This window comes from Streptomyces lasalocidi, from assembly GCF_005280215.1.
Classification (GTDB): domain Bacteria; phylum Actinomycetota; class Actinomycetes; order Streptomycetales; family Streptomycetaceae; genus Streptomyces; species Streptomyces longwoodensis.
In genome coordinates this window covers 173,015-288,357 of sequence record NZ_SZNQ01000003.1, presented here as the reverse complement: position 1 = coordinate 288,357, position 115,343 = coordinate 173,015, and the positions used below count along the sequence as shown (strand labels likewise).

The following is a 115,343-nucleotide window of genomic DNA, read 5'->3' as shown; positions in this document are numbered from 1 at the left end:
GCTGGAGTCGACACCGAGGAACGCTACGCACTGGTCGACGCGGGCGATGGCCAAGGAAGTGGGCCTGTCCCAGTCGACCGTGTCGCGGATCTGGCGTGCCTTCGGGCTGCAGCCCCACCGCTCGGAGACCTTCAAGTTGTCGACGGACCCGTACTTCGTCGACAAGGTGCACGATGTCGTGGGCCTGTATCTGGACCCGCCCGAGCGGGCGCTGGTGTTCTGCGTGGACGAGAAGACGCAGATCCAGGCCCTGGACCGCTCCCAGCCGGTACTGCCGATGATGCCCGGGGTTCCTCAGCGGGTCACCCACGACTACGTCCGGGCCGGCACCACCACCTTGTTCGCGGCACTCGAGGTCGCCACTGGGAAAGTGATCGGATCCCTGCACCGCCGGCACCGGGCCGAGGAGTTCAAGAAGTTCCTGCTCAAGCTTGACCAGGAGATCCCGGCAGATCTTCAGGTGCACCTGATCCTCGACAACTACGCCACCCACAAGACGCCGGCCGTCAAGACCTGGCTGATCGCCCACCCTCGATTCCATCTGCACTTCACGCCCACCGGCTCGTCCTGGCTCAACCTCGTGGAGCGGTGGTTCGCAGAACTGACGAACAAGCAGATACGCCGAGGGACCCACAAGAGCGTCCAGGCCCTTGAGTTGCTGGCTCCGTCGATACCGAGTGCCGGCAGAGGTCGGCCTCGGGTGGAGGACCGTCGGGTGATCAACGGGATGGTCTACAAGATCCGCACCGGTATCTCCTGGCGTGACCTGCCGGAACGTTACGGACCGTGGAAGACCGTCTACACCCGCTTCCGCCGCTACGCCCTCGACGGCGTCTTCGCGCGAGCCCTTCAACAGATCCAAGCCCGTGCGGACGCGGCGGGCGGGCGGGTCCAGATACAGGCCCACGACGCCGTGGACCTTATCCACGAAATACGGGTCCGTCGACAAGCTTGAAGGTCTGCGAGCGGTGGGGCTGCAACCCGAAGGCCCGCCAGATCCGAGACACGGTCGACTGGGACAGGCCCACTGCCTTGGCCATCGCCCGCGCCGACCAGCGCGTAGCGTTCCTCCGGGCCGACTCCAGCGTCCGCTTCACCACTGCGGCAACCTGCTCGTCGCTCACCGAGCGGGGACCGCCGGATCTGGGCAGGTCGCCCAGACCGGCGATCCGATGCTCGTTGAAACGCGCCCGCCAGCGGCCCACAGACTGCCCCGTCATGCCCACCAAAGCACCGACATCCCTGTTCGACATGCCGTCCGCGCAGGCCAGGATGATTTGGCACCGCGCCGCCCAGGACTGAGGCGTCGAGCGACGCCTCACCCGCCCCTCCAGCGCAGCTCGCTCCTCCACCGACAGCACCAACTGGGCCTTCGGCCGCCCCGTACGAGCCATACCGCAAGCCTAGAGATATGTATGGAACTTTTGACTCAGAAGACAAGAAGGTCACTCCTGGCACGCACCCTAGTGGCCGCCGCCGACCGAAGATCAACCTATGTGAGCTGCTGGGCTGGCCGGGCTGCCCGCCATGCCGGACGGTACCGCGACCGCTCAACGCTGCCTCACGGCTGGTTTGGTCCCACTGCTCGAACGAGAGGGCAGAACCAACCGGGCCGGCAACTGCGGCGCTACGGCTGAAACCAGGACGGCACCCTTGCTGAGCCCTGGACCCGTCCCAATGCATCTGCGGGACTGGAACGAGGCCGGCGGCTGGCAGCGCCTGCACGAGGTTCTGTTGGCTGAGCTCGATCTGCTTGGCCGAACCGGCGCGCGCCACATCCGGCCGCCGGTCAGGCCGAGGCGTCAGGCGAGTGGGGCGTCGTCTAGCGCCTTCGCAAGGTCGCCGAGTGCCGGTGCCGTAGGGGGCGAAGACACCGGCCGCAACGCTGTCACCGAAGCGGGTGGAGTTGTCCCGCTCCGCATCCTCCACCGCCACTTCCAAGAAGGACAGCCCCCTGGCATCGTAGACGCCGGTAGCGGCACCGCGCAGGGTCAACGCGGCACCAGCTTGCGAGGTGGCGCCACCGGCAGTCGGCGCCAATCGGTCAGTGGCGGGCTGCGCCATGCTCTAGAAGCATCTGCCGCACCTCTACGCGTGCAGCCGGCGCCGGGGGACGCCCTCCCCAGCGGAGGTGCCTCGGTCGTGTGAGGCGCCGTGGCCGCACTGCCGTATCCAGCAGGATCAGCTGCTGCGGTCGGAGTCGGCGGCTTCCCGACGACGGCGGTGTGCCCGCCATGCCGCACGAGCCCCGAACGCTGCAGCGACCAGCTGCAAAACCGCCGTCCCCAGGCCAATGATCTGTCCCACGCTGTACATCTCGCTCCTCCGGATTGGCACACGCGTCCACGGCTTGCAGGAGAAGCGTCCCGACCAGAACATTGATGCACGAGAGACAAGATCCACTTTCCGGTTCTTGCCGCCTCCCGGCAACAAAGTCGGCAATATACGGACCGGAGAGGAGTTGTTGCGGGGGATGCAAGAACCACGGCGCGGGCGCCCGTTAAGCGCCCTGAATCCTAACTTGAGCCCGGAGATGACGGTCTGGGCGACACGACTGCGCGAGTTCTACAAGAGCCTGGGGCTGACCCTGCTGGCCTTGGAGAACCTACTCGGCATCGACGCCACCACCCTCTCTCGCTACCTCAACGGGCAGCGGCTACCCGAGATCACCTTTCTGAAGGCTCTCGACAAAGCGATCGAAAAGCAGACGGGAGCGCGCCTTAGGCCTGAGGTGATGGCGGCCGTACGCGGCGAGTACCTCGCCGCTTGTCTAGTGCACGAGCCGCAGCGCCACGAGGTGTACGTGCTGCGTGACGAACTGGATGAGGCCCGGTCCCGGCTGGTGGCGGCCGAACAGACCGTCGTCGAACTGCAGGAGCAGATCACCAGCGAGCAGCGTCGCCGCCAAGAGCTGACGTCCGGTCTGCGTGAGTTGGAGGAGGTAGCGGCCAGCGGCCTCCGTGATGCCGAGGCGCTTCGACGCGAGCGGGATATGGCCTTGGTCGAGCGCAACCTGCTGGACGAACTCTTGCAAGACCACCTGATGGAACTTAGGCTGGCCAGCCGCGACCGCGTCATCAGCTTGCAGCTGGAGAAGGAGGTGACCCGGGCGCTGACCGTAGCTGAGCAGGCTCTCGAAGACGTGCTCGCGGAGGTAAACGAAGCGATCGGGCAACAGTCCTCCACGGAGGCTGAGTCCGGTCAGGCGAAGACGCGGTGGTGGAAACGGACACCGTCCGCCGATCTCGCCAGGCTTCGCGAGCAGACAGCGCTGGCAGCCCAGGTGCACATCCCTGAGCTCGTGAAGCAGTTGAACAAATGGAACTCGCAGGATCCCGTCGATCTGTCCATCCCCTCGGTAGGCAGCTATTCCAGTTCGGAGACTGCGCAGTTGGCCTCCGTGATCGACTCCTTGCTGCGTGAATCCGTCCGGTTGGCCGGTGAGCAGGCCCTGCTGCGGGGCAACGTCAACGCGATGTTCACCAACCTCTCGCGCCGCTCCCAAGGCCTCATTCAGCGCCAGCTCTCGCTCATCTCCGAGCTGGAGTCGCGCGAGGCCGACCCGGACCAGCTGTCCTCGCTGTTCAAGCTCGACCACCTCGCGACCCGCATGCGTCGTAACGGTGAGAACCTCCTCGTCCTCGCGGGTGAGGAGCCCGGCCGCCGGTGGATCCGGCCTGTCCCGCTGCTCGACGTGCTCCGCGCCGCCGCGTCCGAGGTGGAGCAGTACGAGCGCATCGAGCTGTTCGCTGTTCCTACCATTGAGATCGCCAGCCGCGTCGTCAACGACCTTGTCCACCTGCTCGCCGAGCTGATGGAGAACGCCACTTCGTTCTCCGCACCCCACACCAAGGTCAAGGTCACCGGTCACGCCCTGCCCGACGGCCGCGTCCTGATCGAAATTCACGACGCCGGCATCGGCCTCTCGACCGAGGACCTTCTCGAGATCAACGAACGGCTTGCCTCGCTGCCCACGATGGATGTCTCGGTCGCTCGCCGTATGGGCCTCTTCGTGGTCGGCCGGCTCTCCCTACGGCACGGCATCCGCATCCAGCTTCGCCCGTCCGAATCCGGCGGTACGACCGCGCTGGTCATGCTCCCCATGGACGTCGTACACCCAAAGACCATCACCGACGGCCCGCCCAGGACCTGACATGGTGTTCCGGACGCCCCGCAAACTCGGACTCGTCAGCCTTACTGAGCTTTTCGTTAGTTCTGTGGGTGCAGGCGGTGTGAGCATGATGGTGTGTCTTCCAAGCCGCAAGATGCTGTTGCCGATGTCTCCGTTCTGCCGTTGACGCGCCCCAGTTGGCCGAGGCCCGGCGCATGCGCGCGGCCGAGTTGTTCGAGCAGGGACGTCCTTCATCCGAGGTTGCCCGGGCAGTGGGGATGCATCCCGAGAGTGTGCGCCGGTGGAAACGCCTGTGGGAGCAGGGTGGGGTTCAGGCATTGCGGCGGCGTTCGGCTACCGGTCGCCCGCCGAAGCTGGACGACGCCCAGGTCGAAGCGGTTCGTACTGCGCTGGAGCAGGGCGCCCAGGCGCACGGGTTCGAGGCGGACCTGTGGACGCTGGATCGGGTCGGCGTAGTGGTTGAGCGGGTGACCGGGGTGACGTTGGCCCGGGCCTCGGTATGGCGTCTGCTGACCGGGCGGCTGGGGTGGAGTTTGCAGCGGCCCAGGCGCCAGGCCGTCGAGCGGGACGAGTCCGAGATCGCCCGATGGGTCGCCCACGATTGGCCGCGCATCAAAAAGGGCGGTGAGGAAACGTGCCTGGGTCGTGTTCTTCGACGAATCAGGTGTATCGCTGCTGTCCGAGGTGCGTCGCAGGTACGCACCTCGCGGTCGTACTCCGCTCTTGCGGCACCGGCTGAACTGGAAACGAGCCGGGATGGCGGCCGCGCTGGGCTACCACGCCGCCGACCCCGAACGGGTCGGCGGTACTTGTCGTGGTCGTAGCCGCGGCGGACGAAGAGCATGTCGGGCCGCCTGCGCGGTCTGCCGACCACGCCGGCAACGGCCGGGATCTTGTCGAGCAGGGGCAGGAGTTCGGTGACGTCGTTGCGGTTGCCGCCGGCCAGCGACACCGCGAGCGGGATGCCCTGGCCGTCGGTGAGGATGTGGTGCTTGCTTCCCGGGCGGGCGCGGTCGACCGGGCTGGGTCCGCAGGCCCCGGCGTGCGACCCGGACGTGGGAGGAGTCGATCACCGCCCTTGACCAGTCCGACTGGTTCTTCGAGCGCAGCTTGTTCAGCAGCAGTTACTGATCGCTTCAGCATGAAGTTCGTTGTGGTGCTTGGCAGTTGAGTGGTGTGTCGGCAGTATCTGTTGGGTGTCTGCTGATCTTGTCCCTGATGACCTGTGGGAGCGTGTGGCTCCGCTACTGCCTGCTCGTCCGGCGAGGCGGTATCGGTATTCCGGGCGGTTGCCGGCGGACGACCGGGCTGCGCTGCGGGGCATCGTTTACGTGCTGTGCAAGAGTGTGAGCTGGCGAGATGTTCCGGCTGACCAGGTCGGCTGCAGCGGCGTGACGGCCTGGCGCCGCCTGCGGGACTGGACCGAAGCGGGCGTCTGGCCACACCTGCACGAGGTGCTCCTGGCCGAGTTGCGGGCGGCGGGCTTGCTGGACATGGATGACGCGGCGATCGACGGCTCGCACGTCAGGGCCCTCAAAGGGGGGCTGACACCGGACCTTCGCCGGTCGACCGGGCCCGGCCCGGCAGCAAGCACCACCTGATCGTCGACCGGCGCGGCACACCCTTGGCTGTCTCACTGACCAGCGGAAATCGCCACGACGTGACACAGATGATGCTCCTGCTGGACGCGATACCCCGCATCCGCGGCGCTCGAGGCCGGCCTCGCCATCGGCCACGTCGACTGTTTGCCGACCGAGGCTACGACTACGACAAGTACCGGCGACTGATCCGGGCCCGCGGCATCACCCCCAAGATCGCCCGCAAGGGTCTCGCCCACGGTTCCGGCCTGGGCAAGACCCGCTGGGTGGTCGATCGAACCTTCGCCTGGCTCCACCAGTTCAAACGACTCCGCATCCGCTACGAGATACGCGCTGACCTCCACCTCGGACTACTCCAACTCGCCTGCAGCATTCTCTGCTTGAGGCGACTCAGAACCTCATTTTGAAACAATCAGTTAACCCATCGCCCGAGGTCCTCGCCTTGGCGCACGACGGCGCCCGCCTCGGTGGGCAGCGCCTCACCGGCGTCCGGATGCATCCTCACCAGGTGGAGGCACCGCTGCCACGTCACCGGGCACGACGGGCACCAGGAGGCGTCGATCTCCTCGAGCTGCTCGCGCCGCTCGTCCGACAGCGCCCCGGCCCACGACTCCACCGGCAGCCCCCTCGGCACGCCGCTGATCGATCTCCGCAGCCTTTCGGGCGGCGGCCCGCGCATGTCTCAGGAAGATGCCCACCTTCGCGTCCTGGAAGGTGGTGTCCAGCGGGGCCAGGAGGTGCCCGTGTTCGGCCGCCCACCCGCGCGCGGCGGCCAGGCCCTCCTCCCACGCGTCGTCGTAGTGCGACCAGATCATGGCGAGCTTCTCCAGGGGCGCGACGCGGTCCTCGTCCAGTCGGCGGCGGGCGTGGAACCTCCGGGCGTCGGCGGTCCACTGCCCCAGCGGGAACCCGGCGAGCGAGGCTGGCCACCTCGCCTTCTGCCTCCTGGTTGTCGGCGGCGGACATGCGGAACGTGAACGGGACCTTCAGGTCGTTGAGCTCGCGGGCGGATATGACGGCGGTTTCCACGCCGGGCCGCCAGTGCTCGTGTTCGCAGGGTGCACCTGTCGCGGAAGCCAGTGAGCTGGTTCGACGTTACATCAGCGGCGTACGTTTACGGTGATGTGCCATCCGGCGCCTCCGGCTGCGGCTGTTGCCACAGCGCCGGCGAGCAGGGGTGGGGCGCCAAGGACCCAGATGATGACGGCACTAGAGATGCCGATGATGCAGACGGTCAGCTGGGCCCAGTGCAGAGCGCGACTGGGGTGTGTGCGGGGGGTTGGACCTCGTGTGCTGTCCTGTGATGTCGGCCCGTCAGGTGTCGCGGTCATGGGTTTCCTTTGTGGTTCTGACGGCGGTGATGATGGTTGCTGCTGTTGCCCCTGAGCCTGGTCGCTACTGGCTTGCAAGCTGTGGATGGTGGTGCGTCCGGACGGCTATGAGGGCGGCGCGAGGCCTTGGGACGGCTCCGTGTACAGGGGCGGCTTGGTGTAAGTGAAGGCGAATGCGGTGTGATTGCAGACCTGTAGCTGCCTTCTCGCGGGTTCAGATGCCGCTGTTGGTTGGGGCGGCGGGACGGCTGGAGCCCCACGCTTTCCCCTCATCAGATGTTTGGGAGGGTGCGTGGGCGTCCAGGGGTTCTTGCTTAGGGACGGCCTGTCGCACGCGGTGTTCGGCTGTGCTGCGTCGTCCATGGGAGTCGCTACGCGCGTGAGTCGTGCCGGTGGGAGCGCTCGGGGGTTGGTGGCTTGGGATCTCCTGGCGGGTGGTGTAGCCGTAGACGAGAAGAACGTCCAAGGTGAAGATGCGTCGAAGACGGCGCCGCAGCGCGGCCTCCAGCACTGAATGCCAGGTCGGGGACTGCAGGGTGGTTGCGGTCTCGTGGTCCCCGACGAACAGGGAGATGTCCAGTTGGTTACGCTGCAGGCGGGTCCGCAGCACTGTTGCGGCACGCAGAGCGCGTAATTTTCTGCGGCTGAGCTCACCCGAACGGTTGGCCAAGAGGTCTTCCCACGCCTCACGGACTCGGTCATTGACCCTCGGACAGTCCGCGCAAGTGACCTGGCCCATCAAAACGTCGGACAGCTTGACGCGGAACGTGGCAGTGCACTGCAGACATGCAACGGTCCAGGGGCGGTTGAAACCGCGATATGGTTCTTGAGCCTCAAGATCCGCCTTGCGTAAGAGCCGCATGGCGGTTCCCTGGGAGACCTCACCGTCGGAACTGTCTGCGACGAGGGCCTGCAGATCCTCCACCTCCCGCTTGCTTGCCAAGCGGATACTGTCGGCCTGCTGTTGCGCCCGCATCCACGCCTCGACCCATAAGGAGTGACGGCGCTCCGGCAGCCCGCACCCCACCAGGAAGGCTGTCAGGCACGCCACCGTGCCCGGCACCTGCTTGCGCTCGGCAATCCGGTTGGCTGTACTGCGGGAAAGCTGCATGCCAGCTGCCCGCGCCTTGCGTTCCATCGCCCGATATGAAGGTGCGCCGCCCGCCATGCGCAGTTCACCGAGGGCCGCACAGAGCTCTGGGAAGTTGCGGACATGATGCGGTTGCGGGGCACCCGTGGGCGCGGTTCGGCCGGCTCGCTGGCTGAGATGAGCACTGAACCACAGCCGTTCGATCTCATCGATGTCAAGCCTGCAGGCGTCCGCGAAAGCGCGTGCGACCTCTACTTTCGGTACGCGGGTTCCGGATGCTGCCCGTTGTAGGGTTGTGGCACTGTAAGTGCGGGTGCGTGCGGAAAGCTCGGGATAGGATAGCCCGCACGCCTTGCGTCCGTCTCGCAGGGCCGTTGCCAGCCTTCCCAGTGGGCTCAGCGGTTCGGGTACCGGTCGCTCTGGGCGCGCCATTACACTTCACTTTCTGTGGCATTGCGATACATGAACGGTGCTCCTGTCTCTTCAGCCGTAGGTACCGACCTCGGCTGCCTCATGGCTCCAACCGACTAACGCCGTGCGGTAGTTGGCGCTACCGAGCGGGCGCACAGCATCCTGCCACCCATGCGTGGAGGGCCGCATGTGCCTGAGGGTTGATGCTGGGACGACTCGTGCAAAAAGAAACCCCGCACACGGCATGAGACAAGTTGCATCAATCGTTGACCAGCTACTTTGATGACCATGATCATTTGAACAGCCTATCTCATGGTCTGGTTAATTCATTTTGGCTCGCCCGTGCTTGTATGCCTTGGTGGATGCTGGCAATCTCACACATGGCCGCTGCCGAGAGTGGCGGTGCCCTGTCTCTATGGCTCCAACCGCAGTGAACAGGGACTTTCGACCGTGAGCGTTGGCGCGCTGCATGGTTGTGAAAGAGTCGGCTACTAAGCTAGCCGACTCTTTTGCTTTTATGGCACTGGATGATGTGCTTTTACTGACAGAAATTGATCGAATGGTGTGACTCTCTGCATTCGCTGAGGCGGTGCACGCCATCCTTCCTGGCGTCGAGGCGCAGCGAGGCCTCCCGACGCAGCACAAGCAGCCGCTCTCGGCGGCGCATCGGGGCGCGTGCCCCATATCCGGGGTGGCCACCAGGTGTCGTTGGAGTCGGCTGGGTGGTGCTGGTGTGACTGGCACGAAGCTTTCGCGTGCTTGTCGTCAGGTCTCGACGCGGCCGGCTGCCGTTACTGGGCGGTGCGCCGGTGCGACACCCTCTACCCGCAGGCGATCACCGCGCGGGGACTATCGCCAGGCGGTGCCCGTCGTCGCCACCCTGGAGCAGCTCCAGGAGCACGGCGGCGGTGTGGCGGCGGCTGGGACGGGCCGGGGACAAGTCCGTGTGTGGCCCGTCTCGCTTCGACGACATCGCCCGCGAGGAACGTCGCTGGAGTCGCGGGACGGCTCCGAGCCGGACCGGGTCGGGCCGACGCACCTGACCCGGTACGCCACGGGCCCGGGGGGATGCGCTCTGCGACTGCCGCCGACGTCTCGGATCGGAGCGGGGGAGGGGTAGGGCATGGCTGTCCTACTCCTTAAGTGTCATGCCAGATGTGGGAGGAAGATCCCGGCGGGTCCGGATACGGCCAAGTTCCGGCGATGGCGGCCTCGTTGCGGACAGGGCCGCCATCGTTGAGGGCTCTAGCCAACCGTCAGTGACAATACGTCCTGAAATGCAAAACATGACCATCACAAACATGACCATCACAAAACATAGTGAAATACCAAAGAGGCGCTTGCCTCTAGCGACTATAGTGCGTTAGATTCGCGTTAGATTTGGAGTGTGAGGGTGGAGGTGGATGTGGGGGTCATCGATCCGGTGGCGGCTGTGCTGGATCGGATTTCGTTTGACGGTCCGGTGCCGCCCTTGCCGGATCCGGTGGAACGGGTCAGGCTGCGGGAAGCGTTCGGCTGGACGGTGACGCAGATGGGTCGGGCCAACGATGTGCGCCGTGAGACGGTGTGGACGTGGGAGTCGGATCCGCCGCGTACGCCGCGTGGTGAGAAGGGGCAGCGGTACGCCAGGATCCTCGCCTACTTCGCCGCCGAACTCGCTCGCGTCGGTGCAGACGGTGGCTCCGCCACCTCGGAACCCGAGCCCGCGGACGAGCCTGAGTCAGCGCCGGATGTGCTCGCCCCGGAGGTGACTTCTCGTGAGCTCGATTTCGACATCGAGGACCCTCCCGAGCTCTCCTGGCCGGACACCGATCCTGCCCCTGCCCGCGGGGAGATGGCGGTAGCCGCTTTCGATGAGCCCGGCTCTTGGATCGATCTGCCCGAGGGGGTCACCCGGCTGTGCATTCGCTGCGGGCACCCGACGTCCAGCGTGGTGGACGGCCGACCCCGCCATGTGTACCTCCAGGCCATGGCCGCCATGGGCATGCCGCGCTGCGACACCCCGCCCATTACGCAGGCCGAGCCCGCCTCCGCCCCGCGGACCGAGACGGCGCCCACGTCCGCCGTGACCACCCTCGCCCCAGCTCCCGCGGCCCCGGCGGCCACCGCCCCGCCCCCCGCGGCTACCGCTCCGGCCCCGGTGCTCCCGGCCGCTGTCCCACCTGTCGTTCGTCCGCCGGCCGCGCCGCGTCGACCGGCCGCCGCCTCGTCCTCCCGCCGTGCGAACCGTGCGGCGAAGAAGCCGACTCTGAAGCCGGTGCCGCCGGAGTTCACCGACGGTCCGCTGGCCGTCCTTGGCATCACGGACGGTGCGCTGACCGTGCACCTCGCCGACGGCCGCACGGTCCCGTGCCCGGCCAGGTCCCTGCAGGCTCTGGCCGCGTGGGCGTTGGACAAGCGGAAGATTCGTCTGGGTGCGGCCAGGGTGCACGACAACGGTTTCGACCAGGACCCGCTGATCATCCTCACCGAGAGTGCGGTTGCACACTTCGGCCTGCCCGCCAGCCTTGCGGACCAGGAGAACCTCCGCCTGCCCGCCGACCACGAGGCCCTCAAGAGCGTCACCAAGGCCGGATGGGAACTCACCAAGGCCGGGTTCGGTCCGTGGCCGCGGATCTTCAAGCGCCTCGACGGCAAGCGTCATTGCGTCCAGCTGTTCCTCACCCCTTGGGGCGCCTTGGAGGACCGTGTCTGGGGCCCAGCTGGTGAGCTGCCCGCGGGTGACCTTGCGCGCATGCTCGGCACCTATGCCCGCCTGCTCATCACCCCGCGCGGTACGGTCGCCGTCACCGGCGAGGAGCTCATGACTTCGCTGCGCCCGCCCACGAAGGCGGAGTGGAGCCAGGACGAGGGGAGGTACGTGTCGGTGAAGGTGCCCCACACCCTCCACACTCTCGTCGATCCGGCCCCGCCCGAGGCTCCCGACGAGCATCCCGTCGTCGCCGCCGACTACCCGGAGGAAGGCTCCCGGCCCGCAAGCGAGGCCCTCGATGAGGAAGCGTGTATCTGGGTTCGCCCCGCGGACCTGATAACCGACGTGGAGCGGGCGTTTACGCACGTTGTGGCTCTGGATGTGCAGGTGGCTTTCCTGGCGGCGTGCCGGCGGCTGCACGTCGGCACCGGCCCGGCCGTCCACTACCCCCGCAATCCCGACTTCGACCCCGCTCTGCCCGGCTCCTGGTACGTCGACCTCTCCCATGTCGAGACCGACCCGCGCCTGCCCAGCCCGTTCACCTCCAGCGGCGAACGGCCCGACGGTCCCGGCTGGTACGCCACCCCCACCGTCGCCTACGCCGTCGAACTCGGCGCCGACGTCGGCCCCATGGAGGCGTGGGTCCGGGAGACCCACAGCCCTTACCTGCAGCCGTGGTACGAGACGCTGCGTGATGCCTACCTGACCGTGATGGCCGACCTCGGCGTCACCACGGACCTCGACGACGAAGCGTTCCTTGCGGCCATGGCCGGCTACAAGGACGGCGACCCGCTGCTGGTGACGCTGGCGGGCGCGATCAAGGCCACTGCCAAGGCGGGTATCGGCAAGCTGCGCCAGCGCCCGAACTTGGGCGTCGATCACGTCTTCGGAGACCCGTGGCCGGCGTTGAAGCGTCTGACGTGGCGGCCCGACATCCGTGCCATGATCCTGTCGAAGGCGCGGACCAACATGCACCGCAAGATGCACAACCTCGCCACCGTCGCGGGCCGTTACCCGCTTGCGGTCAACAACGACTGCGTCGTCTACGCCGCCCACGGCCCCTCGCCCCTGCCCCTTCTCCTGGGCCCGGACGGTGAGCCGGTCCGCGGCGGGTTCCGTCTCGGTGTCAACCCCGGCTCCGTCAAGCACCAGGGCTCCCAGACCATCGACTGGGCGCTGGACCTGCTCGCGGGCGGAGTGAACATCGCCAACGAGATCAAGGACGCCTCGCTCGTCCCCGTCGCCTGACACAATAGGGAAGTTGACTGACCGTGGGACTGATCGAAGACCGCCTGGACGAGGCCGCGCAGACGGCCTACTCCCAGCCGATCCCCAAATCCCTCGGCGCGCGGATGCGGTTCCTGCTCAAGCAGGAGAAGGGCGTCAGCCGCGCGGAGGCCGCCCGGGCGGTCGCTGAGAAGATCGGCAAGTCCCAGCGCACCGTGGAGCGCTACCGCGACGACAAGATCAAGACTGCGAAGCCCGAGACTGCCGCCCTCATCGAAGCCGAGGTCAAAAAGCTGTGGCAGCCGATCGTCAAGGCGAAGAAGCTCCAGGCCGCGATCACCACCGGCGGGATCAAGGTCGACGTCCGGGCCAAGTTCGGGTTCACGTCCCCCAGGGGCACTACCAACGACCCCCGTTACCGCCGCCTCACCCGCCGCCTGGACGCAGCCACCGCCGCCGCCCTCTTCGAGGCAAAGACGGCCGGCGCCTCCGAGGAAGACCTCGCCCAGATCGTCGCCGACGGACTGCGCGAGGACTACTTCACCGACGGCGGCACACGCGCCACCTCCCTCCAGCAGGTCGAGCTGACCGGCATCGACCACATCCGCTTCGACATCACCTGACCACTGACCACCGACCGTCCCCGGCTGAAAGGACCGGCCACCTTGTGACCGCCACCATCACCACCCCGCCGCCCAAGATCAGGCTGCGCCCGCACCAGTCCAAGGCCGTCCACGCCGCGCACACCGCGCTGCGCCAGGCCGCCCGGACTTCTGTGGTGATGGCGTGTGGTACCGGCAAGACGTACGTGGCCGCGCGTACCGCCGCCCGCGTCGCCCCCCAGGGCACCCGGCTGGTGCTGCTGCCCACCCTGGAACTGCTCGCCCAGACCGTCGACGACTGGCGCACCGCCGGCATGAGCGGCCCGGTCCTGGCCATGTGCTCCAAGCGCCCCAACGTTGCGGGTGAGCCGGTCGCGTTCACCACCGACCCGGCCGTCCTCGCCGCTATCGTCCGTCAACACCCGGTCGGTCTGACGGTGTTCGCCACCTACCATTCCCTGCACCGCGTCCAGGACGCCCACCACCGCTTCGCCCTACCCGCGTGGTCGCTGATCACCATCGATGAAGCCCACAGGACCAGTGGTGACCTGGGGAAACGCTGGGCGGCCGTCCACGACGACCAACTGATCCCCGCGCACAAGCGGCTCTACCTCACTGCCACCCCCCGCATCTGGTCGGCCGGCGGGCCCGATGACGACGAGGGCGACGCGCTCGTCGCCTCCATGGACAACCCCAATTTGTACGGCGACACCTGCTTTCGCCTCCCGTTGGCCGAGGCCATCGACCTTGATCTTCTGGCCGATTACCGCGTCGTCGTCATGGAAGTCCATGAGGCGACCATCCGCACCCGGCTCGGGATCCCCGACCAGGCCAGCGAGGCCGAACTTCGCCGGGCTGCGCTGCAGATCGCGGTCCTGCGCGCCATGGCCGAGCTCGACCTGCGCCGCGTTGTCTCCTTCCACCATCGCGTCGCCGACGCCCACGCCTTCGCCGCCACCTTCCCCGAGACGGCTGCCCTCCTCTACGCGATCGATGAGACGGGCACCAGTTGCCCCGACCCGGGTGAACTGTGGGCGGCCGGACTCGACAGCACCATGGACCCCGCCCAGCGCCGCGAGCTCCTCGACCGCTTCGACGGCCGCCCCGGCCAGCTCCTCGAGCCTGCCCACCGCACCGTGATCGCGAACGCCCGCCTTCTCGGCGAGGGCGTCAACATTCCCTCGATCGACACGGTGGTCTTCGCTGACCCCAAGGAGTCGATCGTCGACACGGTTCAGGCCGTGGGCCGAGCGCTGCGCCAAAAGCCGGGCCAGGGCAAGAAGGCCACTCTGATTGTCCCCGTCTATGTCGCCCCTGGCGAGGACGCCGATGACCTCATGGGCTCCACCGTGTACCGGCCGCTCTGGCGGGTCCTGCAAGCCTTGCGTGCGCACGACGACCGCATCACCGACCGTCTCGCCGTTCCTCAGCAGCCTGCCCACCCGGCCGCGGACGAGGAGGGCGAGGAGACCGGCGTGCCGGTGGATGTCGTCTTCGACCGCCCTTTCGCCGCCGACATCATCGCCCAGGCGTTCCGGCTGCGCGTCCTGCACCCCCGCGAAGCGTCCTTGCGGCGCGGCCTGGAAGCCGCCACGGCCTACCAGCAGACTCACGGGCACCTCGATGTCCCGCGGCTGTACGACGACGAGAACGGCTTCGCACTGGGCCGCTGGATCAACCGCATGCGCAAGGCGTACGCGGCCGGCACCCTCAAGCCCGCCCACATCAAGGCCCTCGAACACCTCGGCATCATCTGGAACCTGCACACCCAGGCCGCCGAACGCGGACTGCTCCACGCCCGCAACTGGGCCGCCCGCCACGGCCATCTCGCCGCCCCCACCGGCGAGATGGCCGGCGACTTCGCCTTGGGCCGCTGGCTCACCAACCGCCGGGCAGCCGCCCGCACCCGCGCGGACAAAGGACTCGATCCCGACCCCACCGACACCGCGCTCAGTGAGATCGACCCGTACTGGAACCCGCCGTGGTCGATTACCTGGCAGCGTCTGTACTACGCCGCTCGTGCCTACGCCGATGCGAGCATCGTCCTCGATGACCTCCCCGCTGACTTCGTCACCGATGACGACGAACCCCTCGGCGCATGGGTCCGAGCCCAGAGCACCGGCTACAGCAGGCTCCACCCCGACCAGCTCCGGCTCGTGCGCGAGTTGGGCATCACCCTGATCGAGCCCGCCGAGGACGGAGCGCCGAAGCCCGCCGGGCGGGCCGCCCGTCAGCAGCGGCAGCTCGAGCAGGGCCTGGCGGCCGTCGCCGCCTTCCGCGACCGCGAAGGCCACATCAATATCCGCCAACGCGACACCGTCATCCTCGCCGGCGCCGAGTACAAAGTCGGCCAGTGGCTCAGAAATCTGCGCAAGCGCTGGGACACCCTGCCCCCGGAACACCTCCGGGCCGTCACCGAGGCCGGCATCACCCGCCACCCCCAACCGGCCGCCAAGCTCGCCGTCACCCCCACCCCCGGCACCTGAACGAAGACCCGCGCCGTCGGTTCGCCCACACAGCTCCGAAAGGTACACACCCCCCGTGCTCAACTCACCGGAGAACCACCGCAGCCGGGCGGACGACGTTTGTGCGGACGCGTCGCTCATCGCGGCCGAGGACGGCCTTATCCGCTACATCCGGCAGCACGCCGAACTCGCCGAACGCAGCGGCTACACGATCCCCGCGGACTGGAGCCACCACAGCCAGTACCACCTGCTGCTGGCCCTGGGCCGCCGTCACACCCCCGCCCCCCGCCCCAAGGGCCTGACCGGCATGCCCGCCCGGCTCTGCTACAGCAACGCAGCCCAGTACGCCCGAAACCACCACGACCAAGGCCTCCTGTACGCCGAGGGGTTCGCCCGCACCCTCGACGTCTACCTGCCCCACGCCTGGACTGTCCGGCCGGACGGCACCGTGATCGATCCGACCTGGGACGACGAACCAGGCCGGGCATACATCGGCATCACGGTCGCCGACCCCGCGCTCTGGCCTTACGACGGCGGGGGAATCCTCCAGGATTTCCGCCGCCTCATGCCCCTGCTCCGCGACGGCTTCCGGCCAAGCGCGCTCGCCGACCTCGGACGGCCACTGGCCGACGCTCTCCCACACGAGTAGCTCCCGCGGGCCACCGCGGCGCGCGAACCGGCCGCGGCGCGACCCGCCGCGGGGCGCCGGGCGCAGCGTTGTCCGACCCCGGTGACAGGATGGCGTCAGCAAGCGTCGTTGCCGCCCAGGCGGCCGCGGCACCCCGAACATCACGGAGCACCGCCCATGAACCGCAGTGAGCTGACCGCCGCCCTCGCCGAGCGCGCCGAGGTGACCCGCAAGGACGCCGACGCTGTGCTGGCCGCCCTCGCCGAGATCGTCGGCGACGTCGTCGCCCAGGGCGATGAGAAGGTCACCATCCCCGGCTTCCTGACCTTCGAGCGCACCCATCGTGCCGCCCGTACGGCCCGCAATCCCCAGACGGGCGAGCCTTTGGAGATCGCAGCTGGATACAGCGTGAAGGTCTCGGCGGGCTCCAAGCTCAAGGAAGCCGCGAAGGGCAAGTAGCCCGTCCCCCTCGTGCCGTGACCCATTCCGGGACCGCGACCTGGCTTCACCAGGTCGCACTCCATCAGACGATCACTGCGTGGAGCCCGGATAGTTGCGGCGCCGACGGGGTAGAACGGACGCCGGGTGCCCTCCGATTTCAGAGGGCTCCAACTCCAGACCAGCCGGGATTCCTCGGCAAGATCGAAGGACACGCAGTATGGCCAGCGGCACCGTGAAGTGGTTCAACTCGGAGAAGGGCTTCGGCTTCATCGCCCAGGACGGCGGCGGCCAGGACGTCTTCGCCCACTACTCCAACATCGCCGGCAGCGGCTACCGTGAGCTGGCGGAGGGCGACGCGGTCACCTTCGATGTGACCCAGGGACAGAAGGGCCCCCAGGCCGAGAACATCGTCCGGAGCTGACGGCCGTACGCGCCGCCCCGCCCGCGAAGATCACTGTGTAGAGTGGCATCACCGACGCGGGGTGGAGCAGCTCGGTAGCTCGCTGGGCTCATAACCCAGAGGTCGCAGGTTCAAATCCTGTCCCCGCTACTGACCGAAGGGCCCGGATCCGTCCGGGCCCTTCGCCACATCCCAGACCGCCCCACGGCGGCGGCACCCTGCCCTTCCTCGAGCAAAGGCACCGCTCCTTCACCCTCACCATGACGCGGACGAGATGAGGGGGTGGTGCCGCGATCCGCGGCGTAATCAAAATACATCCTGAAAATTGAACAAGCAACAGTCAACGGGATGCTCGCGTGTACGTCACGATCTGACGCGTAGGCAGGTCACAATGGGCGTGGTCTCGACGGCATCTGGCTACCGGGGGAGCGTCTTTGTCCATCGACCGCCTGCAGCCCATCGGTCCCGCAGTGCTGGCCGCCCGTACACCCCGCGTTCCGATTCCGCCCTCTCGCGCCGACACCGCGACCGAGAGGACCCCCCTGGCACTGATGGACGTTGATGCTTTCCGCACCACGCTTCAACGTGCCGTTGCCCAGAACACGCCAGCCGCCGCGGTCGCGACCGAAGCCGCCCGCCGAATTGCCCGGGGGCACCTCGACGTCGCCGCCTGGCGGACCGTGCTGCTCGAGACAGTCGGAACCGACATCTGGGCGCCCGTCCGGCAAGCCGCCATCACCGCCGTCGCCGCCAGCCCGGCCCTGGCACCGAGCATCATCTCCATGCACGCCCAACTGCTGCGCACCCCCTCCGCGACCGTCCATGAGGGACAGGGGGATGACGGCCAGCCGTTCTTCGTCGCACAGGCCACCTTCGCCCCGGCCGGTCGCGACATCACCGGCAGCGCTCAGCGGGCCCGCACCCGCGAGGCAGCGCGGCAGCAGGCCATGACCACCCTCATCGCCGCGCTCGCCGACCTGCCCGACCCGCTCGCCGACGCCGCGGTGCCCGACTGGACCTGGGACACGCCCGCCGCCCAGCCCTCAGCAGCAGCCCCGGCAGGGGCAGCCAATCCCGTGTCGGTTCTGAACGAATTCCACCAGGCCGGCCACATCACCCGGCCCGACTACCGGCCCCCCGCACCCACGCCCACCGGCTTCACGGCCACGGTCGCCGCCGTCCACCGCGGCCAGCAACTCACCGGCGAAGGAACCGGCCAAACCAAACGGCAGGCCCGGGCCGAAGCAGCCGACCGGCTCCTCAAGGCTCTCCAGACCGCCCTCGGCACCGACGCCGAGCCCCCGGCCGCGACCGAACCGGCGGCGGCCACACCCGTCCAACCCGCGCTCCCCATGCCGCCCGCGCCGACAGAGAAACAGGAGCCGCCGCACGCCCTCCCCGCCGGCCCGGCCGACCTGTTCGCCGCCCACTGCCTTCTCGAGCAGGCCCTCGCCGACGGCGCCGCCCTGACCCTGCTGCCCTCACGCCATCCCGGCCGGACCGCATGGATGCTGTTCCAGCCCGACGGCACACCCCTGCACGCCCCCGGCCAACTGCCGCCGCTGCAGCCGGTCACCCGCGACCTCGTCCTCGCGGGCGCCGGCGGCATCATGCCTCGCCGCGCCACCGTCACCGGCCTCGCCGTCCCCGTCGGCCTCGCCCTGCCCGCACTGCTCACCCCCCGAGCAGGCGAACACCCCTCCGTCACGGGATGGCGAGCCGCCCTTCGCCTGGCTGTGGCATGCGTGGCCCAGCAGCGCGTCTACCCCGCCCTGACCGCCGACGGCCAGGGCTGCTGGCGGATCGGTCCGATCACCGATCCGTTGCGCACGGCCGTCACCGCGGCCGCCGCCCGGATGGCCCCCGAGGGACATTGCCTTCTCGCCGGCCACAGTCCCCTGCGCGTCCCGGCGCCCGAGAACGCCCTCTGGCCCCTGCTCGACGCCGTCGGCGACGCGATGATCCGAACCCCAGGGACCGCTTCCCTCCTGGGACCCGGCCCGTTCACCAGCACCCCGGCACCCGACACCGACCCCAGCGCAGAGCTGTGGGCCTGGGCCGACGCCATCGAGGACGCCGCCGACCCCTGCCCCGCTCCCCGCCTCATGCTGCGCATCAAAGAGCCCGAGGCAGGCGAGCATGCCCCCACCGCCCAAGCTGTCCTGCACGTGGCCGCCGACGACCAGGACGACCCCGTGTCGGCGGGCAGCATCTGGGACGGCCACCCCACCCACCCCGCTCTGACGCCCGCCGTACTGGCTGGGGTGCGCCGCGCGCTGCGCCGCGGCGCCCGCCACTTCCCGCCGCTCGGCGACCTCGCCGCCCAGGAACGCCCCCGCCGCCTCACCCTGTCCGCCGAGGACCTGGCCCACCTTCACGACCACGCCGCCGCCCCGCTCGCCACGGCCGGCATCACCGTCCACTGGCCGCCCGCGCTTCTCGGCGCGCTCACCGCCACCGCGGTCATCGGCCGCCGCCACGGCGACGACGACGAGTTCACCGCCGGCAGCGGCTTCCTGGCCCTGGACCGCCTGGTGGACTGCCGCTGGCACATCAGCCTCGACGGCGAGCCGCTGACCGAGGACGAGATGACCGCCCTCGCCGACGCCGCGTGGCCGCTGATCCGCATGCGCGGGCGCTGGCTGCTCATCGACCCCGACACCGCCCGCCGCGCCCGCCATCGCGAACTGGCGCCCCTGCCCTCGCTCGACGCGCTCGCCGCCGCCCTGTCCGGAACCCTCACCCTCGACGGCGAAACCCTTGACGTCCGGCCCGCCGGCACCCTCGCTACCCTCGTCGACGCCCTGCGTCAGGCCCCCGACGACCCCCGCCCTGTACCACCGCCGGCCAGCCTGAACGCGAACCTGCGCCACTACCAGCAGCGGGCCCTGACCTGGCTCGCCCACACCCTCGACCTGGGCTTCGGCGCGCTCCTCGCCGACGACATGGGGCTGGGCAAGACGCTGACGACCATCGCCTTGCACCTCCACCGCGCCGAAACGGCCGGCGAAGCCGCCGGCCCGACCCTCGTGGTCTGCCCGGCCTCCCTCATCACGAACTGGCAGCGCGAGATCGCCCGCTTCGCCCCGGACACCACCGCCCTCCGGTACCACGGCACCGGCCGCACCCTCGACACCGATGCGCTCGACCACACCACGGTCGTCATCACCACCTACGGCACCCTGCGCCGCGACCCCGCCCTCACCGCCACCCAGTGGGGCATGGTCGTGGCCGACGAGGCCCAACACATCAAGAACCCGGCCTCCGCCACAGCCAAGGCACTACGCGACGTCCCCGCCCGGGCCCGACTCGCGGTCACCGGCACACCCGTCGAGAACAACCTGACGGAACTGTGGGCCATCCTCGACTGGACCAACCCCGGCCTGTTCGGCACCCGTTCCGCCTTCCGCGCCCGCTACGGCGCCGTCGAGAAAGACCCGGGCGCCCCCGCCGCCGCAGGGCTTGCCCGGCTTGTCGCCCCGTTCATGCTGCGCCGGCGCAAGAGCGACCCCGGCATCGCCCCCGAGCTGCCCGGCAAGGTCCACCACCACCGCATCGTCGCGCTCACCGACGAGCAGACCGGCCTGTACGAGGCGATCGTCCGCGACACCATGCAGAAGATCACCACCAGCCGCGGGATCGCACGCCGCGGCCTGGTCCTGAAGTTGCTCCAGGCCCTGCGCCAGATCTGCAACACCCCCACCCTCTACCTGAAGGAGCCCCTGGACGACGCCGAGCCGGCCGGCCTCGCCCGTCGCTCGGGCAAGCTCGCAGCCCTGGACAAGCTCACGGCGACCCTCGCCGACCGGGGTGAAGCCGCGCTCGTCTTCACCGGCTATGTCCAAATGGGCCGCATCCTCGAGCACCACCTGCGCCTCCGCGGCCGCTCCGTCCGCTTCCTCCACGGCGGCACCCCTCCGGCCCGCCGCCAAGAGCTCGTCGACGCCTTCCAGTACGACCCCGACCCAGCCCCGGTGTTCATCCTGTCCGTCAAGGCGGCCGGCACCGGACTGACCCTCACTCGGGCCGAGCACGTCATCCACTACGACCGGCCCTGGAACCCCGCCGTGGAGGATCAGGCCACCGACCGCGCCCACCGCATCGGACAGCACCGCACCGTCCAGGTCCATCACCTGATCACCGAGGGCACCGTCGAGGACCACATCAACGAACTCCTCGCCCGCAAGCGGGCCCTGACCGACGCCGTCCTCACCTCCGGCGAAGGCGCCCTCACCGAACTCGACGACACCGAGCTGACCGCCCTCGTCACCCTGGGAACCCGATGACCGGCACCGCCCGATCCCTCGCGCCGCTGGCCGGCGCGTGGAAGCAGGCCTTTCACCTCGCCACCAACGGCTCCGGTTCCTACGGCAAGGGCCTCAACCTCGCGCGCAAAGGCGCCGTCGCCCAGATCCAGACTCAGCCGGGCCGAATCAGCGCCCCCGTCGCCGCGAAGAAGGCCACCCACCAGGCCGCGATCCACGTCCCCGAGCTGACCGCGACCCAATGGGACACGCTGGCGGCCAAGCTCGCCGACGACCCCCAGGCCGTTGCCGACCTCGTCGCCAACCGAATCCCCGCCACGATCGCCGACTCCGGGCACGCCGGCGGCATCTCCATCGCCCCGCCGGCCGACGGCATCACCTTCTCCTGCTCCTGCCCCACCGGCCGCACCCACCGCGTCTGCGACCACAGCGCAGCCCTCGGCCACGCCGTCGCCGAACGCCTCGCCGCCACCCCCTCCCTGCTGCTCGGCGCACGCGGCATGACCGCCCGCGCCCTCGCCGCCCACGTACGCGGCCTCGTCGACGGCGCCGACCCCGGCCCCCTCCCCGCAGACACCAACGGCACCGTGCGCGCCACCCAGCTCTACGCCCTGGCCGCCCACCGCCCCCCACAGCCCCCGCCGGACCTCAACCTCGATGCCGTCACCACCCTCACCTGGAGCGACGCACCGCTGCCCGGGCCCCGAGCCCAGGACCTGATGTGGATGACCACCGATGCCGCCGCCCGCGCTCGCGTCCTCCTGGCCGACACCGCAACCGCGCCCCACGACAAGCTGGCCGACATCATGCGGATCCTCGCCAGCCCCGACGGCGCGGACCATTTGAAGGCCGCCCAGCACACCACCGGCATCCCGGAGGCCACCCTGCGGGCGATGATGATCGGCTACCGCCACGGCGGCCCCGCCGGCGCCTACGCCACCCTCGCCCCCACCCCGGCAACCACGGACGTCCTCGAACGGGCACGAGAGACCGTCCACGCCTCTCGCGCTGGCGGCCTCGGAACCATCACCATCGACGGCAGCACGCTCACCGATACGACCGCCGGAGTCCAGATCCGCCCCGGCCCCGACGGCCGCTGGTACCCCTTCACCCTCTGGCGCGCCAACGAGTGGCGCCCCGCACCCGGAGCCTGCGACGATCCCGCCGAGGCCTTCCGCGCCGCACGGCGCGCCCGCGCCGCACGACCACTCAGGCGATAGCTGGCGACGTCCGACTTCCCCCGCTTCACGGTGCCCGCTAGGGAAGAGGCCTGGGGCGTAGAGGTCGCCGTCGTCCGCCCGGCGGGCGCGTCGACACGGGAACCCGGCCAGCCTCGGACAGCAGTTCACCAGCCCTTTACGGCAAAGATCACGCCAGCCTGGCCCAACGCCGAATGCCACGAAACCGCGGGGGCGATACTCGGTCTGCCGCCTGAGCACACATGATCACGGCCTGAGCGGGGGAGATACCGCGCTGGATGAATGAGGGGGGAGCCAGTGGCCGCGACGGAACGCGACCTGCACGAGCAACACCGGGCCATGACCTCGGACCTGGCCGCGCGGCACGCCCGTGTCAAAGAACTTGATGTCGACGACCTTGAGTTCGACGGCCAGTACACCGCAATGGTGCAAGGAGCCGAGGAACTCCTCGCGTTCGAACAGATGCTCCCGATGCGGCTGGCCGAGCCGCAGCGGCTGCGGAGCGCAAAGATCGTGCGCGGGTCGTGGCGAGGTCAGACCGCAGTGGCCATCGCGCTCATCACCACCGTCCTCGTCCTCGACCGCACTGCCTGGTGGCTTGTGCTGCTCATACCCCACTTGCTGGCCACGCTGCTGGGCTGGTCGATCAAGGTGACCCCGCAGCAGCACAAGCAGCAACGCGGGATCGCCTTCGCTCTGCACGCCCTGTGCGTTCTCGTGATCCTCGTCGCCCTGGGAGTGCTGTCCGCCTGGTGGATCATCGCTGTCCTCATCGGCTGGGCCTTCATCGGCGGAGCCTGTGCAGATGCTCCGCAGCAGGGGGCGAAGAAGTGACCGAGGACCTTGACCGCCGCCTGCGGGATACCGACCGCCGCCTCCGCGATCTCGACCAGCGTATCGACGACCTCGATGGCGACCACCAGAGCCTGAAGAGCAAGTTCGGCTATACCGAGGACCTCGATTATGAGCTGCGCGACATCCGCAGCGACATTTCCGGGTGCGACGACAAGATCGACAAGGTCGAAGAGGAGCTGGGCGACCGCATCGACGACACAGAGCAGGCCATCAAACGCCTCACGCAGCACGTGCGGCTGCTTGACGACCAGCTCAAGATGTCCGCAGGAGTGCCCGCTGCGGATCTGGACACCTACACCAAGGACCAGCACGCCCTCGCCCGCACCATGCTGAAGGGCTGGAACGCCCGTAGCCTGCTCCTGGGCGACCACGACCGCCACACCCACCAGGTGCGCGTCGGGCATCACCGGGAGACAGCCGAGAAGCACCGGACAGCGCTCGCAGCAGTCGTCGACGCTGTCGGCGCCTTCACAGCCAGCCGCTACGGCACCACCGGTCATTCCGAGGCCGCGGGCCGGCTCCGCACCGCAATCGCCGACGAGGCAAGACTTCGACAGTCCCTGGCCCGACAGGCTCCACATGCCGAGGAGTCCGCGACCGCGCTGGCGGACGATGCTTCGACCCGCGCGGACAAACAGCCGGCGATGTCGGCCGGCGACCGCGCGGAGAAGCGCCTCACGATGGCCTTGCGCAGCCGCCTGGCCGACGCCGTCAGCAGCCGCGCACTGCTGCCCGCCTGGTTCGTCACCGTCCTGGGAGCAGCACCGCCCGCCCGGGCAACGGACCACTGGCTGGAGACCGCGACCCGCGTCCTGCTCTACCGCCTCACCTACGACATCACCGACCAGGTCGTCGCCCTCGGCCCCGAGCCCTGCGACGCCGACCGGCATCGCCGCAGCTGGTACGAAGGGCTGCGCAAGGACCTGCGGCGCTGGTGAACAGGCCCTGCCCCAACGCCCCGAATGGTGACCATGCTCCGCGACGCCACCCATTCCCAGCTCTCCGGCCACTTCGACCGCTGGATCGGCCCGCTGTGCGGTGTTTGGCCTGATGGCCACGACGACTGGTGCACCCTCCTCGGCACCGCGTACGACCGCTTGCAACCGGTTCTGCAACCCTCCGAGGCCGCCCCCTACCGATGTGTTGCGCGCTTGCTAGCGCGAGCGTCCGCAAGCATCGGAGATGCGGAGGATGCCGACTCCGCCCTGGAAGCCCTCGGTGCCGCAGAGGCGGTCGCCGATCAGGCCCGGCTCACAGATGGCAAGGAGTGACTTGTGGGGCTCCGTCCGGCCGGCGTGGCTGCGGTCAGCCACTGCTGGCAGTGAAACCGGTGACGTCGGCTGGCGGTTGGAAGGTGAGATGCGAGGCGGCGAGGAGAATGGCCAAGACACGGAACGCTCGCGGCGCTCGGTGAGGGGAACAATGTTGGATCTGCAGGCCGGTATGGGCGTCTACCAGTTCGTTCGCGACCGACAGGACGATCTCCGGGACGAACAACACCCGGAGGGCCACGATGCGTACGTCCAGTCCTGGCGCGACGCCCACGAGCTCAGCCAGGACTACGCTACTGCGGTTCACGAGGCACTCATGGCCATGGCCGAACAGTGGGAGGTCCACCCTGACTTCCCCGCCGCAACCCGTGCCGTCCGCGCTGTGCACGGCGCGGACTTCTCAGCGGAGCGGTGATCACGGGCCTTCTTGACTGTTCTGGGGCCGGTGCGGCCCCTAGGCCAGAGCACCGGACCTGGCTCGAAAAGCTCAGCCCCACAGCTTCCGCGTGAACTCCTGCGCCCACTCCACCCGCTCCTGGTGCGGGCCGTCGGGCGTGCAGGAGGAGTTCGGGCGGGCCTGGCACTTCGGGCAGGTGACATCCTCCGCGTCCCAGGTCCGCGCCGCTGAGCCCGCGGTCTCCTGCGGTTCCCGCTCTTCCCTGTGTTGCCGAGGTGGCCGGGCTTTGGCCCGGGCAGGTGGCGCAGCCTCGGGCTGGCGTCTGTCGTGGATGCTCTTCTGCTGCTCGTCGGGGTCACTGCGGTCGTCGCTCTGCAGGACGCGGCGCAGGCGTTCGTCGTGAGGGAGCTGGCGCTTCGCGCTGGGTCCGACGCGATCGTCGTTTTCGCACAGCGTGCCGGGGCCGGCGTGGCATCGCGGGCACTCCATTCGGTACCAGCCGCCGCGTGGCACCTGGTGGTGTAGCCGGGCGGGCACGGTGTTCATCCGAGCCTTATCCGCTTGGCCCTTCCGGCCGGACCGCGGCTGCTCCTGGAGTGGACGCGCGGGGCGGACTTCGTGCTCGGGCGCCTTGGGGGCAGGCTGTGTCGGCTCGGCAGCGTCCTCGACCTCTTGCCGGAACTTCTTCTGTTGCCGAGCCTTCTGTTGTGCGGCTTTCCGCGCGTCCAGTTCCAGCTGCAGCCGCTCATTGTGGCCGTCTTTGCGCGGCTTCCCGCTGTTCGGCCCCTCGACCAGCACGCAGCCCTTGCCCTGCTGCGCCTTGCAGCGCGGACAGCCCCGCTGGATCCAGTACCGCCGCGCGACGTGAAGTTGCTCCTGGGGTCCCCTTGCCGCCCGCTCTTTCCAAGCATCTACGCGCCGCGCTTCGCCGCGGGTCAGCAGTTCTCCGGCCAAGGCGGCGGCCTGGAGAAGCTCCTCGACCTGAGGACGCAAATGGGGCGTGTACGCGTCGTAGTCGCGAAGCCGTCGGAGGGCGCTGCGTGCCCGAGCCGCGGCCCTTCGTGCTTCCCTTTCCGAGTTGGCTTCCGCCTTCACCGCGTACCGCGTGAGGTCGTCCAGGTTCTCGAAGTACGTGCTCGCCCGCTCGTAGACGGCCGCTTCGGCGTCCGTGCGATTCTCAGATGCCGTCGCGTTGACCCGCAGCAAAAGCCTGCGGACCCGCCCAGGTTTCTGTTCGTCCACCGCCCTGTTCAGGTTGTCGAACAGCTTGCGGCGCTCCTCGTCCTTCTCGATCAGCCAGACCCTCGCGTGGCGAACGGCCGCATCGAGCTGCTCTTGAAGCCCTTCGTCGACCCCGGTCAGCTCCTCGATGTCCGTGCACATCTGCTTCACCACGGGCACGGACTCGATCCGGCGTGCGTACACCAGCCGGCGCAGCAGGGCATGGGCGCGTGCCTCCGGCTCCGGTACCTTCCTCGCCTTGCCGGGCGCCCACAGCGATGGACGCGGCGCGGTGCGTGCCTGCACGATCTTCACGATCGCCGGTGTCGACAACCCGCGCTCTGTCATCTCGCACTCGTCCAGAGCGAACCATTCGATCGGCCGGGCGAACGCCTCAGTCCCGATCTGCACGTGGCGCGCGGTGCCCACGCTGTTCAGGCGGATCCGGTGCACGTACCAGCGGCGGATCAGTGTGTCGCGGTCGACGGGCACCATCGTCCCGAGGACCGGCTCGACATCGTCGTCCCACACCGGCGTCACCGCCTGGTCCAGATGCACCCGCAGAGCGCCATGCCGCCAGCGCACATCCACGACGGAACCGATCGGCGCCCCTTCGGTGCGGGTGTACTCGAAGGTCGCCTGCTCCCCGCGGCCGGCGAGCCAGGCCGCAGCCGCCGACCGCACATACAGATGGTCCGCGCTGTCCACGCCGCGGGAGCGACGTCCGCACACGTGCGGAAGCCCGTCCGGATCGGGGTGATGTGCGAAATGACAGGCCCGGTCCGTGTACAGCTTGGTGGTCAGCCGGCCGCCGCAGCCGCCGAGCAGAGTCCCGCACCAGAACGTGTCGTCCGCGTGGACACGGCGGAATACATCCAGCTCGATCGCTTCCATCGGCAGCATCAACGGCTCATCCGAGTCCGCTCCGCCGAGCACCGCCGTCTGAATCCGTCGCCTGTCCTCGCGCACAAACTCCCCCAGCCCCTACCCGCCGACACACCAATCAGATCACCTCTCGGCTCGGCTCAGGCCGTACGCCCGAGCTGCGATGCCTTTGCCGTCCTGACGATCACGCCGTCCGCAGCCTGCTCCCTTCCGCAGCGCGTTCGGCTCGGGCCCGGCGTAGTGCGCCTGCCTCGGGGCCGCGGCCTGGCGGCGGCGCTGCGCGCGTGCTCCGCCGGCGGCTGGCGCTGCCAGGCCGCGCTCGGTCAGCATCAAGCTGATCGCCGCGCTTGACCCGAGCGGATCCCGCCCGTCACGCCGTACGACGGTGCCGGTGCGCCTTCGCCTTCTTCATGCGGGTGGCGCCGTTCCTCTTCGCGGCCTCCCGGCCGCGACCAGGAGCTGGCCCGCGAGGTCGACACCGCTTGGCTCAGCACTCACGCGATCACCGACCCGACCGGGATCCTCGGTGCGGACCGCGGGTAGAGCCTGCTCGATCAGCTCGTCCAGGTCTTGATCTGAGCGGCGACCTCCCGCACTGGGAGCCCGTCCCGGGCCGCGCGGGCCAAGGGGACCACGGTGTCCAGACCGGGGCTCACCGGAAGGCCGTACGCCGAGAGGTAGGCCGCGGTCACCGTGGCCGCGTAGAGAAGGTTGCGCGCCTCCAGACTGGGGTTCCTCGCCAGCTCGCACAGCAGTGCGGCGGCTTTGTGATGGGGCTCGGGATAGACCTCGTGGTCCAGGATCTCCGCCCGGTGACGTGCTTCCGCCGCGACGGGCACGCCGTAGTCGACGACCTGGGGATCCCCCGGGATCTGCTGCGCTACTGCCAGGAGCCAGGCGAGGTCGATGCGCAGATTCACGCGGCGTCCCTCGGCGCGCTCTGTACCGGCCCCTCCGGAAGACCGGGGTAGCGATCCTCGCCGACCTCCGCCTCGAACTGCTCCGCGTACCCGGCCAGGAACGCCGCTGCGCCGGCCATGAAAGCGGCACGCGACTGGTTCACATCAGCCTCGATCAAGTCGGCCACGTATCCCTGCAGGCTGAGGCCGCGGCGCTTGGCCCGGTCCTCGGCGGCCGCCCTGACGGCCTCGTCCAGTCGGATATTCGTCTGCTTCGCCATACCCACCAGCATAGCTAGCCCCTGATACCGACAGCTAGCAGTCGCGAGATCTGCAGGCCGAACACGTCCCGCTGCCCGACGTGCGCGGCCAAGAACCGCACCCACTGCACTCGACGGCGGCCAGCTGATCCGGCATCTCCGTGTCCGCGGCACTTGCTCACCCCGCCCAGCCTGAGTCCGCGCCCGCTCCGGCCCGCGATCCGATTCCCCGATATGGGCGATAAGCAGCCAGTTGGGGCGGTACGTTGAGCAGGAGTCCCCCGGACGCCGCGTCCCCCCGTGCGTTGCGTCCGGGGGCATACCCTGCCGGCTCCGGCCTGATCACCTGCCGCCACCCGCCCCCCTGACATGCAGGCCCTCGGCCGCACGCCTCGCCAAAACCGCTCCTCGCGCTCCGAGAGCCGGCCATCGGCGGGAGGGGCTCCACGCCACGGCCGGGGCACTACCCTCGTGGCCAACGGGAAGGAGGGAGCCGCATGAAGCGCACACGGGCTATCGAACTGGTCGAAGCGATGCTGCACCGGCTCGACGGCCCCCAGGAATGGCCCCTCCACCTGGTCAGGCAAGTGTGGCTGTTCGGCAGCTTCGCGCGCGGTGCCACCGAGCCCCACGACGTCGACGTCGCTGTTCGGTTTGAGCGCGACGAACGAATGAAACAGGCCATCGTCCAGGCCATCTTCTCCGGCGGTAACCCCTACGCGCCGCTGCGCCGCGCGCTCGCCGGGTCGTCCCGCGGGCTGCAGTTCCAGTTCGAGGATGCGGCCCGCGAGCAGCTCGAAGCCGAAGGCACCGTCATGCTCCCGCTGTGGCAACGAAGAGACTCGCTCACCGAAGCTCTCGGCGTGCTCCACGCGATCGCCGAGGACCCCGAAGCCGGCCGGGCCGAGCGCCACGACATGATCGACGCTTTCGAAGGCCTCGACCGGCACATCCCCCGCCCGATCCGGGCACAACTGATCGAGTGGCAGCAGCAAGAGGCCATCACCATCTCCCGTGTGCAGCTTTCAGACGCGCCGGACGACACCGAACTGCTGGCGACCCCGGACATGCGCTGGACCTTCCACCGGTGGAACGACGACAGCCCGCTGCGCCGCGCGGCCCTGGCGGGTCTGGCCCTCATGAACGAACTTAAGGTCGAGCTCGACGACGTCGAGCTGGCCGGTCAGAGGCTGCCCACTCCGCGGCGACTCGCGGGACACCGGAGTGAACCCCGCTGGTGGATCAACTGGAAGTGGCAGGGCTACCAGAGCATCCCGTACTGCGTCGCCCACGGCGACGGCTGGCTGGAGGTAGTACAGCCCACGCGGACGCGCCCGCTGAACGCGCTGGTGATCAAGCCCGGGCCCAAGGCGGCAGTCTTCCGAGCCTGACCCACTCGTTTTCGCGCGACGAGGACCGCCTCGGGCGCCACGTCGTCGTTCTCACGGGACGCCGCCTGGCTCCCCAGCGGGTTGCTGCGCCCCATTGGACTCCTCCACACCGCCAATCGCTCGCTGGACTCGATACCCTTGCGGGTGATGCGCACTCCGATACCGCGCAGCTTGGCGACCCTCCACCATCGGTTTCAGCCCCTCGCTGTCATGGGTGTTACCCGCCGAGACGCCGGGCTTGGACACGTGTGAGCCGCGCGCCGACGGATCTCCTGCAGGGACTGACCAGGTGGGGCGCCGCAGCCACGGTGGTAAAGCCTCCGAACAGCTCGGGCCTGTGCGCCTTTAGCGCGGTAGCGGCGTCAGTGACGGCCGCCCCGTCGGCGTCGTCCTCCACGACGAGGGGCAGTTCGGCGTCGGCCAGATCCGCGCCCGTCGCTCCGCCACACGAGGACGGCACGGCGTGCCGCCGCGCGCTCACGGCGAGCGCCTACGCCTCCCGCTGCACCGCGGCGGCCTCCCGCTCGGCGGTGGCCTGCTCAGGCCGCTGCAGCTCGGACAGGGACGCCTGCTCTACTTCGCGCTGCTACTGCACGAACGCGGTCAGGTCGTCGGCCTTGGTGAAGCCCAGCGGCTCGACGAGCTTGCGAACAGCGGCGCGCTCGCCCTGCTCCTTCTCGCGGGCCAGCTGCCGAGTCAGCGCCTCCTGGTCCAGGCCCTGTCCGGGCGTCGGCGGTGCGGCCGGGTCGGCGGCGGGCGGGGCGGTCGGCAGCTGCACGTTGGACGGATCGGTGGAGTCCGCGCCCAGCATGGGGAAGATGGGGCGCCCGTCGCGCCGGTGTCCGACGGGCGTACGAGGGGCGGGCAGCAGCCTGTCCATGCGGATCCAGTCCTACAGCAGCAGCGCCCCCGCGCCGTCGATCAGTGTAGCCACAGGCGCAGGCACCAGCCCTGTGCTCGCGGCGGGCTACTGGTCCTGCTGTGCAGGGATAGACGCCTCGGCCTGAGCCGCACGCCGTCGGCCACGACTGGCCTTGGAGGGGCTAGCTGGGGCCGGGGAGGCGGCTGTGACGTTGCGGTGCATCTCCTTGCCGCTCTCCAGGATGTCAGCCACGACTTGCTCAAGCATCGCCGTGCGGCGCTCGTCCGGCAGCGTGTCGGCGATGCGCTCCGCGTTGAGGAAGTAGCCGTTCAGGACCGGCTGGTTGAAGTACTGGTTGAGCTGCTGCAGGGCCCGCTCGTAGGTCTGCATGTACGTGCGGCTCAGGTAGGCCGTGAAGGCGGTGCCGACCGCGCCGACCGAACCGACGAACACCCGATCTCCTTGTGCGTTCAGGCGCCATCCAGCGAAGAACGAGAGGTTTAGGATTACGAGTCCGACTGCCATCGCGAAGCGGCTGCTGCGGTACGCCTTCGTGGCCTGATCGGTCGCAATGCCGTGGTACCTGTCCAGCAGAACTCGGTTGAAGTCGACCAGGCTCGGTAGCCCCATGCGTTCCCGGAGCCGGTCGGCCGCTGACTCAAGGGCGTTGCGTTCACGGGCAACCTCCTTCAGCTTGGCTCTCTGCACGAGCCAGTAGGCCCAAACGGCAGCACCGAGCATCGCAGCCACAAGCCCCACCACTACGGGCCAAACCCACGACGGCAGCGGATCGGAGACCTGTGGCTTGGCCCCATCTGAACGGCTGAGTGCGACACCCACGGTGGCGAGCACGCCCCCGATAGTCGCGAACCCCGACACAACGAAGGAGGCCGTCTTCTTGTCGCTGGTGCTGACGCTCTCCTTGGCTTGCGAGTCGGGCCCGAATGGACGTAGAGGTTCAGGTATCACGCGGGATCGCGGTTCACCGTCATCGTCATCCTCCTCGATGAGAAATCCGCGCAGGGGGCCACCTTTCCCACCCACGGATGGAGGTAGCTCAGAGGAGCGACGTTTCCCACCCAGCTCCTTGGGACCCCGTACGACGAACTCATCCGAGTCGTCGGCTGCTCCTGGAGAATGGTTAGGGTCCGGCGTCGACGGGCGTTCGTTCATGGAGCATCCTCCTCAGAACTGCAAGCTCGTCAGATGCTAGCGGCGCAGGTCCCGCCACTTGGTCGTCTCTGCTGACTCTTTCCCCACAACGGGCATCAGCGCGGGCCAGGTTGTCCTGCGCCGGTCGCGCCGGGCGGGGGCCGATGCTCAGGAGCCTGCGGCTGCGCCGGATGCGGACTGGCGGGCTGCCCGTCCTGTGCGCCCGCCTGTCCGGCGTTGGCCGGGTCGATGAGCGGCACCTGCTGCACGGGATCGGTCTTGGACAGGCTCAGGTGCTCGCGGACCACGTCGTTGTCGCCGGTGATGTCGGCGAGGCGGGCGGCCTGGTCGAAGGCCCGCTTCTGGATGCGTTCGATCTCCTCGCGATACCCTCGATGGGGTATCCGGCTTCCTACAGCATGCGCACCGCAATCTTCAGGAAGAACACGTTCGCCTCGTAGCCCTGGGCGACGTCGTTGAGGACGGTCGTCCGGTCGGTGAGGGTGTGCGCTCCCCACACCAGGCGGGCGGGCAGCGACTCACCGACGGGCCACTCCTGCCCGGTCTGGTGCAGGCACTGCGCCAGACGCAGCAGCATCTGGTACTTGTGGTCCTGGGCCAGCCGCATCCCGGCGAGGCCCGCTGGCCGCCCTGGTTGAGGTCGTACACGGTCAGGAACTTGTACGCGGCCAGCCGCCGCAGGTCCTCGGGAACCCACGAGGTGTTCAGCTCAGGGAACGCGTGATGGCCCGGCCTGGCGGGATGGGCCATCTCCTGCTTGTAGTCCAGCCACGACGAGGCGTCGATAAGAAGTACACGCGGGTGCCTCACTGCTCTTCCAGGCGTGCGGGCCCCGCACCCGCAGCCAGCTTCAGTCAAGGTCCCTTCCCCGAAGGGATTGCCGCGATGCGGCGATGTCTCATGCCGTAGGCGTTTGCCGTACCGTTCTTGGACTGTGCCTGCCCGGGGGAGTGCGGTGGGCCGGACCGGGGAGAGGACGGCGTCGGGGTGAACGGGGAAGATACCTGGGGTCAGCGAGCGGTTTGCCGAACCGCTGATCCGGACGAGCTCTTCGTGGAAGGCGCGGCCCAGAACAGGGCCAAGGCCCTCTGCACCGGCTGCCCGGTGCGCACCGAGTGCCTGGCGTATGCCCTCGATCATCGCATCGAGCACGGGATCTGGGGCGGAATGACCGAGCGTGAACGGCGGGCTCTCCTGCGACGGCGCCCCCTGGTCACGTCCTGGAGACGTCTGCTGGACGCCGCCCGGACAGAGCACCAGCGACTTGCCAGTCCGGATGAAGGACAGGTATGGGATGTCATAGGATGAGAGGCCATCGGCCCACCGCTTCCTCTGCCTGCCCCGGGCGCTGCTGAGCTGTGGCTACAGCAGGTCCAACTCCGCGTCGACGTAGCCGAACTGGTCGACCATGTAGGCCAGCGCCTCTCGCAGCAGGCGCTGACGTTCTGCGCGTTCCATGGTCGGCGCTGCGGTGACAGTAACGGCCATCTTTGACCTTGTGCCGCCGTCGTTCGTGCCGAGGGACGTCAGGTCGACGAGTGTGTCCAGGGTCGGCAGGACGCCGTTGGCGGCGGGCTGCTCGCAGGTCATCCGCAGTTCGATGGTGGGCGGGCCGGCCCACGACAGCCCAGCCGAGTCACCGACGGCATCAGGCAGCAGCTCGGCGGCCGTCTCCCATGCGGCGAGCAGCACGGCCTGGACCTCGTCGAAGCCCAGCTGTGTGTCCCAGCCAGAACCGAGGAGCGCGGCCCACGCCTGCGGATTCTCGATCAGGACGTCCGCGCAGGCGACCACATTGGACTCCATCGTGGTGGGCAGAGCGAGCATGACGGAAGCCTTCACGGCCGGCCCGCCGTCCGGCGCGGCGATCGTGCACGTGTACCCCACGGAACGGGCCGAGTTGCCAAAGGGCCCCCCTTCCCAGCGACCGGCGGGCAACTCCGCGCCCCGACGTCGGGACAGCATCGTCACCGCGCCGGCCACCGCGCTGTGCGCAAGCTGCTGTTCGAGCAGCGTACGCCGGGGTTTGCTGACCTCCAGCGCGTCTGGGTCGGCCCACGGCAGGTTCACCAGGGCGCGAAGGCGCAGCGCCGGCGTCTGACCGGCGGTCCCGATCTCGGCCGACCGGCCCTGGTCCAGGCTGAAGCGGGGAAGCGGCTGCCACCGCCACACGCCGCGGCCCGAACACGACAGCCTGCCCCCACCCCACGATCCGCCGTCGAGGTCCACGCTCCGAGCGTCGGCCGGGATCACCCACGGGGTGTCCGAGTCGGCGGGAGGCCGGGGGAGGCCGACGGCCGCGAGCGGGTCCTGACCGCCCAGTGCCCGCCGCCCCGCTTCGACGATCGCCTGCCAGACGGGCTCGGCGACGGCGGCCGGAGGGCGACCGGGCACCAGACACAGCACCCAGCCCGGCTCGCCGTCGAGCTGGTGGCGCAGATCCTGCAAAGCAGCCGGGCCTTGCGCCCACGCTTCTCCGGCCGGCCGTCCGAGCCCCGCGTCGACCAGCTGCTCGTAGGCCGCCCGCATCTCCCGTTCGCGGTCGGCCAGGCCCTGGCCGACCCGCAGCCCGCCGTCCGGCCCGGCTTCAGAGACGGCTTGCCGCACGAGCTCGGTGAGCGCCTGAGCGGTGGGCATGCCAGAGGCGCGGACGCCGGCGGAGAGCAATTGCTGGATCTCGGCCCGCGGCAGCCAGTGCGTACTGTCGCCGTCCCGCCTCGGTACGGCGACTGTGTCCGTGCGCGGAGACCCGGGCTTGCCCACCGGGGCCGGCACGACGAACAACGTGCCAGCGGCTTGCTCGGGGACTTCGATGAACACCACGCGTTCGCCGTCCGCACCGGACCATCCGACGCGGATGCCGCGCGGAGCCGGGGTGATCCATTGACGGATCAGCTTGCGGATCTTGTCCATGTTTACTGCGGCCGGGTCGAAGCCGACGATGTGGTCCAGGACCTCTTCGTCGTACTCAGGTCGGGTAGCGATGCCGATGACGATGATCCCGCCGCCCCCGTTGGCGAACGCCGCGACGTCCTTGGCGAGTTCCTCGACTGCCTTGGGGTCCGCCAGTTGGTACGGAGCCGCCTTGGCGTCGAGCCACTGCATCTCGCGTAGGCCGAGCAGGGAGCCCGGCTCCTGGGCGTCCAGCGCGGCCAGCGCGCTCTTCAGATCCTTCACCACCCCGGCAGTATCCACCGGCGCTTCGGCCGCTTGCCGCCAAGTTTCACAAGATCACCGGCGCTACCGCATCCGATGAGGGAGGTGGCTCACCCCTCCATGTGCTCGAGCACGATGTCAATGGTGAGGGCGAACCGGGGCCGGGTGGTACGGCCGGTGCCTTGCGCCGCCTGAAGGGTGCGCTCGCTGCTGCTGCCGAGCCAGAGGCCCACGACCAGATCGGGCAGGTACTGCTCCATCGTGACCGCGGTGTGCCGGACGGCGGTGTACCCGACGGTGAACTGCTGGGTGGAGGGGCGGGCGGTGGCGCCCTCGATGGCGGCGAGAACTTTTGCCGGGACCACCAGAACGTCACCGTTCCCGCGGATCAGCCAGTACACGGAGCTCGCGCTGTGCTCCAGCAGGTCGTGCAGTTGCCGGCGCTTGACCGTCCAGGAGTCCTCGCGTCCGGCGCGCCCGGGCATCAGCGCGGAGGACTTCTTGACCTGGATGAGGTCTCCCGTGCGCAAGTGGAGATGGCCGGGAACGCATACGTCGACGACGACGCCGATGTCTGCTCCGTTCGCCCGTTCCTCCGTCTTGGTCACGGTGCGGTGGCCGACGCGCAGATGCGGGCCGGCCACGCCGGCCAGCCGGGTGCGGGCGGGCAGGGCGGTGAACTCGGCGGTGAGACCGGCCAACAGTGTCGCGGTCAGGTGTTCCTCCTCCGCGGCCCCGAGGTCGGGCATGGCGCTGGCGAACTCGGCTACCGCCCGGCGGGTGGCGCCCCGCACGAGGTCTTCCAGCTCGTGGTTGGCAAGCCAGGTGGACGACGGCGCAGACAGCGGCCGTGGGAAGTTGGCCCGGCGGGCATCGACCGACGCGGAAAGGACGTTCAGCAGTCGCTCTTCGAGCGGCTTTGTGGTCTGGGTGGCGGCCCGTAGCCCGGCGGCGCGCAGCTGGACGGGAAGGATCACCCTTCGGCTGCACCGGTTGATCGCCTGCTGGACTGTCCGGTGCTTGTCGGCGAGTGCAACGGTGAGCGCCACGTCCAGGCCCTCCAGATGACGTCCCAGGAGCAGCAGCCACTCCAGCGAGCGTGCCCACAACCCCGGCCGCGCCTGCTTCTCCACCATGTGGCGCAGTCCAGCTGCCGCGACCGGGTCGCGCTCCACGGCCAGGAGAGCCAGGTCACGCCACAATTGCGCCAGCCGCTGGTCAACGTGGGCATCGAGACGGTCCAGAAGCCGGGAGGTCCACAGCTCATGCCGGCTGCGCGGACCCTCACGCTGCTGGTGCGCCCGGGCGAGCCCGACGGCGACGGCGCAGGGAACCGGCAGCACGTCGGCAACCGCGGGTGTTGCACAGAGGGCCCAGCGCACCACAGGCGGCGGCCCACCAGGATGGGACCATTCGATCAGCGGTCGATGAGCGCACTCGGCAAGTAGCAGGTTCTCTACCCACTCCCGGTGCTCCCTGGCGATTTCGGCGAAGGCATCCGGATCGCGCCGGGTAAGGCCACCGACATCTCCGGAGCACGCGCTCAGTGCCTGTCGGCAGCAGTCGGAACATTGGGAGACAAAGGAGTAGTGAGCGGGGCAGGAGTCCACCCCGCGACTCTACGGCCCTCGTAACCGCCTTTCTGCACAAGCAAGTCGGTCGGCATAGCACATGCCAGTTCCCTCGCTCCGGACAGTTGACATCCGTTCACGACACGACACGGTGGGGCCGGATGGACCGCGGGTAGGTCCCGGAAGATCTGGGGCTACCGGGGCGGTCCGGTGTCGGCCATGTCCGGTTCTCGTGCTTCACGGGTGCCAGGCCGATGTGCCGGGCAAAGTGGGAGCGGCAGACAATCCCGGCCGGTGTCCCGGCCTGGGTGGCATGTGCCGAGGGCCTTGGGGAGGCAACGTCGTGGCGCTGTTCACTCGGAACACCGACGACAACAGTAACGCGAGCCAGCAGCGGTGGCTCCAACGGCGGGTAGCCAGAGCGGTGTTCGACGGGGCGCAATTCATCGACCGTTACGCGGTGTTGCGGTGGGACACCGACCGCGGCGGCATCGCGTTTGTGCACTCGATGGTCGACGGCAACGCCGCCCCCAAGTCCGTCACCAGCGCCCTGCGCCGCCACCACGGTGCACGCCTGGCCGACAGGTATGCGTGCGTAGTCGTGGCGCAGACCAGCACCCAGGTGAGTCAGCCCTGGGTGCCCGACCTCCAAGCCTACGACGTTGACGGGGGTGACCAGCCATAGTACACAACCTGGGCGGAGTTGGCAGCCCTTCTCGGACAGCCGGCGCCGTACTGGTTCCACGCACTGCGCGACCGCGACGCGATCGCCGCCTGGCGGCCGGGCGCCCCACCGGCGGTGGTGCCCGCGCACGACATCGCCACCCCAGTCACCGCGCTGACGGAGCTCGCTGCGGACGAGCCGGACGGGTCCCCTGCGGCCGAGCTGTGCTGGTACCTCGCTCGTGAAGTCCGCCACCGCGGCCACGCCTCGACCACCCGCTACATCGCCGAACTGCGCAAGAACGCGGCCGATGGCGGCGACGGTGCCCACCTCGTCCTCGGCGCGGTGCCTGCTCCACTGCTGCGCCCCCAGCCCGAACAGCCGACGGAGATGGTCCGCCGCGCCGGCTGGCTGAGCATCACCGAGCGCCGCGACGTCCTCGCCCACCGGGTCGCTGCCTTCGCGCGGCGCTGGGACGGTGGCCGAGACTGGCATACCGGAGCTGTGGTCAGCGTGCAGACGGACGCCTGCGCCACCGCCCGCGAGTGGGCTACGCGCTTGGTCCCGGCGGCTGCCGATCAACCACCGACTGTCTTGGAAAAGGTCCTGCTGGACAATGGCCGCGAGGCCGACAGCGACGTCCTCCTCCACGATCCCGTCGCCGGCGTCCCCGTGCTGCAGCGCGCCCCGGATACTGGCCCCACGAACCTGTTGACCTTCACACTGCAACGTCTGCCGACCCGCTCGCCGCTCGCGGCCCTCATCCTCAGCGCCGGGGTCTGCTGGATTCGTACCGAAGACCAGACCGTGTGGCTGGCACCCGAACGGGACGGCTGGGGCATCGGCTACGGCTACTCGGGCAATGGCTGCCTCGCTCTCGCCCGCCTCGTAGATGTCCTCCTCGATGACATTTCCGCACCTGCTGTACGTCACGACGACCCCGCGGCCCCACGTGCCCTGTTCGAGCTACTCCGTGACGCCCCCGGCACGGCGACCTACACCCGAGCCCAACTGCTCGCAGCCCGGGCCGGATGACAACGTGAGGGCCCTTGCCCACACGCTGAAGCCCGACGGGACAGGATGAGCAGTGCATCGCGCCTTCCCGTCTGGAAGAGCAGGGCGGGCCCTCGTGCTGAACAGCCAAGGAGGGACCCGCCCCGATTCTGCCCGGCCGAAGCAGCCAGATACAGGGCCGCGCCCATGTCGCCGGGATACCTGCGCACGAGGTCGTTGCGCGCTGGCGAAGGATTGTCAGCCGGTCGAACTAAGCTCCGAAGCATGAGCACCCCCGCCCCGGAATTGGAGGCCGTTCAACCCACAAGACTTCCCCGCCGACCTGGTCGCAGGCCAGCGCCAGGTGGCGGATCTATACGCCACCCTCCGTCGCCCACCAGGCGACGCTCCCCTGGTCCCGTGAGCCCCAGTTCGGCTGGCCAGACGAGACGGAGCGGGGAAGGGAACGGTGCGGCCGGCCCGCGTCGCCCGGTTGGACGCCCGACCAGGCCACTGAGGGCGACCGGCTCATGGAGGAGCTGCGCGCCGCCACGGCGCTGGTGCAGTGCCACACGTGGTGGGCGCGCTGCGAACGGGAGGGCATCAAGGGTGCAGACATGGTCGCCGCCCGTCAGGCCCTCAGACACACAAAGGGCGCCGTTGAGCAGGACGACGTCCGTCCAGCCGCTTGAACGGGCTGCGGGCTTGTCCTTTTCGGTTGAATCGCAGAGCAGTCAAGGGGTACAGGGCCCCTATCAGCACGCCCCCTTCAAACGTCCCTCTGTGGCTGTCCGCTCCATTCGCTTCTACCTGGAGCCCCCAGCCCGCGGCGGGCCCCGGCCGCCGCAACGGTTGGCTCTGAGCGGCCCGAGGTACCTGGTGACCGTGGCTAACGAGCTCGTGCACGGTAGGCAGTGAGGCGTCGAGCTCCTGATCGTCGATCATGGTCGTGTGGTGGAAAACGCGTCTCGTGCAGCGATCATCAGCGACCGGAGGATCACGGGCCTGTCGGCCGGCGTGATTGCTGAACTCGTGGCTGACCTAGTCTTCTGAGTCAGAAGTTCCTTATATAACTGTAGGCTTGCGGTATGGCTCGTACGGGGCGGCCGAAGGCCGAGTTGGTGCTGTCGGTAGAGGAGCGGGCGGCGCTGGAGGGGTGGGTGCGGCGTCGCTCAACTCCTCAGTCCTGGGCGGTGCGGTGCCGGATCATCCTGGCCTGCGCAGACGGCATGTCGAACAAGGATGTCGGTGCCTTGGTGGGCATGACGGGGCAGTCGGTGGGCCGCTGGCGGGCGCGTTTCAACGAGCATCGGATCGCCGGCCTGGGTGACCTGCCAAGATCCGGCGGTCCCCGCTCGGTGAGCGACGAGCAGGTCGCCGCAGTAGTGAAGCGGACGCTGGAGTCGACACCGAGGAACGCTACGCACTGGTCGACGCGGGCGATGGCCAAGGAAGTGGGCCTGTCCCAGTCGACCGTGTCGCGGATCTGGCGTGCCTTCGGGCTGCAGCCCCACCGCTCGGAGACCTTCAAGTTGTCGACGGACCCGTACTTCGTCGACAAGGTGCACGATGTCGTGGGCCTGTATCTGGACCCGCCCGAGCGGGCGCTGGTGTTCTGCGTGGACGAGAAGACGCAGATCCAGGCCCTGGACCGCTCCCAGCCGGTACTGCCGATGATGCCCGGGGTTCCTCAGCGGGTCACCCACGACTACGTCCGGGCCGGCACCACCACCTTGTTCGCGGCACTCGAGGTCGCCACTGGGAAAGTGATCGGATCCCTGCACCGCCGGCACCGGGCCGAGGAGTTCAAGAAGTTCCTGCTCAAGCTTGACCAGGAGATCCCGGCAGATCTTCAGGTGCACCTGATCCTCGACAACTACGCCACCCACAAGACGCCGGCCGTCAAGACCTGGCTGATCGCCCACCCTCGATTCCATCTGCACTTCACGCCCACCGGCTCGTCCTGGCTCAACCTCGTGGAGCGGTGGTTCGCAGAACTGACGAACAAGCAGATACGCCGAGGGACCCACAAGAGCGTCCAGGCCCTTGAGAAGGACATCCGCACCTGGATCGCCGCATGGAACACCGACCCCAAACCCTACGTCTGGACCAGGACCGCAGACGAGATCCTCGAACGCCTCGCCAGTTATTTACGCAGAATTCCTGACTCAGAAGACTAGGGTTCGTCTTCAAACGGATCTTGCCCAGAGCAGGAATGACGCGAGACTGACCGCTGCTTCGTAGGAGGTGGCGGTCTTGTCATACCTGGTGGCGATGCCGCGGAAGCCTTTGAGTCGGTTGAAGCAGCGCTCGACGATGTTGCGTCGGCGGTAGATCTGCCGGTTGAACACCGGAGGTCGGCCGCCGCGACGGCCCTGGTTGTGGCGGTGTCGCTGCTGGTCTCGCTTCTCGGGGATGGTGTGTGCGATGCCGCGTCGGCGGAGGTAGGCGCGGAAGCCGCGGGAGCTGTAGGCCTTGTCGGCGACGACCTGATCGGGCCGGCAGCGGGGCCGGCCGAGGCCAGTGCGTGGGACTCGGATGCGCTCGAGGAGGGGGCCTGCGCAGATGCCGTCGTGGCGTTGGCCGGGTGTCAGCAGGATGGCGAGCGGGCGTCCTTTGCCGTCGCAGGCCAGGTGGATCTTTGTGGTCAAGCCTCCTCGGGATCGACCGAGGGCGTGATCGTCTGGTTCGTCCGGCCGGTGCATCCCCCTTTTCGGCCGGTGGCGGCGGCATGCTGGTGGGCGCGGACGATGGTGGAGTCGATCTGGACGAGCGAGTCGATGTCGCCGACGGCGTCCGCACGTGCCTGGATCTGCCGGAGAGCCCGGGTGAACACGCCGTCCAGGGCGTAGCGGCGGAAGCGGGTGTAGCCCGTCTGTCATGAGCCGTAGCGTTCCGGCAGGTCACGCCAGGAGATCCCGGTGCGGATCTTGTAGACCATCCCGTTGATGACCTGCCGGTCCGACACCCGCGGCCGGCCCGTCGCGGCCCGCGGTATCAGTGGAGCGAGCAACTCCCACTCCTGGTCGGTCAGTTCATGGCGGCGTATCACACCACCATGATGCACGACCTGATGATCCTTGAAGACGGGCCCTAGCTCCCCGGGGAGTGGTCCGGGGGCTCGCTCGCGTATCCGCGGGGGTTCGGATGTTCATGCACGCGTGCCCAATCCAACGGCCGCACTGGGAGAGGTTACGGGTTGTCTGACCGGGCGGGCGACCTGCTTCGTCGGTGGCTGCGGCCAGCGTCTTGGTGCTGGCAGTTCGTGCGCCCCGGGTGTGCTGTAGGCAGCCGACCTGCTGCGAAGGCGGCGGGTGCCGGGGCCGGTGGGACCGCAGTGCCCGCCTGCGGGTCGAGGCGGTACTGCGGCGCACCGGCATGGGTTGCCGAAATGTGCCTGCGCGGCGTACACCGCGTAACACAGTCATCAGGACACAGCGTCCCGTGCGGGTGGCGGGGGGAGTGAGCGGTGATGTTCTACGGGCCGCATTTGTTGAAGGAGCTGCCCCCTGCGGTGGGGGTCGGCATGGCGGGGCAGGAGGGCCCGTTCGGGCCGGGCTGGAGCGCAGAGAGCGATGCGAGGGAGGCGGAAGGCCTGGACGCGGCGGTGGACGCCTATGCCGCGTACGTGGCTCATATCGAGGGCTGTGGTGAGTGCAGGCGGGTGCGCTGTGGTGTGGGGCAGGAGCTGGTGGAGGTTTACCTGCGTGAGGTGCGCCGTCGCCGGTAGGGCCTTGTAGGCCTTGTCCCGGTTGCTCTGGAGCGGGGGACAGTGCTGGTGCCGGCCGGAACGGACGCCTGCCGGTCTGGCCGTTGAGGCACTTGTAGACGGTACGAGCGCGGCGGCGCAGGGTCATCTAAGGGATATGACGAGTGGGAGATTTGTTGTATGACGGGCAGGTGTGTGCGGCGCACCCGCTACACTCACCGCATGTGATGTAGCCGACACGCGGCGTGTCTTGCCCGTCGGTTAGGGGGAGCGTGTGTATTTACCGGACTGGGATGTCGAATTCGATCTAGAGTGCGGTATCGAATCGTCAGACCAGGGGGAGATCCGGGATGTTCTGCGGACCATTCCGTGCTCCGGCGATCCGTCCAGCCCTGGACACTGGCCGGACAACCTGCGGGAAGTCAGCGTGCTGCGCCGCCTCGCCGGCGGGCGGAGCGGTTCGGAAGTTGTCGAGCTCCAGCTGCTGCTTAGTGACGGCGACAGTCATCTGCAGGTGGCCAAATTGTCCAGTTATGCGGAAGCGATCAAGGAGTATCGGGCCGCTGCTTCGGTGGCCAAGCCGGGACGCTTCGCGATGCATCTGAGCATAGTTGCAGCCAGCAGGGGAGTGCTGGAAAGCAGCGAGACTGCCCCTCACCGTCAGGGCCGTCAGGCGGTCGTCTACCAGCACTTGGACGACCGGCACGGAAGCCGCGGTAAGACCCAGGCTTTGGAGGAGGTCATCGCGCACGGTGTCGCCGATGAGGCGCACATGGAGTCTGCGTGTACCTCACTGCGGCAAGTCATGCAGGACTTAGCGGACCAGTTTCACCGTCCGTTGCAGAGCGACAGTGTCTCCCTGGCCTCCTTCAACCGAACGCTGGGAACTGACCTGCATCTGCAATTCGAGCGGGTGAAACCGCACGAAGATGATGTGCATTTGGACCTCGGAATCTCCGCGCCCAGCCGTGACGAAGTTGAAGCTGAACGGTGCCACAGCGACGAAGTGCTTCTCAATGCCTGCTCGCCGCCTGGCGCGGGGCGCACAATGACCGCCGGACGCCGGGTCACGCTGGCCATCGACGAGCCCACGCTTCACCAGGACAAGGTCACCGGCTGTGTCGGTGGAGCCCGTGTGGAAGCCGTAGCGCGAGGTAACGCGCTCAAAAGAGACCTAAAGGCCGAACTGAGTGGCAGCGACCAGCTCCAGGTCAGCGCGAACGTCGTCCACACGCGTGCCGAACTTCGTTCCCGGTTGTTAAACACTGCGCTCGCCGAATGGGGGGATGTTCAGGAGAGCGAGCATCAGCTGGCGTGCGGCAATGTGTCCGTGGCTCATCCGTTGCGCAGTCTGTACAGCGTTCTGCGCGCAGGCAAGGAGACGCGCGTTGTCAGCCCGGTGCATGGAGACCTCAACCCGCGCAATGTACTGGTGCGGGACGGCCGCACTTACCTGATCGACTTTGCGTCAGCGCTTCCGGCCGGCCAGACGCTGACAGACTATGCTTGGCTTGAAGTCTGCTCCTTGCGGGAGCTCGAGGGCGCCGACATGACCTGGGGTGACCTGGTCCGTCTCCAGCGGCAGCTTGCAGTTTTGAGCAAGTTGGTCGTCTTCATCGACAGTGAATGCCTGGACAAGATCATCGGCGCAGTGGTCGACACCTGCCAACCCCGCCTCGGCCGGTGTCTGGCCCTGCTGTGGGAGATCAGGCGTGCAGCCCTGGCTGCGGAAGGCATGCACTGCTCACCGCAAGATGCGCAGCGTCATTTGTTCGAGCACCTCACGCTCGCGGCGCTGCGACCGTTGAAGTTCGCGGAGGGGGAGCAAACCCCGCACCGAGTTGCCGTTTGCGCTGCGACGGCCGGCGTGGCTGCCGAAGCACTCGAGGAGAGGCCCTCGTTCCTGTTCGAGGCGTGGGAACCCGGCCAGATCACCACATTCATCCAAGCGCTCGTGGATTGCGGGCAGGCCCACCGGCCCGGCGCCGTCGACTTGCTGATCAGCGCCCGCGAAGTGAGCTGGACGGCAGGAGCAAGAAGGACGCCGGCCGACTCGCACTTGGTGCAGGTTGTTCTCCGGGGCCCTTTGCAGCAACACCTGAGCAAGCAGCGTGATGAGCGTCCACCGATGGCTCCTTTCATCACGCTGACCGGACGCGTTCTGCGTCCGGGTGAGCCGCTCGTACAGCAGGGTGAGGGCGCCCTCGCCATGGGACCCAGCACGGCCCTGGAACTGCTGTGGGCCACACAGCGGTGCGTCGTGGTGGCCGATTGCGGTGCTGGCAAGACGGCAACCCTCCGGGAACTTCAGGCCCGCCTGCTGCGAGGCGGCGTCGAACCACAACACCAGACCGAGGACGATCTGCCGCCGTGCTGGCCCGTTGAGTTGAGTGCCTTGCGAATCAGCGAGTATCTCAGAACCGGGCGCACTCCCCCCGCCCAGACTGCCCAAGGCGTCTCGGAATCGCTCACGGGGCCAAGAGCTGAGCAACTGGTGCGCAACTGTGCCGACCTCGACGACATCGCGGAGCCCGTGGTGGCCTTGATGCTCCGTCTTGGGGCGGTACTGCTGGTTGTGGACGATCTGCATAAGGTCGACCCCAGTGAGAAGCCGTATGTTTTGGCATGGATCAAGCGGTGCAGCGATGAACACCCGGCCGCGCGAATCACACTTTGTCAGCGCGCTGGGGACTACCAGCCCGATGTGCTCCGGTGGCCAGCCGTTGCCTTGCACAAGGTAAGGGCCCATCAAGCACGTGAATACATCGAAGACCGGCTGCGGGAGAAAGACCAAAGCAGCTGGCGCTCACGGGTGAAGGTGCTCTACCAAGCGATCTTCACAGAAGCGGAAGCCGGTGGCCTGCGCGACCTCGCCACCAAGCCGTTGTTCTTGAGCATTATGGTCGACCACTACCTGAAAGAACACACTTTCAGTACGACTAACCCGGGCAAGCTCGTGGAGGAGTACACCAGGGGACTGATCAAGGGTGCGGACGACACCGAGATCGAGCGCCGAATGAAGCTCATGGCCCATCTGGCCGGTGACATGGACGAGCTGGGCGCGGCCATCCGCTACGACGACGCGGTCAAATCACTCGAGCGGCTGAAACCCCCCAACGCTAGAGAGACGCTGGAAGCGCTGCTGCGCACCACCGCGATCGTCACCGACCCGTCCCGTCGATGGGTCACGTTCGCCAACCCGATCATCCACGCCTACTTCGCTGCAACCCTCCTGGCGTTGGACGAAGACGCGGACAAGGTCGCCGACCGCATCCTGCAGTTCCACTGGCGTGAAGCGGCACAGCTGCTCGTGGCGAATCCGCAGACGCCAGAGCACACCGTCAGAAACATCCTGCAGACCGCACTGGAGGCCAACCTTGTCTACGGTGCATGGCTCCTGCAGGCCGCTCCGCCCAACAGATTCAGTGACCTGCGAGAGCGGTTGCTGGCCACCCTCACCACACAGATGGAGGCCGCCGACAGCGGGCAGCCAGCATGGCGGCAGGCTGCCCTTGGCTTGGCGAAGTACGGTACCCCGCATGCTCTGCAGGCGCTGAAAGCGACCGCTATGCGCGGCTGCCAGGCGGCTGGAGCAGCTGAAGCTCTGGACGGCCTGGTGATGATGCACCAGTGGTTCGTACCGGAAGCCGATCAGGTCCTCGCCGACGTGCTCACCTCTTTGCTTGATTCCCAGCCCGATGAGTTGGATGAGGATCTGACCGTACGAGCGGTCCGCTCCATCGCTACTACGCGACTGCACCGGCTTGTCGGATACGTGTGGGACCGAATCCGCGCAGACACGCCATGGCCGATCATGCGCCAGGCCTGGAAGGCACTGGTCAAGATGGAGATCCGACCTAGCGCAGCGCTGCGCCGAACATATGTCGAAGCCTGTGAGCGCAGACTGCCGCAGACCATGGAAGAACTCACGGGCAGTGCTGACGCCACTTCCGTGCACCAGTTGCATCTGGAGCAGCGAGAGATCCTCACCGTTCTGGCTGACGAAGGGGACCTGCCGGCCCTGCTGGGGTACCGCTTCCGTACCGGACTGGCGGACGACGCCAGCTGGCACCAGATGCTGACCACCGCAGCCCAACAACGCGGCCCTGGTGACAGTTTGGCGCGCCTGTTGCATCCCGAGGCCGCCGCCAGCGACTGGCTGCACCTGCTGGACGCGGAGGACGACTCCACGGTACTGCTGGCCTGCCACATGCTGCTCCACCAGGGGCAAAACCTGCCCGTGACGCAGATGCAACAACTGGCTGCCACCGCATCACCCGCACGACTGTTGGCTCTCGCCGGGTTCGTGCACACACTGAACGGCGACGAGATGTCGGCCGTAGATAGCATTGTGGTCTCCTACGCAAGGCGACTGGATGAGGGCTACCTCGAGCCACTGTCCGCGCTTGTGGGCGCCGTGAGCAATCACGACCTGGAAGCGCGACCGAAAGCCGCGCTTCTCATCGACGAAGCCACCCGCAAACCGGGTCTTGAGCCGAGCTTGTGCTGGCCCTGGGCCACCGCATGGCGCGATAGCGTCCCGGACCGTTCAGAGATCGAGCTTTTCGTGCCGCATCTGAACGACAGCGAAATCCTCAAGCTGCTGAGCACCACCGACGTCCTGCTCGACGCGCCGCCCTTTGACCCCGTCCCCCTCAGTGACGATCGCCGCGACCGGCTCGAGCAGTTACAGCCTGCCGATGTGACCAGCCTGGACGCTCACCGCTTCATCATGATGGCGGCCAGCACAGGGCTGCATCGGACACTGAGTTTCGTGCGAGAGGCTGCACAGCAGCCGGCCAACCAGGCGCCGAGCAACATCGTCCTGCACTCACATCCGCTGCACGGTGTGGTGTCCATTGTGCCGGCGGCACACGCAGTCGCGGCTATCGGTTACCTCAGCCTCCTGGCGGCCAAGGAACATTCCTCCGCCGGCCACGTGGCGTTCACAGCGTACAAAGAGCTGACACGCATGATCGCTACTCTGGATGGAGCCGAGCCCAGCCTTAAACGAGCGCGCCTGGTGGGCATGGGCTTCCTCGGTGATTGGATGGAAATCCTCGAATCCCTCGAGCCCGAAGACCCGGTCATGCATCACGCCGCCAGGAACATCGTCATGCACTGGGTGCCCGGCCCGTGCTCACCGCACACGAATGAGAAGAACCACCTCGTGGGCGTGGCCCGCTGGATTAGCGAGAGACTGCAGCACCCAGGCGTCCCGTCACCCACACGGGCGGCACTCGTTCACATCCGCGATAGTGCCGAGACACGGCTGAGGCGCTATGTCCGCTAAGTTCACTCGAGTGCTGCCCGTCTCACAGCAGCCCCATCTCCTTCTTGGCTGCTGCTATCACCCCGCGCCGAGCAGACGACGCGGCCGCCAGCGCAGCGTCCCGGTCAGGTCCGGCGGGGACGTCGTGCACCTGCCGCTGCTGACGCAGCAGGGACTGCCCGGCGTCCACCACACCGTCTGTGGCAAGCAGCCGCATCCTGGTCAGCTGACTGCGCATCTCCCTGTACTCGGCCAGCAACTGCTCGGCGTCTGCACCAGCACTGGCCGCCTGAGCAGCCTTGTCGGAATGACGCCAACTCGCTTCGAGAAACGCGACAAAGGCATCAGTCAGGGCATCCCGCGCCCATCGGTGCCGCTCGCGTCTGCCACCGATCACCGTCGTGATGATCAGTGTCGCCAAGCTCGTCACCGCCGCGGCCCAAGCTGCCCACCCACTCATTTCCATAGGGCGTCCATTCTCCCTGCAACACGTACCGCGTACGGCGAATTACGGAGAATCACCTTGAATGCGCCCGTGCGCTCTAGCCGGGCCCCACTGCCATCCCACACCATGGACCGGCACGGCACCCCGCACCGGTCAACCGACGACGCATCCATCACGCCACCGGCATCGCAGGAGTGACCAGCTATGACGGATTCCGCAGCCACACCGCTCCCAGCGGCCGGCGCAATCGGCCGAACGGTCGACGACCTTCAGCACGCCATAGCTCGACAGCTCGCCAACAACCCACTCCTGACCAGCGAGACCGGCTGGCGTGCCCTGGCTGCGCGCATGGCCCGGCATCACAGGGCCAGCCTGGCACAGATCAACCCCAGCGCCACAGCGGGCACCCGCATTCAAGAGCTCATCGAGGCCTGCAGCACTCAGGCGGAAGCAACCGAAGCCCTCGCCGATGCCCTCGACCACGCGACCGGTGATCCGGACCTCTCCCTCCCGTTACGCGCAGCCGCTGACTGGCTTACGGCCCGCACCCTGCTCTCGGACTCCCAACTCGACCAACTGCGCGACCTCATCGCGGACGTTCCCAGCCGCCAAGCCGCGCTTACCGCCCAGGCATGCCTGCCAGCCCTGTCCGCCGACCTGCCGCGGCACTGCACCCAAACCTGGCCAACCGCCCTACACCTGCTGCGACGGAACATGCTCCCCAGCGGCCTGCCGCCCCTACTGGCCTTCGTGGAACACCTCGCAGCAGCAAGAGAGCGCCACAGAAACGCATTACAAGCCTGGGCGGACGAACTCGCCGCACACTGGGACGTCACCGAAGAGCTCTGGGCCTGCCGTGCAGACGCAGTAAGCTTCCAGCTGCCAGAACTCACCCCGGCGCGGATCATGTTCGTCCTGCTGCCCGACGGGCTACAGAAGGACTACTACACCCTGCGCATGTGGCACCGCTACGGCGCCCAAGCCACACCGGTACTGCGAGACGAAGACACCCAAGCTGTCAGCCACAGTGAGCTCGCCCGAACCGTTGCCCAGCGACTGCGTCAGTGGACGCAGGAAACAAAAGGCACCACCACGGACAACCTGTCCATCGAGTTCTGGCTTCCCTTGTCGCTGATCAACGAGCCTATCTGGGAATGGTGCCGGGACATCCTCGGCCCGGCCCGCAAAGTGCTGATCCGCAGCCTTGACCGCCTGCAGATCCCCACCATCCAATCGGCCTGGCGCGCCCGCTGGGAAAGCCTTATGGAAGGCACCTCAGACAAGGAGGCGGCTCACCCCATCGGCCAGCGCACCCTTGCACGCTCAATCTTGAGCGAACGCGACCCCGCGCCACGAGAGCCCGAGCAGGACCCCGTCATCTTGGAAAGCCCACCCAACGACGGGAAAGGGCGCAGCCAGTTCCTGGCAGCGCTTCGCAGCGGAGCCCCAGCCATCCTGTGGCACCGTCAGAACTGCTCGCCCGCCTTCCATAACGCTGCCCTGCAGCTCATCGGGGCAGGTCCCCTGCACGAACTGCCAGACCGCATCAGCGCACTGCGCGCCGAACACCGTCCCTCAGCCTCCTCGGACGACGCCTTCAACGACATCACGCTCCTGTGGGACGACCCGCATCACACGCTCCCTACCCTGCACGATCTCGTTGCTCCCAGCGAGGCCAGGTCACTGTGACCGCACCACCTACCAGCAACTGGCTCATCACTAGCACACCGCAGGACAACCGCACCCAACTGTTCCATCTGCCGCCAAGGCCGTTCCCTCCACCACAGCTGTTTTCCCAGCCTCCGGACGACTGGCCCCAGCCGGTACCAGTGCCTGCCGTGCCGGCAGCAGCCAGCGCCCTGCGGGCTCTGGAGGCGCTGGATCCGACGCCCCGGATCAACTCACCCACGGCTGCGAACGTCCCCGGCGCCAAGCCGCACCCGCCGGTAAAGCCGCCGGCATGGGACCTGGTCCTCATCGTTGACACGGGCGCCTCCATGGCGGCCTGGTACGAAAGTATCAACGCTTTCGTCGAAAGTGCTTACAAACTTGGCCACTTCGCCGACGTCCCAGTGGTCAGTCTTCACAGCCAGGGCTTCGATCCGAATCGGTCTGTCTTCGACTCCGTCGAGGTAGGGCGTGCCGGCCTCGGAGACCCAGAACGAAAGAAGATCGTCCTTGTCATTACGGATGCAGTGGGCCCGGCCTGGCAGGGTCAGACTCTCAAACGGCACCTTGCTGGCTGGTCCCGTACGCACCCCCTGGCCATCCTTCACGTGCAGCCACATCCCCATTGGGGCCGATCAGCCCTCAAAACTCGGCCCCTCAACCTGCGCTCCGCCGAACTGGGGGGACCGAACACCACCTTCGAGACCCAAGTACCGGACTTCGAATTCTTGGTGCCCGCCGAACCGCTGCCTGATAGTTTTGTCGTCGTTCCGGTCATGGAGATGAGCAAACGCTGGATCGAACAGTGGTGCCGACTGCTCAACTCCAGCAAGTGGGTGAGTCAGCAAGCCGTGGTGTTCCCCGCTACTCCCAGCCCCGACGAGCCGGACACCTTAAGTACGGCGTCGAGTACAGAGCTCACAGCCACTACTCCGCGCATTCCTCAAGCCCGGCGGGAATCAGACCCCCTCGGCGCAGAAGACCTGGTCGTGGAGTTTTTGAAGAAGTCCGTCAGCGACACTGCAAATCTGACCGTTCTTCTGTCCGCTGCACCGCTCAACCGGCACATCATGCAACTTGTCGCCACCCACCTGATGCCTCATACCGGACCGGAGCACCTGGCCGAAATCCTAAGTAGCGGCCTGATCCAAGTCATCGGAACGAAGGACCCAGGCAGCGCACCTTATGATCAGATCGTATTCGACTTCCTGCCAGGCGTCCGAAAACAGCTTCTAGCTCGTCAACGTGACGGCCAAAAAGACTGCTTTGAGGTAGCCCAAATTATAGACAAGCATCTGGCAGCAGTAGTCCCTGCTGTCGAGGGACTCGCGGAACGCATTCGGCAACTCTCACCGCCCGACATCGTGAACATCACCGAAGAGAACCTGCCGTACCTCGAAGTTGAACGAGACATCTTTCAGGCGCGCATCCCACGGGCACGCGCAGATGCCGTCCATCGGATGAGCGAAAATATCGAGCGGTTCAAGAAGCTCACCCACAGTGTCTCGTGACGATCTCCCGCTGGCCCACCCGGCGTAGCGACCAGCTCGCCGAAAGACCGAGGACGCGTACGTTACCGCCGCCGATGATGACGATGAGCTGCGGTCCCTGCCTGTGTACTACAACGGGCCCGCACCAGTCTCTCGACCAGGCGCGCTCCGACCATCAAGTGCCGGTCTCCGCCCGCGTGAGGGATCCCACGCAGCTGGTGGTGAGCGAGCTGGTCACTAACGCCCGCAAGTACGCCACCGGGCCCGTTCTGCTGGAGCTGCGTGTGAGCCTGCGAGCGGTGGACAGTGCAGTGACCGGGTCACTGCCAGCCCTGGATCGCGGGCTCACCCGACCCCGCGCCTACCGCCTCCGCCTCGTCACTCGGCGCTCGCGGATGTCAACGGTCTGGGAGGGGTAGGGACTTAATTGGAATTCAGTGCAGGGGAGGCGCCGTGGTGAGCGAGATTTCGGACAGATTCCGGTACAGCATCACGCACACCCACGTCACGCGGCACGTCGGGGACAACACCCAGACGGCGACGCTGGTCGGTGCGGAGGCGAGGAGCTTGGACCGGTTCGCCGACCGGGCGAACGAACGCAGTGAGCACTGCGAGCACTGCGGCGCCCGCGTGCGGGTCGTACTGCGATCCGCGGCCGACGTGCGGCGGCGCCGTCGTATGCATCGGCTGCTGTGGCCGGTGTGGGCGTTGCTGGCCGCGTTGAGCGCGTGGGGGCTCGTGCAGGTGGTGCGCACCGGGGACGGTCGCGGGTACGACGACCTGTTCGGCCTGTTCGTCACGGCGGCCGGCACTGTCCTGCTCGGGTACAGCACCCTGCGCAGCCTGGTCCTCACCCAGGGCTTCGACACCCCCGCAGTGAACAGGACTGACGACCGCGAGCCCTATGGCGTGCAGCACGGCTGGGCCGCCCCCCGACCGGTGGACAGCCACGACCGCACACGATGACCCAGCGCCTTCCGGCGCCGCCAGGCCCCAAATACACACCGGCGCGAGGAGTAGACCGCGTTCGAGCAGGGGCGCACGATGGGCGGCCTACGGCTATAAGCTGGCGGTCCACAACGGCGAGCTGCGCTTGGCAGTGGGCGAAGCCCTGAAGCTGATCGCTCCGACGTGGCACTGCTCCAACCTCGGGTGCGAAGGCGGCACACTGATCGACATGGGCGAGAGCTGCCGAGCGTGCACGCAGTGCAAGGAACAGCGCTGCGCGGACCGCCTTGCCGGTATGGCACCCGCTGGCGGAGGCAGGGGCGCAGCGGCTGCTGGCGCCAGGACTGCGGCCACGCGTTCCCGGGGCCGTCCCTGCGGACCGGCTCTGCAATCCGTGCCGCGAGGCCCGTGCGGCGGCGATCGCTGCGTTCCTCGCCAGGGAGCACCAGAAGGTACGGCGCCGACGCGAGGGCACAGGAGGAGAAGGTCGAGCGCCAGCGGGCCCGGCGGGCAAGCCGGACGGTCACAGGGAGCGCACAGCGCGGAAAAACACGCCCCCACCACTTCCGCACGCGCCCCTACCGGCAATGACACACCGTTACCAAAGCGCCGCTCGCCGCACCGACCGCCGCCCGCCTGCTCCACGCAGCACATGAACGACGCACAAACCGCCGGCTCACTCACCCGCCATGAGCCTGGGAAATCAGCCCCGCATCCGGTCCGACCAAGAGCCTCGGGAAGGGAGGCATCCCCCAGGGCCGGCGTGTGTTGTCCAACGACGGCGGGGCGGCGCTGTCACTCCTCGGGTGGCAAAGGCGGCGTCATCACCAGCTGTCGGAACCCGACGCTGACCATCCACCCGTCATCTTGAGCGGCGTCACGCGCCAGATGTGAGACCTCAGGCCCGCACCCCAGGCACGCCCTCCGGCCGGAGCGGAGGCCTTTCAGTCGGCTGACGAGCACCCGCGGACTGCCGGGCGAGGAGGCCTGGGTTGCGGCCCGCCGTGGGGTTGGGCCGTATGCAACGCCAGGAGCAGGTGGGCCTGCTCCCTTTTGCCGGGCCTATTGCCCGGCAGCAACGTGCCGCAGAGGACCTGCCGGTGGGCCATGCCGAGCATGAGAGCGCTGCCACTGTCCAGCCGTTCGAGGTCCCTCTGTGCGGCGGCAGACACGGTGATCACCCTCGGAGGCTGCCTTGCCGCTGTTACTACCTTCGGCGTCTCGCCCGATCGAGGGGTGGTCTTCGTGAGACCACCCCCGCACGAATGAAGGCTCACTCCCGCCAATTGACGAAATGATCAGGTCAGGCAGCGTAATCCTGCTGGAGGGCTAGACCATTGGCGGGGGGATCAGTCGGTAGAACTCGCTCTCGTCAGGTGTCGGTATGGGGCGGCTCCGCCCCTCAGGCACTCGCTGCTCCTCTCCTGGGTGCGGACCCTGCCGAAGGGTGCGGTGGCGCGTGCCTGCGCGGACGCGTTCGCGGTCTCGCCTCACCAATTCCGCGAGCTTGGCCGCCCGGGGGTCGCTTGCCCGCTCGGCCGCCTTTGCGTGGCAGTGTCGCAGGTCAAGGCATTCTTTGTGCATTGGCCCCTCCTTGAACTCGACCACACCTATCATCTCGGCGAGCTCCGCCTGGAGTTCGACTGCGGGCGGACAGTGGTGCAGGCCCTGCGGCATACGAGGTTCGGCACCTCCGACACGGATGTCCGTGAGCCGTCGATATACCTCGTGGGCGCTCTGCGGGCGCTCATCGAGATCGACGGTCAACAGCTGGTGCACCAGGGCGCACAGCGCTTCCGGCGTGCTGTCGCCGTCGGGAAAGGCCGGCAATTCGTCCCGCCAGGGACCGGTGTATGGCAGCTGTGCCGTCAGCAGTTCGAACAGCACTGCGCCGACGGAGAAGAGGTCGCTGCGTCCGTCAAGGTCGTTGGCGTGACGTAGTTGCTCCGGTGACGCGTAGTAAGGTGAGAGCGGCGGAACCATGCTGGTCGTCGTGACGACGGTCGGCGGGTGGGTCAGGACGGTGGCAGCCTCCATGAAGCGTGCAATGCCGAAATCCAGCAATGTGACCAGGCCGCTGGACTGGTCGTACATGACGTTGGGCGGCTTGATGTCGCGGTGCACGATCCCGGCGGTGTGCGCGCGGACCAGCGCGGACGAGATCTGCCGGCCGATGTCAGCGACGATCGTCCAGGGCAAGGGCGTGCGGGTCTTGCGCACATGATCGAGGCTGCTGCCCTTGCATAGCTCCATGATCAGCACCGGCACGAAACCGTCGTTCACGGCGATGACGCCGTCATCCAGCACGCTCACGATGTTGGGGTCGGCCATGAGTTTTCCGAGGATGTTCCCCTCACGGGCGAAACGCGCCTCGTGCACGGCGTGGTGCCGGTGCTCCTTCCAGCGGCTGAGGAGGAGTTTGACTGCCACCCTCTCGCCCGTGCGCAGATGAACGCCCAGGCGTACCTCGCCGAACCCTCCCTGGCCGATCTTGTGGTTGCTGATGCTGTAGCCCGACAGAATCATGCGGCCCCCCCGGGTCGAAGCGTCTTACGGCCCCCACCGCAGATCGCTCACATCATGGCTACCCATCAGAAGAGCTGAGATAGAGGGCAATCCTGCTAGTTGCCAACCTGTTACGTAGTACGTGTACATGTCCGGCCTAACGCCGCTTCTGATGGCGTGATCGTTCGTTGAGCAGTGCATGACGGATCTGGTTGAGCGGTTGGTGCCAGACGAGTTGTGGACGGCGTTCCGGCGGGTGGTCCCGCCGACGGAGGTCGTACGTCGGCAGGGCGGCGGCAAACGGAGGGCCGGTGACCGCGAATGCCTCGCAGCGATCATCTTCCTGGCCACCTCGGGCTGCACCTGGCGGCAGTTGCCGCCGGTGTTCGGGCCGGCCTGGCCCACCGTCTACCGGCGCTGCGCCGGGGGAGCCAGGCTCCACCGGGTCGTTCTCGACAAACTTGGTGCGCGGGGCGAGCTGGACTGGTCGCGGTGCGCGATCGATTCGGTTGGCGTCCGGGCGGCAAAAGAGGGCACCTGACCGGACCGAATCCGACCGGCCGTGGCAAGAGCGGAACGAAAATCCACCTCATCACCGACCGGAACGGCGTGCCGCTGTCGCTGGGTATCTCCGGTGCGAACATGCACAACAGCCTTGGCCTGCAGCCTGCGGCGGACCTGCGGCAGCAACGACACTCCTGGTTCGTCGAGGAAAACGATCCAGGCACGTGTGTTCAGCGCCCCTTTTTGATCCGCGGCCACTCGTGCGCGATCCAGTGGGCGATCTCCGACTCGTCCCGCTCCACCGCCCGACGCTGCGGACTCCATCCGAGCCGGCCGGTCAGCAACCGCCACACCGACGCCCGCGACAAGGTCACTCCCGTCACCTGCTCGACGACCAGACCGACCCGCTCCAGCGTCCACAGATCAGCCTCGAAACCATGGGTCTGGGCGCCCTGCTCCAGCGCGGCCCGCACCCGCTCGACCTGGGCATCATCCAGCTTGGGCGGACGACCACTGGCTGGACGCCGACGCAACCGTCGGCGCCGCCTTCCTCCCAGACCCGTCTCCACCGCCGCACACTCTCTTCGCTGACGCCCAACATTCGCGTGATCTCGACACCCGAACGCCTCTGACCGAACAGCTCGGCTGCCCGCACACGCCGGGCCTCGGCCAACTGCGGCCGCGTCAAGGGAGGAACAACTGGCGAAGGCTTGAAAGACACCGCACCAATCGCGACAGGCCCGGAAGGCTGTCCGGGAAGCCGCATCCAGGGAGGGTCAGTCCTTGGCGAAGAGGGTGGGCAGGTACCCCTGGGAGTGGCCCTTGGCGTTGGGGTGGTAGCTCTCGTGTACGGCGATGCGGGTACTGTTCACCCACCAGTCGTCCGAGCAGATCTCGTGGTTGGTGAAGATGCCGCGTACATCACCGAATGCGAATCCGTAGGAAGATGCGCGCTCCGCGATGACCGAGTCGATAGTGTCGGCGGCGCTGTTGATCGCGGACCGGCTCTGGTCGCTGATTTCGAACGAGCACGTGCTGTCGATCTTGTACAGATGAGGGTAACCGAGCACGACGACGCGGGAGTTGGGTGCTCGATTGCGGATCTGGCTGTAGAGCGAGTCGAGGCGGGCGGGCAGCTGGTTCGTGGCGAAGCTCTTGGCGTTGTTTACGGCGGTGAGACATGCGTTAGTGCCTTGTAGGACGCAGGTCTGCATCACGCTGGCGAACCCGGCGTCGTTGCCGCCGGCGCTGACCGTAACAAGCGAGGTTGCGCTGTTGAGCGAGCCTAGCTGGTTGCTGATGACGTCCTGGGTCCTGGCGCCAGAGCAGGCGACGAAAGAGAAGGAGGAGGGGGAATTAGCCTGCGCCCATAGCTGGGGGTATGCGTTCGGGCTGCGATGGCACGAACCGCTTGAGCTGGTGTAGCTGCCGGCTCCCTCGCCGGACGAGTAGGAGTCACCGAGTGCGACGTAGGGGCCGGTGGCGGCCGAGGCGGGGCTTGCCCCGAACATGACACCGAGAGCCAGCAGGATTGCCGAGAAGGTGGCATGCAGCAAGCGTGCAGGTCTCACTATGCCTCCATGATTGGGCCAAATCACCATGTCGCGTGCATGTCAAATCGTAGCTGCACGCGAGACGTCCGCATAGAGACACGATGGAGGATTTATTGAACGCATAGGTGAATATGAGTTATATGGTGTGCTTTTGTGTGCATCTCGCGTAGGCCTGTGCCATGGCGCTTTCTACTTACGAGAGTCAGAGGAGGAGTTGCGAGCGTCGCTGCGCTGGGCAACGTGATGTCACCGGATGGCGAGGCGTTACGGCTGTGGCCGCGTGCTGGCAGTTGGCCGAAGTTCAGAAGGGCAGTGGGATGTGCAGTCCTGGCGAGAGATGGTTGTCCTTTCCTGTGGTGACTGGCACTCGGTCGGTGTCCGGTCGGACGGTTTTGCGCTGGTCACGGGGAACAACCAGCGACGTCAGTGCGCCGTTGAAGGGTGGCGTGACCTGGTCGTCATTTCGGCTGGGTGTCTCCATACGGTCGGCCTCAGGACCGACGGGCGGGTAGTAGCGACCGGAGACCGAACAAACGGGGCATGCGAAATCAATGAGCGTTTTCAGCGCTGCCTCTCCAGGGTGAGGACGGCCTTGGCGATTGACGTCATTCGATTCGGGCTGCATCGCGATCTTCTGAAGATCCCCCAGGACTTGATTCGTGCCATCCCGCGTTCGACGGGCGCTCGGGACGTGGCCAGTGCACGGTTGACCGTCCGTTCTGTCGGGGTCAGCTGCCCGCCGGGTGGGCGTCTGCGCCCGGTGGTGACCCAGGGTCCGGCGCCCGTGTAGGCGCGGTCGGCCAGGATGGGGACGCCCTGGCGTTCGCAGATCCGGATGATCCGATGCGTGCGGGCCGCGGTCAGGTCGTGGAACCGGCCCGGCAAGGCCGGCGAGATCCATAGCACGTCCCCGGACGGATCGGTCACGACCTGCATGTTCACACCGTGGCGGCGGTGCTTGTGCGAGTAGTCGGCCCGGCCATCGCCCACGCGGTCGCACTCGGTGAGCGTTCCGTCGAGCAGGACGTACTCCGGTTCGTGCTCGCGCAGGGCCTTGAGCAGGCCCGGCGCCCGACCAGCGAGAAGGCTGATCACGGCGGTGGTGTAGGCGTGGGCGGTACCCACCGAGATGCCGAAGCCGGCCGCGATCCGGGCCAGGGTGTCGTGCTTGCGCAGGTACACCAGGGCGACGAGCGCACGTTGGTGCGGCGGGAGCTTGCAGCGGCGGTCACCCTCGCGGGTGACGATGAGCATGGTGACCCACTCGACCAACGCATGGGGCAGATCGAGTGCGGCAGGATAGGGAACCAACGAGGCACCTACGCTGATGAGTTGAGACCTCGAACACCTCCCTCAACGGTACGGGTGCCTCGTGCGTTGCGGCCCGCCTCGCCGCCACCCCATCGGTGGCCACTCTGAAACCCTCACTGGTCACGGGCGACTGCTTGTCAGCGCGGTCTCGGTCCTGACCGCCCTCAACAACCGCCGTCTCGGCGAGGTCGTCGCAGTCCGGCGGGGGCCTTGGCCTGGTGACGCCGCATCCGTGTGCGGTTGGAGAATCTGTCGCTGCCATTATCGAGTTCATGGACCGGATGCTCCTGCTCTGCCACTCTCCTTGACTGACACCGGGAGGGAGGCAGGATGTCGGACCAGCAGGGGCAGCGGCGGCAAAGGGCCTTGATGGCGCAGCGGCGACCAGGGCCGCGCCGAGTGCGAGCCCGCCAGCAGGCGCGGCGTTGGTGGAGCCGGATCGACTGGGGTAAGGCGGGAACCATCTTCACGATCACCGTGGGGATTGCGAGCCTGCTGCTCACCGGAATCGCAACGTACTACGGAGCGGCGGTTTCGAAAGGGCAACTTGACCAGTCGCGAGAGGACGCCGACCGGAAGGAGCGCGAACAAGCCATGCGCGTCGCGACTTGGATGGATCACGATGGCGATGGCGTGCGGTACCTCCACCTTATGAACAGGTCACCAGACCCGATTGCTTGGGCGTTCTGGGACATCAAAGTGGACTTAGGGACGTCCAGTTTCGGAAACAGGGTGTTTATCAGAGAAGCGCTGTCTGGACTTGGGCCCTGCTCAGAAATGGTGATCAACTGGACCGCGTTGGAGTACCAGGAGAAGTGGGGTGGCAAGTACCAGAAGGTGCCCGAAACCGACGCCATGCAGATGGCTGTTGCGTTCACCGACCGCAACGGCACAGCGTGGGAGCGATACGGAGGACGCCTGACCGAGATAACAGACTCCCCTCACGTTGGGTCGCTGGAACGTCAACCTAATGAGAAGGTCCGGATCGGAAGGATCTCAGGTAGGCCGTCGCTGAAGCGGGCGGAATCCTGCGGTTATGAGGATGCTCCTGGCGCAGGTGCTACGCAATGAGGACCATCTGATTCGTAGCGGCACCTGTATCGGTCGGCAGCGGTTACACTGAGTTCTTTGAACGGTCACTGATCGGGTGACGGAACGGCGCCCCGCAACGCACGAGACTCCTGTGCTGTTGAGAGAGGTGTTCGACGTCTCAACTCGGCGACTCAGGAGTTTCGTTGGCTCCCTATCCTGCTGCACTTGACCTGCCCACGGCTTGGTCAAGTGGGTAACCATGCTCATCATCACCCATGAGGGTGACCGCCGCTGCAAGCTCCCGCCTCACCAGCGCGTTCTCGTCGCCCTGGTCTGCCTGTGCCGACATGACCCGCGCGCGCAAATCGCCGCCGGCTTCGGCGTCTCGTCGGCACCGCCCACGCCTTCGTCAGCGTCGTTGTGGGCCGCCTCTCCCGCCGGGCGCCCGGCCTGCTGCGGGTCTTGCGGAAGACCGATCCCGAGCACATCCTGCTCTACGGGACGCTTGCCGAATGCGACCGGGTTGGCGACAGCTGGGCCGACTTCTCGCAATAGCACCGCCGTCGGTGAACGTCCAGGTCGCGGCCGATCCCGCGGACAGGCTGCTGTGGATCTCGCCCGCCCTTCCCGGCCACACCCATGACCTGACCACGGCCAGCAGACACCGCATCATCCGGATCTGCGAACGCCAGGGCATTCCCGTTCTCGCCGACCACGCCTACATCGGCGCCGGCTCTTGGGTGACCGCGCCGGTCAGACGGCTCCCGCACCAGGACCTCACTGCGACTCAGCAGATGATTAACCGGGCCCTGTCGGCGGCGCGGGCGCCAGTCGAACGAAGCATGGCGAGACTGAAGTCCTGGCGCATCTTCCGTCGAGCCCGCTACAGCCCCAACCGCATAAGCGTCATCGCCGCCGCCGTCCTCACCCTAGAGAGGCAACGCTGAAAATGCTCATTGAGTGGCTCGGCGGGGACGCACACCAGTGGGACCCATGACAAAGGACCGGGAACGCCCGGGGGCGGGGTGGGCAGCGCACGCGATCGGCCGGCCTTCGCTGTTGTCGCCCAGTGCGGTTCCTCCATCGAGGTTTCCTGCCCGCCGGGCAGGACGCAGATCCGCCCCCAGCGGCCGTTCTTGCCCGGACAGGTGGCTTCGGCAGCAACGGCTCGATCAGGGAACACAGTTCGTCCGACACGATCCACCGCCGCGACTGACGGTTTCTCATGCCCAGACCTACGAGCAGAGGGGCCGTCAGACTCGTGATCAGCAGCTTTTATCAGAGCCAGTAAGGGCACCACTCTGGTTCCAGGCCAAAGTAGGGTGGAGTCCCACGGCACGAACTCGCGTCAGCACAAGGAGACGGAATGCTCGCTAACCTGTCGGCGCTGGCGGCCGGAAGGCGTCATTCGGTCGCCCGGTGCTGGGACGGAAGCGTTCTGACCGTGGGCAATTCCGCAGCCGCTGAATGTCGCGTCGAACGATGGGAAGACGTCGTCGCGGTAGCAGCCGGCAACGTCCATACTGCGACGAACACAGGCAGGTCTCATACGGTGGGACTCCGGTCGGACGGTACGGTGCTGGCAACGGGATGGAACGGCGATGGGCAATGCGATGTCGCCGGATGGCGAAACATCACGGCCGTCGCCTCAGGCTGGCGCCGCACGCTCGGGCTACTCACCAATGGCCGCGTGCTAGCAGCCGGCCGGAGTTCAGAAGGACAATGCGATGTGCAGTCCTGGCGCGAGGTCGTCGCCCTTTCCTGTGGTGACTGGCACTCGGTCGGTGTCCGGTCGGACGGTTCCGCACTGGCCGCCGGGAACAACCGACGGGGGCAGTGTGCCGTTGAAGGGTGGCGTGACCTGGTCGCCATCTCGGCCGGGTACCTCCATACAGTCGGCCTCAGAACCGACGGGCGAGCCGTAGCGACTGGCGACAGGGCGAGCGGAGCGTGCGGGGTCGATGAGTGGGAAGACCTGGTGGCGCTCGATGCCGGCAGCTATCACACTGTCGGGGTTACTGCGTCCGGACGGGTCCTCGCAGCGGGAGACAACAGCAACGGGCAGTGCGAAGTCAGCGGTTGGCGCGACATCGTCGCCGTGGCGGCCGGTTCAACGCACACCCTTGGCCTGCGCGCCAACGGCACAGTCACGGCCACAGGAAACAATACCGACAGGCAGTGCGAGGTCGACGCCTGGGCCAAAGTCCAGCTCTCCAGGCCCCCAGGCCACGCCAAAGCAAACTGACCCGCCCTCGCACCGGACAACAGAAAACTCCATTTCCGATGCCGGGCACATCGGGCCCCCCAGGGTCCTTGCGCTGGGCCGGTCGGGGAGCGGTGGCCTACGTCGTCATGCCCAGCCTGCCCAGCCCAACGAGGCAGCCGTGCGGAAGGACGTGCGGCGCCTTCCAGCCGACGTGAGCAGTGTGAGGTCGGCCGCCAGCCGAGTGGGCACGTCAGGCACGGCACAGTCCCGCCGATGACGGGGTGTTTCGACGATGACACAGGCATCCCAGGTCGGTCTCGGCCTCGCCCCGGTACGCACCGAACATGCGGTTGACGGTCCGCCTGAGCGCATGGACGGTCTGCCAGCCGTGCACCGCGAGCCACGCCAGCACCGTAGCGGTAGAGGTTCCGGAGATGCCCACCGGCCAGCGGGCCTCGTCAGCCAGGTCGAGGGTATCCCCCAGTGCGGTCAGGATCGCCGCCTCACCGTTGTCGATCTTCTTCGGCCGAGCCGATCGGTTCGCAGCGTCGATTTTCCTTGCCACCCTGCGACGGACGCTCAAGCTCCGCACTGTCACTCGATCCAACGAGCAGCGGCCTCGTAGATGGCATCTGGAGCGCTGTTGAACGCAATGGCCGCATCGGGCGCGTGCCGCCGGATCAGGTTGATTACAAGTTCAAGGAGTTCAGCTTGATCGTCTGAGTGCCGCAGACCACCGCCGACGACAATGCACTCCCACGCATGAGTTTCCAGCGCCTCCTTGACGACCACTTCGACGTCGTCACTTCCATCAAGCCCGATCAGGCAAGACTCAACGCCCACGCCATGCTCGGAAAACCCTGCCAGCCCCGCCTCGATCGCCATGGCCACCGGCTCCGGATCCCATGGCCCGGGCACCCGATGCGGATCAAGCCCGATGACGAGAACGCGGGGTGAGGCAGCAGTGGTTTCCATGCCCGGACTCTACACACCACCCCCCACGAATCAGGACGTGATACCCAGGAATCAACGACACGCCATCCGCAGACCGGACTCTCCCGCCGGCCAAAAGGCCCATCAGAGCACAGGCATGCACACAGCGAGACGATGCCCCTGGGGCAACAACTCGACTCGCGCGACTACAATGCGCATGGGGGGGGCACTCATGGACGCGGATCTGTTCCATTCAGATTCCAGTCGTCCATCCGCGCATCACCGTCGTTGAGGAAGCGGTCCGGTCAGGCAGGCTGCCACAACTCGACCCGGTTTCCCTCAGGATCGGTAACCCAACCGAACCGGCCGATACCCTGCATGTCCTGAACGTCCTCGGAGACCTTCGCTCCCACGGCTCGCAACTGCGCGAGCATCGCGTCCAGGTCATGGACCCGGAAGTTGAGCATGTTCTGCTGGGATCGGGACCCGAAGTAACCGGTCTGGGACTCGAACGTCGCGAACACTGTCGGCCCGGCAGCCTGACGCCACACACCATGCTCGTCAGTCACCAGACCCAGGCAGTCGCGGTACCAAGCGTTCAGGGCGATCGGGTCGGCGGCACGCATGAAGTAGCCGCCGATTCCAAGCACATGTTCCATGCCGTCATCCTGCCAGGACAGCGATCCGGCGGGCTCGGCACCACACCATCACCCGCTTCAACCTTCGGGATATCCAAGAGCGCGGTCGGCCTCGTTCCTCTTGTGGTGCAGCTCTCTTGACTCTGGTCGGCGGGCGGGCGGATCGTGGCCATTCGCGTCAACGCTCCACCCCGAAAGGGGGCCATGCATGTCGTTCACCTGGCGCTACGTCGTACGCCCCGACGGCTCCTTCTGCCGCATCGGCAACCTCGACGGCAGCCTCGACAACGTCCCCGACGAAGAACTCGCCCGGCTCCAGTTCGTGCGGGACGAAGACGACCAGTCGGCCCGGCCCTGCTCGCGCTGCGGCACCGAACTGCTGCTGCGCTGGCACGGCCCGTCGGTCAAGGCCTGCCACACCTCGGGTCTGCGCTGCCGGGCCAGCCACTTCCCGATGTCCATGCCGTGCACCGTGAACCCGGGCAGCACCCTTACCGCGCCGGCCTGGCCCTCCTCCTCGGCCACCAGCTCACGCAGCGCGGCGTAGTGCCGCTGCCACTCCGCCGGCCACGCCGGGTTCCAGTCCGCATCCACGGACTCCAGCGCGGCCTTCCACTCCGGATGACCCTCCAGCGCACCCGGCCAGCGCAAATTGCTGAGCCATTGCCCCACCAGCCGGTCCAGCATCGTCGCCGACTGGGGCGCACACAGCGTCCAGTGCTGCTCGTAGTACGACCTGGCGGCCTCCAGGTTCTCCTAGAACCGCTCATCCGCCAGCGACCAGACCATGCCGAGCTTCTCCAGCCGCGCCGCGCGCTGGCCGCTCATCTGCCCCGCCCCGTACGCCCGTCGCTGCTCCGCCACCCACTGCCCAAGGGGGTAGGCGCCCTCCTTGTGCCTGTACGGGACGCGGGTGTGGCAGAGCCGCGAAGCGCAGCAGGAGACGGGATTCTTCCTCGCCTTCCTCGGGCTCCGGGCCGATGCTGACGGACGGCTGCGCGGTGTCCTTCTGGGGCTCCTGCGGGATGATGGCCAGCAGCTCGACGGCCTCTTCGTCGTGCGCGCGCAGACCCGCCAGTACCTTCACCAAGGGGCGGTACGACCCCGAGGTGAACATGTCCTCCGGCCTCTCCCCGGGCTGGAGGAACACCGGCACGATCAGGGAGGTGAGTTCGCCCTGTCCGGGCTGTTGCCGGAGCGCGCGGCCGATGGCCTGGACGATGTCGTGCGGCGCGCCCTTGGGGTCCAGCAGGGCCACACTGTCCACGGAGCGGATGTCGACGCCTTCGCCCAGGACACGGCAGTTGGAGAGCACGGCCCGCCGCGCGGTGGTGCCGAAGCGGCCCAGGACCTCGCGCCGGTGCTCGGGCACGTGCTCCCCGCACAGCCAGTCCGCCCAGATCCGGGCCGGGTAGGTCTCCGGCTCGTTGGCGTGCAGCTTTGCCGCGACCCGCTCGAGGCCTTCCGCGTAGGCCCGGGCTTCGATGGTGCGGTGGTGGAAGGTGAGGCAGGTCTGCAGGTTGTGCTGCGCCATGGTGTGCTGGAGCGCGGCCTGCAGCGCCCCGAGGCGCTGCCCGCGGACTTCCTCAGTGTGCCGGTCCTCGCCCATCAGCCGTTCCGGGGTGACGACCGGGTCTTTCAGCTCCAGGACGATGATCTGGTACCGCGCCAGCAGCCCGCGCGAGACGGCCGAGGCCAGGCTGAGCTTGTACAGGACGAACCTGAAGACCTTCTCGTCGTCCATGGAGGCCGCCACCTCGCGCGGCAGCGGGTTACGCACCCCTTCGGCGACCTCGCGGTCGAGGCGCGCCTCCCAGATCCGCGGCGTGGCCGTCAGGTACAGCCGGCGCTGTAAGGGGATGACGCCCTGGTTGTGGACGTCGGCCCATGCCTTGCCCATCGAGCCCGACGTGCGGTGCGGCCGCCTCGTTGACATCCACGGACACCGCCACCCCGCCCATCATGAAGTCGAACGTGTCCCGCATAAGCAAGTCGGTGGCACCGATCTCCTCGACCAGGGTGTCGAAGAGATCGGCGAGCAGCTCGAGCACAAGGTTGTGCACCAGGGCTTCCTCCGGCGAAATCGCCCCGAACCGGTCGCGCCACACAACGGTATCCATGCCCATGGCCGCAGCCGTGAGGACACCAGCAACCATCGGCACCTGGGCGGGATCGGCCGGCTCGAAGCCCGGCAGCTTGCAGACAACGGCCGGAATCAGATCACTGAACGGATCGAGTTGGTCCTCCTCACCGTCGTCCTGTTGGCCGATGATGTGCGCGGTCAGCACACCCACCAGGAACACCGCTCCGCGGGACACTTCGTCGCGGCCGTAGGTGTCCAACGCAGCCTGGACTCGCTGCTGCGCCCGCCGCCGTTCCTCCTGCGGCGTGCGCTTGTCTAAGATCCGGTACGAGTCCCACGCCGCACGGACCGCCTCATGCACCACTGCACCCTCACTGGTCATGCGCTGACCGTAGTGAGTCGGCGGGCCGCAGTGGCGGTACTCGCGCCAACCGTCCGCCCAGCCCCGGTGCGGCCCGCCGCGTTCCGGCCACGGTGCTGGTCAGACGCCCGGCCCTCGGCATCGCATGCTGGGGTCGGCGTTGGCATCGTGACCACAGCCGTCCACCGGGGGCCAGCCCGGCGGCAGCCGACAGCCACCAGCTGCTACGCGGCTGTGTGATCGCGCCGATGAGAAATGGCGCCGGCAGTCGTCTAAGAGCGCCCGGCAGTAGGTGTGGTGTGGGGGACCTGCCGGTGATCGTCTGATGTGTGTGAGCGCCGGTTCGCCGACGGGTTCGGTTACTGGGACGTCACGGATCGGGGCATGTCTGTGCAGCTTGCGCTTTCCGTTGCGTCAACCCCTACGGTCGCTCCTGTGGCCGGACAGCCGGCCCGGCGAGGAAAGGTGCGGGCATGGCCTTGTCGATTGCGGATGTGGCCCGGATGTCCGGGGTGACATCCCGGACTCTGCGTCACTACGACGAGATCGGATTGCTTGTTCCGGCGTACGTCGGCAGCAACGGCCACCGCTACTACGAACAGGCCGGACTGCTGCGACTGCAGCAGATCCTGCTGATGCGGGAACTGGGCTTAGGGCTGCGCGAGATCGCGGCGGTGCTGGAGCGCCAGATCGACCAGGTGGCCGCGCTGCGCGAGCACCAGCGCAGGCTGCTGGCCGAGCGGGACCGTCTCGACGTGCTCGCCCGCACGGTCGCCTGCACCATCGCCGAACTTGAGCAGGACGAGGAGACAAACGACATGGGAAAGATCAGTAGGCCGGAGAACCTGTTCACTGGCTTCGACACCGCCCGCTACGAGTCGCCCGCCCGCACGCAGTGGTCCGACCAGGCGCAGCAGTCGGCGCAGTTCGCGGCCACGCTCAGCGAGGCGGAGATGGAGCGGCTGCAGGGTGAGGCGACCGCGGCTATGGTCCGCATGGCCGAGTTCATGCAGGCCGCCACCCCGGTGACCGACCCTGCCGTGCAGGCCGAGGTCGACACCCATTACCAGGGCATCTGCCAGATGTGGACCCCGGACGCGGCCGGATTCAAGGCCCTGGGGCAGAACTACGTCGACGACGCGCAGTGGCGCGCGGCCTACGACCAGGTCGCCGCCGGGCTGGCCGAGTACCAGCGGGACGCCATGGTCGCCTACGCCGACGCCCGGCTGAGCTGACCTGTCAACCGGTTGCTGGGGCTGCAGACCCAGCAACGGGGCGCGCCTTCTACCCCTGGAGTACCCGCTGTGATCCCCGCCCACTGGCGCCGCCACTACCGCCGTGAGGACAATGAACTCCTCTGTCAACGGCCATTTCGTTCTCCCCGTAGGCGGCCAGGAGTTCGCCCCGCTGGCGGCCATCGAGTTGTCCCCGGTGGCGGCCAGATAATTCCCCGCCTTCGGGTCGGTCGGGTCAGCTGAAGGGCTTCACTCCTTGTCCGCTGGTGGCCTGGGTGAGCCGGTAGCTGTCACCCTGGGTGACGACGATGTGAGCGTGGTGCATGAGCCGGTCGACCGTGGCGGTGGCCAGGGTCTTGGGCATGATCTCGTCGAAACCGGAGGGGTGGAGGTTGCTGGAGACGGCGACCGAGCGTCGTTCGTAGGCGGCATCGACCAGGCGGTAGAAGCCCTCGGCGGCGTCCGGTGAGACGGGCAGCAGGCCGATGTCGTCGACGATGATCAGATCCGAGCGGATGATCTTCGCGAGGGCTCGGGCGATTGAGTCGTCCGCGCGGTGCCGGCGGACCAGGGCTCCGAGGTCCTCGATGGTGAACCAGGAGACGGTCAGACCGGCCTCGATGGCGGTCTGGCCGAGGGCCTCGGTGAAGTGGCTTTTGCCCGTGCCGGAGGGCCCGCAGATGCAGAAGTTCTCCCGACGGCCGATCCATTCCAGGGACTTGAGGGCGTCCTGGGTGGGTCGGGGGATGGCGGACTTGGTCTCGTCCCAGTCGCCGAAGGTCTTGCCGGTGGGGAAGCCGGCCCGTTTGCGGCGGGTGTGGAGGTTGGCCCGGTCGCGGCCGGCGGCTTCCTCGGCCAGCAGGACGCGGACGACCTCGGCCGGGTCCCAGCGTTGGGCCTTGGCGGTGGGGATCAGGTCGGCCAACACCCGTCGCAGGTGCGGGAGTTTGAGCCGCCGGGTCAGCTCGATGGCCTCGGCGAGCGGGTCGCCGTTGGTGCCGGGAACGGTGCGAAGTGGGGTGGCCATCAGGCGGGATCGCTTTCGTCGTGCTCGGAGACGTCGGAGGCGGGCTGGGTGGGCAGGCCGAAGGAGGACCAGGCGGAGGTGCCGGGCTGCAGGGAGTGTTCCTCGCTGCGGCGGACGGGTTCGGTGTGTTCGCGGGTGGCCTGGTAGTCGACGATGGACAGCAGGTCCTTGTCCGCGAAGCGTGCGGTGACCGCGGCGGTGCCCAGGGCCCGGTCGACCTCGGCCACCGAGTAGAGCTTGGACAGGGCGACGGCCTCGGCCATCTTCGCCTTGATGCGGCGAACCCCGGCCGCCCCCGCTTCGACCAGCCATGACGCTGCCCCAGGACCGAGCTGGAGGAAGGCAGCCTCCTCTGCCGAAGTGGCCTTCGGGGTGCGGTCGTTGTCCTTGTTCTCCCGCAGCGGGTAGTGGGCGTCGTCCAGGACCGGGGTGCCCGGCTGGCCGCGGCGGTGGCGGGCGGCCTCGCGGGCCGAGCCGTCCTCACCGACCGCGGTGACGATCAGCTCGTCGCCGTGGAACCGGGCCCAGACCCGGTTGTCGATCAGCTCGTGCGGAACGGAGTAACGGACCCCTTCGACCGAAATCGTGGACTCCCAGTTCACCCGCCGGGTCGTGCCGAACGCGGCAGTGAACGGCCTCCTGGGCAGCGGGTGCAGCCGCTGTCGTTCCTCAGCGAGCCGCTCGACCGGCTTGCGCCGAGTCGCCCGGTGGGTGCGGGAGTTGACCTCGTCGCAGAACGCCCGGCAGGCCGCCTCCAGTTCACCGAAGGTCTTGTAGTGCTCGCGCAGGTTGACGTCCTTGGGCACCAGGTCGGCCTTCGCGATGCGGACCGTCGCCTCGGAACCGCCCTTCGTCTCGGGGTCCGCGGGCAGGCAGGTGCGTATGGTCGTGCGTAGTGCCGGGCGACCTCGACGATTTCCGGGTTGCGGACGGCGATCCCGGCGACGTGATCGGTGGTGACCGTCTTCTCGTTGTCCGTCAGGACGTAGGCCGGCACTCCGCCGATGCGGCGGAACGTCGCGTCCAGACACGAGGTGACCGTCGGCAGCGTCTTGTCCCAGATCGGGATCACGATCCGGAACCGGGACCAGGCCAGCCAGGCGCACCACAGGATGGTCTTGCGTCCGGCGATGGTCGGTCCGTCGCCGAAGTCGTACTGGATCCACAGCCCCGGCTCGGTCACCCACGGCCTATAGACCCGCCGCCGACCGGCCCTGAACTGGGCTTTCGCCTCGGCAACGGTGCGGCGGGTGGTGCGTTCCCCGCCGGTGAAGCCCATCGCGACGATCCTCTTGTGCACCACGTCCGCTCGGATCTTGCCGTGTGAACGGACCACCAGTTCCTCGATCTTCGGCAGATAGTCGTCGATCGCGCGGGCCCGGTGACGACGCTGGTCCGGGTGCTGGCCGGCGGCCCGCATCTTCACATAGCGGGCCACCGTGTGGTGGTCGACGCCGGTCAGTTCGGCCGCGGCGCGGTAACTGCCCGTGAGGTCGTACGCCTCAAGGATCTCCATGATCTCCCTGCTGTTCTTCACCCGCCCGAGCCTCGCCGAGCGGGATGCGTCCAATGCGAGCGGGGAGATATCTGGCCGTACGTGGGGAATCCCGTGGCCATCAGTGGGGCGGTAAGTGGCCGCCTATGGGGAGCTTGTCATGGCCGCCGTCACGGGAAGCACCGGCTCTCCGTCTCGATGCCGTAGGAGACGTCGGGACCATCCCCGCGGGGTGCGGGGAGCACTGCATGCCGGCCGCCACCGCCGGGCGGATGTTGGGACCATCCCCGCGGGCACGGGGAGCACGGGGCGTCGAACCCCTCGGTCAGGACCATGCAGGGACCATCCCCGCGGGCGCGGGGAGCACCCCTTGGCACCCCACACGGTCACCTCGCCTGGGGGACCATCCCCGCCGGCGGGGAGCACCTGATCACGCTGCCGATCCACTCGCCCCCGTTGGGACCATCCCCGCTGGGGGGAGCACTGTGGGTTCGGGCGGCGGGTCTTCGACGCCAAGGGACCATCCCCGCAGGCGCGGGGAGCACATGATCGACACCACGACCAACGCCGGGTCGGTGGGACCATCCCCGCGGGCGCGGGGAGCACACGGTGGGGTCCCCGGTGGTGACTCGCCACTCGGGACCATCCCCGCGGGCGCGAGGAGCACGGCCCTGGGCTTCGTGGACCTCAACCCGGCGTAGCTGGGACCACCCGCGGGCGTGGGGAGCACTCCGATCGGATCTCCAGGTCGCCCAGCAGGCCGGGACCATTCCCGCGGGCGCGGGAAGCACTGCGGCATCCTCCTCATCCCCAAGGGCACGCGGGGACCATCCCCGTGGGCGCGGGGAGCACACCAACGAGACCATTACCCTCGACCTGACCGCGGGACCATCCCCACGGGCGCGGGGAACACAGGCCGGCTTTCCTCCATTGCGTGCCGTACTCGGGACCACCCCCACGGGCGTGGGGAGCGCTTCACGTCACAGATGACACCGCAAGCTTGCGTGGGACCATCCCCGCGGGCGCACGGAGCACTCCCAGACCTCCTCACCCCGGAGGATTCGGTCGGGACCATCCCCACGTGCGCGGGGCACTTCCGAAGACAGAGTGGCGCAACCTGCCCTCGGGATCATCTCCCGGGCGCGCGGGGAGCACGCGTTGCGCCGGTAGGACTCATTGAGCGTGGCGGGACCGTCCCCGCGGGTGTGGAGAGGAAGACTCGGTGGTGTGCCAGGTGGAGCGGCGGGGGACTTTCCCGCGTGTGCGCGGATTGCCCCACCAAGTCCATACCGAGCACTCATGGGGTCGCCCTTATGGGCGCGGTGGGCAGGTCGTAGGCAATTGGCCACCTGCCCACGGCAATCGTCTCCATGGATTGGGAAAGTTCCCGTCTCGCGCGCGGCGTCGTAGCAGTGTGCGCCCGCCGGTGCGGGGCCGCGAGGTGGCGTACCTGGCCAAGCAAAGGCAAGCAGAGAGCGGTCGTCCCTGCTTACGCGGGGAATCGGTCGATGTCTTCGTGTGCATCTGGCCGATCTCCGCTGGCGCGGAGAAGTTGTCGGGCCGGAAGCGGGGCATCCGGCCGGGGTTGATGCTACTAGCGGACCAGAAGCAGCCCTACTCCGTAGGAGCGGGCCTTGCCCAGCCCTTCGGTGAGAGTGCTCGTGAAGGTAGCCGGGTCGGTGACTGTGAGCTGTCCGCGGACTTCAGCTCGGACGACTTTCAGACCTTTCTTCACTGTAGAGACGAGTGGCGGCAGCATCGTGGTGGAGATGCGTGCGGCGTCGGCGTCTGCGCCAATCCGTTTGATGCCGTTCGGGCCGGTGGCGGGTTCGCCCTGGGCCTGCAATCGCTGGGTGAACCATTCCGACGCCTGGTGCGGGGAGTTGCTTGCTGTGCGGCGTCCCCGTCGTCCCTTCTGCGGGCCGCTTGGGGGCATGACGGCTCGGATGGGGTTGATGAAGGCGCGGAAGGTGTAGGTGTCGCCGGCCTTGATGGCCTGGTCGACTTTGATTAAGTGGGGGGACTCCAGGAGTGCGGAGCGTGGGACGGGTGTCCAGTCGGGGGTGATGCGAGCCTGGGTGATGAGGGTGAGGGTCTGGGTCCGGAGGTTGACGGTCCAGGCGGAGAGCACACCCATCTGGGCGCGGGCGTCGTCTTCACCCTCAGGTACCCAGCCGCGGTGGCCGCTCATGACGAGGCGGTGCATGTCGTGGACGTCGTTCATGGCGCGGATGACGTCGGGGTGGCGGGTGTCGAGGGTGAGGACACTCTGTGTGGCGACGAAGCGGGTGGGTGTGCTCACGGGGTGGGGGTCCATTCGATGGTCGGGGTGGGTTTGATGCGGGTGCGGGTTTCCCAGCGGGTGGCGTGAGTGCGGTGGTCGGGGTGGAAGGTGACCGGTTGGTCGTCGGTGGGGACGGCGCGGGGTGCGCCAGGGTGTGCGTCGATCCAGGCCCAGGGGCGTTGGGTGGTGGCTTCTGGGAGGAGGGGGGTGTGGGTGAGGACGTGTTCAACGGTGCCGGGATGGATGCCGCCGGAGAGGTCGCCGGTGGGGGGGCAGGACTTGCGGCCGAGCCAGAGGAGTCGGCTGGGGTGCTCGAGGTGGTGGGAGATGGTGTCGAGGAGGGAGGTGTCGTGGTGCTGGACGCCGGCGACGAAGGCTGCGTTGGCGAGGTACCAGCGTTCGCTGACGGCGGGGTTGCGCAGGACGGCTTTGGCTGCCGTGATGAGTTGGCCGGTGTCGGGGTCGGGTTCGATGTATTTGGGGGCTCCGTACCAGCCCTCGAGTTGGTGGTGGCCGAAGTGCGGGCCGGTGGCGTCCTCCAGTGCGGTGACTTTGGCGGCCCTGCGGTGGTCGGTGATGAGGTCGCGGGGTCGCAGGGGGTAGGAGCCTCCGCCTGCTACGTGGAAGTCGTGGTAGGGGGTGCCGGGGCAGTCTGCGCGAACGCCGTAGCGGAGTTCGGTGAGGGGGCCGAGGGAGTCTTCGCGGTCGTAGCCGAGGGCGGCGGCGATCAGGCCGATGACGGCTGATTTGGTGGGCCGCATTTGTGTGGCACGGCGTTCGAATGCACCGGATGCGCCCCAGGCTTGCAGGGGAGCGGCGAGGCGGATGAGAAGCGTCGCCGCTTCCCTGCTTGCGCGGGGAGTGATGGTGTTCATGCGGTCAGCTGCTCCAGGGTCGTGGCTTCGGTGGCGGGGAGGTTGCCGTCGGCGGCGAGCTGGTCGATCAGTTCCTGGATGTCGAGGTCGTAGGTGAGGAGCCGCCCGGGGGTGGCGTCGGAGCGCTTGGTGGTGATGAGGCGGTGGTGGTCGAGGAGCCGCTTGGCGCCGGCGAGGGCGGCGGGCCCGTCGGAGGTTTCGTCGATGTGGCGCTGGAAGGCGGCGGCGTAGAAGTAGGGTCGGGCGCCTTCGTGGGCCAGGACGAGGTTGGGCAGGGTGCCGGTGGAGGCGGTGCTGTTGGCCTTGGCGCGCGGGACGGCGTCGACGAAGGCGTGCACGAACTCGGCTTCGGCGGCTTGCGCGGCTGTCTCGGCTTCCTGCTGGGTCATGCCTGAGGCCTGGAGGTTGACGCGGAGTTTGTGCCGGTCGAGTGCGGCGTGGCGGTAGAAGGTGCCGGAGATGAGTGACTGGTATCCGGTCATGCCCGCGCCGGCGTTGTCGGCGGCGTCGAGGAAGTCGAGTGCGTTGTCGCGGCGTTCGAGTTTTGCGTCGTCGGCGGCGGCGTAGAAGTCGTCGATGTGCTCGGCGGGGGCGATGGTGAAGGCCCACGAGTGCTGGGCGGCGCCGTCCACGGTGCGCAGTTCGGCGATCTCTGCGAGGAACCGGCCGAAGACGGTGATGTCGATGGCGTCGCGTGGGGCGAAGGCGGTGAGGATGCCGGCGCGCAGGTCCTTGGGCAGCGGCGGGACCTTTACTTCCTCTTCCTTGCTGTCCTTGGCGGCAGGTTCGGCCGGTGCTTCGGTGTCCTCTCCTGTGGTCTTCTTCCGGGCGTTCTTCTTCGCGTTCTTCTTGGCTTCGTCCTTCGCTGCGGCTTCCGCCTTGGCGGCCGAGTAGTCGGTCAGCCAGGTGTTGAAGGTGTCGGAGTGGGTGTTGAGGTGCTGGGCGATCCGGTCGCCGGCGTCCTCGGGTGCGTAGATGAGCACCTTGGTGAGCTGGGCGGTCGAGTCCTTCTCGCCGAACTTCAGTCCCAGTCCTTCGAGGGCGGCCTTGGCCGCGTAGAGGGCCTGGTCGGCGTCCCAGCCGTGGTTCTTGATGAGGGCGTCGCGGGTGAATAAGGCCCATTCGCGGGTGCGTCGGCCGCTGCTGTAGGAGGCGAGTGGGCCTTCGCCCTGGTTGGCGCGGCGCCGCGAGTGCGTGCGTTCGGCGCGGCGGCGGGCCTGGGCGGAGATGGCGGTTCGTTCGGCGCTGCCGTAGACAAACGCTTTCGGTTGGCCGTTCTCGTCGCGGACGGGGAGGGCGGCGGCGAAGGTTTCCAGGACGTGTAGGGAGAGGTACTGGGGCTTGGAGGTGGTCACGTGGTGGCTCCGTTCGTCGGGGCGGTGGGGCTGGGGGTGCGGCTGCGGCTGCGGCTGTAGAAGGCGTCGCCCCACTTTTCGGGTGTGGGGCGTCCGCGGTCGGTCCACTGGGTGAGGTCGGTGATGAGCTCGGCCCAGGAGGGGGGCGTGGTCGCGCCGGCGCGGATGCGTTCGATGGCGTGCTGGAGGTGGCGCCAGGGGATGTGGCGGGCCGGGAGGATGCGCATCATCAGGCGTTCAGCGCCGGGGTTGGCGGGTCCTCGGGCTCCGTCGTAGCCGATGGAGCGGATTGCGCGGCCCATGTCGCCGTAGCCGTAGTGGGGCTTGACCCGGCCCGCGTGGTAGCGGGCGAAGAGGAAGCCGACCTGACGATAGAGGCCCCGGTCATCTTCGTTGGGAGCGAAGGCGCGAGCTTCGTAGTGGGTGGGGCTGTCGGCGGTCGGAGGCCGGCGAAGGTCGGCCAGTTTGCCGTATTGGTGGGTGTGGACGAGGCTGCCGAGCCAGGCGACGTACTGGACGGGTGCGGCTGCCGCTTTCACGGTTGCGGGTGATGTTGCCTCTGCGTCGGGCGGAGGGCTGGGATGGGGGATGTCGAACAGGGGCAGGGTCATGCGGGTTGCTCCATTCGCAGGTGGGCGGGCGCCTTGCGGGGGTGGTTGAGGATTTCCGCGAGCTTTTCGCGGGCTTCGGTGTTGGCCTGGTATCCCTGGCTGCTGGGAGGCAGGGAGCGGAGCCGGTCGGTGAGGAACGCTTCGGCGTTAACACGGACTTGCGCGGCGTAGGTGGCCAGGGCTTCGGGGACGGGAGTGCCTTCGGCGGTCTCGTCCAGGAGCTCGTGGAAGAGGGGTTCAGTTGCCGCGAAGTGCTCACCGGTGGCTTTGAAGCGGGCCAGCTGGGCCTGCTTGTCGGACGGTTTGGGGTTGGGGTAGGCGATGCGCCAGGCGGCGTAGGCGGCGGCGTCGAGGGCTGCTGCCACGTACGCGGCGATGGCGCAGCCTTCTTCTGATGCCTGGCGCAGGGCGCTTTCGCGGCCCGGGATGTAGGGGAAGGCGTCGTTGACCCAGGCGATGAGTTTGCCGGGCTTGGCGAGGAGGCCGACGGTCCACAGGGTGACGCGGTGCCCTTCGGGCAGCATTGCGAGGCGCCCGTAGAGGTCCATGCCCTTTTCTCGGCGGGCAGTGGCCGCATACAGCGAGTGGGCTTCCCGCCACAGGGCTCGCGCGGCAGATGGCTTGAGCGGAGCGTTTTTCTCGATGACGGCGTCCTGCAGGGCGCTGGCGTGGGTGAGGTTCACGATGTCGCCGGCGCCCATGAGGACACGGTCGACTCCCCATGTGCCGTCTGGCTGCCGGGCCGGGCGGGTGAGGATGGAGCGGCCCAGGATGCTGTGCAGGTCCGCCGGCCCGTCGGGGGTTCGGGCGGTGGGTTTGACTGTGAAGGAGCGGCGCGGTCGGTCGGTCCAGGTGAAGTTGAAAGTACCGGGGTCGCCATCGTGGGGATGCAGGTTCAGGCGCAGGGTGTCACCGAGGGTCTGGCCAAGGGCGGTGACGTGGACGCGCGTGCCGGCACGGCACGTGGCCTGGTTGTTCAGAGCGGCGCCGAGGAGGCTGCCGGGAATCATGCCGCGCCCGCCGTTGCCGCACACGTGCTGCGTGATGACTGCCAGGAAGGCGTCGGCTGCGGCGAGGGGTTCACCGTGGTGAAGGTGGTGCCGGTCGAAGAGCTGCACGTAGTCGCCGACGTGGTGCATGACGATCTGCGAGGTTCCGACTCCGTGTTCGTCCATGAAAGGCGCCAGCAGCGCGTTCTGGAACAGCGGCCGGTCGGGGTGGAAGAAGTTCCACTGCTTCTCAGGTTGCTCCCTGAGCCAGTCCGCGACCTCGGTGAGCGGCCGCCGGCCGGTGACCCAGGTCCTCCACTCGTTGCTGGTCTCCGGGAAGACGTCGGCCGCATAGGCGACGGCCCTGAGCAGCTCCAGCATGGCGAGGGTTTCGCCTGGATGGCGTCCACCGACCCCTAAGTGGTCATCGGCCTTCTCGAAGGCCTCGATGAGCCCGAGACGGCTGGGGAGACCGGCCGTTGTCAGTGCCGCAAGGCATGGTTGGGTGCGGGGATCCCAGTACGGAACCACGTCACCTCCTTCAGGTGAATATCTTCATGAGCATCGTTGGTTCGATGTGGCGTGCAGGGTCAACGACGGTAACAGCGCGGGGAGTTGAGGATGCACCAGTTTGAACAGTTACTCCGTTCCGTGGTACTGGCGTGGGGCAAGACCGACCAGAACGGTGACAGCGCCCGGCGGGGAGGCCCAGCTTGGAACCCGCTGCTCGCTCACCTCCTGGACGTCGCTGCCACCGCCGGGGTCCTGTGGGACCGCCACCTCCCTCCGCACATCCGAAAGCGGCTCACCGAAGCGTTCGGCGCAGGCAACGAAACGACGGCCCGGCAGGTCGTGATGCTGCTCGCAGCCCTCCACGACCTCGGCAAAGCTTCAGACTGCTTCCTCGGACAGTGGCAGCACGGCCGCGGAAAAACGCAGATGAAGGCCCAAGCGAAAACCTGGGAGGAGCAGGCCCGCGCCGCTGGACTCCCTCTTGGCGACGACCTTGCCCACGCCTATTACGCCCGGCACGAGCACATCGCCGCCGCAGCACTCCCCCGGCTCCTGGGCTGCGCCTGCACGGAATGCGGCGGCACCGGCACACGCCACGAAGGACTGCACGATGCCGGGGCGCTCCTCGGCGGCCACCACGGCCACATCCCCCACCCGGAAACCGTCGACCGGGCCCGCGGCGCCGCGCCCGTCACGCAGTGGGGGGACGTCCACGCGGCCATCGTTCAAACAGTCGCCGAGACTGTCGGACTCGACCTCGCCAACGTGGCGAAGGCAGTCAACCCGGTCCGGCCCTCAGCCCGAGTCGCATTCCTCTACCTGATGTACCTGGCGGACTGGGTCGCCTCCGACACGGAATTCTTCAACTTCCGCGTCCACACCACCCCAGTCACCGACTGGTGGCAGGCCGCTCTGCAGGAGGCCGACCGGGCCGTTCACGCCCGGCGCCTCACCCGATGGCAGGCACGGCCCGTCACCTGGGAAGAAATGTGGCCCGACACCCCTTCTCCCCGCGCCTTCCAAACCGACGGCATGCGCCTCGCACCAGCCGAAGGTCAGGCCATGATCGTCGTGGAATCGGACACCGGCTCCGGCAAAACGAGACTCGCACTCTGGATGGCCCACCACCTGGCACGCACCTGCGGCTACAGCGGCCTGTACATGGCCCTGCCCACACGAGCAGCCGGAAACCAGGTCGCCAACGAACTCAAAAAACTTCTGCACGCCGTGCTGGCCCCCGGCGAAGTGCGGGACATGGCCCTCGTACACGGCACAGCCCAGGCAACCGACCTCGTCCACGAGCTGGTCGACGCACACCAGGCACACGGTGACCCACTGACCGATCTTTCCGCCACCGTAGAAACTGCTACCTGCACTGACAGCGGCCAGGCCGTCCTCAACCCGTGGTACCTGCGACGCTGCCTCGCACTGGTGGCCGGCTTCGGAGTCGGCACCGTCGACCAGATCGCCCTCGCCCCGCAAGGATCACGGCACTGGGCCCTGCGCCTGGGAGCCCTCATGTGCAAAGTCGTCATCATCGACGAAGCACACGCCTACGAACTCTTCCAGCAAAACCTCTTGAGCGCCGCAGTCGAATGGCTGGCAGAGGGCGGGGCCTCCCTGGTCGTGCTGTCGGCGACCCTCCCCCGAAGCATCCGCAACGAGCTGACTACTGCCTGGCGACGCGGCCTCGGCACGACCGGTCACGACGACGGAACAGCAGGACCGATCATGGTCCTCGACCACAACGGCCGGATCAGCCGCGGCGGCCCCCTCCCCCACGATCCGCACACCCCCAAACTCCTGACAGACATCCAACTCATCAAAGATCCCGGCGACACCAGCCTGGTCGCCCACCTCCTCAACCAAGCCCGCAACGGCGGATGCGTCGTCGTCCGCAGCACCCGAGTCGGCCCATGCCAATCCCGCTACCGAAAAGCACTCCAGCTCGCCAGCGCACACGGCTGGCAACCCGACGAGATACTCATCCTCCACGGCATGCTGCTCCCGCGACACCGCCTGCAGTTGGAGACACGCCTCGCCGACATGCTCGGGCCCGGCCCAAGAGGCCTACGCAACCGCGACCGACCCGGCCGCCTATTGGTTCTCGCGACAGGAGTGATCGAACAGTCCCTGGACCTGGACTTCGATCACGGCGTGACAGACCTGTGCCCCATCGACGTAGCCGTCCAGTTCCGCGGCCGTATCCACCGGCACGCCGTCAATGATCTGCACCGCCCCTCCTGGTGCTGCACGCCCCGGCTCTCCATGCTCTGGCAGCCCGGCACAGACGGCCTGCCCATCGTGGAACCCCCGGACTTCACGGCTGGACGGCCCATCGGCACCTACGACGGCCTGGTCTACGCCCCCTACGTCCTGGCAGCCAGCTGGCACACCCTCGCACAGCGCCGCGACCCCGACGGGATAGTGCGGCTCGAGACCCCACGTGATTCCGAATGGGCACTGGAAAGCGTCTACGGTGAAGCGATCCAGGTCGCAGGGCCGGCACAAGCCCTCCTCAACCGCACCCGCACTGCCCACCTCGACGCCCTGGCCGACGAGGCGCTTCAAGCCGAAGCCCGACTATTCCGACCCTTTACCCGCCGACGCCGTACCCCCGTAGCCACCTACGACCTCGCCTCCGGCAACAACCAGGGCGACGGCGACAACGGCGGCCTCACCGGTATCGCAGCCGTCTCCCGCCTCGGGGAAGATTCCGTCGACTGCCTGATCCTCTACCAGCAGCAGAACGGCACAATCACCTACGACCACGAAGGCATGCACAAAGCCGACCTCGGCCAGCGCTCCCCGAGCCGCGATGTAAGCGCCTACCGGCGACAGCAGAAAGATCTACTCGCCAACACACTCGCCCTCCCCGCGCGCTGGTGGCTGGGCCGACACCCATTGCAACCCATCGCAGACTGGTCCCGCCACCCACACCCAGCCCTGAGAAACAAACCAGTGATCCTCCTGTCGCCGACGGGAACGTGTCTCAGCGGCCCCGTCGGTATGCTCCGCTACGACCACACCACTGGGCTGGAACGCTCATGATCATGCCGTTCCGCCTTAAGATAAGGACACTTCATGCTGTCTTGGAGTAAATGGCAGACGCAGACATGAGACAGGCCTAACACTCGCTATTCAACAATGAAGCGGCACGAACTTGAAAGGGCGGTAGGCACCTTCTGCCGGACTCCCCGAAACTCATGAAAACGACGACACACGCGCCATAGACCCGCAGGTCACCTAAACTGCTCCCCGCGCCCGCAGGGATGGTCCCGGCTCACCGTTGGGAACCTCGGCCACGATGCGCTGCTCCCCGCGCCCGCGGGGATGGTCCCATCACCCAGGCGACGACCTTGTCCGGGTCAATCTGCTCCCTGCGCCCGCGGGTGATGGTCCCCCGAGCTGCGCTTCCTCGGAATCGGCGTGTCCGCTCCCCGCGCCCGCAGGGATGGTCCCCGGGTGCCGGCCGAGTTCCGGCCCTTGCTCAACTGCTCCCTGCGCCAACGGGGATGGTCCCGTGATGCGCTGACCGAGGCAGGCCCGGTCCGACTGTTCCCCACGCCTGCGGGGATGGTCCCACCAAGTGCCCGGGCCCGGACCTGTACGAGTGCTGCTGCCCGCGCCCGCGGGAATGATCCTTCGAAGCGCTTGTCGTACGCGGTCTGTGCCGTCTGCTCCCCGTGCCCGCGGGGATGGTCCCAACGGCAGCGCGTTGTCCCGCAGTGGCAGCACTTGCTCCCCCGCGCCTGCGGGGATGGTCCCAACTGGCCCGACGTCGACCGGGATTACGCCCTCTGCTCCCCGCGCTTGCGGGGATGGTCCCGCCGCGTGCAGCACGGCGCCCAGCCACCGATCCTGCTCCCCGCGCCTGAGGGGATGGCCCTGTCATGAGCCAGAAGGAGCGCTAGGGCTTCACTGCTCCCCTCCGAGAGAATGGTCCCCAGGCGCGCAGATGGACGCCTTGAAGAACTGCTCCCAGCGCCCGCGTGGATGATCCCCTGCTAACCGGCGACGCCCGGATACTCGCCTGTTCCCCGCACTCGCGGGGATGATCCCGACCACGGTTGCAGCAGCGCAGAACGACGCCTCATGGCGTCGCGTCTGCCTCTTCCCGCCAGCTGCCAGATGTCATCCGCCGGTGCTCCTGTCCTACGGCGGCCGCCGGACGAGGCTGACCCGGGCCCCGTAGGTCGGCCGTCCGGCCGCCCGGGGCACCGCGCGGTAGGCATGCTGCGCGCTTCGGTGGAGAAGAAGGAGGGGGTGTTCGGACACGACGTTGCAAGCGTGGCGTAAGCGGTGCATAGGAAGGCTGTGGAGCAGCTAAGCAGCGGTGGGCCGGGTGCGGCGCGAAGTCGTCCAGGAGGCTGGGGGCGTACGCGGCAGCTTCGGTGGCCCGTGTCCGACCAGCTTGGGCGCACACCGCCCCGGTCTCGTGGTTGCTGAGCTGGTCGTTAACCTCAGCGGATGATTTTTGAACCGCCGTCGAAGGTCATCACGCGTCTCCGCGACGGGCGGATTCAGGCCTACGTCGCGGGCGCCGGCGTCTATGGGACGTTGGAGCCCGCAGCGGTTTTTCAGCCATGGGAGGGTGAGGAGGTCATAGCGTCGGTCGTCCGGCAGGATTTTGAGCGGGCTGTGTACACGACCCTGAACGGAGTCGTGTGCCTTACGCGTGCCGGCGACCTTATGTGGGCTTCGGACTTTGAACCGCGCTCCGATGTACGTCATGGCCACCGGCCTGGCTGTGCGCTGTCTTCGGACGGCCGGACGGCGTGGGTCTACCGGCCAGACGGGATAGCGGGCCGCGGAGGCGGGGACCAGTGGGTCGTGCACGACGCCGACAGCGGTGTGGTTCTCGCCCGCTACGAGCTGGACACGGTCGAGCACGGCGCCTTCCACCACGTACATCCCGGGGACGGCAGCATCTACCTCGAGATCGGTGAGGGCCAGGACGGCTCCGTCATTGTCCGGGGCACTGATGGGACGGACAGGGAGCCGGAGTTCGTGACGTACCCGTGGCGGGACCGCTGTCTGATCGATCTGGCTCCGTCCGGGCGTCAGTTCATGACCGTGGACCACGGGCAGGCGGATGTTGCCTTCCATGACCACCCCAACGGTGAGGTGCTCTTCACCTTCCCTGTCGAAGCTTTCGGCTACGACCCGGAGGAGTCTTTCGTGGAATGGAGCGGCGGCTACCTGAGCGAGGACACAGCTATCGTCACCCTGGGCGGTGAGAGTCATGACGAGGAGGAGTAGTTCCGTCACCACCTGGTCGACGTACGCACGGGCACCCTCAGCGGGGAGTTGCACGTCGGGGCGAGTGACCCGTACGAGCTGGTGCCCCTAGGCGACGGTTCGTGGCTCACCGGTGGCCCGGGCGACGACCCCGTCCGTTGGTCCAGCGCGCCGCAGCCGTCGCCGCCGCCGCACCCGGCCGCTTCAAGCTCTCTCGACGAGAGGCAGCAACCGTGATGGCCAACCCTCGAGTGACGCTGATTCCTCAGGCGCCTGAAGGCCTGAGCCGGCGAGCTCAATACTTCGTCGAGCAACACGGGCTGCGGGTTCCGCACCGCGACCTCAAGGTCCTGCGGGAGGCCTGGTTCGGGCAAGGGGTACCGGCTGCCGAAGATTGACCGGGCTGTCGCCTTCCAGGAGCGCTGGGGCGGTCTCGCTGTGCCCCCGGCCCCCGAGTACGAGGGCGGCCCGCGCGTTTTGGAAGCCGATGCCCCCGAGGGCTCGGTCGCGTGCGGCTGGCGGTTCCCGGCCGGCAGCTGTCGCGTCTCCATGGCCCACGGATTCATGATCGGGTCAGGAGGTGAGTTCGGGATCGACGCTGACCGCTGCACGCCGCTGCACGCCAGTACGGAGGGGTGGGTGGAAGCTCTGGCGCTGGCCAGCCACGCGGGCTACTGGGCCAAGACCATCACGAAGATCAGCGGCAGCGCCGTCGAGGACCTGAACCTCAATGGGTTTGAGCCGGTACCAGAGGTCCAGGGACTCGCTGACACCTGGTGGCGGGGCAAGGACTCGCTCATCGCCATCTACCGCGGTGAGGCCTCAGGCTTCAGCGCCGCAGTCCGCTTCCTGTAGGACCTGGTGGGACCCTGCCCATCTGCCTCAGTGGGGGAGGCAGATGGGCAGGGTGGCTATGAAGGGGCCCGCCTGGCGGGCGGCTCGCTGAGACGTCATGTCCGGTAGGACTGTCCGGAGTTGACGATGCCCCAGGTCAGCGCGCCCGCGAGTGGGACCAGGACAGCGAGGTACGCCCACTTACGCCAGTCACGCACCGGATTCCACCCCCGGCTGGCCGAGTGCGTGCCCGCCGGCGCTGATGAACTGGGCGACGGTGCGCGGCAGGCACAGGGCGCCGGCGGACTCCATGGGTACCGACCAGTACGAGGCCTGCGTCGCGGGGGCGTAGTGGTCCTGGTCGGGGGGTGGCACGCCGAGGTAGGCGCCGCGGCCGAGGCATTCGATGTCCTGGCGTGCCCACTGCGCGACCAGGTCGTGCCGGGTCTGCGGGACGCGGCCCGGGACGAGGACGTAGTAGCGGCGGCCGCCGTGCATGGCGCAGATGACGGGGCCGCCCTTGAGGGCGTGGGCGAGGAAGGTGTCGGTGGCGGGCAGGCTGGTCTTGCGTGCGAGCGCCTGGACCATGGCGGCGGGGATGCGCACTGCGGACATGAGACCGCCGAGCGGGAGCATCGCCAGGCCGTGCTCCGACCACTGGCAGCGGGCCTTGGCGCGTGCCTGGCTGGTGGGGAGCGTTGACAGGAGCCAGTGTTCGGTGGCCAGCCGCCGGTAGGCTCCGGGGTGGACGCTCACGCCCGGTGGGGTCTCGGCCGGTGCGGGAGCGGGGGTGCGGGGTGTGGTCATCTGGCCGCCTCCCCGCGGTGAAGGTGGCACTTGCACGGCGGGTAGTAGGTGTCCTGCCGCAGAGGCGGCGCGGCGTTGGTGGCGGGTTTCACTGAGCGTGTGCCGGCGTCGCTGGTGACTGTGCCGCGGCGGTCGACGGTGTAGACCCGGATGGTCATGGCGCCGGGCGAGGTACGGTCCTGCATGTCGGCGCTCCTGGGGCGTTGGCCAACCCCCGGGAGGTGTGACCGCCTCGCCGGGGTCCTTGCTCCCTCTGACACTAAGAGTGTGATGTGCAGCACTTCCAGTGATGTTCATAGATGTTCACGAAGGTTGGGCCGTGCTGGTGGTTGCCGGATTTTCGTTCTTGACTCGCTGTGTCGGCGAGGCGACCGTATGTACATCCGTGCACAGGCGAAGCGTTGGAGGTAGCCATGTCATTACGGTTCATCGGCATCGACCCGAACAGTGGACAGGGTGAGAGCCCGACTGTCTGGGTCGACGAAGGCCGGGGTGAGCTGGTCATCCAGGGGTGGAAGCCGGACACTTCGACCGAGGCAGAGTGCGCCTCGTTGGAGACGCCCGGGCACGCCATCGGGATCCCCGCTCACGAGCAGGTGGTGCGGGTACCGGCGCGCATGGCAGGGATTCTGAGGGAGGCGTGCGATGTCCTTGAGCGTGCCAAGTTGGGATGAGCTGCTGGACGGCGCCCGCGAGTCCGCAGTCCACCTCGAGATGCGGGACACCTACAGGGTCGCCGGCGAGACCGACGACTTCCGGGCCTGGCTGGAGACCGGCCGGGCCGACACCGATCCGCAGTCCCCGCACTGGCGGCCGTGGGTAGCCCTCGTCCGCCGGACCGTGGCGCGCGGGGTACGGGTTCGCCGGGCCCGCATCGTGTCCGAACCGGTCAGCGACTATGTGCGCTACGAACACACGGGCACGGTGGTGAACGTCGCCGCAGGGGAAGAGGTGCGATGGCTGCCGCGCAGACAGGCCTCCGACATCGCCCTGCCGGGCAACGACTTCTGGCTGATCGACGGACGCCTGATCCGGTGGAACCACTTCACCGGTGAGGGGGCGAGCGCCCCGGGGGAGGTCAGCGACGACCATGCGGTGGCACGCCTCTGCGCGACGGCGTTCGAAGCCGTCTGGGCCCGGGCCATCCCTCACGACGAGTACAAGACCCAGTAGCGAGATGAAAGGCCCAGCCGCACCACATGGCAACGTCCCCGTCCTCCTCAGCCCAAGCCGCACGCGAACGCGTCGCGCGGCGCCTGCGCGACCTGCGCGCGGACGCAGGGCTGACCGGGACCGAGCTGGCCAGACGGTGCGGCTGGACCCACCCCAAGACCTCGCGGCTCGAGAACGCCCGCACCCCACCGACGCCGGACGACATCCGCCGGTGGTGCAGCGCATGCCGTGCTGACGCCCAGGCCGATGACATCATTGCCCAGTCCCGCGACGCCGAGTCCATGTACACGGAGTGGCGGACTCACATGCGGGCCGGCCTCAAGGCGCTGCAGGGCAAGGACCCACACCTCTTCCAAGACACCACGCTCTTTCGCGTCTACTCCGCCTCCCTCGTACCCGGCCTCCTCCAGACTGAGGGATACGCCGCTGGAGTCCTCGAGATCAGCGCCCGCTTCCACGACCTCCCGGTGGACGACAGCGCGGATGCAGCAAGAGCCCGTGTCGAGCGCAGCCGCATCATCCACGAAGCCGGCCGCCGGTTCGTGTTCGTCATAGAGGAAGCGGCCCTGCACTACCGGGTCTGCGACGCCGACGCTATGGCTGCCCAGCTCGGCTTCCTTCTCACCGCCGGCGCCCTGCCTCAGGTCTCCCTCGGCGTCATCCCTATGGCCACCGCTGCGCGGGAGCAGTGGCCACGGGAAACCTTCCACGTCTACGACGACCGCCTGGTCAGCATCGAACTCGTCTCCGCCCGAATACGGATCACACAGCCCTCCGAGATCGCCCTGTACCTGCAGTCCTTCGAGCAGCTCCGCGCCGCAGCCGTGTACGGAGCCGAGTCCCGCGCGCTGATCCTGCGGGCCATCGAGGCCCTGCAGTAGACAGAGGCGGCCGGACAGGGCCGAGGATCTCAGTCGATGATGCGGACGGCGACGGGTTCGGCTCCGTCGAGCAGGTTGCGCAGGGCGTCCTTCACGCCGGCGATGCTGAGCCCGTAGTCGGCCGGGCCTACGCCACCGGGTAGCACTCGGCAGGTCACGCGATACTCCACTGTGCCTCCTGCCTGTGACAGCAAGCCGCCCCCGAGTGTCAGGCCCCGGGGGCGGTGCATCGAGCGTAACGGCCGCCCCCGGCAACCGGCGGGCGCAACAGCGGCGGCCCTTGATGCCCGACGGGGTCAGCGTTCCAGGAGCCGGTTGATCGTGGTGCGTGACACGCTCGTGGTCTGCTGCACCTCGGTCCTGGTCAGCCCGGCGTCGTGGACGGCCCACGTCACCAGCGGGTCACGCAGGTCCCGTACGTCCGCCCATCCCTCGAGCAGTCCCCGCGCCAGTGTCTGTACCAGGCTGGCTCGCGGCGTCCCGGGCCAGCCGGGAAGTGCCCATGCCGAATGCACCGGAGCCCGGCCCGGGTCGGGTGCGAGCGCCAGGGCCTTGCGCAGCTCCGCGCCCACCAGTCGCTCAAGACGGTGTGCGATCAGCTGGGCCAGCGGCGCCAGCTTGTAGTCGCTGCCCGAGCCGGCCTCCTCGAGTTCACTGGCGGTGGCCATGGTGAACAGCTCCTGTGCTATGCCTTCGTCCACCGGGTCGCCGCAACCGCGGGCGAGCTCGGCCTTGGTGAGCAGCCCGCGCGCGGTGTCGAGACTCTGGCGCAGTTGCGCCGCGATGGCGAGGCAGCGCACTGTGGCCGCCCAGGGTTCGATCGCTTCGGCCTGTGCCGCGCCCAGCTCCTCGGCGGCCAGTGTGCCGGCGATCTCCAGTGCGCAGACCGCGAGGCGTTGGGGGCCGTCCATGAGCGCGAGGTGTACGCCGTGCGCCCGCCACGTGCCGTCGCTGTTCGTCCAGCGGTGCATGCCGACCGTGCCGATGACGTAAACCCCGCTGCTGCGGACGTCGGTCGTGATCTCCATACCCCACCCTGTATGTATCGTTCCACGCCTGCACCGCATCGAACGATACGCCGATAGATCACGGGATCCCGAGACACGCAACAGTGGCCCCCTGTACGGCCCGTCACCGGGCCGTACAGGGGGCCACTTTCTAATCCTCTGTCAGCTGTGCGGTGCGGCGGTCGACACGGTCCACCGCATCCCGCAGCGAGGAGCCCGAGTTGGGGCGCACCTCGTGCTCGACGCTCGTCAGCCGGGACTCGATCGCGTCCAGCCGCGCCATGACCGCCGGCCGTGCGGCCACCCCCGGCCTCGACCCCACCTCCTGCCAGTCATCGACGAAGTCGTCCACACGCATCACGACGCGCCGCATACCGCGCACCAGCCGCCACAGCATCACCAGGATCCCCGCCAGCGCGGTGCCGGCCACGCACCACACGACGATCGTGTCCACCGCGGGCACGCCGGTCGAGCCCGACTCGATCTTGCCGAAGACCGAGCTGCTCATGGCACGGCCGGCGTCGGTGATGCGGGCGGCGACGTACGCCTGGTCCCAGCCGCGGCGCTGGCGGTGCCGGGCGACGGCGGCCGCGACGTGCTTGCCGCACTCGCCAATCTGGATGGCCCGAGCCGCCATGATCGCCTCCTCTGTACGCCGGGGGCCGGCCCGCGATCACGGCGGGTGCCTGGCCGGCCCGGGGAGAGAGAAAAACAGCTGGGCGCGGGGTTGCGATATGTCCGATCTCTAAAAATCGCGGACGCCCTCGGCCGGATCACGTCCGCTCGACCTGCTCGCACATCTCTGACCTGCGCTTTTGCGCAGTCCGCTGCATCGTCGCAGGTCAGCGGCTTGCCTGCCCGCGTGGCGTCAGGGGTGTCGCGGCCGGGCGCCTGCCGCACGGTCCGACTGACGTGGAGCTCGCGAGCGGGTTGCGCAAAAGCGCAGTTCAGAGGCTTGTGACTGGCGTGCGGGCTCCCGAGTTTCGGAGCCGCTCCGGTAGATGCCTCGCGGGCGGGCAAACGTGGGCTCCGCTCGAGACATCCCGGTCACCACGTCACGTCAGTGCGAGCTCGGCTTTCAGGCAGCGGATCTGCGAGGGGCTGAGGACCTCGACCCATGTGCGGCCCTCGACTGCCCACCGGGTGCGGCAGCCGGGGCAGGTCCAGGTGCGAGGTGCCTGCCAGCGGCGTCGGCGCCAGGGCCGAGGGCAGCTCGGCGTGCAGGCGACCAGGTCGCAGTTAGCGAGGGCGTCTGTGAGGTCGTGGGCCACGAGGTCCGCGTCGCTGAGGGGGCCGAGGTGCACCACGAGTCAGCCCCGCATCCGTGCGATCCAGCCAGCCAGGCGTCAGGCCAGGCGGCCGTGCCACGACAGGGAGCGTTCGAAGTCGGCGACCAGGCGCTGCAGGTGCGCCTCGATGCCGGCGGCGCGCAGCTCGTCCGGGGGCGGGGGCATGGAAGGTTCCTTACAGCCTTGTGCCTCGCGTTCGCCTTGGGGCGCGTGCTCGGCCGCCAGGCCGGCCATGGTGGCCTTCAGCTCGGTGTGGTCGATGCGGCCGCTGCTGTAGCCGCAGCTGCACACGACCATGACCTTGCCGGTCTGCCGGCGTTCCAGCCAGCGCTCGCCCTCGGCGGTGAGGCCGCAGGGCCGCGACTCGGTCTGTGCGAAGACGTGAACGTTGTGGTCGAGGGTCCACGCTTGGGAAGCTGGGTCGCTGTGCGCAGGGCCCTGCCCGCTGGGCTGCGGGTAGGCGATGGGGCCGACTTCCAAGGCGTCATCCTTCACGGGCCAGCAAACCAGTCGACGCTGGTGTGCAGCTGGACGACGTCAGCGAGCGGCCGGTCGCTCTTCTCGCTGTTGCAGCGGCAGAGGCAGACGGGGCAGCCGTCGACGCCGTGGATCGGGGCGAGGTTGTCGGGGTCCTTGCGCGCGCCGCCTCGGCTGACGGGGTGGATGTGGTCGACGGCGTCGGAGGCGCCGTGGCTGGCTTTATTCACGGGTTGTGGGTTCTGGCACAGATCTTGGGGAGCCATTGCGGAGGGTAACGGAGTTGTTCGATTGAGAGGGGTACGAACCCTGGTTGCTCGACGTGAACGCTCACCTCGTACCCTCCGCACATGACTAATGATCCGTTCCAGTGCCGCTGCGTCCTCTGCCATGACTACGGCGACCGGGACGAAGCGGACCGCATGGATCTGACGGTCATCGAGCATGTGCAGCAGCACGGATGGCACGTCGTGATGGTTCCCGAAGACGAGATCGGCCCTGCATTCGCCTACACGGTCGGCCTCGCGCACACTCACGGCGGACCTGAACTCGCCATGTTCGGGCTCGATGTCCACGTCATGCACCGCATGCTCAACACGCTCGGAGAGAAGTCCGCCGCGGGTGAAACGCTGGCGGCCGGCCAGAGCCATCCTGATGTTGTCGCCGGCCATCGAGTCGCGCTCAGGCAGGTTGATCGCGGTTGGTACCGGACCTTCTTCGGGCAGGCCATCGGGTTCTAGCGGCCGCCTCTCCCCGTGCTGCAAGTCGCGTGGCCTGACGCCGAGGGCCGTTTCCACTGGGATGAGCAGGCTGGCGAGAGGCATCGCGAGTCACAGCCTCAGTTGTGGCTGCCTCCGAGTGACCATCCTGCCGGGATCTGGACGACCGAACTCTGATCTCCTGGCTGGGAAGCGGCGAGCCGGCACCCGGGCGACGCACTACTGAAGCAAGATCATCTTGCGTAGGAGTTGGAATTCGGCTCGGCCATAGAGCTGTCTCTTGATCTTTTTGATGCGGTTCACGGCGCCTTCGATGCTGCCCGAGCTCCAGTCCAGGGTGAGGCCGGCGGTCACGGCGTCGAGGTCTCGGAGCAGGTGGAGTGCAAAGCCAGTGAGCCCGGGCAGCTGGCTGGCGTCGACTGCGTCGATCCAGGCCGGGAGCGTGGAGCCGAGGCGGCCGGTGAGTATCTCGCCGAAGTCGCGGACGTGTCCGGCGGCCGTATCCAGTTCGGGACAGCGGGTCAGGAGGTCCTTCAGGCTGACGCGGTCCTGCTCGCTCAGGGCGGTGGGGTGGCGGGTCAGCCAGCCGGTCACCTGCCGTACCGTCGGTGGCCGCGGCGGTGCGGCGGATGGAGCCTCGCGCAAGGTGGCGATGTGGGCGCGGACCATGCCGTAGGTGACGGGAGCTTGCTCGGCGACCAGCTCGCCGTGGAGTTGGGTGACGCTGGTGCATCCCTCCGCGAATCGTCGTTCGAGGTAGGGCTTGTAGGGGTCGAGCCTGCTGGGCCGGGGCCGGTTGTCGCGGATGGTGTCCTGCCAGTGTGCGGCGTTCGCGTACCGGAGGACGGTGTTGAGGCCCCAGCCCAGGTGCCGGGCGATCGCCCGGCGTGAGCGACCCTGGGCGAGCATCTCGTGTACCAGGGCGTGTGCGGCCTTCTTGCGCTCGGCCCGCCGGCCGAGGGGCTCCACGTCGCTCTGCGGCCGATCGGAAGCTGGTCGGGTGTCCTGCGGCAGGAGGCCGCTGGGCATCGGGGTGCGCAGGCAGTCACGGTGGGCGGCTACGCAGGTCTCCACAGCGCGGCCGAGGCCCTGCCACAGATGGAACCGGTCGGCGACCTGCAGAGCGCCGGGGGCACCGCGGCGAGCGCCCTCGGCGTAGGCGCCCGCCCGGTCCCGGCAGATGATCTCCACGCCCGGGTGGCGGATTAACCAGGCGGTCAGCGGTCCGGCCTCGCGAGTCGGGAGCACGTCGACCACGCGATGGTCTTCGACGCTGGTCAAGACGGTGGAGTAGGTCTGGCCGCGACGGATCGCGAAGTCGTCCACGCCCAGCACGCGCGGTGTGCTGAACTGTGGATCAGGCAGTGCCATCACCCTGCGTAACAAGGTCATTCTTCCCGCGCCGAATCCCAGCTGGGCCGCCAGGCGGGCGCCGGCCCGCCCGGCCAGTGCGAGTGCCACTCGCTCCAAGGCACGGTTGAGCCGAGCCGTGAACCGTGCGTACGGGGCAGCCAGTCGGGAGAACGGCTCGGCGAACGTCCGACGCGGGCAGGCCACCGACCCGCAGATGAAGCGCCGGACCGTCAGCCGGATCACAAAGCCCTGCTCAGCGAGCGGAAGGTCCTTCAGCCTGCGCTGGTAACGGTCGTGGACCCGGTCCGAGAAGTAGCCGCAGTCCGGACACGCCGCCGCGGCCCCGCGGCCTCTCGCCACCACCTCGACCGTGCCGAACACGGCCGCAACCGCCTCGACCTCCACCTCGTCGATCCCGCCGAACACCAGCGAGTCCCAGAACGGCGCATTGATCTGCATGACCAGCACCATCACCGTCCACAGCCGACCAGAGCAGCGAACGGAATAAACCTGAGGGAGCGTCACTTCTGGCTGTCAGACGCCAAGGCGTACGCCGTCTCACACGAGCCAGACTCCTCGCAATCGAACACCGAGGTAACGCTCCGCCATCGCTCCCCAAGATCTGTGCCAGAACCCACAACTTTCTCATGAACATCTGCGGGCCCGCAGCGTCTCAACTGCCGTCCGGACCGGCGAACAAACGCTGCCGCTTGAAGTGAACGAAGCCACCGTGGCCGCAGACGATGCACACGTCGCTCTCGCGCAGGATGCGGGCGCGCAGCTGGCGGTACTCGTAGCTGGTGAGTTCGTCTCGCCCCGTCGCCACGGTCACCTCCGAACATGGCGAGGCCCGGCCACGCTGGGCGGTCCGGGCCGGTGTGAGCTGGATGCTCAGTAAGTGGGGCAGATGTGCTTGTGCGCTGCGTCGAGGATCTTCTGCGCCGTGGGGGCGTCGCGGCCCTCGGGGTGCGTGGGCGACGTGAAGCGCATGCGGGTGGTCTTCACCTGCTGGGCCTTATCGTCTGGGTAGCGCTTGTAGGTGCTGCAGGTGTCGATGCCGCGGCTGACGGCCTTGTCTTCCTTGCCGTGAACGATGTCAGGATCGATGGCGTCGAGGGCGTTGATGTACGCCTTCCAGTCGGCGGGCTGAGGCGTGGGCGGCAGGCCGGCGGCCTCGCGGGCCTGGGCCTTCTGCTCGTCCGTGAGCCCGGGCTGGGTGGTGCTCGGCGTGGGGCTGGAGGTCGTTGCATCGTCGCTGCTGCCGCAAGCGGTGAGGCCGACGGCGGTGACGAGGGCGAGCAGGGCGGTACAGGCCGCAGTGCGGGTGTTCATGGTCCCCCCATGATGTGCTGGTGTTAAGGGGCATCATCGCGCGGAGTGCCTGGTGTGTGCCGGGGTGTGTCCGTTCCGTGATCGGAGGGAGCGCCCGTTGCGGGGGCTATCGGCCACGGTCGCTACCTGCTTGGTCAGGCCTGCGGGATGGCCCACTCGACGGGCGCGGCGCCTTCGGGCTCGTAGACGAGCCGCTCGGGGCGCTTGCTGCTGGGCACGGGGAACGCGATTTTGCCGCGTGCGCAGTTGCCGGAGCGGATGGTGCGGTCCATAGGGAATTCGGGCTTGGGCATGTCGCCCCCTGTAGAGCCGGTGACTTCGATGTTCGTTCCGTCGGCGTAGGTGAGGTGCCAGGGGAACTGGCTGACGCCGAGAAGTCGACGGTGCCGGCGTTGCACACCTTGACGTCAGCGGCGGCCCATATGTCTCCGCCCTGTGTGTCGGTGGGCGCCTCGATGTTGGTGACAGGTTGGGTGTAGCTCAGGGCTTGCACGTTGGCACGGAGGCCGGGTGTGGTGTCGTCGGTGACGTCTGCTTTGGTGCCGAGCTTGAGCAGCTCGTCGGCCTTCTCTGTCTCGGTGGCCGGCGATGCCGTAACGGTCTGAGTGACGGTGACGCGGATCGTCTTGGGCTCGCCATCGGTGCTGCAGGCGGTGAGGGCTGCGGTGAGCGCGAGCAGGGCGGCACAGGAGGTGGTGCGGGTGTTCACGGTCCCCCAGGGAGTGCTGGTGCTGAGCGGGCATCATCGCGCGGGGTGCGCAGTACGTGAGCGCGATGTGGCCGTTCTGTGACCGCTCAGGCGGGCTGGGACCAGCCGAGGGCGACGAGGGCCGCTGCGGTGTCCTCGGGGACCTGCGTGACGACCTGGCCGTCGACAACGGCCAGGTCCAGGGCGAGGTCTACAGTGAGCGTGGCCGGGCCGTCCTGGTCGAGGCCACCGCGGATAGTGACATCGCGTACTCCCTTGAGGCGCGTGCCGTCGACAGCGATCGTGCCGGTTGGCCCAGTGAGGTGGACGAGGGCCTTGTGCAGTTCCATGGCGTTCCTGGGGTGGTGCTCGGTGTCCGGGCGCTGCCTGGTAAGCGGTCTGTGCGGTCGTGTGACGGGCTTGTGACGGCCTGACAGAATCCGGTCAAGGACCAAGGGGACGCGGCCGTATGGGCTGCAGGGATCGGTGTGATCGGCACTTCGATCGGGGCGTTCGGTGGGTACTTCGCTGGGCGGGCGCAGGGCAGGGCCACTGTGGACGGTGTCAGGTTGCAGCTGTCGGGCCAGCGTGAGGACGCCGTATGGCAGGCGGAACTTGATGCGTTCGCGGCGCTGATCGATCAGTTCAACGCGGCTCGGATGCAGATCGGGACGGTCGTCGCGAAGTTCGAGGCGTCGAGGCGTGAGCTGCGTCGACTGTCGCCTCACGGGGGCGGTACGCGTGAGGAGGCATACGCGGCTCTGATGGAGTGCGTGAGGGAACTGGTCGTCAGGGAGAACGCTCTGCGGCTGCGGACTGCTCGGACGTATGCCAATGCGGCCACTGCGGTGCGGGTGCAACTCCTCGATGTGCTCGAGGTCTTGCAGGCCTACTGCGTTGCGCGGGCACGTGGTCGTCGTGCCTGGAGCCTGCACAGGCAGTTCACTTCACAGATGGCTGGCTATATTTCCGATCTGGATGCCTTCGTTAGGGATGCACAGGAGAGGTTCTCGCGGCCTCGGCCGGGGAGCTGAAGGGTTTGCGCCTGCCGCCCGGGCGCTGTCCCGTACAGCGGCCCTCACGCGTACGGCCCGGGCGGCAGGTGTCAGCGGGTGCCGATGCCGGCCAGGCGCAGGGCGCGGCTGCGGGTCGCTTTCTCGGCGCGGGCGATGTCGGCGAGGGTGTAGAGGGGGCGGCCGTGTTCGTCGAGGCCTGCGACGTGGAGGTGGCCGCGCGCGACCCAGTTGCAGATGGCGAGGCGGGTGACGGCGGCCGCGCCGGCGCTGTGGGCGCGGCGCCACTGGGTGGCCATCTCGGCGGCCTGGGCGCCGGTGTAGAGCTGGTGGGTCACATGCTCTCACCCCCTCCGGGACGTGCGGCAGCCCCCGGTGTTCGCCGGGGGCTGTGGGGTGTGGGCATACGTGTGGCGCTGGCACCATGTTCACGCCAGCCGGGGATCTTGTCGGCGAGCCCGGTCAGCGAGGGCATCGCGGCGGCGAACCCGGCGGCCATCGCACGCGCCGGGATCCTCTACCTCAACGGGCGAGTCAATCAGCCGCCAACGGCACGTCCGGCAGCAGGCCCGGACCATCGCCGCCATGACCTCAAACCCCGCCGTCCCGGCACGCGAACCAGCGAGCGGCTAAGTGAAAAGCCCCGGTTCCGCTGCCGGAGCATCCTGCCAGTGGGCGGGGACACGCCATGCGTTCAACTTCGGTTCTTCTTCTCCAGCTCGTCCACGTAGTTATACGCCGCGTTGCTGCCCTGCCTGCCAGGGGAACGCTCCACGATCGCTTTGTCCGTCGCCGGGTCGCCGCTGAGGTACGTCTCGGTAAGGACGTAGGGCAGGCCATCTACACGGAACCGGATGTTGCCGTCGGGGTACTCGCTGACGCGGACCTTGCGGCCGTCGGGAGCCGGGGGCAGGGATCAGCGGTGGTGCGGGTCGTACAGCCCCGCCCGTGCACTCAGCGCGGCGGGGCCATTTCCGGAGGACGCATTGACACCCCCCATATCCGGCCGCCCCAGACGCACGCTGGTGCTGACGGCCACGCTCGGCGCCGTCCTCACGTTCGGCGCCCCGGGCGCCCTCGCGGGCACACTCCCCGCCGCGCCGGCCGCCAAGGCCCCCACTGCGGCCGCCTCTCCGGCGTCCCGGAGCGCTGCGAGTACGAGTGCAGCCTGGGTGGCCGGTACGCGTGCCTACCTCGTGATCACCGCCCCCGGTGACAGCTCTGCGGTCCGCTCTGCGATCGCGGCCAACGGCGGCACCGTCTTCTCCGCCTACGACGCCATCGGCGTGATCGTCGCCCACTCGGCCTCCAGCGGGTTCGCCACTACCCTGCGCAGCGTCCCCGGCGTGCAGCAGGTCGGCGCCACGCGCACCTCGGACGTCCCAGCCGATGCCTACAACCCGGCGCTCCCAGCCGATCCGGCCCAGGCCTCTACCCCGGCCGGGGAATCCGTACGGGCCGATGTGAGCCAGATCAAGGCCGACCAGGCCTGGGCCGTGAATCCGGGCTCCCCCTCCGTCAAGGTCGGCATCCTGGACACCGGTGTGGACGACCGGCACCAGGACCTGGCGCCTAACTTCGACGCAGCCGACTCGGTCTCCTGCGCCTACGGCAAGCCGGACACCCGTGCCGGCGCCTGGCGCGACGTCGACACGCACGGCAGCCACGTGGCGGGCACCGTCGCCGCGGCCAAGAACGGCAAAGGCGTCGTCGGCGTGGCCCCCGGGGTGAAGATCGCCGCAGTCCGGGTCGCCGAACCAGGCAACTCCTTCTTTTTCGCCGAGAACACCATCTGCGGCTTCGTCTGGGCAGGTGACCACGGCTTCAAGGTCACCAACAACAGCTATTACACGGACCCCTGGCAGTTCAACTGCCCCGACAACATCGACCAGGCCGCCATCATCGAGGGCGTCAAGCGCGCCCAGGAATACGCCAAGAGCAAGGGCTCCCTCCAGATCGCCGCGGCGGGCAACGAGAACTACGACCTCGCCCACAAGACGACCGACTCTGCGAGCCCGAACGACTCGACGCCGGTCACCCGCACCATCACCAACGCCTGCCTCGACATCCCGACCGAACTGCCGGGCGTAGTCACGGTCGCAGCTAACGGCACGGGCGTCACCAAGGCCTCGTTCTCCAACTACGGGCAGGGCGTCATCGACGTCGCGGCGCCTGGCAGCAACGTGTACTCCACCGTCCCCGGCGGCGGCTACGGCAGCAAGAGCGGCACCTCAATGGCCACCCCGCACGTGGTCGGCGTGGCAGCACTCATCGCCAGCGCCGAGCCGGGCATCACTCCGGCGCAGCTCCGCGCCAGGCTGGCCGCCCAGGCCAACGACATCGCCTGCCCCTCGGACAACCGCTGCACGGGCACTACGGCGAACAACTCGTTCTTCGGCGAAGGACAGGTCGACGCCCTCAAGGCCGTCGGGACCACCCCGCCGCCCGGCGCGTACTTCGAGAACCTCGCGGACTTCGCCGTTAACGACAGCGCCACCGTGGAGAGCCCGATCACTGTCACCGGCGTGAGCGGCAACGCCCCTGCCACCCTCAAGGTTGGTGTGGACATCAAGCACACCTACATCGGTGACCTGAAGGTCGACCTGGTGGCGCCGGACGGCACCGTCTACACGCTACACAACCGCTCCGGCGGCAGCGCCGACAACATCGCCCAGACCTATACCGTGAACGCCTCTTCGGAGGTTGCGAACGGCACCTGGAGGCTCCGCGTCAACGACAACGCCGCCTCCGATACGGGCAAGATCGACGCCTGGACCCTCACCTTTCGACGCCCCGTGTCTGCGCCGCGGCGCTGAAGGGCGCCCCGCGCTGCTGGTGGGGATCGAGGGCCAGCCGGCCGAACCCGATCAACTCGGCGGTCGTCTGCCCGATGACGGCCAAGGCGTTGTCCGTGCGCGGTGTTGCCGTCGCGGCCGCAACCGACCGGGCCACGATCTGCTCGACCTGCTCGCGGTCGCGGGGTTCGAACGACAGATGTTCCGTGGCTGCTGGGCTGCCGTAGATGGCGAGTACCGCATCAACGTCCGCGGCCGCGAGTTCCCTCAGGGCAAGGCGTGCGCTGGAGCGGGTGACCGGGTGCATGCCCGGGACCTTACCCCCGGGGGGCAGCGCGGGTCGGCCAACGGGGAAGGCCTCGTTCTCGCGGGGGTCGTGCGCGGCAACGGCGGCCGCTACCCGGTCGACGGTCATGGCGTTCCGCACGCGCACCAGGGAGACGATGGTCCCGTTGCTGTGGTGGGAGGAAGGCAGGTCTAGCGGGGGCAGGATGGCGGCTGCCACGCCGTCCACCTAGCACCGAGCCTATGCCCAGGTGATGGCTATTTTGTGTGGGCTTCGGCGACTGGCCGGTCTGCCCCACTGCCCTGTCCAACGTCGGCCTGTCCGCATCACCGGCCCGCAGGGGAAGCCACCAGGCATCCGGTCTCTCGTCGCTGCTTGTGGAGACCGGGCCGCGAATACGGTCTTCACCACCGCTCGCAAGGGTGGCGATCGTGCGAGAGCGCAACCGCCGCCCCCTCATGATGAGTAACATCCGGCAACAACAAATTTGGTACAAGGAGTGTGCTGCCGTGGCCGACGCGCCCGAAACGACGCCCATCCAGAACGCATACGCACAGCGATTCGCTAACGACCTTGTGAACAACCACAAGGAGCAGGAGGAGGTCACCGGCCAGATCGCCGCCCTCCAAGCACGCCTTGAGCAACTCTGCGCGGACGCAGCGTGGTTGACCCAGGCACAGGACAGTCTGCCCACCGTACTCGCTCTGAGCGCTGCGGTCGCCGAACCCGACCCTGGGGCGACCGAGGCGCCGTCGGCGACCCCGGCCGAACAGCGCGAGGCCTCCGCTCTGGCCGAGGCCGCCACCCGTACGCCCCATACCGTTCCGCAGCCGCGGCACGACCAGTCGGAGAAGGCGGCACAGGCCAAGCAGCCCACCAAGAAGACGGCAGCCAAAAAGAAGACCACCACCAAGAAGACGGCAGATGAGCCGGTTCCGGCTCGGCAGGCGCTAGCCAAGAAGGCGGCAGCAAAGAAGACCGCTGCAAAGAAGTCGGCCCCGGAGGACACCAGCGCCGAGACGCCGGCGAAGCAGACAACTATCGGCGAGAAGTCGGGGCCGCCGCTGTGGGAGCTCGTCCAGGGCATCCTCCTGAAGACCCCCGGACAACCGTGCATGGCTCGTGAGGTTACCGACCAGCTCTTGCAGGCCCATCCCACTCGGGCGACGTCCATCCAGATGGTGCGCAACAGCCTGGAGACTCTCGTCAAGAAGAACCTCGCCGAGAAGTCACGCCAGCAGGGCAGCGCGATGTACACCGCGTACGTCGACGCGGGTACGCCGCCCGCTCCCGCTCGGGACGAGCCTGCGGGCAGTGAAGGCAAGCAGGCCCCCGAGGTAGAAGCCGAGAACACCGCGGTGAAGGTCTGACAGGAGCCGCGTTCCGCCCGGGACCACGGCGGCCCTGGAGGGCTGAGCATCGCAGGTGCCCGGCTGGGGCGCCTATGAGGAGCAGGAAAGGCGCCAGCGAACGCCGAACTGCTGGTCCTGCCCAGGGCTCCCGGCGAGGGGCCCACCACACTCACTGCCCCACAGGATGGGCTCCGCGGAAAAGGGGGTGCAGTGCGGGTCTCAATACGGCAGCGCCCGCCCGGGCTTGGATGGACAGGAGGCTCGGGCGGCGTTCGGGACGTATGTCGCCGTGGCGCTTCGGGTGCGCCTCGAGCCTGGTGAATGGCCGGGCAAGGCCCTCGCCTGGCCAGCCAGTGAGTTCTACCCGGGCCCCGGTGAACACGGCGCGCCCCTGGAACGCTCCGACGATCTACCCGGCGTAGTCGTAGCGGACGCTGGAGTTGTGGACCCCGCCGCCTTCATCACGGGCGCCGCGTTGTTGGAGCTGGCGCTGAAGTCCCTTGGCAAAGCCGCCACCTCATGGCGTGCTCGGTGGAGCGCATCTGGTTGTTGCGTCGTATGGCAGCAATTGCCGTAGAAGCCGAGAGCGCGAGACACAGTGGTGAGTAGGCGAGCCGGTCAAGGCGTCGGAAGCGGGTTGAAGTCGATCCCGGGGACAGCAGATCGGTGTGCCCCGACAGTCCGGCTATGCCGCGCAGAGCGAGCACACCCGCCACCCCGGCGGTGCCCAACTGAGACAGAGCCGGACGATGCTTCGGCCGTCCCGCGACGAGTAGGGCCGCGCTGCCCAGTGCGCACGCCACCGCATAGCACGCCTTCGGACCGGGCGCCTTCGGACGTCCGACCACTGCGTCCGAGAAGCTCTCTCGGTCAGGCAACGGCCAGGACGAACCCAGTCCCCACGCGACATGGAGACCGGCAAGAGTCGTCAGCGCTGTGATGGACAAGTGGCTCGCAGTGCGCTCGATATTCATGTCTTGACGCTATCGCTCACGTCGGTGCGCTACTACACCCGCTGACATCGGGGATTCCAGGGTGGGCAGCACGTCAGAGGTTGTTTTCTCCTGTTGTTTCATCCTGAAATGCGGTGTCGGGTCGCGCCAGGAGATGGTGTTCTTGCTGGTGAGGCGGCGGGTCACGAAGTCTGTCATCGCAATGTGTGGATCATGGTTTCGGAACGGGCGGGCCGGGTTTCGTAGTCGCGGACCAGGCGGCGGTGGAGCATGATTCAGCCGCAGATCCGCTCGACCCCCCACCGCTTCGGGATGTGAAGTCCCTCGTACCGGGCTTGCGGCGAGTGATTTCCATGTCGATGCCGAGGCTGGCGGCGTGCCCAACGAGGTGTTGGCGGTAGCCGTCGTCGATCCATATCTTGCGGACGTGCGGATGTTCCGTGGCGACCCAGTCCAGGAGCTGGGTGCCGACGATGGAGTCCTCCATGCTCGCCGCGGTGACCAGCACGGCAAGGAGAAGACCCGTCGTGTCGGTGACGATGCTCCGCTTCCGCCCGGCCATCTTCTTCCCGTCGGCGATGCTCTGGCCGGAGGCGAGCACGCTGGTGGAGGTTTCCACGCACTGCGCGTCGATCAGGCAGGCCGACGGTTCGGCATCTCGGTCTTCGCCTCTGCCGTAAGAGTTGCCTCAGCAGGCCGTTGAGCTGCGTGTTTACTCCTTCCTGCTGCCACCTGGCGAAGTAGCCGTAGACCGCGTTTCAGTGGGGGAAGTCGTGCGGAAGGTAGCGCCAGTGAACCTCGGTGCGGTCCACGTACAAGATCGCGTCCATGATATCGCGCAGGTCGTGTTACGGCGGCCGGCCGAAGTCCAGGGCTCGGCCGCGGCGCTCGAAAGGCTAAGCGGCCAAGACCGGCTCAATCAACTCCCAGCAGGCATTGGACAGATCACTCGAACACGGGCGTCGCTTCGACATGCTTCCGGCGTACTGCTCGGGATCGAGTGCGCCCAGTCGCGCCGAATCGGCGCTCGAGGTGCACAACAATGAGGACCGGGCATCCTAGGATGCAACGGGATTGCGGCCCTTTCCGCCCCGTCAGCAAGATCCCCTGAACCGCAGGTATCGACGGCCTCCAAGACCTCGCCAGCACCACCATCCATCACCCAAAGAATCGCCTAATAACCAGGCGAGAAAGATGAAGACGACCTCTAATCGGTCTTGTATGAAACACCGGGCGCAGCAAAGGAAGATGCCTGGGATGGAGTGCCGGCCAGGCAGGTGATCGTGATCTCTTCATTGCGGGTGACAACGACGATCAACGGACAGCGCACCGACGCATAAGTCAGCGCGGTGCCACCGCTCTGACTGCTGCGCGATAGCCCTCTTTGGGTGGGCCTCGCGAGCCCCAGCGCGATCAGCAGAATGGTCGAAAGGTCTTGAAGTCCGGGGTCGGTCGAGGATCGGGCAGCCGGTAGGCGCCCATTCGCGGCCGGCTGCCGGCCGGGTCGGTGGTTCCGTAGGCCAGGGCACCCGGCATCGAACGCCACCCCAGGTTGGCCTCGAAGTACGCTACGGCAGCGCCGACCGATGGCCACCCGACGTCGTCGAGCAGGACGACGCCGCCCGGCCGGACGATCTCGCCCAGGAAATGGAGGTCGACGAACACGTTGTGGAAGTGGTGGCTGCCGTCGACGAACGCCGCGTCCGTCGCGAAACCCGCGTCGGCCAACCGGGCGAGGTACCGCTGCGACGGTTCGGTGACCAGCTGGACGATGCCCTCCAGGCCGGCACTGCACAGCAGTTCCCATCCCACACCGTCGTACGCCGTGTGCTGGAACGGGTCGATCACCACGTGCCGCGGGCAGCGGGAGCCGGTGTGCAGCAGCGCCTCGCTGATCGCCAGCGCAGAACCGGCATAGGCGAGACCGATCTCGACGACCGTCTCGGCCCGCTCGTCTACCAAGATGTCACGTACCTGATCGCAGTCGCGCTGCGGCAAGGTGACCGTGGCGAAGTCTGGGGCATTTTGGGGACGCCGCGGCGGTCCGTGCTGGGTGAGCTCGCGGCGGACAGCGGCTACGCGCTCCAGCCTCTCGCTCGCGGCTCCGCCCGATTGCCCGCGCGAACTCATCAAGCACACTCCTGCCGGCGGAGGGCACGGAACGTCGCCCACTGGTATGCCCATAGGGCTCCCGGACGAAGTCGAGGAGACAGACAATCCATACTCCTCCTCGGAACGTTAGAACTGACGTCGACACGTCACCACACCGTCTGCGTCCGCCGTCCTCATAGTAAATTGTGACCGTGAGAGTGGGGAATCTCGAGAGACTCAGGCGGCCGAGCTCGATGAATTGCGTGACCGCTGACACTCGGGCATCGGTCAGGCCGTCCACAGCACGGCCTGCATGTGCCGCCCAGATGGAGCCGCACAGCGGTTTGGTCCAGTGCCTGGCCCACTCCACCACGGCGACGGAGACGTAACCCGCGGCCTTCCACGACGCAGGCCCCCACCGCCTGGGGACCAGGCGCTGGGGATCATCGGTCCGTGCTGGCACCCCGGCTCTCAGAACCTGCGGAATGCTCGTCGCATGCGGTCGCTCAGCCCATTAGCTCGTGCAAGCCAACCCTCACCGGGTCTTGGCCGGGAGGCCTAGGCATCCGTCGTGGACTTCGGCGATCTGGTCGACGGCGGTGAGGTGGGTGCGGTCGTGGGTGACCAGGATCGTGGCGGTGGCCTTTTCGTGGGTTAGGCGGGTGATGAGGTCGAGGACGACGGCGCCGCGTTCGTGGTCGAGAGCGCTGGTGGGTTCGTCGACCAAGAGGACGGTGGGGTCGTTCATCAGCGCGCGGGCGATGTTGACGCGCTGGCGCTGGCCGCCGGAGAGCTGATGGGGACGGCGGCCGGCCTGGGCAGCGAGGCCGACGGCGCGGAGAAGTTCCATCGCACGGTCGCGTACCCTGCGGGGTTTGCGGCCGTCGAGCTGTGCCATGACCTGGAGTTGTTCGGCGGCGGTGAGAGAAGGCAGCAGGTTGGGCTGCTGGAAGACGATGCCGATCTTGTGGCGGCGCAGTTCCGCCAGCTCGCCGCGGGTCAGGCCGGTGGTGCTCTGGCCGTCGATGGCGACGGTGCCGGTGTCGGGGGTGATCAGGGTGGCTGCAACCGCGAGGAGGCTGGACTTGCCGGAGCCGGAGGGGCCCACCACGGCGGTCAGGCTGCCCTGGGGGACCTCCAGGCTGACCTGGTCGAGCGCAGTCAGACGGGTGTCGCCATCGGGGTAGGTGAGGGTGATGTCAGTCAGGGTCAGGCTCATCGGGCGCTCCCCAGAGCGGCCAGCGGGTCGACGGAGGTGATGCGTCGGATGGACAGGCCGGCGCCGAGCGCGCCGAGGAGGACGATCACGACTGCTGGCATCAGGACAGTGGCGGGAGTGAGGAGGAACGGCACGGCGGAGCCGGCTAGAAGTGCACCCAGGGCTGCGGCGATGCCGGTGCCGATCATCGTGCCGCCGGCGAGCAGGACGACTGCCTGGCCGAGTGCGTCTTTGAGCAGGCTGGCCGTGGAGGCACCCAGGGCCTTGAGTACGGCAACGTCGCCGCTGCGCTGGATGGTCCAGACGGTGAAGAAGGCGCCGATGACGAGGGCGGAGATCGCGAACAGGAAGCCGCGCATCAGCTGCAAGGAGCCGTTCTCGGAGGTATAGGAGCCGATCGCGGACAGGGAGTCGTCGGTGGAGATGGTCCTGGTGCCGGCTTGGTGGTCGGTGGCGGCCGTATCGGCGCTGGAGGTGGTGTTCAGGGCGATGACGGTCGCGGTCGGGCCGTCGTCAGTGCCGGTGGGCGGCGCGGTCTTCTGCCAGGTGTCCAGGCTGATCCAGATCACAGGTGTGTGGCTGTAGTGGGCATCTCCGGCGACGGCGGCCACCTTCAGGTGTCGGCCTGCCAGGGTGAGGGAGTCGCCGGCCTTGACGCCGAGGTCGTCGGCGGCCGCGGTGGACAGGATCACCGCGCTGTTGGTGATCTTGTTCCTGGCCGGGGCGAGGCGGGAGCCTGGTTCGACGCCGAAGGCCGAGACTCCGGTGCTCTTGTCTCCCGCGGTGGCCTTGGTTGTGGTGATCCCCAGCGGCTCGGCGCTTTCGACACCGGGCGCCTTCGACCACTTCTTCCACTGCCGTTGAGTGACAGTGGAGTTGGAGTACGACGGGTCCTGTCCGCCGCTGGGAGCCTGGAAGGCGATCCTGTCGGCGGGCAGGGACGTGATTGCGGAGATGTTCTGCTGCCCCAGTCCGGCCGTCAGCCCGGACAGCAGGCCGACCAACAGGGTGATCAGCACGATGACGGTCCCGATCAGGGCGAAGCGTCCTTTGGCGAACTTCAGGTCTTTCCAGGCGACGAACACTGCCCTGGCCTGTCCTTTCCGGCGGTGGAAGCGGGTATGGCTCCACCCTCGTCGCCGGCCCCTGGGTACGCGTCTAGCGCAAGACGTCACTTGGCGGGCCTAAAGGCGGCACACCGGTTCTAACTTTCGATGGAGGCCCTACCGGCATCTGCTTTCGTAACCTGGGACGCACTGTGAACTCTGCCGTCCCTGCCCTGACGCCGACTACCCGGGCCCTGGCTTGGTGCCTGCACCTGCTGATCGTCGGACTGCTCGCCTTGGCCGCCGGCCGCGCTGTGACCGGCGAGCGGCCCCACACCGGGTGGATCATTACTGCCTCGGTGTTGTGTGGCCTGGTGTACGCGGCCGGCCCCGTGCTGCCTGGCGTACGCGGCTCGCGGCGGACCGCCGCACTGTGGCTGACTACCGTGGGAGCCTGCTGGCTGATGCTGCTGGCTTTGACCCCCGACGCAGTGTGGATGGCCTTCCCGTTGTACTTCCTCCAGCTGCACCTTCTGTCCCGCCGCACCGGACTGGTGGCCGTGTTCACCACCGCTGCCGCCGCCATCGTCGGCTTCGCCGCCCACCAATCCTCCTTTGGCCCCGCCATGGCCATCGGCCCAGCCCTCGGCGCCGCCGTCGCCGTCGCTGTGGTGTGGGGATATCAGGCCCTGTACCGGGAGAGCGAACACCGCCGACGGCTCATCGAGGAACTCACCGCCACCCGCGCCGATCTGGCCGCCGCCCAGCACACCGCCGGCGTGCTCGCCGAACGCGACCGCCTGGCCCGCGAAATCCATGACACCCTCGCCCAGGGCCTCTCCAGCATCCAGCTGCTGCTGCGCGCCGCCGAACGCGCCCTGCCCCGCGCCCCCGAAATCGCGACCCGCTACATCGATCAGGCACGCCAGGCCGCCGTCGACAACCTCGCCGAGGCCCGCCGCTTCGTCGCCGCCCTCACCCCGCCCGCCCTAGAAGGCACCACCCTGGCGGGCGCCCTGGAACGTCTGTGCACCACCATTTCCGCACGGCACCGGCTCATCGCCCGCTTCCACCTCACCGGCGCTCCCGCTCAGTTCACCACCGCGCACGAGGTCGCGCTGCTGCGCATCGCCCAGTCCGCCTTGGCTAACACCGTCCAGCATGCCGAAGCCACCGTCGCCGACGTCACCCTTAGCTCCGGCGGCGGCCACGTCGTCCTCGCCATCCTTGACAACGGCTGCGGCTTCGATCCCGTCCGCCTGCCCTCCCCCGACCCCGAGACCGGCGGCTTCGAGCTGGCCGCCATGCGCGCTCGCGCCCAGGCCCTCGGCGGTACCCTCTCCATCGAATCCGCCCCCGGCCATGGCACCGCCCTGACCGTCCAGCTGCCCCTCACCCCGCCAGCCGACACCGAGCTCGAGGCCCGCTTGTGACCGTCGACGCACCCATCCGCCTGCTCCTGGCCGATGACCATCCTGTCGTGCGGGCCGGACTGCGCGCTGTGCTGGAAACCGAACCCGGCCTGGTCGTCATGGCCGAAGCCGCCACCGCCGAGGACGCGGTCACCCGCGCCGCTGGGGGTGACATCGACGTCGTCCTGATGGACCTGCAGTTCGGCAAAGGCATGGGCGGCGCCGAGGCCACTGCCCAGATCACCGCCCGCCCGGGCGCCCCCCGCGTGCTGATCGTCACCACCTATGACTCCGACGCCGATACCCTGCCTGCCATCGAAGCCGGCGCCACCGGCTATCTCCTCAAGGACGCCCCGCCCGAGGCCCTGGCCGCCGCCGTACGTACTGCAGCAGCCGGCCGCACCGCACTCGCACCCACCGTCGCCGACCGGCTGATGGACCGGCTACGCACCCCAAACACCGCCCTGACCCGGCGCGAGACCGAAGTTCTCACCCTGGTCGCCGACGGGCTATCCAACCAGGCCATCGGCGTACGCCTCCACCTGACCGAAGGCACCATCAAGTCCCACCTGACCCGCATTTACGCCAAACTCGACGTCGATTCCCGCACCGCCGCCGTCGCCGCAGCCACTGCTCTCGGCATCATCCGACGTTAAGCCGGGCGCACACCACACCCTCATCCTGACGCGAGTGGCACTATCGAAAGGCCGTCCAACTGACGGAGGGTGGCGTCACTCATGAACGGAGATGGCAATCACCAGACTCGTCGGGATGTCGCCATCATTGCTGTAGGTATGGGGTGCGTTGGCTGCAAGGAAGGCGCTGGCCCCAGCGGGGACTTGAAATAGGGTGCCGTCGACGGTAAGGGTCAGATCGCCAGAGATAACGTGGATGAGGCTGGTCGCGCCCGCGGGTTGCAGGCCTGAGGGGCTGCTGTCGCCGGGCATCAGCCACCAGCTCCACATCTCCAGGAGTCCGGGAGCCTGGACGCCTGCGAGGAGGCGACTGTAGCTACCTACTGTGCTCTGCCATAGCTGTACGGCCTGCTCGGAGGGGACGATACGGACCAAGGGCCTCTGCGTAGTGTTGAGCAGGACAGTGAGGCCGACGCCGAGGGCTTCGCTGAGCTTGACGACTGTACCGATGCTGGGATTAGTACGAGCCTGTTCAACTTGAATGATCATGCCGCGGCTTACACGCGCCCGGGCTGCGAGCGCGTCGATGGTGAGGTTGCGTTGGGTGCGCCAATGCTTGACGTTGCGAGCCAGGCATTGGGTCAACTCATTACTACCTGACATGTCCGCCACGCCTAGTCCCTCTGCGCTTGGGTCGACGTCACAGTCACGCTCCGCCTAGCTCAGCTGGGTTCGGGGGACGAGTTGGCCGTCGAAGTACCGGGCAACTCCGAGTGGGTTACTCGTGCGCAGTTCTTGAGGGAGAAGCGCATCGGGGAAGCCTTGATAGCAGACCGGTCGGAGCCATCGTTCCACTGCCATGGTCCCGACGCTTGTCGTGCTGGGCGTGGATGTCGCGGGCCACGGACCGCCGTGCACCATGGCATGGCTTACCTCGACCCCGGTCGGCCAGCCGCCCCACAGGATCCTTCCTGCTCGTTCCTCCAGAGCGGGCAGCAGCTGTTCGGCTGTCGCCAGGTCGATCTCACTTCCATGCAGCGTCGCTGTCAGCTGTCCTTCCATGTGCTCCATCAACGCTGTGAGCTCTTGGACGTCTCGCCAGCGCACGATGAGTCCGGCGGCGCCGAAGACTTCGGTTGTAAGGTCTTCTTGGGCCGTGTAGGTAGCAGCGTCGCAGGTCAGAACGACAGGAGCGGGCGCGTAGGGGCCTGGGCCGGGTACTCCTCGAGCTGCAACGTGGACTCCGTCGATAGTCATCCACCGCTGCACCCCAGCAGCGAAGGCGTGAGCGATCCCGGGGGTAAGCATGACCTGTCCTTCGGTGCGAGTCAGCGTGTTCGCCACCGCGTCACAGAAGGCGTCTCCCTTCTCGCCTGTCGGCAGTAGGAGGAGGCCGGGATTAGTACAGAACTGCCCGGATCCGTTAGTGAGAGACGCCAGGTATGTGTCAGCGACCGACTGCGGATCGCCCAGTGCACCCTCGAGCACGATGACAGGGTTGACAGATGACATCTCAGCGTAGACGGGGATGGGCACGGGCCGGGCGTTGGCGGCTTCTACCAGTGCGAGTCCACCGGCTCGGGAGCCGGTGAAACCGACGGCCGCGATCCGCGGGTCGCGCACGAGTGCTTGTCCGACGGCTGTGCTGCGCCCGATCAGCAGTGAGAAGACTGCGGCCGGCATTCCGGTGCTCTCGGCGGCACGTGTGATGGCACGCGCGACAAGTTCGCTGGTCCCTGGATGGGCTGGGTGTGCCTTGACGACCACTGGGCAGCCTGCCGCAAGGGCTGAAGCGGTGTCGCCGCCGGCGACGGAGAACGCCAGCGGGAAGTTGCTCGCCCCGAAGACCGCCACTGGGCCGATGGGCACCTTACGCAGACGAAGGTCAGCTCGAGGAAAAGGCATGCGGTCAGGCAGCGCGGGATCAACGCGGACACCGAGTGAGTCTCCGCTCCGGACGAGGTCGGCAAACATGCGCAGCTGTCCGCAGGATCGCCCTCGTTCGCCGACGAGGCGTTGCGGCGGCAGTCCCGACTCGAGCGCTGCACGGTCGATGAGGTCGTCGCCGAGCGCTTCGATCTCCTTGGCGCAGGTGTCGAGGAAGGCGGCTCGCCGGTGTGGCGGGAAGGCGCGGTATTCACGGGCTACCGACGCGGACAACCTCGTCGCCTGCGCGACCTGCTCTGGCGAGGCATCGTGCATTTGTGGGCCGATGAGTTCGCCTGTCGCGGCCGCGACAGCGCGCCATGCCTGTCCCTCGCCCTGGAGGTCACGGCCGGCCACGATTGAGCTCCCGGTCAGGTTCACGGTAGTGGATCCCTTCGTTCGTCATGCTGGAGGGCCAGCGAAGTTACGTTGAGCTGGTCATTGTCTTCGGGTGATGCAGATGTATACCCTAAGCAATGGCATGTGACATTGCACAGAGGAGGAGTCGGTGACTTGTAAGGTCGTCATCGTCGGCGCCGGCATCGTCGGTGCCGCGTGCGCCTTCCACGCTACTGCGGCCGGCATGGACGTCACCGTCATCGACCGCGGTCCTGTCGGTGCTGGAACGACGAGCCGCGGTGAGGGGAACGTCCTCGTCTCTGACAAGGAACCGGGCCCCGAGCTCTCCCTGGCCCGACTGAGCCGCACGCTTTGGGAAGAGGCTGCCAAGGAGGTCGGGCCGGAGACCATCGAGTTGGAGCCGAAGGGCGGCCTTGTTGTCGCCAGTACTGAAGAAGGCCTATCGGCGCTCAATGCGTTCGCTGCACGGCAGGCTGCGTGCGGCGTCCGCGTCGAGCCGGTCGAGCACGTCCGTGATCTGGAGCCCCACCTCGCAGCTGGGCTTCCCGGAGGTGTGCATTACCCGCAGGATGCACAGGTGCAGCCCGTCCTCGCGGCAGCCGCGCTCCTGGACGCCGCCGTGGCCCGGGGTGCGCGCCTGCTGACAGGCGAGGTCACTGCCGCGGCGGCCGACCGCGGCGGTCGGGTCACGGGCGTCCTCACCGCGTCTGGCGATGTCCTTCAGGCTGATGCCGTCATCAACGCGGCCGGGACCTGGGGAGGAGAGGTCGGCCGTCGGCTTGGCGCACCCATCGAGGTCCTGCCGCGGCGGGGCTTCGTCCTGGTGACCGAGCCGCTGCCGCCGATGGTGCGCCACAAGGTCTACTCGGCCGACTACGTCGCCAACGTCGCCTCCTCGGATGAGGGCTTGGAAACCTCCTGTGTGGTCGAGGGCACCCGCGGCGGAACGATCCTGATCGGCGCCAGCCGCGAACGCGTCGGCTTCGACATGACGCCGAACCCTGCCGTGCTCACCACGCTCGCCGCGCAGGCGTGCCGGCTCTTCCCGTTCTTGAAGACGGTCCACCTGATCCGTGCCTATCGCGGGTTCCGGCCGTACTGCCCGGACCATCTGCCGGTCATCGGCCCCGATCCGCGCCTGCCGCAGGTTGTTCACGCGTGCGGGCACGAAGGGGCGGGCATCGGACTCGCCCCCGCGACGGGCGCACTTGTCACAGCCCACCTGCTCGGACGCCCCTGGCACGGTGCCGACCCGGCGGCGTACACCGGTCTTCTACCCGACCGCTTCTTCACCCAAGGAGGTGCGTCGAAGTGAGCCACATCGTCGTCGACGGCGAGCCTTTGCCCTTCACCGAAGGACAGACCATTGCCGCAGCCCTCGTTGCCGCAGGCCGGGTCGCTTGGCGCACTACCCGCATCAATCAGCGCCCGCGTGGCGTCTTCTGCGGAATCGGCGTCTGCTTCGACTGCCTGGTGACCATTGACGGCATCGGGGGGCAGCGTGCCTGCCTGGTCTCAGCGCGTCCGGACATGACCGTCACGACCGAGGAGGGTGACGATGAGTGAGCTACTTGACCTCGTCGTTGTCGGCGCCGGGCCGGCCGGCATGGCCGCTGCGGCCGCGGCCGCAGCTGGTGGACTGCGCGTCGTGCTGGTGGACTCCGGAACCGCTGTCGGCGGCCAGTTCTGGCGGCATCCGCCAGAGCACGCGCGCTCGGCAATTCCCACCAAGGATCTGCACCACGGTCTGCGCCAGTACCGCACCCTGTGTGACGCCCTGGCGGCGGGCCAGGTGGCAGGACGGCTGGAACTGCGTCTGGCGCACCATGTGTGGTCCGTGGTCCGGGACGGCGACGGCTTCGCAATCCACATGGTCGACCGGCGTGACGCACCCCGGGAAACCGCCACCATTTTGCGTGCGCCCAGAATCTGCGTAGCGACGGGGGCCTATGACCGGCAGCTGCCCTTCCCCGGCTGGGACCTGCCGGGTGTGCTCACCATCGGAGGCCTCCAGGCACTCCTCAAAGGTGGCGGGGTCACGGCCGGCAGCCGCGTGGCGCTGGGGGGCACCGGGCCGTTCCTGCTGCCGGTGGCGGCTGGCCTCGCGGCACGCGGAGTCCAAGTGGTCACGGTGTGCGAGGCAGCCCGTCCAACGAATTGGCTGCGCCATCCTGGCCCTCTGCTGCGTAACCCCGGCAAATGGCTGGAGGCCGCCGGATACGCTGCTGCACTCGCCCGCCACCGGATCCCGATCCGGCCGCGTACGGCGATCATCAGCGCCGAAGGCGGCGCCCGGGTCACATCGGTCCGGATTGCGTCGCTGACATCCGACGGCCGACCGCGTCCGGCAACGGAACGGCGAATCGACGTCGATGCCGTCGGTGTCGGCTGGGGATTCGTACCACAGCTTGACCTGCTCATCCCCTTGGGCTGCGCGCTGACCACCTCGGCAGACGGCAACTCGGTCATCGCCGTCGACGGTGGCCAGCGCACCTCCGTCACAGGTGTCTATGTTGCAGGCGAGGCATGCGGCGTGGGCGGGGCGGCACTCGCGGTAAGCGAAGGACGCCTTGCCGCCGAATCCATCCTTGCCGACACAGGCGCTCCCCCGGTGCTGGGCAGACAGCGCCTGGCTGCGGTCCGTGCCGCAGTGGCCAGACAGCGCGCCTTCGGCCGGGCGCTAGGCCTCGCTCATCCGATTCCTCCAGCATGGTCTTCGTGGCTGACCGACGACACCGTCGTCTGCCGCTGCGAGGAGGTAACGGCAGCTACGGTCCGGTCTGCCCGCTCCGACGGCGGTGCCCAGGACCACCGGCAGGTCAAACAGCTGACCCGGGCCGGCATGGGCTGGTGCCAGGGACGGATGTGCGGGCCAGCCGTGCACTGCCTCACCTCACACGAGCGGGCATACACGCCCGCGGAACGGATCGTGGCGACCCCCGTCACTCTCGGGGCCCTCGCCCGGCTCGACGAACAACCGTCGACATCGCACGAACGACAGTGAAAACCGACAAGGAGCATTGATGAACGAGACCCGCAAGCCCTGGCACGGCGTCATCGTCGCGACCAGCCTGCCCTTCAACGACGACCTCACGGTCGACTTCGCCGCCTACGGCGACAACGTCGCCTGGCTCGCCGAGCAGGGACTGCACGGCGTCGCGCCGAACGGATCGCTGGGTGAGTACCAGACGCTGACGTACGAAGAGCGCGACCGCGTCGTAGAGACGGCCATAGCGAACGCTCCCGAAGGATTCACCGTCATGCCCGGCGTCGGCGCCTACGGCGGGACCGAGGCCAAGCGGCACGCCCAGTTCGCCAAGGACGCGGGCTGCCAGGCCGTCATGTGCCTGCCGCCCAACGCCTACCGCGCCGACGACCGCGCCGTCCTCGAGCACTTCGAGCTGGTCGCCTCGGTCGGCCTGCCCGTCACCGCCTACAACAACCCCATCGACACCAAGGTCGACCTGCGCCCGGAGCTGCTGGCCAAGCTGCACGCCGAAGGTTTCATCGTCGGCGTCAAGGAATTCTCCGGTGACGTGCGGCGCTGTTACGAGATCTCCGAACTCGCGCCCGGCCTCGATCTCATGATCGGAACCGACGACACCCTCCTGGAGGTGGGCCTCGCCGGCGCCAAGGGCTGGGTCGCCGGTTACCCGCAGGTGTTCCCCAAGGCCTGCCTCGCGCTGTACAACGCGTCGGTCGCCGGCGACCTGGCGACGGCGCTGCCTCTCTACCGCCAGCTGCACCCGGTTCTGCGCTGGGACAGCAAGACAGAGTTCGTCCAGGCCATCAAGCTCGGCCAGGAGATGATCGGCCGCCGCGGCGGGATCTGCCGTCCGCCGCGGCAGCCTCTCAGCCTGGAGACGGAGGCCACCGTGCGTGCCGTCACCCAGGTCCTCATCGACGCCGGGGTGAGCTGACCATGCGCTCGACCGTCTGTTATCACGCCGTCGACTCGCACACGGAGGGCATGCCGACCCGAGTCATCACGGGCGGCGTGGGCGTCTTGCCGGGGGCGACGATGTTCGAGAGACGGCAGCGATTCGTCGCGGAACGCGACGGCCTGCGCACCTTGCTCATGTGTGAGCCGCGCGGGCACGCATCGATGTCGGGAGCGATTCTGCAGCCTTCAACCCGGCCGGACGCCGACTTCGGGGTGCTCTTCGTCGAGGTGTCCGGCTGCCTGCCGATGTGCGGGCACGGGACCATCGGCGTTGCAACAGTCCTCGTCGAGACCGGAATGGTCGAGGCCGTCGAGCCGGAAACCATCGTGCAGCTCGACACGCCGGCTGGGCTGGTCCGGGCCCGGGTACGAGTCCGCGACGGCCATGCCGAATCGGTGACTCTGGAGAATGTGGCCTCCTACTGCCACGCACTCGACCAGGTCGTCGATGTCCCCGGGTACGGCGCGGTGCGCTACGACATCGCCTACGGCGGCAACTTCTATGCCTTCGTCCGCACCGAAGACCTCGGCATCCCCTTCGACCGCGCGCAAAAGCAGCAACTGCTCGATGCGGGACTGTCCATCATGGACGCCATCAACAAGCAGAACCCCGTGGCCCACCCGGAGAATCCGGCCATCGACGTGTGCCATCACGTCTACCTCGAAGCCCCCGGATCGACGGCGGAACATTCCCGGCATGCCATGGCCATCCACCCAGGCTGGTTCGATCGGTCACCCTGCGGTACGGGTACCAGCGCCCGGATGGCGCAGCTGCACGCGCGCGGGCAGTTGCCCGTGGGGCAGGACTTCGTCAACGAGTCCTTCATCGGCTCGCGGTTTATTGGACGCATTCTTGGAGAAACGACGGTCGGAGATCGGCCGGGCATTCTGCCCTCCGTGACCGGCCGCGCCTGGGTCACGGGCACTGCGCAGTACATGCTCGATCCGTCGGATCCGTACCCGGCCGGTTTCACCCTCTGAGCAGAACCATGCGCGTGGCGTGATCCACGTGCCCTGGCTGAAAATTACACATTCATCACGAGGGCGCTCACACCTCGCGCCTCGCGAAACGGCCCGCTATCGTCAGTGCAATGTCACACATTAAAGATGGGTGGCATTGCACGAGCCGGACAGAAGGTCGCACAGGGCCTCACAACGGCCCATGAGCCAACTGTCGACCAGTTCGCGCTCAACGCGCAGCAAACAGCAGGGCGAGCCGCCTGCACACCCATGGCAGCGCCATCGCCGCCCTCGCGGCACAACAGCAATCACTTGTGACATGTCACACCTCGCAATCGGAGGAGACGTCGTCACGACCGGGGAGCACTCTCGGCTCCCCGGTGGTCCCCAAGAGACCACGCGAGACGGAGCAAGGCATGACCATCAATCGTCGCGGAACCATGGCGGCTGCTGCCGTAGCACTCGGCCTCACCCTCACCGCTTGCGGTGATCTCACTCAGGACGGCTCCGCCGGCAGCGACTCCGGAACCATCAAGCTCGGCATGCTCGCCCCTCTGACCGGCAGCTCGGCCGCCATCGGACCCTACATGAAGCACGGAGCCCAGCTCGCAGTCGACGAAATCAACGCCGCAGGCGGAGTCGACGGCCGCAAGCTTTCGCTCACGGTCGAGGATGAGGCCTGCGATCCCAAGACCGCCGCTGCCGGTGCCGCCAAACTCGTCAGTGCCAGCATCGACATCTCGGTCGGCGGCTACTGCTCCTCGGCTACCCTGCCGACGCTTAGCATCTTCGGCAAGACGAACATCCCGATGCTCATTCCGGCCGCCAACTCCGCCGACCTCGTGGCGCAGAAGCGAAACAACGTCTTCCTGATCAACGGCACCGGCATACAGCAAGCCGAGGCCGCAGCCCAGTTCATCAAGGAGAGCGGCAGCAAGAGCGTCGCCCTGATCGACGACAACACCTCCTACTCGGCCGACATCACCAAGCGCACCGACAAGAACCTGCGGGCGGACGGCGTCCGAGTCGCCGAACACCAGGCGGTCACCGCCGGCGAGTCGGACTACTCCGGAGCCGTCAACGCCGTGCTGAAAGCGAAGGCGGACTTCGTCTACTGGACCGGGTACTACCAGGAGGGCGGTCTGCTCATCAAGCAGCTCAAGGCGGCCGGCTACCGGGGCCGGATCATGGTCGCGGACGGATCCGTCGACGCGAAACTGATCCAGATCGCAGGCAAGCACAACGCCCAGGGCGTGTTCGCAACGATGACCCAGACGCCGCAGACCATACCCGGCGGCCAGGCATGGGTAGCGAAGTACAAGAAGAAGTTCGGCTCCGAGCCCGGGCCCTACTCGACACAGGCCTATGACGCGGTGCGCGTCGCCGCCGAGGCGGTCAAGAAGGCCGGCACCACCGACGGCCAGGCCCTCACCGCCGCCCTCGAGAAGACCGACGGCTTCAAGATCTTCTCCGGGCCTTTGAAGTTCACCCCCGAGCACACGCTGAGCGCGGGCGGCTTCGACATCCTCGTCGTCAAGGACAACGGCTTCGTCCCGAACAAGTGACGCCAGGTGGCCGGCCTCGGTCGGTCACCTGCGTGTTGCCGCTTCCCCTAAGCCCCAGGGAACCCTCATGCACCACTTCATCCAACTCGTGGTCAGCGGCCTGTTCGTCGGCTCGTTCTATGCCCTGGTCGCACTCGGCTACTCGATGGTCTACGGGATCATCAAACTACTTAACTTCGCCCACGGTGACATCTACATGCTCGGCGCTTTCGCAGGCTTCACCGTGCTGAGCGTCGGCGCCGGCGCACTGGGCGGCGGGCTGATCGCTCTCATAGCCATCATGATCGCCGCGATGGCCGCCACTGGCACCTTCGGGGTGATCCTGGAACGGGTGGCCTACCGCCCACTGCGCAGCGCACCGAGGCTGTCCGTCCTCATCACCGCTGTGGGCGCGAGCTTCGCCCTCGAATACGGCATCGCAGTCACCTTCGGTCCGAATCCGCAGGTCTACCAGATCGGTGTCACCGGAGGCACGCTGAACATCGCCGGCGCGCGGATCACCTATGCGCAGCTGGCGATGATGGCCATCGCCGTCCTTCTCATGATCGCTTTGGACACCCTGGTCAGGAAGACCCGGTCGGGACGTGCGATGCGGGCCATCGCGCAGGATCCAAAGGCCTGCCTGCTCATGGGAGTCAACGTCGACCGGGTCATCGCGCGGACCTTCTTCATCGGCTCGGCACTCGCTGGCGCTGCCGGAGTCATGGCCGGAGCGTACTACGGGAAGATCGACTTCCTGATGGGGTTTGTCATCGGACTCAAGGCCTTCACTGCCGCGGTCATCGGCGGAATCGGCAACCTGCGAGGAGCCGTTCTGGGAGCGGTCGTGCTCGGCCTGCTGGAGTCGTTCGCAGTTGCCTACCTCGGCAGCGAATGGCGCGATGTCTTTGCGTTCGGTTTCCTCATCCTCTTCCTCACCGTGCGCCCCACCGGGCTGCTCGGCGAACGCGTCACGGAGCGTGTGTGATGAACGACGAGTCGACTCCGCGCACCATGGAGGCACCCTCGGCATATGTCAGGGCCGTGGAAGAGCGAGCACCCGCGAACGTCGCGCCCGCCGGCTCCAAAGTCGGAACCTTCACAGACCGTCGCGCGGCCCTCGCCGAAACTGCATCCGGACTCCTTGCGAGCAGATGGCTCGCCCTCGGTCTAGCGGCAGTCACGCTTGCTCTGCCGTACCTCAACTCCAGTACCTACGTCATCCAGATCGCGATTGACGCGCTGATCTTCATCATGCTCGCGGTCGGGCTGAACATCGTGGTCGGCTACTGCGGACTCCTCGACCTGGGCTACGCCGCCTTCTTCGCGATCGGGGCATACGTCTCAGGGCTGCTGTCGACGAGGTACGGGTGGCCGCTGCTCGCAACCATCCCTGTGGTCGTGGCCGCCGCAGTCATCGGCGGGCTCGTCATCGGCGGGCCGACGCTGCGGCTGCGCAGCGACTACCTGGCCATCGTCACCCTGGGCTTCGGGGAGATCATCCGCATCACAGCGAACAACCTCGACTTCACCGGCGGGCCGAACGGCCTGTACGGCATTCCGGACTTCGGCGCTTTCGGACTGCGTGCCGATGTCGCGCTCTACTGGATCACCGCGGTCATTGTCATCGTGGCCGTGCTCTTCTCCAGCCGGCTGGGGCGCGGACGGATCGGCCGGGCGTGGAGGTTCGTCCGTGAGGACGAGGACGCCGCCGAGGCCATGGGCATCCACACCTACAAGGTGAAGTTCGCCGCCTACATCGCAGGGGCGATCTTCGGCGGAATCGCCGGCGTGCTGTTCGCGGCACACCAGACAGCGATCTCCCCTCCGAGCTTCAACTTCCTGTGGTCCGCGCTCATCCTGATGGCCGTCGTCCTCGGCGGCATGGGCTCGGTGCCGGGCGTGGTCGTCGGGGCGCTGGTGATCTCGCTACTGCCCGAACTGCTGCGCGGGGCGGAGAACTGGCGCTATCTCGTCTTCGGCCTGCTGCTGATCGTCGTCATGATCTTCCGCCCCCAGGGACTGCTGCCGAGCCGTACAGGTGAACCCAGGCGGCGCGGACGCCAATCGCAGGGAGGTAGGCCGTGAGCAAGGTGCTCCTCGACGTGAGGAACATGTCTGTCTCGTTCGGAGGGGTACGCGCCGTCGACGGCCTGACGTTCTCCGTCCAGGAAGGCGAGGTGCTCTCCGTCATCGGCCCCAACGGCGCCGGCAAGACCAGCGCTTTCAACTGCATCACCGGCTTCTACCAGCCGGCTTCCGGCTCGGTCACGTTCAATGGCAGCGACATCACCGGGAAACGGCCGGCTGTGATCGCTGCCAGCGGTATCGCGCGCACGTTCCAAAACCTGCGGCTCTTCGGCGACCTGACCGTCCTGGACAACGTGCGTGCCGGCATGCACGTCCGCATCAAACAGAACTCCCTCGATGCGATGCTGCACACACCGCGCTACTGGCGCAGTGAGGACGCGGCGACCGACGAGGCACACCGCTGGCTGGACTTCGTCGGCATGCACTACGACCGGACCGCGCAGATCCGCAACCTCCCGTACGGCGAACAACGGCGTGTGGAAATCGCCAGGGCGCTGGCCCGCGAGCCGCGGATGCTCCTGCTCGACGAGCCAGCGGCCGGACTCAACCACACAGAGAAGACCCAACTGCTCGACCTGATGCGGCGCATCGCCGCTCTCGGAACCGCAGTGGTCCTGATCGAGCACGACATGGGCCTGGTCATGGAGGTCTCAGAACGGATCGTCGTCCTGAGCTACGGCAAGGAGATCGCCGACGGCCCACCTGCGGCCATCCGGTCCAACCCGGCGGTCATCGAGGCATACCTCGGCGCCGAAGACCAGGAAGCGCACGCCGAGGCCGAACGCATCGCGGCCG

At 67.8% G+C, this 115,343-nt stretch carries 97 protein-coding genes, 1 tRNA gene and 15 pseudogenes (2 of these 113 running past the window's edge); 56 read left to right on the top strand and 57 right to left on the bottom strand.

What is annotated here, in order from left to right; all coding sequences use genetic code 11:
• Positions 1-652, top strand: a pseudogene (locus E4U91_RS36890) (IS630 family transposase); its annotated part reaches 308 nt to the left of the window's first position; the annotation flags it as partial.
• A gap of 3 nt (positions 653-655) precedes the next feature.
• Entirely contained in the window at positions 656-955 is a 300-nt protein-coding gene (locus E4U91_RS39455; RefSeq protein ID WP_277755383.1) for a transposase, read from the top strand.
• Here E4U91_RS39455 and E4U91_RS36885 read toward each other — a convergent pair.
• Positions 921-1,394: a helix-turn-helix domain-containing protein gene (locus E4U91_RS36885; protein ID WP_241678972.1), complete on the bottom strand. Its 474-nt coding sequence runs from the start codon at positions 1,392-1,394 to the stop codon at positions 921-923. The genes E4U91_RS39455 and E4U91_RS36885 overlap by 35 nt on opposite strands.
• A gap of 899 nt (positions 1,395-2,293) precedes the next feature.
• Here E4U91_RS36885 and E4U91_RS40060 point away from each other — a divergent pair.
• The 3 genes and pseudogenes from E4U91_RS40060 to E4U91_RS40050 all read left to right on the top strand — a co-directional run.
• Positions 2,294-2,686 (top strand): annotated as a pseudogene (locus tag E4U91_RS40060) (helix-turn-helix domain-containing protein); the annotation flags it as partial.
• Between the two features lie 591 nt (positions 2,687-3,277).
• A pseudogene (locus E4U91_RS40055) lies at positions 3,278-4,117 on the top strand (sensor histidine kinase); the annotation flags it as partial.
• 209 nt (positions 4,118-4,326) lie between these two features.
• On the top strand, positions 4,327-4,956 hold the full coding sequence (locus E4U91_RS40050; protein WP_137311375.1) for a winged helix-turn-helix domain-containing protein: 630 nt from the start codon (positions 4,327-4,329) through the stop codon (positions 4,954-4,956).
• Here the strand turns inward: E4U91_RS40050 and E4U91_RS39855 are convergent.
• A pseudogene (locus E4U91_RS39855) lies at positions 4,902-5,256 on the bottom strand (transposase); the annotation flags it as partial. The gene E4U91_RS40050 and the pseudogene E4U91_RS39855 overlap by 55 nt on opposite strands.
• A gap of 72 nt (positions 5,257-5,328) precedes the next feature.
• Here E4U91_RS39855 and E4U91_RS36865 point away from each other — a divergent pair.
• A protein-coding gene (locus E4U91_RS36865; RefSeq protein ID WP_168218314.1) for an IS5 family transposase occupies positions 5,329-6,137 on the top strand; the annotation gives its coding sequence in 2 pieces (ribosomal slippage) (positions 5,329-5,668 and positions 5,668-6,137; 810 coding nt in all).
• A gap of 5 nt (positions 6,138-6,142) precedes the next feature.
• Here E4U91_RS36865 and E4U91_RS40045 read toward each other — a convergent pair.
• The 4 genes and pseudogenes from E4U91_RS40045 to E4U91_RS40035 form a co-directional block, all read right to left on the bottom strand.
• On the bottom strand, positions 6,143-6,364 hold the full coding sequence (locus tag E4U91_RS40045) for a hypothetical protein (protein ID WP_422070960.1): 222 nt from the start codon (positions 6,362-6,364) through the stop codon (positions 6,143-6,145).
• A 55-nt stretch (positions 6,365-6,419) separates the two neighbouring features.
• Positions 6,420-6,545 (bottom strand): annotated as a pseudogene (locus E4U91_RS40040) (helicase associated domain-containing protein); the annotation flags it as partial.
• A gap of 730 nt (positions 6,546-7,275) precedes the next feature.
• On the bottom strand, positions 7,276-8,199 hold the full coding sequence (locus E4U91_RS36855) for a hypothetical protein (protein WP_241678971.1): 924 nt from the start codon (positions 8,197-8,199) through the stop codon (positions 7,276-7,278).
• Between the two features lie 156 nt (positions 8,200-8,355).
• Positions 8,356-8,583, bottom strand: a pseudogene (locus tag E4U91_RS40035) (helix-turn-helix domain-containing protein); the annotation flags it as partial.
• A 1,366-nt stretch (positions 8,584-9,949) separates the two neighbouring features.
• On the opposite strand from E4U91_RS40035, the gene tap reads away from it, so the two are divergent.
• From tap to E4U91_RS36785, 13 genes are all read left to right on the top strand, one after another.
• Positions 9,950-12,502 carry a telomere-associated protein Tap gene (gene tap, locus E4U91_RS36845; protein ID WP_241678970.1) on the top strand — a complete coding sequence of 851 codons (2,553 nt, stop codon included), beginning with the start codon at positions 9,950-9,952 and terminating at the stop codon, positions 12,500-12,502.
• Between the two features lie 23 nt (positions 12,503-12,525).
• Positions 12,526-13,104, top strand: coding sequence for a telomere-protecting terminal protein Tpg (gene tpg, locus E4U91_RS36840; RefSeq protein ID WP_137311372.1), 579 nt, complete (start codon positions 12,526-12,528; stop codon positions 13,102-13,104).
• 44 nt (positions 13,105-13,148) lie between these two features.
• The gene (locus E4U91_RS36835; RefSeq protein WP_241678969.1) at positions 13,149-15,569 is read left to right on the top strand and encodes a DEAD/DEAH box helicase; all 2,421 of its coding nucleotides are present in this window, start codon (positions 13,149-13,151) and stop codon (positions 15,567-15,569) included.
• A gap of 55 nt (positions 15,570-15,624) precedes the next feature.
• A complete protein-coding gene (locus E4U91_RS36830; RefSeq protein ID WP_137311371.1) occupies positions 15,625-16,197 on the top strand; it encodes a hypothetical protein in 573 nt (190 codons plus the stop codon).
• A 156-nt stretch (positions 16,198-16,353) separates the two neighbouring features.
• Entirely contained in the window at positions 16,354-16,635 is a 282-nt protein-coding gene (locus E4U91_RS36825) for an HU family DNA-binding protein (protein WP_137311370.1), read from the top strand.
• 199 nt (positions 16,636-16,834) lie between these two features.
• Positions 16,835-17,038, top strand: a complete 204-nt coding sequence (locus E4U91_RS36820) for a cold-shock protein (protein ID WP_137311369.1) — start codon at positions 16,835-16,837, stop codon at positions 17,036-17,038.
• A 55-nt stretch (positions 17,039-17,093) separates the two neighbouring features.
• Positions 17,094-17,167, top strand: a tRNA-Met gene (locus E4U91_RS36815).
• Between the two features lie 530 nt (positions 17,168-17,697).
• Positions 17,698-21,303 carry an SNF2-related protein gene (locus E4U91_RS36810; RefSeq protein WP_241678968.1) on the top strand — a complete coding sequence of 1,202 codons (3,606 nt, stop codon included), beginning with the start codon at positions 17,698-17,700 and terminating at the stop codon, positions 21,301-21,303.
• Entirely contained in the window at positions 21,300-22,502 is a 1,203-nt protein-coding gene (locus E4U91_RS36805; protein WP_137311367.1) for a hypothetical protein, read from the top strand. Before E4U91_RS36810 ends, E4U91_RS36805 begins: the two co-directional genes overlap by 4 nt.
• Positions 22,503-22,778: 276 nt before the next feature.
• Positions 22,779-23,315 (top strand): hypothetical protein, encoded by a 537-nt coding sequence (locus E4U91_RS36800; RefSeq protein WP_137311366.1) that lies wholly within the window; start codon positions 22,779-22,781, stop codon positions 23,313-23,315.
• Positions 23,312-24,274, top strand: a complete 963-nt coding sequence (locus E4U91_RS39445; protein WP_241678967.1) for a hypothetical protein — start codon at positions 23,312-23,314, stop codon at positions 24,272-24,274. The genes E4U91_RS36800 and E4U91_RS39445 overlap by 4 nt, the downstream gene beginning before the upstream one ends.
• 33 nt (positions 24,275-24,307) lie before the next feature.
• The gene (locus E4U91_RS36790) at positions 24,308-24,607 is read left to right on the top strand and encodes a hypothetical protein (protein WP_137311365.1); all 300 of its coding nucleotides are present in this window, start codon (positions 24,308-24,310) and stop codon (positions 24,605-24,607) included.
• A gap of 151 nt (positions 24,608-24,758) precedes the next feature.
• Positions 24,759-25,022 (top strand): hypothetical protein, encoded by a 264-nt coding sequence (locus E4U91_RS36785; RefSeq protein ID WP_137311364.1) that lies wholly within the window; start codon positions 24,759-24,761, stop codon positions 25,020-25,022.
• Positions 25,023-25,094: 72 nt separating this feature from the next.
• Here the strand turns inward: E4U91_RS36785 and E4U91_RS36780 are convergent, their stop codons facing one another.
• The 3 genes from E4U91_RS36780 to E4U91_RS36770 form a co-directional block, all read right to left on the bottom strand.
• The gene (locus E4U91_RS36780) at positions 25,095-27,194 is read right to left on the bottom strand and encodes a hypothetical protein (RefSeq protein WP_241678966.1); all 2,100 of its coding nucleotides are present in this window, start codon (positions 27,192-27,194) and stop codon (positions 25,095-25,097) included.
• Between the two features lie 470 nt (positions 27,195-27,664).
• Positions 27,665-28,030, bottom strand: coding sequence for a hypothetical protein (locus tag E4U91_RS36775; protein WP_137311362.1), 366 nt, complete (start codon positions 28,028-28,030; stop codon positions 27,665-27,667).
• Positions 28,027-28,290, bottom strand: coding sequence for a hypothetical protein (locus tag E4U91_RS36770; RefSeq protein WP_174867973.1), 264 nt, complete (start codon positions 28,288-28,290; stop codon positions 28,027-28,029). The genes E4U91_RS36775 and E4U91_RS36770 overlap by 4 nt, the downstream gene beginning before the upstream one ends.
• A gap of 476 nt (positions 28,291-28,766) precedes the next feature.
• Here E4U91_RS36770 and E4U91_RS36765 point away from each other — a divergent pair, with 476 nt between their 5' ends.
• Positions 28,767-29,660 carry a nucleotidyltransferase family protein gene (locus E4U91_RS36765; protein WP_137311361.1) on the top strand — a complete coding sequence of 298 codons (894 nt, stop codon included), beginning with the start codon at positions 28,767-28,769 and terminating at the stop codon, positions 29,658-29,660.
• A gap of 113 nt (positions 29,661-29,773) precedes the next feature.
• On the opposite strand, the pseudogene E4U91_RS38500 reads toward E4U91_RS36765, so the two are convergent.
• From E4U91_RS38500 to E4U91_RS36750, 3 genes and pseudogenes are all read right to left on the bottom strand, one after another.
• Positions 29,774-29,894, bottom strand: a pseudogene (locus E4U91_RS38500) (IS5/IS1182 family transposase); the annotation flags it as partial.
• A gap of 352 nt (positions 29,895-30,246) precedes the next feature.
• Entirely contained in the window at positions 30,247-30,540 is a 294-nt protein-coding gene (locus E4U91_RS36755) for a hypothetical protein (RefSeq protein ID WP_137311360.1), read from the bottom strand.
• A gap of 87 nt (positions 30,541-30,627) precedes the next feature.
• On the bottom strand, positions 30,628-31,695 hold the full coding sequence (locus tag E4U91_RS36750) for a hypothetical protein (protein WP_137311359.1): 1,068 nt from the start codon (positions 31,693-31,695) through the stop codon (positions 30,628-30,630).
• 143 nt (positions 31,696-31,838) lie between these two features.
• On the opposite strand from E4U91_RS36750, the gene E4U91_RS36745 reads away from it, so the two are divergent.
• Positions 31,839-32,135, top strand: coding sequence for a hypothetical protein (locus E4U91_RS36745; RefSeq protein WP_137311358.1), 297 nt, complete (start codon positions 31,839-31,841; stop codon positions 32,133-32,135).
• Here E4U91_RS36745 and E4U91_RS36740 read toward each other — a convergent pair.
• Positions 32,087-32,302 (bottom strand): hypothetical protein, encoded by a 216-nt coding sequence (locus E4U91_RS36740; protein ID WP_137311357.1) that lies wholly within the window; start codon positions 32,300-32,302, stop codon positions 32,087-32,089. The two genes, E4U91_RS36745 and E4U91_RS36740, sit on opposite strands and share 49 nt — an antisense overlap.
• A gap of 320 nt (positions 32,303-32,622) precedes the next feature.
• Between E4U91_RS36740 and E4U91_RS36735 the strand changes: the two genes are divergently transcribed.
• Positions 32,623-33,003, top strand: coding sequence for a WhiB family transcriptional regulator (locus tag E4U91_RS36735; RefSeq protein ID WP_422070955.1), 381 nt, complete (start codon positions 32,623-32,625; stop codon positions 33,001-33,003).
• A 54-nt stretch (positions 33,004-33,057) separates the two neighbouring features.
• On the opposite strand, the gene E4U91_RS36730 is transcribed toward E4U91_RS36735, so the two are convergent.
• On the bottom strand, positions 33,058-34,875 hold the full coding sequence (locus tag E4U91_RS36730) for an RNA-binding domain-containing protein (RefSeq protein ID WP_137311355.1): 1,818 nt from the start codon (positions 34,873-34,875) through the stop codon (positions 33,058-33,060).
• An 86-nt stretch (positions 34,876-34,961) separates the two neighbouring features.
• Positions 34,962-36,461: a hypothetical protein gene (locus E4U91_RS36725; RefSeq protein ID WP_137311354.1), complete on the bottom strand. Its 1,500-nt coding sequence runs from the start codon at positions 36,459-36,461 to the stop codon at positions 34,962-34,964.
• Positions 36,462-36,765: 304 nt separating this feature from the next.
• Between E4U91_RS36725 and E4U91_RS36720 the strand changes: the two genes are divergently transcribed.
• The 3 genes from E4U91_RS36720 to E4U91_RS36700 all read left to right on the top strand — a co-directional run bounded on the left by E4U91_RS36720 (position 36,766) and on the right by E4U91_RS36700 (position 40,259).
• Complete coding sequence (locus E4U91_RS36720) at positions 36,766-37,107, top strand: hypothetical protein (RefSeq protein ID WP_137311353.1); 342 nt, start codon at positions 36,766-36,768, stop codon at positions 37,105-37,107.
• An 18-nt stretch (positions 37,108-37,125) separates the two neighbouring features.
• Complete coding sequence (locus E4U91_RS36715; protein ID WP_137311352.1) at positions 37,126-38,121, top strand: hypothetical protein; 996 nt, start codon at positions 37,126-37,128, stop codon at positions 38,119-38,121.
• A 1,046-nt stretch (positions 38,122-39,167) separates the two neighbouring features.
• On the top strand, positions 39,168-40,259 hold the full coding sequence (locus E4U91_RS36700) for an IS630 family transposase (protein WP_137304601.1): 1,092 nt from the start codon (positions 39,168-39,170) through the stop codon (positions 40,257-40,259).
• 9 nt (positions 40,260-40,268) lie between these two features.
• Here the strand turns inward: E4U91_RS36700 and E4U91_RS36695 are convergent.
• Positions 40,269-41,128, bottom strand: a pseudogene (locus tag E4U91_RS36695) (IS5 family transposase).
• A gap of 423 nt (positions 41,129-41,551) precedes the next feature.
• Between E4U91_RS36695 and E4U91_RS36690 the strand changes: the two are divergent.
• Together E4U91_RS36690 and E4U91_RS36685 are read left to right on the top strand one after the other, a co-directional pair.
• Entirely contained in the window at positions 41,552-41,809 is a 258-nt protein-coding gene (locus E4U91_RS36690) for a hypothetical protein (protein WP_137311351.1), read from the top strand.
• Between the two features lie 253 nt (positions 41,810-42,062).
• Complete coding sequence (locus E4U91_RS36685) at positions 42,063-47,081, top strand: hypothetical protein (RefSeq protein ID WP_137311350.1); 5,019 nt, start codon at positions 42,063-42,065, stop codon at positions 47,079-47,081.
• A 22-nt stretch (positions 47,082-47,103) separates the two neighbouring features.
• Here the strand turns inward: E4U91_RS36685 and E4U91_RS36680 are convergent, their stop codons facing one another.
• The gene (locus E4U91_RS36680; RefSeq protein ID WP_137311349.1) at positions 47,104-47,481 is read right to left on the bottom strand and encodes a hypothetical protein; all 378 of its coding nucleotides are present in this window, start codon (positions 47,479-47,481) and stop codon (positions 47,104-47,106) included.
• 228 nt (positions 47,482-47,709) lie between these two features.
• Between E4U91_RS36680 and E4U91_RS36675 the strand changes: the two genes are divergently transcribed.
• The 3 genes from E4U91_RS36675 to E4U91_RS36660 all read left to right on the top strand — a co-directional run bounded on the left by E4U91_RS36675 (position 47,710) and on the right by E4U91_RS36660 (position 51,629).
• Complete coding sequence (locus tag E4U91_RS36675; protein WP_137311348.1) at positions 47,710-49,194, top strand: VMAP-C domain-containing protein; 1,485 nt, start codon at positions 47,710-47,712, stop codon at positions 49,192-49,194.
• A gap of 149 nt (positions 49,195-49,343) precedes the next feature.
• On the top strand, positions 49,344-50,684 hold the full coding sequence (locus E4U91_RS36670; protein ID WP_137311347.1) for an SAV_2336 N-terminal domain-related protein: 1,341 nt from the start codon (positions 49,344-49,346) through the stop codon (positions 50,682-50,684).
• A gap of 435 nt (positions 50,685-51,119) precedes the next feature.
• On the top strand, positions 51,120-51,629 hold the full coding sequence (locus E4U91_RS36660) for a hypothetical protein (protein ID WP_137311346.1): 510 nt from the start codon (positions 51,120-51,122) through the stop codon (positions 51,627-51,629).
• A gap of 1,311 nt (positions 51,630-52,940) precedes the next feature.
• On the opposite strand, the gene E4U91_RS36655 is transcribed toward E4U91_RS36660, so the two are convergent.
• Positions 52,941-54,137 (bottom strand): serine/threonine-protein kinase, encoded by a 1,197-nt coding sequence (locus E4U91_RS36655; protein ID WP_137311345.1) that lies wholly within the window; start codon positions 54,135-54,137, stop codon positions 52,941-52,943.
• A gap of 178 nt (positions 54,138-54,315) precedes the next feature.
• Here E4U91_RS36655 and E4U91_RS36650 point away from each other — a divergent pair.
• Positions 54,316-54,785: pseudogene (locus E4U91_RS36650) on the top strand (transposase); the annotation flags it as partial.
• 65 nt (positions 54,786-54,850) lie between these two features.
• Here E4U91_RS36650 and E4U91_RS36645 read toward each other — a convergent pair.
• From E4U91_RS36645 to E4U91_RS36625, 4 genes and pseudogenes are all read right to left on the bottom strand, one after another.
• Positions 54,851-55,153 carry a winged helix-turn-helix domain-containing protein gene (locus E4U91_RS36645; protein WP_241678965.1) on the bottom strand — a complete coding sequence of 101 codons (303 nt, stop codon included), beginning with the start codon at positions 55,151-55,153 and terminating at the stop codon, positions 54,851-54,853.
• Positions 55,154-55,212: 59 nt separating this feature from the next.
• Positions 55,213-55,386: pseudogene (locus E4U91_RS40030) on the bottom strand (hypothetical protein); the annotation flags it as partial.
• Positions 55,387-55,396: 10 nt separating this feature from the next.
• Positions 55,397-56,173: an SGNH/GDSL hydrolase family protein gene (locus E4U91_RS36635; RefSeq protein ID WP_358410831.1), complete on the bottom strand. Its 777-nt coding sequence runs from the start codon at positions 56,171-56,173 to the stop codon at positions 55,397-55,399.
• 561 nt (positions 56,174-56,734) lie between these two features.
• Entirely contained in the window at positions 56,735-57,484 is a 750-nt protein-coding gene (locus E4U91_RS36625) for a transposase family protein (protein WP_137311342.1), read from the bottom strand.
• 330 nt (positions 57,485-57,814) lie between these two features.
• Here E4U91_RS36625 and E4U91_RS36620 point away from each other — a divergent pair, with 330 nt between their 5' ends.
• The 3 genes and pseudogenes from E4U91_RS36620 to E4U91_RS36605 all read left to right on the top strand — a co-directional run bounded on the left by E4U91_RS36620 (position 57,815) and on the right by E4U91_RS36605 (position 60,761).
• The gene (locus tag E4U91_RS36620; protein ID WP_137311341.1) at positions 57,815-58,555 is read left to right on the top strand and encodes a hypothetical protein; all 741 of its coding nucleotides are present in this window, start codon (positions 57,815-57,817) and stop codon (positions 58,553-58,555) included.
• A gap of 164 nt (positions 58,556-58,719) precedes the next feature.
• A pseudogene (locus tag E4U91_RS36615) lies at positions 58,720-59,463 on the top strand (transposase family protein).
• Between the two features lie 419 nt (positions 59,464-59,882).
• A complete protein-coding gene (locus tag E4U91_RS36605) occupies positions 59,883-60,761 on the top strand; it encodes an RCC1 domain-containing protein (protein WP_174867972.1) in 879 nt (292 codons plus the stop codon).
• A gap of 211 nt (positions 60,762-60,972) precedes the next feature.
• Here the strand turns inward: E4U91_RS36605 and E4U91_RS36600 are convergent, their stop codons facing one another.
• The 7 genes and pseudogenes from E4U91_RS36600 to E4U91_RS40010 form a co-directional block, all read right to left on the bottom strand.
• The gene (locus tag E4U91_RS36600) at positions 60,973-61,305 is read right to left on the bottom strand and encodes an IS110 family transposase (protein WP_137311339.1); all 333 of its coding nucleotides are present in this window, start codon (positions 61,303-61,305) and stop codon (positions 60,973-60,975) included.
• A gap of 11 nt (positions 61,306-61,316) precedes the next feature.
• Positions 61,317-61,697 (bottom strand): hypothetical protein, encoded by a 381-nt coding sequence (locus E4U91_RS36595; RefSeq protein ID WP_137311338.1) that lies wholly within the window; start codon positions 61,695-61,697, stop codon positions 61,317-61,319.
• Positions 61,698-61,960: 263 nt separating this feature from the next.
• Positions 61,961-62,314, bottom strand: coding sequence for a VOC family protein (locus E4U91_RS36590; RefSeq protein WP_137311337.1), 354 nt, complete (start codon positions 62,312-62,314; stop codon positions 61,961-61,963).
• Positions 62,315-62,518: 204 nt separating this feature from the next.
• Positions 62,519-62,980: a helicase associated domain-containing protein gene (locus tag E4U91_RS40025; protein ID WP_422070954.1), complete on the bottom strand. Its 462-nt coding sequence runs from the start codon at positions 62,978-62,980 to the stop codon at positions 62,519-62,521.
• 69 nt (positions 62,981-63,049) lie between these two features.
• Positions 63,050-63,157, bottom strand: a complete 108-nt coding sequence (locus tag E4U91_RS40020) for a hypothetical protein (RefSeq protein WP_422070953.1) — start codon at positions 63,155-63,157, stop codon at positions 63,050-63,052.
• A 388-nt stretch (positions 63,158-63,545) separates the two neighbouring features.
• Positions 63,546-63,827 (bottom strand): annotated as a pseudogene (locus E4U91_RS40015) (helicase); the annotation flags it as partial.
• Positions 63,828-64,065: 238 nt separating this feature from the next.
• Positions 64,066-64,758 (bottom strand): hypothetical protein, encoded by a 693-nt coding sequence (locus tag E4U91_RS40010; protein WP_422070952.1) that lies wholly within the window; start codon positions 64,756-64,758, stop codon positions 64,066-64,068.
• A gap of 452 nt (positions 64,759-65,210) precedes the next feature.
• On the opposite strand from E4U91_RS40010, the gene E4U91_RS36575 reads away from it, so the two are divergent.
• The gene (locus E4U91_RS36575; RefSeq protein WP_137311336.1) at positions 65,211-65,972 is read left to right on the top strand and encodes a MerR family transcriptional regulator; all 762 of its coding nucleotides are present in this window, start codon (positions 65,211-65,213) and stop codon (positions 65,970-65,972) included.
• Between the two features lie 235 nt (positions 65,973-66,207).
• Here the strand turns inward: E4U91_RS36575 and istB are convergent, their stop codons facing one another.
• From istB to E4U91_RS36535, 7 genes and pseudogenes are all read right to left on the bottom strand, one after another.
• Positions 66,208-66,999, bottom strand: coding sequence for an IS21-like element helper ATPase IstB (istB, locus tag E4U91_RS36570; RefSeq protein ID WP_137311230.1), 792 nt, complete (start codon positions 66,997-66,999; stop codon positions 66,208-66,210).
• A pseudogene (gene istA / locus E4U91_RS36565) lies at positions 66,999-68,536 on the bottom strand (IS21 family transposase). The gene istB and the pseudogene istA overlap by 1 nt, the downstream one beginning before the upstream one ends.
• 1,552 nt (positions 68,537-70,088) lie before the next feature.
• On the bottom strand, positions 70,089-70,796 hold the full coding sequence (locus E4U91_RS36555; RefSeq protein ID WP_241678964.1) for a type I-E CRISPR-associated protein Cas6/Cse3/CasE: 708 nt from the start codon (positions 70,794-70,796) through the stop codon (positions 70,089-70,091).
• The gene (cas5e, locus tag E4U91_RS36550) at positions 70,793-71,653 is read right to left on the bottom strand and encodes a type I-E CRISPR-associated protein Cas5/CasD (protein ID WP_137311333.1); all 861 of its coding nucleotides are present in this window, start codon (positions 71,651-71,653) and stop codon (positions 70,793-70,795) included. Before cas5e ends, E4U91_RS36555 begins: the two co-directional genes overlap by 4 nt.
• Positions 71,650-73,008, bottom strand: coding sequence for a type I-E CRISPR-associated protein Cas7/Cse4/CasC (locus E4U91_RS36545; RefSeq protein WP_137311332.1), 1,359 nt, complete (start codon positions 73,006-73,008; stop codon positions 71,650-71,652). Before E4U91_RS36545 ends, cas5e begins: the two co-directional genes overlap by 4 nt.
• A complete protein-coding gene (casB, locus tag E4U91_RS36540) occupies positions 73,005-73,547 on the bottom strand; it encodes a type I-E CRISPR-associated protein Cse2/CasB (RefSeq protein WP_168218311.1) in 543 nt (180 codons plus the stop codon). The genes E4U91_RS36545 and casB overlap by 4 nt, the downstream gene beginning before the upstream one ends.
• 68 nt (positions 73,548-73,615) lie before the next feature.
• Complete coding sequence (locus tag E4U91_RS36535; protein ID WP_137311330.1) at positions 73,616-75,139, bottom strand: type I-E CRISPR-associated protein Cse1/CasA; 1,524 nt, start codon at positions 75,137-75,139, stop codon at positions 73,616-73,618.
• Positions 75,140-75,229: 90 nt separating this feature from the next.
• On the opposite strand from E4U91_RS36535, the gene cas3 reads away from it, so the two are divergent.
• The 3 genes and pseudogenes from cas3 to E4U91_RS39850 all read left to right on the top strand — a co-directional run bounded on the left by cas3 (position 75,230) and on the right by E4U91_RS39850 (position 81,217).
• The gene (gene cas3 / locus E4U91_RS36530) at positions 75,230-78,172 is read left to right on the top strand and encodes a CRISPR-associated helicase Cas3' (RefSeq protein ID WP_137311329.1); all 2,943 of its coding nucleotides are present in this window, start codon (positions 75,230-75,232) and stop codon (positions 78,170-78,172) included.
• 1,419 nt (positions 78,173-79,591) lie between these two features.
• Positions 79,592-80,599 (top strand): annotated as a pseudogene (locus tag E4U91_RS36525) (hypothetical protein).
• Between the two features lie 312 nt (positions 80,600-80,911).
• Entirely contained in the window at positions 80,912-81,217 is a 306-nt protein-coding gene (locus E4U91_RS39850; protein WP_338326712.1) for a hypothetical protein, read from the top strand.
• Between the two features lie 189 nt (positions 81,218-81,406).
• On the opposite strand, the gene E4U91_RS36515 is transcribed toward E4U91_RS39850, so the two are convergent.
• Positions 81,407-82,003 (bottom strand): hypothetical protein, encoded by a 597-nt coding sequence (locus E4U91_RS36515; RefSeq protein ID WP_137311328.1) that lies wholly within the window; start codon positions 82,001-82,003, stop codon positions 81,407-81,409.
• Complete coding sequence (locus E4U91_RS36510) at positions 82,000-82,188, bottom strand: hypothetical protein (RefSeq protein WP_137311327.1); 189 nt, start codon at positions 82,186-82,188, stop codon at positions 82,000-82,002. Before E4U91_RS36510 ends, E4U91_RS36515 begins: the two co-directional genes overlap by 4 nt.
• Before the next feature lie 228 nt (positions 82,189-82,416).
• Between E4U91_RS36510 and E4U91_RS39430 the strand changes: the two genes are divergently transcribed.
• Genes E4U91_RS39430 through E4U91_RS36495 form a run of 3 tightly spaced genes read left to right on the top strand, consistent with a single transcriptional unit; the run spans position 82,417 to position 84,057 of the window.
• Positions 82,417-82,677: a hypothetical protein gene (locus E4U91_RS39430; RefSeq protein ID WP_137311326.1), complete on the top strand. Its 261-nt coding sequence runs from the start codon at positions 82,417-82,419 to the stop codon at positions 82,675-82,677.
• On the top strand, positions 82,649-83,176 hold the full coding sequence (locus E4U91_RS36500; RefSeq protein ID WP_137311325.1) for a DUF6879 family protein: 528 nt from the start codon (positions 82,649-82,651) through the stop codon (positions 83,174-83,176). Before E4U91_RS39430 ends, E4U91_RS36500 begins: the two co-directional genes overlap by 29 nt.
• Positions 83,177-83,202: 26 nt before the next feature.
• Entirely contained in the window at positions 83,203-84,057 is an 855-nt protein-coding gene (locus E4U91_RS36495; protein ID WP_137311324.1) for a helix-turn-helix domain-containing protein, read from the top strand.
• A 29-nt stretch (positions 84,058-84,086) separates the two neighbouring features.
• Here E4U91_RS36495 and E4U91_RS39710 read toward each other — a convergent pair whose 3' ends face one another.
• The 5 genes from E4U91_RS39710 to E4U91_RS36475 all read right to left on the bottom strand — a co-directional run bounded on the left by E4U91_RS39710 (position 84,087) and on the right by E4U91_RS36475 (position 87,060).
• Positions 84,087-84,215 (bottom strand): hypothetical protein, encoded by a 129-nt coding sequence (locus E4U91_RS39710; protein ID WP_277755379.1) that lies wholly within the window; start codon positions 84,213-84,215, stop codon positions 84,087-84,089.
• A gap of 138 nt (positions 84,216-84,353) precedes the next feature.
• Complete coding sequence (locus tag E4U91_RS36490) at positions 84,354-85,085, bottom strand: hypothetical protein (protein WP_137311323.1); 732 nt, start codon at positions 85,083-85,085, stop codon at positions 84,354-84,356.
• Between the two features lie 130 nt (positions 85,086-85,215).
• Positions 85,216-85,701 (bottom strand): hypothetical protein, encoded by a 486-nt coding sequence (locus tag E4U91_RS36485; protein WP_241678963.1) that lies wholly within the window; start codon positions 85,699-85,701, stop codon positions 85,216-85,218.
• A gap of 709 nt (positions 85,702-86,410) precedes the next feature.
• Complete coding sequence (locus E4U91_RS36480) at positions 86,411-86,833, bottom strand: hypothetical protein (RefSeq protein WP_137311322.1); 423 nt, start codon at positions 86,831-86,833, stop codon at positions 86,411-86,413.
• Between the two features lie 11 nt (positions 86,834-86,844).
• The gene (locus E4U91_RS36475; protein WP_241678962.1) at positions 86,845-87,060 is read right to left on the bottom strand and encodes an HNH endonuclease; all 216 of its coding nucleotides are present in this window, start codon (positions 87,058-87,060) and stop codon (positions 86,845-86,847) included.
• 120 nt (positions 87,061-87,180) lie between these two features.
• Here E4U91_RS36475 and E4U91_RS36470 point away from each other — a divergent pair, with 120 nt between their 5' ends.
• The gene (locus tag E4U91_RS36470; RefSeq protein WP_241678961.1) at positions 87,181-87,570 is read left to right on the top strand and encodes a DUF4262 domain-containing protein; all 390 of its coding nucleotides are present in this window, start codon (positions 87,181-87,183) and stop codon (positions 87,568-87,570) included.
• Positions 87,571-87,768: 198 nt separating this feature from the next.
• Here the strand turns inward: E4U91_RS36470 and E4U91_RS36465 are convergent, their stop codons facing one another.
• The 5 genes from E4U91_RS36465 to E4U91_RS36445 all read right to left on the bottom strand — a co-directional run bounded on the left by E4U91_RS36465 (position 87,769) and on the right by E4U91_RS36445 (position 91,272).
• Positions 87,769-89,373: an ISL3 family transposase gene (locus E4U91_RS36465; RefSeq protein WP_241678995.1), complete on the bottom strand. Its 1,605-nt coding sequence runs from the start codon at positions 89,371-89,373 to the stop codon at positions 87,769-87,771.
• 202 nt (positions 89,374-89,575) lie between these two features.
• Positions 89,576-89,728, bottom strand: coding sequence for a hypothetical protein (locus E4U91_RS39425; protein ID WP_241678960.1), 153 nt, complete (start codon positions 89,726-89,728; stop codon positions 89,576-89,578).
• Positions 89,729-89,793: 65 nt separating this feature from the next.
• Entirely contained in the window at positions 89,794-90,234 is a 441-nt protein-coding gene (locus E4U91_RS36455) for a hypothetical protein (protein ID WP_137311320.1), read from the bottom strand.
• A 134-nt stretch (positions 90,235-90,368) separates the two neighbouring features.
• A complete protein-coding gene (locus E4U91_RS39420) occupies positions 90,369-90,527 on the bottom strand; it encodes a DUF4352 domain-containing protein (protein WP_241678959.1) in 159 nt (52 codons plus the stop codon).
• Positions 90,528-91,029: 502 nt separating this feature from the next.
• Entirely contained in the window at positions 91,030-91,272 is a 243-nt protein-coding gene (locus tag E4U91_RS36445) for a hypothetical protein (protein WP_137311319.1), read from the bottom strand.
• 138 nt (positions 91,273-91,410) lie between these two features.
• Here E4U91_RS36445 and E4U91_RS36440 point away from each other — a divergent pair, with 138 nt between their 5' ends.
• Positions 91,411-91,956 (top strand): hypothetical protein, encoded by a 546-nt coding sequence (locus tag E4U91_RS36440; RefSeq protein ID WP_137311318.1) that lies wholly within the window; start codon positions 91,411-91,413, stop codon positions 91,954-91,956.
• A 71-nt stretch (positions 91,957-92,027) separates the two neighbouring features.
• On the opposite strand, the gene E4U91_RS36435 is transcribed toward E4U91_RS36440, so the two are convergent.
• Positions 92,028-92,273, bottom strand: a complete 246-nt coding sequence (locus E4U91_RS36435) for a MerR family transcriptional regulator (RefSeq protein WP_137311317.1) — start codon at positions 92,271-92,273, stop codon at positions 92,028-92,030.
• Between the two features lie 687 nt (positions 92,274-92,960).
• Between E4U91_RS36435 and E4U91_RS36425 the strand changes: the two genes are divergently transcribed.
• Complete coding sequence (locus E4U91_RS36425) at positions 92,961-94,751, top strand: S8 family peptidase (protein WP_137311531.1); 1,791 nt, start codon at positions 92,961-92,963, stop codon at positions 94,749-94,751.
• Here E4U91_RS36425 and E4U91_RS39415 read toward each other — a convergent pair.
• Positions 94,714-95,235 (bottom strand): hypothetical protein, encoded by a 522-nt coding sequence (locus E4U91_RS39415; protein ID WP_241678958.1) that lies wholly within the window; start codon positions 95,233-95,235, stop codon positions 94,714-94,716. The genes E4U91_RS36425 and E4U91_RS39415 overlap by 38 nt on opposite strands.
• A 290-nt stretch (positions 95,236-95,525) precedes the next feature.
• On the opposite strand from E4U91_RS39415, the gene E4U91_RS36415 reads away from it, so the two are divergent.
• A complete protein-coding gene (locus tag E4U91_RS36415) occupies positions 95,526-96,386 on the top strand; it encodes a hypothetical protein (RefSeq protein WP_137311316.1) in 861 nt (286 codons plus the stop codon).
• Between the two features lie 443 nt (positions 96,387-96,829).
• On the opposite strand, the gene E4U91_RS40005 is transcribed toward E4U91_RS36415, so the two are convergent.
• The 5 genes and pseudogenes from E4U91_RS40005 to E4U91_RS36390 form a co-directional block, all read right to left on the bottom strand.
• Positions 96,830-97,342, bottom strand: coding sequence for a DUF3995 domain-containing protein (locus tag E4U91_RS40005; protein ID WP_137311315.1), 513 nt, complete (start codon positions 97,340-97,342; stop codon positions 96,830-96,832).
• 117 nt (positions 97,343-97,459) lie between these two features.
• Positions 97,460-98,295 (bottom strand): annotated as a pseudogene (locus E4U91_RS36405) (IS5 family transposase); the annotation flags it as partial.
• 439 nt (positions 98,296-98,734) lie between these two features.
• The gene (locus E4U91_RS36400; protein WP_137311314.1) at positions 98,735-99,451 is read right to left on the bottom strand and encodes a class I SAM-dependent methyltransferase; all 717 of its coding nucleotides are present in this window, start codon (positions 99,449-99,451) and stop codon (positions 98,735-98,737) included.
• A gap of 496 nt (positions 99,452-99,947) precedes the next feature.
• Entirely contained in the window at positions 99,948-100,631 is a 684-nt protein-coding gene (locus E4U91_RS36395) for an ABC transporter ATP-binding protein (protein ID WP_137311313.1), read from the bottom strand.
• Entirely contained in the window at positions 100,628-101,716 is a 1,089-nt protein-coding gene (locus tag E4U91_RS36390; RefSeq protein WP_137311312.1) for an ABC transporter permease, read from the bottom strand. The genes E4U91_RS36395 and E4U91_RS36390 overlap by 4 nt, the downstream gene beginning before the upstream one ends.
• A gap of 173 nt (positions 101,717-101,889) precedes the next feature.
• Here E4U91_RS36390 and E4U91_RS36385 point away from each other — a divergent pair, with 173 nt between their 5' ends.
• On the top strand, positions 101,890-103,110 hold the full coding sequence (locus E4U91_RS36385; protein ID WP_137311311.1) for a sensor histidine kinase: 1,221 nt from the start codon (positions 101,890-101,892) through the stop codon (positions 103,108-103,110).
• Positions 103,107-103,745, top strand: a complete 639-nt coding sequence (locus tag E4U91_RS36380) for a response regulator (RefSeq protein WP_137311310.1) — start codon at positions 103,107-103,109, stop codon at positions 103,743-103,745. Before E4U91_RS36385 ends, E4U91_RS36380 begins: the two co-directional genes overlap by 4 nt.
• A gap of 75 nt (positions 103,746-103,820) precedes the next feature.
• Here E4U91_RS36380 and E4U91_RS36375 read toward each other — a convergent pair whose 3' ends face one another.
• On the bottom strand, positions 103,821-104,387 hold the full coding sequence (locus tag E4U91_RS36375) for a helix-turn-helix domain-containing protein (protein ID WP_137311530.1): 567 nt from the start codon (positions 104,385-104,387) through the stop codon (positions 103,821-103,823).
• 54 nt (positions 104,388-104,441) lie between these two features.
• Positions 104,442-106,031, bottom strand: a complete 1,590-nt coding sequence (locus tag E4U91_RS36370) for an aldehyde dehydrogenase (NADP(+)) (RefSeq protein ID WP_137311309.1) — start codon at positions 106,029-106,031, stop codon at positions 104,442-104,444.
• Positions 106,032-106,158: 127 nt separating this feature from the next.
• Here E4U91_RS36370 and E4U91_RS36365 point away from each other — a divergent pair, with 127 nt between their 5' ends.
• The 9 genes from E4U91_RS36365 to E4U91_RS36325 all read left to right on the top strand — a co-directional run.
• Entirely contained in the window at positions 106,159-107,325 is a 1,167-nt protein-coding gene (locus E4U91_RS36365) for an NAD(P)/FAD-dependent oxidoreductase (protein ID WP_137311308.1), read from the top strand.
• On the top strand, positions 107,322-107,576 hold the full coding sequence (locus E4U91_RS36360; RefSeq protein WP_137311307.1) for a (2Fe-2S)-binding protein: 255 nt from the start codon (positions 107,322-107,324) through the stop codon (positions 107,574-107,576). Before E4U91_RS36365 ends, E4U91_RS36360 begins: the two co-directional genes overlap by 4 nt.
• Positions 107,569-109,014, top strand: a complete 1,446-nt coding sequence (locus E4U91_RS36355) for an FAD/NAD(P)-dependent oxidoreductase (protein ID WP_137311306.1) — start codon at positions 107,569-107,571, stop codon at positions 109,012-109,014. Before E4U91_RS36360 ends, E4U91_RS36355 begins: the two co-directional genes overlap by 8 nt.
• Before the next feature lie 19 nt (positions 109,015-109,033).
• Positions 109,034-109,930 (top strand): dihydrodipicolinate synthase family protein, encoded by an 897-nt coding sequence (locus tag E4U91_RS36350; RefSeq protein WP_137311305.1) that lies wholly within the window; start codon positions 109,034-109,036, stop codon positions 109,928-109,930.
• Between the two features lie 2 nt (positions 109,931-109,932).
• Positions 109,933-110,934 (top strand): proline racemase family protein, encoded by a 1,002-nt coding sequence (locus E4U91_RS36345; RefSeq protein ID WP_137311304.1) that lies wholly within the window; start codon positions 109,933-109,935, stop codon positions 110,932-110,934.
• A gap of 395 nt (positions 110,935-111,329) precedes the next feature.
• Entirely contained in the window at positions 111,330-112,478 is a 1,149-nt protein-coding gene (locus E4U91_RS36340) for a branched-chain amino acid ABC transporter substrate-binding protein (RefSeq protein ID WP_137311303.1), read from the top strand.
• A 67-nt stretch (positions 112,479-112,545) separates the two neighbouring features.
• Positions 112,546-113,445, top strand: coding sequence for a branched-chain amino acid ABC transporter permease (locus E4U91_RS36335; RefSeq protein WP_137311302.1), 900 nt, complete (start codon positions 112,546-112,548; stop codon positions 113,443-113,445).
• Positions 113,445-114,545 carry a branched-chain amino acid ABC transporter permease gene (locus E4U91_RS36330; RefSeq protein WP_067238022.1) on the top strand — a complete coding sequence of 367 codons (1,101 nt, stop codon included), beginning with the start codon at positions 113,445-113,447 and terminating at the stop codon, positions 114,543-114,545. The genes E4U91_RS36335 and E4U91_RS36330 overlap by 1 nt, the downstream gene beginning before the upstream one ends.
• Positions 114,542-115,343, top strand: partial view of an ABC transporter ATP-binding protein gene (locus E4U91_RS36325; RefSeq protein ID WP_067237775.1) — the 5' portion only. It continues 35 nt past the right edge of the window; only the first 802 of its 837 coding nucleotides appear in the window; its start codon is at positions 114,542-114,544; the stop codon falls past the right edge of the window. The genes E4U91_RS36330 and E4U91_RS36325 overlap by 4 nt, the downstream gene beginning before the upstream one ends.

Bases quoted from the DNA above. Each gene is read 5' to 3' on its own strand.
- E4U91_RS36345 (WP_137311304.1), top strand. From the start codon at position 109,933: ATGCGCTCGACCGTCTGTTATCACGCCGTCGACTCGCACACGGAGGGC.
- E4U91_RS39850 (WP_338326712.1), top strand. From the start codon at position 80,912: ATGGCCCACGGATTCATGATCGGGTCAGGAGGTGAGTTCGGGATCGAC.
- E4U91_RS36820 (WP_137311369.1), top strand. From the start codon at position 16,835: ATGGCCAGCGGCACCGTGAAGTGGTTCAACTCGGAGAAGGGCTTCGGC.
- E4U91_RS36340 (WP_137311303.1), top strand. From the start codon at position 111,330: ATGACCATCAATCGTCGCGGAACCATGGCGGCTGCTGCCGTAGCACTC.
- E4U91_RS36495 (WP_137311324.1), top strand. From the start codon at position 83,203: ATGGCAACGTCCCCGTCCTCCTCAGCCCAAGCCGCACGCGAACGCGTC.
- cas5e (WP_137311333.1), bottom strand. From the start codon at position 71,653: ATGAACACCATCACTCCCCGCGCAAGCAGGGAAGCGGCGACGCTTCTC.
- E4U91_RS36445 (WP_137311319.1), bottom strand. From the start codon at position 91,272: ATGGAACTGCACAAGGCCCTCGTCCACCTCACTGGGCCAACCGGCACG.
- E4U91_RS40005 (WP_137311315.1), bottom strand. From the start codon at position 97,342: ATGAATATCGAGCGCACTGCGAGCCACTTGTCCATCACAGCGCTGACG.
- E4U91_RS36595 (WP_137311338.1), bottom strand. From the start codon at position 61,697: ATGGAAACCACTGCTGCCTCACCCCGCGTTCTCGTCATCGGGCTTGAT.
- E4U91_RS40025 (WP_422070954.1), bottom strand. From the start codon at position 62,980: ATGCTGGACCGGCTGGTGGGGCAATGGCTCAGCAATTTGCGCTGGCCG.
- E4U91_RS36700 (WP_137304601.1), top strand. From the start codon at position 39,168: ATGGCTCGTACGGGGCGGCCGAAGGCCGAGTTGGTGCTGTCGGTAGAG.
- E4U91_RS36675 (WP_137311348.1), top strand. From the start codon at position 47,710: ATGACGGATTCCGCAGCCACACCGCTCCCAGCGGCCGGCGCAATCGGC.
- E4U91_RS36750 (WP_137311359.1), bottom strand. From the start codon at position 31,695: ATGAACGAACGCCCGTCGACGCCGGACCCTAACCATTCTCCAGGAGCA.
- E4U91_RS36885 (WP_241678972.1), bottom strand. From the start codon at position 1,394: ATGGCTCGTACGGGGCGGCCGAAGGCCCAGTTGGTGCTGTCGGTGGAG.
- E4U91_RS36855 (WP_241678971.1), bottom strand. From the start codon at position 8,199: ATGGAACGCAAGGCGCGGGCAGCTGGCATGCAGCTTTCCCGCAGTACA.
- E4U91_RS40010 (WP_422070952.1), bottom strand. From the start codon at position 64,758: ATGACCAGTGAGGGTGCAGTGGTGCATGAGGCGGTCCGTGCGGCGTGG.
- E4U91_RS39430 (WP_137311326.1), top strand. From the start codon at position 82,417: ATGTCATTACGGTTCATCGGCATCGACCCGAACAGTGGACAGGGTGAG.
- E4U91_RS36515 (WP_137311328.1), bottom strand. From the start codon at position 82,003: ATGACCACACCCCGCACCCCCGCTCCCGCACCGGCCGAGACCCCACCG.
- E4U91_RS36485 (WP_241678963.1), bottom strand. From the start codon at position 85,701: ATGGCGGCTCGGGCCATCCAGATTGGCGAGTGCGGCAAGCACGTCGCG.
- E4U91_RS36400 (WP_137311314.1), bottom strand. From the start codon at position 99,451: ATGAGTTCGCGCGGGCAATCGGGCGGAGCCGCGAGCGAGAGGCTGGAG.
- istB (WP_137311230.1), bottom strand. From the start codon at position 66,999: ATGGCCACCCCACTTCGCACCGTTCCCGGCACCAACGGCGACCCGCTC.
- E4U91_RS36770 (WP_174867973.1), bottom strand. From the start codon at position 28,290: ATGGCGAAGCAGACGAATATCCGACTGGACGAGGCCGTCAGGGCGGCC.
- E4U91_RS36500 (WP_137311325.1), top strand. From the start codon at position 82,649: ATGTCCTTGAGCGTGCCAAGTTGGGATGAGCTGCTGGACGGCGCCCGC.
- E4U91_RS36620 (WP_137311341.1), top strand. From the start codon at position 57,815: ATGTCGGACCAGCAGGGGCAGCGGCGGCAAAGGGCCTTGATGGCGCAG.
- E4U91_RS36510 (WP_137311327.1), bottom strand. From the start codon at position 82,188: ATGCAGGACCGTACCTCGCCCGGCGCCATGACCATCCGGGTCTACACC.
- E4U91_RS36355 (WP_137311306.1), top strand. From the start codon at position 107,569: ATGAGTGAGCTACTTGACCTCGTCGTTGTCGGCGCCGGGCCGGCCGGC.
- E4U91_RS36790 (WP_137311365.1), top strand. From the start codon at position 24,308: ATGCTCCGCGACGCCACCCATTCCCAGCTCTCCGGCCACTTCGACCGC.
- E4U91_RS36745 (WP_137311358.1), top strand. From the start codon at position 31,839: ATGCTCAGGAGCCTGCGGCTGCGCCGGATGCGGACTGGCGGGCTGCCC.
- E4U91_RS36335 (WP_137311302.1), top strand. From the start codon at position 112,546: ATGCACCACTTCATCCAACTCGTGGTCAGCGGCCTGTTCGTCGGCTCG.
- E4U91_RS36785 (WP_137311364.1), top strand. From the start codon at position 24,759: ATGTTGGATCTGCAGGCCGGTATGGGCGTCTACCAGTTCGTTCGCGAC.
- E4U91_RS39420 (WP_241678959.1), bottom strand. From the start codon at position 90,527: ATGCCCAAGCCCGAATTCCCTATGGACCGCACCATCCGCTCCGGCAAC.
- E4U91_RS40050 (WP_137311375.1), top strand. From the start codon at position 4,327: ATGCGCGCGGCCGAGTTGTTCGAGCAGGGACGTCCTTCATCCGAGGTT.
- E4U91_RS36350 (WP_137311305.1), top strand. From the start codon at position 109,034: ATGAACGAGACCCGCAAGCCCTGGCACGGCGTCATCGTCGCGACCAGC.
- E4U91_RS36805 (WP_137311367.1), top strand. From the start codon at position 21,300: ATGACCGGCACCGCCCGATCCCTCGCGCCGCTGGCCGGCGCGTGGAAG.
- E4U91_RS36690 (WP_137311351.1), top strand. From the start codon at position 41,552: ATGTTCTACGGGCCGCATTTGTTGAAGGAGCTGCCCCCTGCGGTGGGG.
- E4U91_RS36455 (WP_137311320.1), bottom strand. From the start codon at position 90,234: ATGAACACCCGCACTGCGGCCTGTACCGCCCTGCTCGCCCTCGTCACC.
- E4U91_RS36465 (WP_241678995.1), bottom strand. From the start codon at position 89,373: ATGGTGCTGGTCATGCAGATCAATGCGCCGTTCTGGGACTCGCTGGTG.
- E4U91_RS36575 (WP_137311336.1), top strand. From the start codon at position 65,211: ATGGCCTTGTCGATTGCGGATGTGGCCCGGATGTCCGGGGTGACATCC.
- E4U91_RS36655 (WP_137311345.1), bottom strand. From the start codon at position 54,137: ATGATTCTGTCGGGCTACAGCATCAGCAACCACAAGATCGGCCAGGGA.
- E4U91_RS36755 (WP_137311360.1), bottom strand. From the start codon at position 30,540: ATGGACAGGCTGCTGCCCGCCCCTCGTACGCCCGTCGGACACCGGCGC.
- E4U91_RS36740 (WP_137311357.1), bottom strand. From the start codon at position 32,302: ATGCGGCTGGCCCAGGACCACAAGTACCAGATGCTGCTGCGTCTGGCG.
- E4U91_RS36825 (WP_137311370.1), top strand. From the start codon at position 16,354: ATGAACCGCAGTGAGCTGACCGCCGCCCTCGCCGAGCGCGCCGAGGTG.
- cas3 (WP_137311329.1), top strand. From the start codon at position 75,230: ATGCACCAGTTTGAACAGTTACTCCGTTCCGTGGTACTGGCGTGGGGC.
- E4U91_RS36590 (WP_137311337.1), bottom strand. From the start codon at position 62,314: ATGGAACATGTGCTTGGAATCGGCGGCTACTTCATGCGTGCCGCCGAC.
- E4U91_RS36470 (WP_241678961.1), top strand. From the start codon at position 87,181: ATGACTAATGATCCGTTCCAGTGCCGCTGCGTCCTCTGCCATGACTAC.
- E4U91_RS36490 (WP_137311323.1), bottom strand. From the start codon at position 85,085: ATGGAGATCACGACCGACGTCCGCAGCAGCGGGGTTTACGTCATCGGC.
- E4U91_RS36330 (WP_067238022.1), top strand. From the start codon at position 113,445: ATGAACGACGAGTCGACTCCGCGCACCATGGAGGCACCCTCGGCATAT.
- E4U91_RS36375 (WP_137311530.1), bottom strand. From the start codon at position 104,387: ATGTCAGGTAGTAATGAGTTGACCCAATGCCTGGCTCGCAACGTCAAG.
- E4U91_RS36395 (WP_137311313.1), bottom strand. From the start codon at position 100,631: ATGAGCCTGACCCTGACTGACATCACCCTCACCTACCCCGATGGCGAC.
- E4U91_RS36765 (WP_137311361.1), top strand. From the start codon at position 28,767: ATGAAGCGCACACGGGCTATCGAACTGGTCGAAGCGATGCTGCACCGG.
- E4U91_RS36605 (WP_174867972.1), top strand. From the start codon at position 59,883: ATGCTCGCTAACCTGTCGGCGCTGGCGGCCGGAAGGCGTCATTCGGTC.